This is a genomic window from Ensifer sp. Root127 (genome assembly GCF_001425225.1).
GTDB lineage: Bacteria > Pseudomonadota > Alphaproteobacteria > Rhizobiales > Rhizobiaceae > Ensifer > Ensifer canadensis.
Map to the genome: position 1 here is coordinate 170,869 of NZ_LMDX01000008.1, position 85,001 is coordinate 255,869.

Below are 85,001 nucleotides of genomic sequence, written 5' to 3' on the forward strand. Positions count from 1 at the left end.
GCCAAGACCAACGAACCTATCTCGTTGTCGGCTTCCCTGAAAGGCTTTTCCGCTGCCTTCGATCGGGTGACAGCCCTGATGATGAAATGACACCTGGGGTGCGTCGTCGGCGCGAACCGTCTTGCTCCATCTTGTTACAGCTTGCTTCCAATCGTCCGGCGGATAATGATGTGCACGTTGAACAAATTCATTACCAAAACCATCAAATGGTTTCTCATTGTTTTCGGTTTGGCGACCTGTGGGACACTGCCGTTCGCGCTCGACATCAAACTCATCACACCGATGCTCGGTGGACTTGTCGATTTCACCCCTTCCAGCGTACCGGCTCTGCGACACTGGGGCATCATGATCTTCGGAATTGGCGCACTGATGGTGGTCGCGGGGTTCCGTCCGTGGTTACGATTTGAGACCATGGTGTTCAGCACCTTCGAGAAGGCATTTATGGTCTATCTGTATTTAACCAATCTCGGGGAGCCTTGGATAGCAGGTTATTTTGCTGCCTTCCTTGTCGATTTCACCATCGTCGCATATGGCGTGCTGTACTTCATCAGCGCCGAGGGCCGGCCCAGCCGCTGGACCGTGAGGAGATTGGTCTGCCCCCTGAAAAGTGGTCCTTCTTGAAGTATGGCTTATAAGCCGCAGAAGGACATTCAAACCGCGGCGAAAAGACGCGAGGCGGAAATCACGAAGCATTGTCAGACATGCACTGTTCTTGTGAGGCGGCATTGACCGCCAGCATCAAACCGCTCGCCCTCAAATATAGCCGATATGGCTTTCGCCGCATCAAGGCGAATGCTGCGCCAGGCAGCTGGATTGTGAACTTCAAGCTCAAGGTCCCGGCGGGTCTACTATCAGCTTTATGATGGGCGTTCCGCCGTGACTACATCTACCGCTGTCCAAAGCTTGATGCATCGCAGTTCAATTTGTTTCTGAGAGGTACGCATGCACCCACCACCTATCGTTACAGACCATGCCTCTGTCATACAAACATCCCTTGCGCCGGTGTTTTTGTTGGCTGGTACCGCAGGCTTTGTCAGTATCTACACCACCCGCCTCGGGAGAGTTTCGGACCGGCTGAACGAAGTCGCGGATAGGGGTAAGCAAAGCAAGTTGTTTCGCATGCAGCTCGCGTATTTGCGGCGAAGGGCACTTGCTCTGGAGGTCGCGGTCGTGCTTGGGGTGATGGCCGGCATTTGCACGGGCTGCGCAATCCTTAATCTACTTGCTGGCGCTCTTGCCCTCGGACTGCGCCAAGAAAATCTCTTTTGGTTGTTTGGTGGTGCCATCGTCTCGCTCACCGGATCGCTTGTCGCATTCTTGTTTGAATTGCTCACCGCCGGACGGAACTTGTTGCGGCAAATACGAATGGACCAAGTTCCAATGGAGCAAGACTGACCACGGATCTCCTTCGGCCGGGCTGACCCAGTTCGGTTACTTTTTCTTCATCGCGCCCGAGAGGCCCGTTGTCAGCTTGAAATCGATCATCTCCTGTGCCGAAACATACTGAAGTTTGTCGGGCGGAGTTTCGAGAGCTTTGATCCATAGTCCGGCGTCGATCCCCATTTCTTCGAGATGCCGTGTGATCCGCGCTGTGGTTAATTGGGTGGACGACATCGCCTGATCTGCCGTTGTCCGATCAGTGCTGGCATTGGACAACTGATGCACGCCGACGACCGCTTCCGGTTCGGCCAATCGTCGCACGCCGCCGGCAAAGACAATCGGGCAGGAGGACGCGCAAAGAGCCCCTGACGCCACACGGGTATCAAGTCCCTTCTCACGGATCAGCTTGGAAATTGCCAATGCATCGTCAACCGATCCCCCTGGGGAATTGAGAGACACCGTTTTCACGTATTCGCCGCGCTGTTCAATTTCGCGGACGAACCGCTCGCCCGCGCCAATGTCGAATGTGCCTTCAGCGAGTAGAACTCCATCACGCTGGAGTTCCAGCTTCATGGGCTGGCGCAACACTTCATGTGAGCTTAGCAGTTCAACCGGCGGACCATCGCGTCCGGTCCCGCCTGGAGCCGGGAGAAGGATTGGCCAACGAGCCGGATCAATGATTGGTTCCTCGGCATTCCGTTCCCATAGAGAACGCACATCGATCACGAGGAATATCGCTGTTGCCGCTAACAGACTGAAGAACGTCCCGCGCATCCAGACGCCGTCATCGACCCGCGCCAGTATTTTGAGCCCTTCATCGATCCTCATGAGACCGGTCCTTTGCGCGCCCCCGCGGGTCGAGGTTGGTGATGTTGGCGGTGTCCTCAACCTTGCAATCAGCGTCCGCGAACTCCACCACTTTTTCAAGATCAACGCCGTTTGGGCTTATCGCGCGCTGGACTTCCAGCGCCATCAGAAGTTCGGCGGCCGTTATGCGTTCAGCGAACGGCATCGCCTCCTCCTGTTTGCGGATCGCGCCATGTACGACTGCCAGGATGAAGACCAGTACCCCGGGAAGAAGGTCGATAGAAATGGCACCGGCCCAAGCCGGTATGAAATCGGACGCGTAACGCAAGACTGCCTCCGCAGAAGATAACGGGACAAACCGGCGTTCCTGGACGTTTGCCCGGGAAAGGATTTCATCGGCCGATTCCGACAGTACTTTCGACTGCGCAGCTACAGAGGCGCGCACTGTTTCCATCACCCGGTCTTGGCGGTTGACAAGATCGGCGTCTCCGCCATCGGCGATCGGTGCGATGAAGCCCAGGGACAGATCATCGGCGGCGCGGCGGATGGAAGGAGCAATCGACGTTTGCCCGAGAGACGCTATGACGCCCGTGAGCGCGACCACTTCAGAGGAGAACTGGTCAGCGCGCGGTTCGATTGCGCCGGGCGCGGAAACAAGCGTGCGCATGGTTTCGAGCCGCTTCTGCCCGTCATCGAACAACGCTGTCACCTGCTCACGGGAGGCATTGATGCCGTTCTCGAGTTCCTTCATCTGTGCGGACATTTGCGACAAAAGCTGCACGACGCTTCCGGATCCGGTCGTGCCTGTGAGCGCTCCCGACTGACGCTCCGATGCGGCAAGCTGCGAAAACCGCTCGGACGCACGCTGGATATCGGGCAGCAGGCTTTGAGCGGCTAGAGCGTTCTGATGCGCCTGATCGAGGTCCGCAGTGTAGCCCTCCACCGTTTCGGCAAGGTGCTGTTCCAATGCCGCCGAGCCGGCGAGCGCCGCTGCGTTGAGCCAGCTCGACATGGCCATAATCATGGCAGCACCCATGGCCATGACGCCAAGCATCGCGGCTCTACCCGTATGCGTGGTCACGTGCGGATAGAAGCGGGCCATGTAAGACCAGAACGCGTAGATTCCGACCGAAACCGACGCTGAATAAATGATAGCCGCAAAGAAGACCGCCGTTGCCGATCCATCGAGGATGCTGCGCACACCGAGATATGTGTAAACGCCGGACGCAAGCGCAAGCACCGCAACCGCGAAACGCGTCATCGTTTCAACGGCAGCGACCCCCTCATGCAGTCGCTGGGATGCGCCGGTAGCCATGAGCAGGATCTCCGAGAAAGGAAACTATTCCTTAACAAGGGATGATGAACGAGGCGGAATCAAGGCCCACCGTCCGCAGCGCCCGTTCCGTTCCCTCTCAAAAGAATGAGAAGAATGTCGAAGCGCCATTTTGGATCCGGAACCTTGTGGACGCTGATGGCGTCTACACGGAGGCGCGCCAGCTTCAATTGTTGAAGACTTTTGCCCGCGCATGCAGTTTAACGGTGTTTCGGTCCTCGAACAGGATCGATGATGTGGCGCTGTAGTGCTGACCCGAGATAACGAGCTTTGCGCTTGGAAGGGTTTCGACTGGCAACGACGGGTCGGCGACCCAGCGCTGGCGATCCACGAGGATATTGTTTACGCGTTCTCAGCGCCCAACAATGATCCAGTCAACTGAAAATGGAGACCTTCGGGATTATACGAGGACTTCGCTTCCCCAAAAAAATACGTGGCAACGATCTTGTTCGCGAGTATCGAGCCAAACCCGGTTCTCTGCGGCGCGCATACTCTAGGTCCGCCAGCCTCGCGCCAGGTAAAAAAGAACCCTTTATCCCCGTCGGTCGACCAGACGACTTCGACGTGACCTTCATCGGTAGAAAGCGAACCGTACTTCACCGCATTCGTCGCTAGCTCGTAGATTGCCAGTGAAATGCCTGTGGCTTGCTGTGCTGACAGCTGAAGGTCTGGACCAGACATGGTTATTCGATCCGGACGGTCGATGTGCGGAGCGATGGCTTGTGAAATCACCTCGGCGATCTGCGCGCCGTCCTCTTCTGATAAGAGGTCCTGCGCCTTGACCAGAGTGCTGATCCGGCTGGTGATGGTTTCTCGCGCGTGATCAAGGCTGTTGGCATTTCTCAAAGATGCACTGACCACCGCGTTCACGATGGCCATCGTATTCTTAACGCGGTGCAGCAACTCCCGGCGCAGGACGAGTTCAGTCTCTCTTGCGCGCACAGTAGCCGTTGTCTCTGTAACCGTGTCGATCAGACCAGCGATTTTCCCATCATCATCGCGAAGCGGCGCGTAGCAGAACGTGAAAAAAGCTAATTCGTCGAAGCCATCACGATTGATCGTCAGCGGGTAATTCTCGATGTACGTCGCTTCCCCGGCATAAGCCTTTTCTGCAATCGGCCCTATACGGTCCCAAGCTTCCGACCACACGTCCGCGAACGACCTGCCGAGAGCGGGCGGTTTCGCACCGAGGATCGGTAGGAATGCGTCGTTGTGAATCGTGGTGAAGTCAGGACCCCAGACGATCGCCTGGGGGAACTCAGAGCCGAGGATCATTTCGACGATTGTTCTGAGGGAAACTGGCCATTCGCGGATGGGGCCGAGTGGGGTTAGCGACCAATCGTGTTGTCTGATCGCTCTGCCCATTCTGGTATCGCCCCATGCATCCATTCGGATTCCCCTCAGTCCCGGCAAGGAATTTTCGCTTGGCTAGTTGCGCCACCTTTTCATGACGACGATAGCGGTCGTCAACGCCAGCATCGAAATTGCTCCCAAACAACCATTCCTTGGGTCGCAAGCCATAGATAAGCGCGCCCTAGGTTTGATGCCAGGGATTTCTTGCCCGTTTATCATGGCAGCTTCCGCCGAAGCGTCGGGGGCGTGTCGTCGATCGCCACCGGCATCTCGACCGGGCGACGTGCATCGAACTCGGCTTGCGCCGTAGCCGCAGACGATTGGGACGCGCGGCCTCGTCAAGGCCGCAACTGCTAGCATCCGCCGCGACTGCGACACGCCGACGCGTTCGGCGGCTTATATGCCGGCTTTCGGCCACGCGGCAGCTCGGCGTGTCAGAGCGATCAGGAACAGCGAGTGTTGGTGGTTTCCTGCTCGCGCGCTATTAGACCCCGTGTGAATAAAGCCGGAGTCACGCCAGCGTGTTGGTTGTCCTCAAGGCTTCATCGAGTGCCCTGCGTCCGTTCCCGGCAAGCCAAGACCGGAAAGAGAGTAGCTCCGGGTTGATCTCACGCATGGCGTTCAGATCGACACGTTCTGCAAGCGGGCCATCCTCCAAGCTCTTCGCCATGTGCGCGAGGTCCGCATTCGCCGCGAGAACGTCATCGGAAAAGCGTGCGTAGGCGATTGGACGACCGGCGCCTTCGGTAAGGGCGGCTTCAAGCTCGTGCCCGGTCACGCGGTCGCTTGCGATCTTCAAAGTCATGCCGCCGAAGCGGGTCTTGTCGGCAAACACCGCAGCAACGAATTTGCCGATGTCCTCCACCGCGGTAAGCTGGATTGAATGATCCGGTCTGATCAGGGATACCAACCGTCCTTCATCCAAACCGAAACCAGGTCGTACGAGCATCTCCATGAAGATCATCGGCCGGATGATGGTCGTGGTGATGCGGAGTTCTCGAACGTGCGCTTCGATGCGAGGCTTGGCATCGAAACGCGCGACACCTGTCAGTTCATCCCCAACGCTAGCGCCTGAAGAATAAACGAGATGGTCGACACCGATTTCGGCTGCCAGATCAGCAATTGAGATACCGTAGCGGACTTCGTCTTCTGCCGCTAAGTTGGCCGGCAGTACGCTGAAAACACCATAGGTGTCTTTCATAGCTGCGCGGATCACGTCCGTGTCTTCGAAGGCGCCCTGCACAATATCGACGCCTGCAATCCCCAGCTCTAAAGACGCGGCATCAGTGGAATTCAAAACGAGCGCGCGAACAGGCCATTCCGCCTTCAATAAGGCTTTGGCAACAGATCCTCCCTGCCGTCCGGTGGCGCCGAAAACAAAAATTGGCTGTTTGCCATTGGTCATTGAAAACCCTCGTGTTGAACAACAAGGGTCATCGATATATACGAATGGAAAACCGCTGGAAGACGGCACATTTTTCAGCGTCAGGCACAAGGATGATACCCTTGAACAAACAACTCCATGCCGATGCGCTGCAAGGATCAGAGGGTAATCGGCTGTTCAGACCTATCCCGGCAAACGGGGTGTGCACGCTGCTGGGCGACAAATGGACTGTTCAAGTCCTTTGGCGCCTTTCGCTCGCGAAGGAGCATCGGCTCCGCTTCTCAGCCCTTAAGAAAGAGGTTGATGGCGTCACCCAGCGGATGTTGACGCTTACACTGCGCAATCTGGAGCGTAACGGCCTCGTTGTGCGCCATTATTTTCCCGAAGTGCCGCCGCGTGTCGAATATGAGCTGACCGAGATGGGCGGCGGGGCTTTGCGCGCCCTTGAAGGGTTCAACTTTTGGGTCCGTGATAATCTGCACACCATCCAGGAATACCGTCGCGCTTACGACGATGCCACGTAGTTAACCCAAGCGTCGTTTTCTACTCGACGACTGCGGGACCACCGGTAGTGCCTCCCGCAAGATCCGCTTTTGGGCAATTTTGCCTCACTGTCGGTGCCGGCTATCTCATTAAACTCTGTGCTTGGTCGGAAATCAGCCGGCATGCGTATCGGCTGCGTTGCGAAAACATTATAGCTGGTCGAAGTTATAACGTTATAACTCTCCCGCTGGCATCAGCCGCGGTCGATCTTTGCAAGAGTCTGCGCTCGGTCGAGAACGCATGTGAAACTCGGTACTCGTTCATCGTTCGTGTTCTGTCGAGCGCTTTTATTCGGGGTAGGGGAGGCCATAACGCTCGCGGACCGTTCGCTCTTCATACCGAGTGCGGTAGACGCCGCGATCCTGCAGGATGGGCACGACCTTGTCGATGAACTCCTCGATATCGTCAGGGGCGCGTGGTGGCTGCAATGTATAGCCATCCACGGTTCCGTCAGCCCAAAGATCAATGATGGCTTCGGAGACCTCCTCCGGCGTGCCGAGCAGCAGACGGTGATGGCCCTCCGAGCGGCGCACGACTTGTCTTGCCGTAAGCTTCTCGTGTTTCAGCAGGTCCGAGAGCCCGAGGCCCATGCCCACCGCCTGAAGCCGGTTGGGATCGGGGACGAAGCGTTCGGCATCGAGAACGGCATCCGGGTCAAAGCCGCCAGGATTGATACCGTTCTCCTTGGCAAACCTCGCGATCAGCGCGTCTTCAGAGCCGGCGCCGCTGAACAGTTCGTGCTTGCGCAACGCCTCCTTTCTTGTCTCACCGAGGATGACCACGAGCCCGGGCACGATGCGGATGCCGGCCGGATCACGGCCAAGGGCGGCAGCGCGACCTCTGACTTTCGCGCCGAATGCCCGGCCGGCGGCGCGGGAGAGGATATTGCAGTAGATAATTTCGCCATGGCGCGCGGCGAGATCAATCCCGCCCTCCGATGCCCCTGCCTGCGCGATTACCGGGTGACCCTGAGGGCCGCGCGGCACATTGAGCGGTCCCCTGACGCTGAAGTGGTCGCCTTCGTGGTCGATCGCCTGGGCGCTTGCCGCGTCCCAGAACCGATCGTCGGGGACGCTGCCCTCGCGGGCAGGATCCCAGCTTGCCCAGAGTTTCTTGGCGACATCGAGAAACTCGGAAGCCTTGGCGTAGCGCTCGTTGCGCGGTGGCAGGGGTGCCGAGCCGAAATTGGCGGCGACATTCGGGTTAAAGGACGAGACGATGTTGATGATCAGCCGGCCGCCGGAAGTGATATCCGTCGACTGGGTGCGGCGAGCCAGATTGTAGGGTGAGTTGTAGGTGGACGACATCGTCGCCACGAAGCCGATGTCGGGCACCTGTGCCGCCAGGGCCGTACAAAGGATCAGCGGGTCGATCGTGTGGAACGGCCGGCTGTTCGGGTCGGTCATCATCGCCGGATGGTCGGAGAAGAACACGGCGTCGAACAGCCCCCTGTGCGCGAGCTCGGTCAGGCGGCGGTAATAGTCCGGATCGTAGATGTCGTGACGGTCGCCAGTGCGGTATTTCCAGGCGGCCGGCAAATAGCCTGTCGTGTTGATGCCGACATTGAGGTTGAGCTTGCGCGTCTTGCGGGACATGCCAATCACTGTCCTTCAATAGGCTGCGGTGAAGCGGCGGCGGATGAACTGTCCTTGGTCCAGCTCATCGAGAATGGCGATGGCGAAGTCGGCCTCCGAAATGCGACTTTCGCCCGCTTCGTCGCGCAACAGCCGGTCTTCGCCAAGCCTGTAGGTGCCGGTTCTCTCGCCGGCCTTGATCGAAAGCGGCGGAGAGACATAGGTCCAGTCGAGATCGTGTTCGCCGCGCTTCAAGCTGCGCAGGATCTCGCGGTTGCGCAACGTATGGGCCTTGTGTTCGACGGGATAAAAGTCGCTGTCGACAACGTCGACACCGGGGCTCGCCTCCAGGCTGCCCACGCCGCCGACGATGATGATGCGGCGGACGCCCGCTTGCTTCACGCCGGCAAATAGCGCCGCGTGGGCATCTCGGATCAGTTCCGCGGCCACTTCTGCGGAATGACGGCGCAAACCTGGGCTATAGGCACTGATGACGGCATCGTGTCCTTTGACGATGCTTGCGACCGCGCTCGCATCGGCGATATCGGCCTTGCGCAGGGTGAGGCGCTCTTCGGGTTCGATGTCGGTGGACCGGGTGACGGCTGTCACACGACGGCCACGCGACAGCGCCTCCCTGCGGATATTGCTGCCGATGTTTCCGGAGGCGCCGAAGACGACGATGGACATGATCAGATCTTTCCTGGGATTAGAGTGCAGGCACCGACTTTAGCGGCCGGTTTGCCCCGACATTGCGTTGCATGGCTGAGAGCGAGGAGCGGACGGCCTCGTAGCCGTGTTCTCGCATGGCGTTCTCATAGTCGTGGACGGCTGCGATCAGCGGCTTGTCATGGCGTCGCGCGGCGACGAGCTCGCGAACCAGCAGACCGGTGTCGTAGAGCGCGGTGTTGCCGCCGAGAGCGCGGAAATAGGTCATCGCGTGGATCGCATCGCCGAGCAGCGTGACCGGACCGGGCTGCCATTTCGCGCCGGGCGTCGAGCTTTTGACCTTGAGGAAGGCGACCGTCGACGGATCGCTGTGGCGGATGAGCTTCAGGATGCGCTCGTCCCAATGGCCGATACGTTGAAGTAGCGCTTGCCGCAGGCCGGCGCCATCGAGCGTTTCAAGGAGTTCATCCGGTCCCAGTTCGTCCGTATCGTAAGCGGTGTTCCACCAGGTGTAGCTGGTGGTGTTGTTGAAATGGAAACCGGGGATGTTGCGATGATCGGGGTCTTCGGCGCCAATGAAATCGTGCCGGGCATAGGCGGCTGGATCGACCCGGTGGCTGGTGATCATCAGGCCACGGCCGTCGCTCGGGCGGATATTGGTGTTGAACTCGGTAAGAAGCGGTGAGATGTCATGGTGCGCAGCCGCTTCAAGGCTGATCTTGCCCGCCAGGCGCCGAACACCGGTATCGATGCTCTTCAGATCCGGCAGCAGTTGGCGGCGAACGGCCGACCCCGCACCGTCGGCACCGACCAGAAGGTTGGCGCGGACAGTCGAGCCGTCAGCAAAATGCGCGATAACCGTGCCGTCTGGGAGCGGTTCATAGCGCTCGAAGCGTTTGCCCGTATGGAACCTGCCCTTCAGCCCGGAAAGAAGGATCTGCCGCAGCGTGATCCTGCTCACAGACTTTTCGATATGCGTGTCCTCGGTCTCCCGACTTTCGAGCCCGGCATTATCGAGACGCTCGAAGCCCTCGTCGAGGATCAGGTTCTCGGTCGGGGCAAACCCGAGCGTGTCCAGAAAGACCTGGAAGAGATGCGTCGGCAGATTGGCCTGAAGTGCGTCGATGCCACGCTGGCGGATACGCATGCGAAAGCCTTGCACGTAGTCGGCCCGGCCCGGATCGCGTTCGAACACGGCGGCATCGATGCCGTTCTTCTTCAGACCCTGGGCCAGCGCAAGGCCGCCTGGGCCCCCGCCAATAATGGCGATGTCAACAAAAGAGATGCTCATGACTGTTACTCGCTGAGCGCTGCCTCTGCGGCTGCATGTTCGGAGATGAAGGCTGCGACACTGCGCGGTGGTCGGCCCAGCAGCGATTTCACGACATCGGTCGTCGTGGCCGCACGACCGGCAGCGATCAACTTCGCGAATTGCGCTATGGCACGGTGTTCGAAGTCGGCATCGCCTGATGCCGCCAAAGGGGGCTTCTCGACGACGGCAAACCGCCGCTTCAAAGTCGTCGAGAGCAGATCGGCGAGCTGGCGCGCGCTGACGATGTCAGGACCGGTGAGATTGAGTGTTCGCCCAGTGACGGTGTCGGCGAGAAGCTGATCGACGGCGACATCGGCGATATCTCGTGCATCGATGTAGCCGACACCGGCGTCGGGATTGGCCGCTGCCACCGTATCGGTAGCGATTGCCTGGCGGACGGCGTTGGCGAGCGAGACCTGCATCCAAGCATTCGGTCGAAGCGAAACGGTATCCAGTGCAAGACTGTTGAGGTGCCGCTCGACAGCGGCGTGGGCATCGCCGGAGATGGAATGACCGGGCGGGTCGATGGTCCAGTCGGAACCTGAGATCTTGACGATGCGCCGGACGCCGGCCGCTAAGGCGGCATCGGCTGCGCTGATCTGATCGGTGACGAGCCTGGCGCTGATGGGCGACAGGAGCAGGAGCCGTCCGGCGCCGCGTACCGCGGTATCGAGCGAAGTACGATCGCCGAAGTCGCCGACGGCAATCTGTACGCTTTCGCCAAACAGGCGGCGTGCGGCATCGGGCCGGCGCGTAAGGATGCGAACCGGTTGTTTCAGAGCGGCCAGCCTCCGAACGATGAGCTGGCCGAGCTTGCCGGTGGCGCCGGCGATGATGGTTGTCGCACCGGTGACAGGAACTGCTGCTTTGCTCATGCGGCCGCCCGCCGTGATGCGGCCTCCAGCGGCCGGTGATCGATCCAGCCAAACACGTCGAAGTCGGCCGGAAGGAAGCCCCATTCGAGCAGGAAGCGTTTGAAGTGGTCGAAGGCAGCCAACTGCTCATCGTCGAGTGTCAGCTTGAGATGGCTGTGGACATCCGGACCATTCGCAGCCCGGATCGCGTCTTCGCCCACGCCGATTTCATTGGCGATGAAGCGCACCGCTTCATTCGGGTTCGCCTCCGCCCATTCGGCAACACGTGCGACCGTTGCGACAAGGCCCGTGACAAGGTCGAAATGCTCGTCGAGAAATTTGAGGTCGACGGTCAAGGGCCTCGGCGTACCGTTGTTGATGCGGATCTTTGCATCAGAGTGGAAGCCGAATTCCGAGACGACGACGGCGCCGATCTGATTGGCTAGCACCAAACCTTCGGCACCCTTGACGAAGAAGGCATCGATCTTGCCGCCCGCCAGCGCCAGAAGCTCGTCGCCGTAGGGATAGCGGCGCTTCAACCCGAGAAACGCGGCATTGCCCCTTTCGATCAGGTTTGCCTCGCTGCTGTCGAGATAGACCAGTTCGACATCGCGATGGGTGAGCCCCTCAAGCTCCAATGCGGACACGATGCCTTTCAACGCGGTGGCGCGCTGGAAGTCGACGATGGCTTCATTCGGTTTGCGCGGCACCCCGATGCGCCGGCCCTTCAGATCCGAGCCTTTGGCGATGCCTGAGCCGGGAAGCGCGATGATCGCCTGGAATTCGTCCGTGGTCGTAATGCCGACCACTCGGGTCTGCCGTCCGCCCGATCGTGCCCAAAGGGGCGGGATGTTGCCACCCTGGCGGAACGAGTGGTCCAGCGTATGGGTGAAATGGCTCTCGCGGACGGTCTGATCCTTGCTGTCGCGGATCGATCGAACCGCGACACCGGTGGCTTCGAACTGCCGATCGACCCAGCCGAGTTGGTGGGCGATCGACAGGGGCGTGGGGGCCGGGCAACGGGTGTACCAGACGGAATTGAGTGATGACATCGCGAGGCTCCTAGCTGCGGCCGACAACGGCAAGGCGGGGTTGTTGATGGGTGCGAACCGGCACCGGCTCCAGCGGCAGCGCCGGGGCAGCGGCGTGCCGGCTGAGTGCCGCCTTGGCGAGCATCGTGCGGATCAGGTTGTTCTGCGGCGCATGGGCCTTGCCGGACAGCGCATCGCGGTGGTGACGCTCCAGCGGGTTGTCGCGGCTGATGCCGGGATTGCCGCCGAGTTCCAGTGCAAGCGTGGTTGCGGCGATCGCATTCTCGATGACGGTGTGCTTGACCGCCGCCGCATCCGGGCCGAATGGCCGACCGGCGTCGAAATCCTCGGCAATAGACCGGAGCAGCCGGCGATTGACCGTCAGCAGGACCTCGATCTGGCCGAGCCCGTCCTGGATGCGCGGCACGGTGGAGAGCGGTGCGCCGAGGCTTGTGGGTGCCCGCGTGGTGGTGAACTCGATCAGCCAGTCGCGGGCGCCGCGCGCAGCACCGTCGTAGATCGCTGGCACAAGGCTGAAGTACCAGGCGCCCATGCGTTCGTCGCGTTTCAGGCCTTCGCTCGCGGGCGCTATATCAAGCACATCCTCCACCGGAACGGCGACGTCGTCGAGGATCAGATCGTCGCTGTTGGTGGCGCGCATGCCGGTGGCGTTCCAGGTCTTTTCGACGCGAATGCCGTCGGCGGACGTCGGCACGAGAAACGACCCGAGGCGCGGCACCGGCTCGTCGGTGACGGCGAGCACGGCGATCCAACGCAACAGCGGAATGCCAGTCGCATAGGTCTTGTGGCCAGTAATCCGCCAGTGATCGCCGACCCGGCGCGCGATGGTCTCCGGTAAAGAGCCGTGTGACGGAGATCCGACACGCGGTTCGACCTGCGCAGCATTGATCAGCGCCACGCCCTCGCGGTTGGCCTTGATCACCCGTTCGACAAGATGCTCCGGCCATTTGCCCGAGGTGCGCAGCGAATAATGCTGGTTGTAATGCATCGAGAGAACGAGCGCTGTGGACGGCTCGCCGCGGGCAATCGCCGAGACGACCGAGAGCGCTTCGGTCAATCCGCCGCCCAGACCGCCTTGCTCCGTCGCGGTCACGAGGCCGAGCAGCCCGGCTTCGTGAAGCGCATCGAAATTGGCGAAGGGAAATTCGCCGGTTTCGTCATAATGCCGGGCGGTCAGCGCAAAGCGCTTTCCCAAGTCCTCGGCCCTTTCAATCGCCAACTCGATTTCAGTTGCGGCGGTCATCGGCTTCTCCGGTCAGGCAACGGCGCGTGTTTCGAGATCGGCCCAGGGACGACGATCAACCCAGGCTTCGATGTCGAAGTTCTGGGCAAGGAAGCCCCACTCGTGCAGGAAGTCCTTGTAGTGACCGATCGCGTCCACCAGCTCAGGCTCGAGACCGATCCCAAGATGGCGATGCAGGTCCGGGCCGTTGGCGGCGGCGACGACCTCTTCGGATGCGCCGACTTCGCGGGCAACGAAGCGGCGCACGTCATCCGGATGCGCTTCGGCCCAGGCGCTTGCGCGCTTGAGGGTCTCGATCAGCTTTGTCACCAGATCGGGCCGGTCCTCTGCCAGCCGCTCGTCGACCGTCAGGATGCGTGGTGAGCCTGAATTGATGCGGATTTTGGGGTCGGGGTGGAAACCGAACTCGGTCACGGTATGGGTGGCAAAAAGGTTGGCGACGCTGATGCCGGGCGTGCCCTTGACATAGATTGCATCGACATCGCCGCGAAGGAGCGCTGCGATTTCAGGGCCATAGGCCTGCCGGTTGCGCAGGCCGTAGAGCTGAGGTCCGTCTCGATTGTCGAGCACGGTATCTTCAAGCGGGATGTCGACGATTTCGACATCCGTATGCGTCAGCTCTTCGAGCGACAAAGCAGAGACAAGGCCCTTCAGAGCGGTAGCCGCCATGAAGTCGACGATGCCGGGAGGGCGCCGGGCAATGCCGAAGCGACGGCCGACAAGTTCCCGCGTCGTCTTGATGCCCGTTGCCGGCAAGGTGATGATGGCCTGGAACTCATCGGTCCAGGTAATGCCGACGAGCCGCGTCGGATTTCCTTCCGAACGGGCGCGGATTGGCGGGACGTTGCCGCCGTGGCGAAACGAGTAATCCAGATGATGGTTGAAGTGGCTGGACCGGATCGTCCGGTCCTTGCTGTCGATGATGGAGTTGAGGGTGATGCCCTCGCTGGCAAAGGCTTCGTCGAGCAGACCCAGCTGGGTCGCAAGGCCGACCGGGGTCGGGACCGGGCAGCGGGTATACCAGATTTGTGAGATAGTGTTCTTGCGCGTCATGGATCCTCTGCCGTCCTCAAGATGATATCAGGAAGCCTTTTCCGCTCAGGGCGCGCTTTGTAGTGAGCTGTTGCCGAGCGGTTCGCATTTTGAGAATAATCCACCGAAATCAGTGTCTTTTGAGAGCTGTATGGAAAACTGGTTCTCGCAGATCGCCGTTGTCGGGTCGAATTTACCAAAACACGTTTGACAAAGCCTATAGAGTTAGTCAACAATAAAATCATCGGCGTGGGAAATCCGGGGCCGACGACACGTTTCGCCTTGTGCGAATTTTCAAGTGAGAGACGACAGGCATGCCGGCTTTGGTCAGAATTGTCAGAACGCTGCGACGCACGCTGGTCCAGGCAATTCCGACGCTGCTCGGGATCATCATCCTCAACTTCTTCCTGCTGCAGCTGGCGCCGGGAGATGCTGCCGACGTGCTTGCCGGCGAGGCGGGTTCGGCAACCGAGGAAAGCGTGGCAGCACTCAGGGCCCGCTTCGGGCTGGACAGCCCGGTGCTGGAGCAACTGGCGACATACCTCAACAATCTCGCGCATTTCAGTCTGGGATTTTCGCCGCGCTACGGCATGCCAGTCGCCGACCTGATCGCCCAGCGCCTACCGGGCACCTTGACTCTGATGGCGGTGGCGCTCGTCATCGCGATCTTCCTCGGCGTCGTTCTAGGATCCTTGATGGCGACATTTGCCGGACGTCTTCCCGATCGGCTGCTCTCGGTCTTCTCATTGCTGTTCTACTCGATCCCGAGCTTCTGGATCGGCCTGATGCTGATCGTCTTCTTCTCGGTCAAACTCGGCTGGCTGCCAAGCGGCGGCTCAGGCACCATCGGCTCGCGGCTCACAGGCTGGCCGGCACTGCTCGACACGGCGCGCTATATGGTGCTGCCGGCGACGTCGCTCGCGCTTTTCTACGTGGCGATCTATGCCAGGCTGACGCGGGCCTCCATGCTCGAAGTCAAAAACCAGGATTTCGTCCGCACCGCCTATGCCAAGGGACTGACGCCGTTCGGCGTTACTGCCAGGCATGTGCTGCGCAATGCCCTGATCCCGATCACCACCATGGCCGGCATGCACATCGGCGGCATGCTTGGCGGTGCCGTCGTGGTCGAGACGGTTTACAGCTGGCCGGGGCTCGGCAGGCTCGCCTTCGAAGCGGTCATGGGCCGTGATTTCACGGTGCTGCTCGGCATCCTCCTGTTGTCCTCGCTTCTCGTCATCATCGCAAACGCTGCCGTGGACCTCGTTCACGCCTGGCTCGATCCTCGAATTGGAGCACGCTGATGTCCTCGACCGGTGTCGGAGCACTCCGCAATATTCCAGGCGCCACCTATGCGTCTGCGACAGAAAATGAGCAGCCTGCCGGGGTTGCGCCGACGGAGGGCCCGGCCTGGTCCAACGTGAAGGCGCCGGACGCGCGCTCCCAGCAAAGTGCGACGATCGCAATTACCAATGGGCGACGCGCCATGAGGGTCTTCTTCGCCAATCCGAACGCGCTGTTCGGTACTGGCTTTCTCGGCCTCGTCATCGCCGTCGCGCTTCTGGCGCCCGTGTTTTTCCCCGACGACCCGCTTTCGATGGTGGGGCGGCCGTTCCTGTGGCCGGGACAGGATCCGGCCTTTCCTCTCGGAACGGATTCGCTGGGACGCGACGTGCTATCAGGCATCCTGCACGGCTCGCGCATCTCGCTGTTTGTCGGGCTGACGGCGACCGCACTCGGGCTGACGTTCGGCGTTCTGGTTGGCGCAGTTGCCGGCTATTTCGGCGGCTGGGTCGACGATATTCTCGTCAGGCTCGTTGAGATCTTCCAGACGCTGCCGAGCTTTGTCCTTCTTGTCGTCCTGGTGGCGATCGCCCAGCCCTCGGCGACCACCGTGACGCTTGCGATCGCCGTCATCTCCTGGCCGACCGTGGCACGGTTGACCCGCGCCGAGTTCCGCGCAATCCGCGAGAAGGACTTCGTCATGGCTGCCCGCAGCCTTGGCTTCGGCCATGCCCGCATCATTTTCCGCGAGATCCTGCCGAACGCCTTGCCGCCGATCATCGTCACGTCGTCGGTCATGGTCGCGACCGCCATCCTGATGGAATCGGCATTGTCCTTCATGGGGCTCGGCGATCCGAATGTGGTCAGTTGGGGCTCGATGATCGGGACCGGCCGAGAGCTGGTCAGAACCGCCTGGTATCTGACGGCACTGCCTGGGCTTGCGATTGTCTTCACGGTGCTGGCGCTCAACCTCATCGGTGACGGATTGAACGACGCCCTCAATCCCCGCTTTTCGCAGGATCGTTGACGATGGCTCCCTTGCTTCGGGTCGAAAACCTCACCATCGGCTTCCCACGTGCAGAACCGGTTCGCAACCTCTCCTTCGAGGTTGCTCAGGGCGAGACGCTTGCGATCGTCGGGGAATCCGGATCCGGAAAATCCCTGACCGCGCTGGCTTTGATGCAGCTGCTGCCGCGCGCGGCAAGGGTGACGAGCGGCCGTATCACGTTCGGCGACCGCGACCTGCTGGCACTCGATGCGCGCGAGATGCGGCGCCTGCGCGGGCGCGAGATCGCCATGATCTTTCAGGAACCGATGACCAGCCTCAATCCGGTGATGACGATTGGCGGTCAGATCGGCGAAGTGCTGAAGGTTCACGAAAGGCTTTCGGGAAAAGCGGCGCGGGCGCGCGCTATCGAACTCCTGCAGCTGGTCCGTATTCCGGGAGCCGACAAACGGGTCGACGACTATCCGCACCAGCTGTCCGGCGGCATGCGCCAGAGGGTGATGATCGCGATGGCGGTCGCCTGTCGGCCGAAGCTACTGATCGCCGACGAGCCGACCACCGCCCTTGACGTCACGATCCAGGCGCAAGTGCTCGATCTGCTCGACACGCTCAGGCGCGAGCTACAGATGGCCGTTGTGCTCATCACTCATGATCTGGGTGTGGTTGCGCAATGGGCCGACAGGGTAGTGGTGATGTATGCAGGCCGTAAGGTGGAGCAGGCACTGCCGGCAGACCTCTTCAAGGATCCGCTGCACCCCTACACGCGCGGGCTGCTTGCCGCTTCGCCGCGGTTGAAGAACGATTTCCACTATCGCAACGGCGCTTTGACCGAAATTCCAGGATCGATCGTCTCGGCGGTGGGCGAGGCGGGCTGTCCCTTCAGGCCGCGCTGCGCCCAGGCGCGGGCGAGCTGCGGCCACCATATCCCGCCCTTGACCGCCCCGGCACCCGATCGCCTCGTTGCCTGCCCCTTCACCTCGTCCATCAAGGCCGTGCCCGATGCCCTTGCTCTCAGCCACTGACCTCAAGACCCACTACCAGAGCCGTGATGGGCTTCTGCGCTCTGTCGATGGCGTCGATCTTCGCGTCGAGCGCGGGGAGACGGTGGGGCTGGTGGGTGAAAGCGGCTGCGGCAAGTCGACCCTCGGCAAAACTCTTCTTCGGCTGGTTGATCCGACCGAGGGGCGGATCGAATTCAAAGGCGAGGACATCACGCTCATCGACCAGCGGCGATTGAGGAGCGTGCGCAAGTCGATCCAGATGATTTTCCAGGATCCGTTCGCGTCGCTCAATCCGCGCCACACGATCGGTGAAATTCTCGAAGCGCCGCTGGTGGTGCACAAGGCAGGCGGGAGCATGGAGCGACGGCGGATCGTCGCCGGCATCGTATCGAAAGTCGGGTTGCCGGCCGATGCCATCAACCGATATCCGCACGAGTTTTCCGGCGGCCAGCGACAAAGGATCGGCATCGCCCGCGCGCTGTTGCTCAATCCGGAGCTGATCGTCTGTGACGAACCTGTCTCGGCCCTCGACCTCTCGATCCAGGCACAGATCCTCAATCTTCTGGTCGAGATGAAGAAGGAATTCGGCCTTTCCTACATCTTCATCAGCCACGACCTTTCAGTGGTGCGCTACTTCTGCGACCGGGTGATGGTCATGTATCTCGGCAGGATCGTCGAAAGCGCAGACAACGAGACGCTGTGGTCCGATCCGCGCCATCCCTATACGCGTGCTTTGATGGAGGCGGTGCCCGATCCATCGCGCCCGCGCCACGCCGCCCCGCTTGGCGGTGATCTGCCGAGCCCCAGCAACATTCCTTCCGGCTGTCGGTTCCACACCCGATGCCCATTGGCGGCGGATCTGTGCCGCACCGCCGAACCCGAATTCCGCTTCATAGCACCACGCCACGAGGTGGCCTGCCATTTTGCGGACAGCATCAACTGAAATGGAGATTTTAAATGGTTGAGTATCGTTATCTCGGGCGCAGTGCCCTCAAGGTATCACCGCTGACACTCGGGTCCATGATGTTCGGTAACCAGACGCCTGATGATGTCGCCTTCCGCATCATCGACAAGGCACGCGAACAGGGCATCAACTTCATCGATACGGCCGACGTCTATCACGACGGCAAGTCGGAAGAGGTGGTCGGGCGTGGCATCAAGGCCGACAGGGATCACTGGGTGCTGGCGACCAAGTTCGTCAATTCGCACAAGAAGGGACCCAACCTCGGCGGCTACTCGCGCAAATGGGTTTACCAGACGGTCGAGAACTCACTGCGCAATCTCGGCACCGATTACATCGACATCCTCTATTTCCATCGCGCCGTGTTCGACGCGCCGCTGGAGGAGCCGGTCAGGGCTATCGCCGATCTGATCAAGGCCGGCAAGTTGCGGTATTTCGGCGTCTCGAACTTCCGCGGCTGGCGCATTGCCGAGATCGCGCAGCTCGCCGATGAACTCGGCATCGACAGACCGGTCGCAAGCCAGCCGCTCTACAACATCGTCAACCGCACGGCGGAGGCCGAACAATTGCCGGCGGCAGCCGCCTATGGGCTCGGCGTCGTCACCTACAGCCCGCTGGCGCGCGGCGTTTTGACCGGCAAATACAATGTGGGCGAGGCACCTGGCGCTGATACGCGGGCGGGCCGCGGCGACAAGCGCATGCATGACGTCGAATTCCGCGACGAATCCATCGCGATTGCCAAGCAAATCGCTGCACACGCTCAGGCGAAAGGCATTCCCGCCGCGGATTTTGCGCTCGCCTGGGTCCTGAACAACCGTCTCGTCACCTCGACCATCGGCGGACCGCGGACCGAAGAGCAATGGGACGGCTATGTCCGTGCGCTAGACGTGAAGATCGATGCCGATGACGAAGCCCTGGTCGACCGGCTGGTCGCTGCTGGCCACCCATCGACCCCCGGTTTCACCGACCCTGGCCATCCGCTCGAAGGCCGGCTGCCGCGCTTTGGCGCGGCGGAGGCAGAGATCATTCCGCTCACACGGGCGCAGCGCGTCGCCTGAGGCGGCTTGCCCGGCTGTCTGCCGGGCAAGCTCCGCTCAAAAAAGGAAGCCCCGGACCGAAAATCCGGGCTTCGTTTTGTCGGGTGTCTATTCGGCGGCGGCAGCCCTTTGTCTCTCGCAAGCCGAGGAGGCGCCTGGCATTGCCGCCGGCAACACGTCGGAAATCCATGTCGTTTAGTCCGGCTTCCGCGAGGCTCTCGGTCAGGCTCTTGCCGTCGAGTGCGGCAAGGATCGGCCAGTCCGTTCCGGCCAGCACCCGCTCTGCGCCGAAGAAGCCGGTCAGGCTGCGGATGATCTCGGGATCGTGCCCCATCGTGTCGAAATAAATGTAGGGGCGTTTGCCGGCCGCGCGCTCGGGCGGCTCTCCGCGAAAGCGCGGTCGTAGCTTTCATCTGGTGCGCCACAGCTGATGGTAGGCCCTCTTACTTGAGCCAACAACTTCTTCGGTGGATCGGCATCTCTACGGACGACAGTCGAACCGCCCAAAACCAAACCAAAAATGGCAACCCCAATTATCGAGATGGTACATTCGGACGACAGGTTCTCGTTTCGACGATGAGCGGCGGGCTGGATACAGCGCTGCACATGTACAGCGACGGCCGTGATTGTGCGACCCACCCTATAGGCGACCGCGTTGTTGTCTGCTCGCAAAACCAGCGCTCCACCATCTGATCCGCAAAGGCGACCAGCGTTGTTCGGACTTCGCGGTTGTCGCAGGCTTGCCGGAACTCACCATCTCATCCTTCGGCGACTCGCAGTTTTCGTCGATCCATTCAAAGAACTGCGAACCCGTACGGTGATTGTGAACAAGCAAGGCGTCATCGACTTGCAAGGCGAATTCAGCATGCACTGGGTCGGTGAAGCCGATGAACAGCATCCTCTGCCGCATAGCTGAACCACTGATCGATGTCACGCGGGCATCCACCAGTCCGATAGTCGCGTCCCAATGTGCGTTCATCAGCGGACTGCGGTCGAAGGTCAGCGCCAGGTCGGAGTACGCGTAGACTTCCGGCAGCTTGAAGAAGTGTTCTATTTCCTCACGGCTGAGTGTGCCGTCGTCGTGCTTGAGCGCCTGACTATGGACCGGGCCAATTTTGTACTCGCTTACCAGGGATCGCTCTTGAAGCCGCTCCGTGCTCCTATAGGCATAGCCGTTCCGACAAATGGCTAGCTTTATGGTTGCACGCTCGAACAATGACGGCTTTTCACGAACCTGATCGATGGTCGTCTTCAGATCCCTGACGTACTGGGTGTAATGAGTTATTGTCATGCCGATCTGCCCGACCCGTTTTTGCGTCCGACAGCAAGAGACCGTCGCCGCGCGTGTTATGCCAAGATGTTGGTTACGGGCATGATAGCCTTCTCTGCCGCTTGTTTTAGCTATACGCATGTTTGATTCTGGCAATTCCTCTTGCAGACGCGGCCTTTGTTCGGAACACATCTGCTTGTAGAAAAGGCGTGGTCGCGGCGCACTAAGCAACTTGCTTCTCCAGGCTGACATACAGCTGGGGTGCGGTTCCCGATCCGTGCCAAACCTTCGTATAGCTTCGGTTTCGCCGCAGGGTACCTATCATTGCGTCCATGCCGGCACCATGTCCGACGGTCGGCGGGAACGAAGACGAGGTATCCTGAGTGCAATCGAATGACATATCCTCCCGCTGTTCACAGGAAGCGCGCCCTCTAGTGCGCGTTTCTGAATACTGCGAGCGTGCCGGAGTAGGTGAGGCGGAGGAGAGGCGACTGATTGTACAACTGGGTTGCCGCGCTTCTCAGAATGAATTGCAGATCAACCTCACGCTCTTGCCGTTCAGAACCCGATAATTTTGGGGCCACTTCTGCGAAAGGCTTCCGATCTTCGTGCGCGAAGACGCGGAGTGATCTTGATCGGTATGTCCGCCGTGGCTTCCATGCGAAGAGCTGGAGCGGGGCTAGGTAGCCACCAGGCAAAGGTCGCTGTTACGACTTCAATGGCTGCGCCTCCATTGCGAATTTTTCGGGCCGGCGCACGAACTCATTGTCGCGTCCTTTCAGTGAAAACATCCTCTCAAAGAAAGTGACTTCCATGTGGAAGCAGATCCAACCGCCGATACGGGTTTTCTTTGCTTGGGCAATTATCACCCTCGCGCCAATACCGGCATTCGCTCACGTGAAGTGGTTTGCCCCCTACATCGTTGGGGCACCGCCTGAGCTGGTCGGCGATACCTTGCAGGATACGTGGTTCTGGGCAGGAATTGCCCTGGTCCTGGTATTCTTCATTCTAACCCGCATCTTAGAGCGCACATCTGTGGGCGAAACAGCCATCAACGCTTTGAACTGGATGACCGATCCCCTGTGGATGCGCCAGGACGACTACATCAGGTCGATCATCGCCGCGTTCTTCATTGCCATTTTTGCCGTCGGCGGCGTGTATCTGACACCAGATCTCAAGACCCCTGCTGAGTGGGTCTCCTGGCTTCAGTTCGTGATTGCCTGTTGCATTTTCTCCAGACGCACCATGCCCATCGCCGGAATTGGAATTGTCGCCCTCTGGGTACTGGCGTTGCGGGACTATGATCTCTTCCACCTGTTCGACTACCTGGCGTTGGGTCTCGGTGTTGCCGGATATCTCATACTTGAGCCTCTCAAGAATGAAGAACTAAGGTCGCGCCGTTTTGAAGCGTTACGCTGGGGCCTTGCGATCGCTCTGATGTGGTCAAGTCTCGAAAAATTTGCTTTTCCAAGTTGGTTTTATCCCCTGGTCGTGGAGAAGCCGTTTCTCACATTTGGCATGCCGAGAGACGTCTTCATTCCGATGGCCGGCGTCACCGAGTTCACACTTGGCTTCGGTTTGCTTTGGACCCCGTTGATCCGCAGGCTCTCCGCGATCGCGCTGCTCGTCATCTTCACGGCCGCGGTCTGGCCATTCGGTCGTGTTGACCTGATCGGCCACGGCTTAATCATGGCCATTTTGATCGCTGTCGCCGCTGACCACCGCAGGGGCGTCGACCTGATGACTGCCTTCAAACGCCGGGTGGTCAATATTCCTGTCGGGCTCTCAGTCGCGTTGGTCGTCTTCTGTACCGCATACTGGGGTTTGCACTTCGTATTCTATGGCGCGAACCGTGATGGCTCTGTTGGTGACGGAGCGAAGACAACTCATAGCTACAGTGTCGAGCATCCTCATGGTCCGGGCGGGCCAGATGACCACAAGTTGGAGCCGCATGCGCATCCATAAAGCAGTTTACAGCCGAGGTGTGTTAGCTTGCCGCATGGAGCCTCGGTATTGAGCAGCACGAGACCGTTGTCGCCGGAAGCAGCGAGAGTTCGGGACCATTCTCGAGTGATCGGTGTTCCGGCGCGGCGCGTGAACGCAATGACAGGAAGCGGTTGATCATCATGGTGGCTGGCCACGACCCTGATTTCAGGAGGCTCGATTTCCTTGAAACTGGCGATGACATATGAATAAACAGATCTGCAACAGCGTGTGGATATTTGCCTAAGTCGGCCATCGTTCCGGGCGAAGGCGATTTCTCTTGCCTTGTTGCCTAGCGCCGGCTTGCCTGCTCGACATTTTGGTGTCGAACTCGATGCCGCGGTCGGTCAGGAAGGTCTCGAAGAAGATTGGCTGGCAGTTGTCGCCGTCGCCCTAGAGCCATGCGGCAGATTTCGTGAGAAAAAAAGTCGCCCCCATTGGCCGCGATAGCGGCTTACGATCGAGATCAATTCTCCGCGCAGGCCGGCCTATTCAACGCATTGGGGGCGCAGAGCCGCCTTGGATTTCGGCTGCTGTTTTTCGCAAGCAATCACGCAACCAGCAGTGTGCGAGATTACTCGTGTGCCTTGGGTGCCAAAACATGCGTTCATGAATGTCTGGTAACAACATCGGCGGTTCCGCGCCTATTATGCCCGGCGCTGCAAGCTCGCGGATTACCCTTTCCAATACTAGACTTATCAAATTGGAGTCGCGCAGAAGGAACGGGACCAGTACGAAACTTTCGACCGTTGCCGCAATTCGGCGGCTGATGCCCTCTCGCGCCAAATGCTGGTCGGCCAGGTTTGGTCGCCGGTCGGGGCCGATGCCGTACGCAAGGTGCGACGAGCGAAGGAATGCATCCATCGAAACCTTGCCCGCGCCCCCAACTGCCTTGTTCCTGCAATCGGCAGCACACAGCCATCTGTCACTCAAAAGAGGCTCGGACGGGAAGTCGCTATCGGGAAGCAATTCGCTCGGCTCGATCACAACGTCCACGAGGTCGTCGTGGAGCATCTTTTCGGTGTCTCGCGAACGCGGAACAAGATGGAGGGTTATCTGCGGCGCTTCAGTCTCCAAGCGTTTGATCAGTGGCCCCAGCAAGACGAGAACGGCGTAATCTGAGGCGCTTATGGTGAAAGTGCGAGCATCGAGCAGCGGATCGAAACCACCTTGTTGCATAAGGGTTTGCTGAACTTTGCTCAGAGCATCCCTTAGCGGTTCCACCAAGTTTTCCGCGTTCTGAGTCAGCGCCAATTGGCGGCCCACGCGAACCAGCAATGGATCATGAAACAGGTCTCTTAATCGACTGAGAGCAGCGCTCGTCGCCGATTGGCTTAGTCCAACAAGCTCACCTGCACGGCTTACGCTCTTCTCACGAAGCAAGGCCTCGAGGACCACTAGCAGGTTAAGATCCACTCCCCGAAGGTTCATAATTGCTCCTCCCTATGTATCCGTTAGCTCGATAGATTCCTTCCGAATAATCGATTGGACACATTACGACAGCAGCGTAACATCCAAGTCAATAAAAAATCTTTGGGAACGAAAGCAAATCCGCAGTCGATTGTTAGTATATCTAGCGATCATGAGTGTCCATCTTGTTCATTAGCGAGTGCAAACAAAGTAACGTTTGCGCAAAGGAGGAGTTATGCGCAATCAAGACAATGTCAATTCTTCATTTGAAGATGTTCACGATGCTTTCCCGCCGTGGGAGCTCAATGCTGGGCCGGAAGCGCTGGCATTTCGGTCGGCGATGCGCAAATTCGTCGGCGGCGTCACCATCATAACGACTCTCCATGAGAGCCGTCCATGGGGCATGACCGTAAGCGCCTTTAGCCCGGTATGCATGGACCCCCCCATCCTGATTGCTTGTGTAAATCGAGACACGGTGACTGCCAGCGACATCACCCGTGATCCCCATTTTGCCGTGAACATCCTCAGTGAGGAGCAAGTGGCAGTCTCGCAATTTTGCTCAAGGCCCCGAGAGGACAAATTCATTGAGGATTTCGTTTTCCCCTCGGCAGCGGTTCCCGACAGGATTCAGATGCCCGTCCTTAGGAACTCGCTCATAACTTTTGATTGTAGAGCAAACACGACATTTGTCGTGAACAGCCATCTCGTAATGCTGGCGCAGGTCCGGGCGGTCCTCGCGCCTTCTGCCAAGAAGCCGCTCCTTTACGGAGAAGGACAGTACATGCAGGGGGTTTCAATGCAGAGGGCTATGTCGTGATGGAAGCCGCTGCAATAACTGCTGTCGTCAGGGCGTTCTGCGCCGCCTACAACAGTCATCGCACGGGCGATGTCGCTGCACTCTACACAGTGGATGCAATCCACGAGGACATCGCTCATGGTCGCTCCAAAGAAGGCGCGCAGGCCATCGCCGATGGCCTGCAAAAATTCATTGGCTGGTTTCCCGACGCCCAATGGAAGCTCGGCTCCATAATCGCAGGCAACGAGGGCAGAGCCGCGATCCAGTACACATTGACTGGGACCTTGTGCTCCTCGCTGGGACCGATTGTCCCTCGTGGCCAAAAAATTTCTCTGCGCGGGTTGATGGTTCTCACTCTCGAGAACGGAAAGATCGCGCGCAGTGAAGACTACTGGGACGCAACGACGTTCCAGAAACAGCTCGACTGCAACACTCCAGAGGAAAGATCATGAGAACGGGTAAAGAATATCTTGAATCGCTACGCGACGAACGCCGTGTTTATGTCGGTGGGGAACTTATCGACGATGTCACCACTCATCCTAAGACGCGAGGCTATGCGCAGGCGATAGCGGACTATTACGACTTGCATCTCGATCCCGCCAATCAGGACATCGCGACGTTCATCGACGAGAAGGGCAACCGCCAGTCCATGCATTGGTTCCTTCCCCGGACGAAGGAAGACGCAGTCCGCCGACGCAAATACGCCGATTTCATCTTCCGTTACTTCAAAGGCGGCATCTTCACCCGCCCTCCGATGGGTATGAACTGCGTGATGTTCACACAGGTCGACGACCAGCAGCCATGGGCCGACAATTCCCGCTTCAAAAACGGTCATCGCGATCTGTCCGGCAACATCCAGCGTCAATGGGACGAGGTTACCAGCAAGGATTTGGCCATCTCTCCGATGTTCGTTGACGTTCAATTCGACCGCGGTCGGGTTGAAGCACTGAGCGAGACCCCGATGCTGAGCATCGTGGAAGAGCGCGACGACGGCATTCTCGTAAGAGGTTGGAAGGCTATCGGCACATCTGTTCCTTTCGTCAACCACATCCTCATCGGCAATCTCTGGCGGCCGGGCCAGACATCTGAGCAGACGGTCTACGCACTGGTTCCGATTGCTACCAAGGGTATCTCGGTAGTCGCCCGCGAGTCCCGTGTTCAGCCCGACGCAGACCCCTACGATCGACCCCTGGCTACCATCGGCGACGAACTCGACGCCATGGTTTACTTCGAAGACGTTCTGATCCCCTGGTCTCAGGTGCAGCATATCGGCAGCCCCGAGCATGCCAAATGGTATCCACAGCGCCAGTTCGACTGGGTGCATCTGGAAACCCAGATCCGCCATTGTGTTCATGCCGAACTAATGGTTGGCCTCGCGCTTCTGCTTACTCAATCCCTCGGAACAAGCAACAATCCGGTGGTTCAGTCTCAGCTTGCTGAAATGATCAGGTTCCGTGAAACCTGCACGGCCTTCATGCTGGCTGCCGAAGAGACCGGCTTCGCTACTCCGGGAGGTCTCTTCAAGCCTAACAACATCTACATCGACTTTGGTCGAGCTCACTATCTGGAACATCAGCCGAAGATGGTGAACATGCTGATCGAGTTCTGCGGCCGCGGGATCGTGCTTCAACCGACGAAGCGGGAGCTCGATGATCCTTACCTCGGTCCGAAACTTGCCGAGGCACTCCGTGGGGCTGAGATCAGCGCACATGACCGTATCAAGATCTTCCGCCAGATCAGCGAGCGGTTCCTGACGGAATGGGGCACGCGCCACGAGATGTTCGAAAAGTTCAATGGAACGCCGCTCTATCTCATAAACCTTCTTACGCTCCAGCGTACCGAGTACCATGTAGACGGCCCTCTCACTGCGCTCGCACGCGAAGTGCTTGGTTTCGGCGATACCGCCGAGCTCGGAAAGCGCGCGCAGGAAGCTGAGAAGAACGCCCATTATGCCAACGTTCGCTTCCAGCCGGAATACGCTCGCGCTCAGGACGTTCACGAGGGCTACATTGGCTCTTCCGGGGACCGGGCTACCGTCAACGCTGCCTGATGAACCTGTGCCGGCGCCGCTTTCGCGCCGGCACGACCTCTTTGCCTTCTTGGGGGCTGCAGGAGCATTCAATGTATTCGTTCATTTACACCGCTGGTTCAGCCCGCGTTCTTTTCGGATCTGGAACGGTGAGGGAGCTTGGTCGTGAATTGGAGCGGCTGGGCATGAAGCGCGCGCTCTTTCTTGCGACCCCTGGACAGGAAGATTACGTAAGAGAGTGCGCCCGATCGGTCGGTTCAGTCGCCGTTGGCGTGTTCCCCAACTCTACGATGCACACGCCAGTGTCGGTCACCGAAGATGCGCTTCGGCTGGTAGATGATCTGCGTGCCGACGGGATTGTGGCCATCGGCGGGGGCTCCACCACGGGGCTGGGCAAGGCGATCGCCTGGCGAACGGACCTTCCCCAAGTCGTTGTTCCCACGACATACGCCGGGTCAGAAATGACGCCAATCCTGGGTGAAACGGAAAACGGTCAGAAGGTCACCCGCACCGATTCCAGGATTCAGCCTGAAACCGTTATCTACGACAGCGACCTGACCAGGACGCTGCCGAGAGACGTCGCCGCGGCAAGCGGCATAAATGCGATGGCGCACGCCATCGAGGCTCTCTATGCCGAAAACCAAAATCCGGTCGTGAACCTGATCGCCGTCGAGGCAATCGGCGCCTTGTATGGAGCCTTGCCGCATCTCTCGGACGGTCAAGACGACGCGACGGCAAGAGAGAGGGTTCTTTACGGAGCGTGGCTAAGCGGAATTTGCCTCGGATCAGTTTCAATGGCTCTTCACCACAAGCTCTGCCATACCCTGGGCGGCATGTTCGATTTACCGCACGCCCAAATGCACGCGGCGCTTCTCCCTCATGTGGTGGCGTACAATACCCCAGCCATTCCTGACGCCGTCAGCAAGCTACGCGGAACCTTCAATCGTGATCCGGTGCAGTCTTTGTATGAGTTAAACCAAAAGCTCCGGATCAAAGCAGGTTTAGGAGAACTGGGGATGCCGCTGGACGGCATCGAGCCCGCAATCACTGCTGTTCTGGCGCAACCGTACAAAAACCCCAGACCTTTGGAGCGGAAACCCCTGATCGAACTACTTAAGCGCGCCCATGAGGGATCGCGTCCCGAACGCAGTTGAAAGTTGGAGGAGCAAGAATGAATACGAGGACGACCACCAAGGAAACTGCTTTCCTGACTGAAGAAAACTCGGTTGGGACGGTAAACGCCCGTATGGGTTCCAAAATAAGTCCGCGGATGAAGCTGGTCATGTCAGCGGTGGTGAAGCATCTCCACATGCTGACGAAGGAGATTGAACCGACGCACGAAGAGTGGCAGCAGGCGATCAGTTTTCTAACGGCGGTTGGCCACAAATGCACGGATTGGCGACAGGAATTCATATTGCTTTCCGACGTCCTCGGACTGTCGATGCTAGTCGAGGTCATCAATAGCCGTCGTCCCGCTGGCGCAACGGAAAATACGGTGCTTGGCCCATTTTATGTCCCAGAGGCCCCGCGTTATCAAAACGGGACAAATATCTGTCTCGACGGCAAGGGCGAGCCGCTGGTTGTGAAGGGCAGGGTGACAGATCTGGAGGGCAATCCGATACCTGGGGCCCTGGTGGATGTCTGGCAGACAAACAATGACGGATTCTATGACGTTCAACAAAAAGACATCCAACCTGATTGGAACCTGCGGGGTGTCTTCACCGCCGAGGAGGACGGGACGTACTGGTATCGCTCAACCAAACCCCGTTACTACCCGATTCCAGATGATGGCCCGGTCGGACAACTTCTAGGGCAGCTAGATCGACACCCGAATCGTGCCGCCCACATCCACTTCATCGTCAGCGCGCCGGGCTACGAGCCTGTTATAACGCACATCTTTCCAAATGATTGTCGCTATCTGAATGAGGATACGGTCTTCGGCGTCAGGGAGTCCCTTATCGCTCACTTCAAAGAAGTTGACACGCCTAATGAGGCCGAAAAGCTTGGGTTGAAAAATCTTGGACAGTTTAAGCCGTTCCACTTCGTCAACTGGGACTTCGTGCTTACACCTAGCGCAAAATAGCGCCCCGCAAATCACCGCTTTCCCCATGGTAACGGGTGCCAACGACTTCGATGAAGCCAGTCGCCCCGTCGAAGTGGCGCTTGCCATCCTGAACGCGCACACATCGCTGTCCACGGATCAATTCGGTGGACAGCGCCGACTGTTTCCGACGCAGGATCAATTTTCCGGGATCGAGCGGCGTCACTCATGGGTGGGGTCTCACCACCATCGCCAGGTTACCGCGATTTGCGCGGGACCTCTGCTTATCGGCAGCTCCGCCTAGCGGACGATACGTAAAAATTGAGGTTCTCACGTTGTACGAAGCGGCTCGGGTTTGGGAAGGGCGGAAGCGTAAAATCGTGTCGCCGAAGTTCTCAATGGAGCCAAGGCGGGTCGTCTGCAACGCGTTTCCGACTCCGTGGCGTCTTCGAAATTACCTACACGGCGAATTCGCCGAAAGAACCTGCTGGGCGGTGTGTCTTGGCCAGAGGCGGCCCGGGCTCCAAGTAGTAGGCGTCCGGGCGATTAATCCGCTCCCAAGAATTGGGCATTGTCGTCAGGATGCGGTGTCTTGCTTTCAACTAGTAACGCAATAGCGTGAAAAAAGAACTTACGAATTTTCGACTGTCAGCTTCGCGGCCCGGTTCGAGAGCTCGTGGGTCCGGCGCTGTCTTCTGCCCGATCCCGTCAAGTCTACATGCCGGCACGGGAACCGCTGCGCCACACAGACGTAGTCAAGATGGCGCAGCGCGGTCAATCAGGCAGGATGAGTAGCCCTGAATCCTACCTGAATCCGGTTCCAAAGATTGATCGCTCCGATCGCAAGGGACAGCCAGGATCGCTCTTCTGCGGTAAAAGCCTCCTCGATCAGCGCCCAATCCTCGTCGGGTGCCCCGGTCTGCGCCACGTTGGTCAGCGCCTCTGTCCAGGCAAGAGCAGCGCGCTCGCGTCGGGTGTAAATCGTTGCCTCACGCCACCCCGTCAACAGATATAGGCGCATCGGCTCTTCGCCGTCCTTGAGAGCTTCTGTAGTGTGCAGATGGATACAGAACACGCACGAATTGATCTGCGACGCGCGCAATTTAACAAGGTGCAGCAGCTTCGGCTCCAGCGGACCATTCTTGAAAGCACCCTCAAGCGCGAAGAGGTGTTTGATGCCCGGTTCAGCTAGTTTGAAGTAGTCGCTTTGACGAGATTGCATGGTTTGCTTTCCTTTCGTTTTTCAGGTTGGACTGTTCATTGGACGGGCATAACCGCCGGCGCGTCCTTCTTTTTCAGCAGCACCACAACGAACCTCGCCGGACTGGTCGTGCTCGCGTTCCTACTAATCAGGTGAATGTCGGAAGGGCTTTCGTAGTAGGTCTCCCCTGGAGCGACGGTAACCTCTTTGCCACCCTTCACCTGCATCACGATCGAGCCCTCCAGTACGTAGACGAAGGCGTGAGCGTCGTGTCGGTGGATGGGCGATGAGCCACCTGGCTGATATTCGACCGACAGCATCAATCCCTCCTTTCCGGGATAATCCTGCAAGTCCTTGGACATCAACGGCGTGACCCTCGCGCCGTCGTCTGCCGCGATCGCGACTTGTACGGCTCCTAGAGCAACAACGGCAGGAACAAGCATGGTTCGAAGAATAGACTTCATCATGGTCTCCAATGAAAGAACTCAAGGGGCAAAACACCTCCATTTGGCGGCTTTCCTTGGGTTCGGTTGTGTTTTGACCGGCATTTGCGCCGATCGGCTAAATCTCTTCCTTCCGCTGGATGGGTGATTCCTCGGTTGTCGAACCAGTTTCCAGTGCGTGACCTGATGCCTGTGGCTTCGGTCACAGAGTGGCGTTTGGCTCCCGGCACCCGGCCAGAGCGTAGCGTCTTACCCGCCGAATCCTGCACCACCAGATGGCTGTAGGATTTGTGGTAGTCCACCCCGATATGGTAATCATAAGAGGCAGTCATGCTTCCAACTCCCTTGTTGAGATCTCGAAAACCCCAATAAGATAAGCCGAAAGGCTGGAAGCGTGACTGTCCCTCGATCATCATCGGCATCTCTCAGTGATCCGTTCTCTCAGCGGGCGCGGCCTTTTTCATGCCACCTCCTTAGCGGTTCCGGCGACGGCGGAACCAAAGAACTGGAAATGTCGCAAAGTCGCTGAACAGTGCCCTCGTTCCGACGAGCGGGTTCATGGGCTATTTCCTGCAGAGTGACGCAAGGTCGGCCAACCACCCGTCGGGCATCCCGTGGATTGCTTTTCCGCCGGGCAGCAGTGCCAAGTCACGGAGTCGAACACCCAAATAGAGCGCTTCGGGATCGGCGAGCGCGCTGTCGGTGTGGAAATACTTAAGACCGGTGATTTCCAATGCGTCGATGGCGGAGCAAGAAGAGCAGCCCGCGCAACTATCGCCGCGGCATCCCCGGCCGGAATCGGATGCCGAGGGCCCACCGTCTGAGACAGCATCGCTTCTCGCACCAGGCGTCGCAGTGCCGCTGCGATTGTTCTGCTGCGCGACAGTGTTCACTTTTGAACCTGTTCGTCCCGTTCTGCCCATGACCTTCACAGCTGGATCCCTTCAGTGTGTTATCTGAGTTGCAGAAGTCCGTGGTCTCGATTGCAACCGCGCTATCCGCGCTTCGGCGCTGGTGGAAGAATGATGCAACACGGGGTGTCATAGCTATTATTCGAACCGGCGTTTGCTCACGACGTGGCGATAGGTAGCCCTAGACCTTCTGCTAGCTTGCCCTAGCAGCACGGTTGTTCGATCCGTGCAATACCGACGCGAACGCCAGTCGCTGACGCGGTGCACTGGCCGTCCGGGGAGTCCGTGGTAATTCGGAGATTTCGTGCATGGCCGCTTGGGCAAGATTGCACGTCAACACCGGTAAATTGCACATGCGGCAAAATATTTGCGCTGCACGAAAGCCAACCGCGCAACACGGAAAGCAGCACTTTCATATACTCGTGTTGGCTGGAATAACGCAGGAGGCAACAAGGAAAAGCGCCGTGCCGGCGATGATCAACCAAGGGTCGGAGGGCAAGGTGGTTGCGGGTTGTAGCGGCGTAATAACCTTCTCCTAGGTTCCAGTCTTCGAGGTCGGCTCAATTACCTGGATCCCTTGCTGTCATTTTAAGACTGAGCGTAGTCCCCTCGAGCACAGAGCTTTACAAGGAGATTGTAAGAGCATGCGCTAGGCGGGACGGCCGAAGCGTGCTCGATGGTGCGCGACAAAGGCGCGCACGGCCGCCGAGGCTTCGACCTTGCGGTAGGCGACCGCGAGGTCGGACGTGACGCGATTTCGCGCCAGTGAAACATAACGAACGCCGGGAAGCTGCAGGCATTGCAGCGACTGCGGCACGAGCGCGATGCCGAGCCCGACGGCGACCATGCTTATGATAGTGGTAAAATCCCGGCCTGTCGCACTGATCTTTGGGGCAAGGCCGGCGTCCTTGCAGGCATCGAGCGTATTGGAGTGGAAACCGACATCGGCGGGCTGGCGCGGCGTTATGAAGGTCTGTTCCGAGAGGGCCGTGAGCTCGATCGCATGCTGTGCGGCGAGGGGATGGGCCTCCGGCAGCGCCACGACCAGTACCTCGCGAAGCACGGTTGTCGTGGTGAGGCCGGCCGGGATCGGCGCGGGCGGGCGGATGTAGCCGAAGTCGAGGTCGCCTTCCGAAATCATCGCGAGCTGCTGGCGCATCTCGATCTCGACAAGCTGGAGTTCGATCTCGGGGAATTCATGGCGGAAAGAGGTCAGTGATTCCGTCAGCACGCCGGAATAGGCGGCCGAGGCCACATAACCGACCGATATCCTTCCTGTCTGGCCGCGCCCGACCCGCTGCAGTTCGGACAGTGCGAGGTCGGCCTGGGCGACGATCTTTCGGGCTTCGTCGAACAGCAATTGTCCCGACAGCGTCAGCTGCACGGACCGCTTGGCTCGATTGAGTAGCGGGATGCCGACTAGGCTTTCCAGATTCAGAATCTGCCGGCTGAGGCCGGGTTGGGCGATACCGAGCCGGGCGGCAGCCCGCTCGAAATTCTTTTCCTCCACGAGCGCGATGAAATAGCGCAGGTGGCGAAGTTCGAAGGTCGCGGCGCGTGGCGATTTTGGAGCCGACATGAGGTCTCGCATTGCAATAACTGAAAACGATGCTGTGCCCCCATATCATAATTCATAGTTCTGAAAAATCCTGTGCCGACTTATTGGAATGCCGGAAAATTTGACTATAGAAAGATGACAAAATCACTCCAGATTGAGCGCGTAAATGCCGCGCGCAGAGGCTTTCGTCGTCACATGTCACGCATTCACTGGTTGCTGCTTACGTCCGTCGCTTTGACAGGATTCGCCGGACAGACCGCCATGGCGCAGCAGCAAAGTGAGACCAAGCTCGAGGCGATCGTCGTGAAGGGCGACAGGGATGCCGGCGGTCCTGTCGAGGGCTATGTGGCAAAGTCGAGCCGTACCGCTTCGAAGACCGGCACGCCGCTTCTTGAGACGCAGCAGTCGGTGTCCGTCATCACCCACGACGAGATCGAGGCTCAGGGCGCTCAGACGGTGGGGCAGGCGCTGAACTATACGCCCGGCGTGCTTGGACAGCCCTTCGGTACCGATCCGCGCTTCGACGCGCCGATCATCCGCGGTTTCGACGGGCGTCAGGTCCAGTTCCTGAACGGGCTGCGGATGATGCGAACGGCCGGCGCGCCTGCCTTCGAAATCTACGGGCTCGAAAACGTCGACGTTCTTCGCGGGCCCGCTTCGGTCATGTATGGCCAGGGCAATCCGGGTGGCATCATCAACATGATCAGCAAAAAGCCGGTCTTCGAGAATTTCGGCGAAGTCGGCGTGCAGGGCGGAAGCTACGAGACCATTGGTGGCTTCTTCGATTTCGGCGGCACTCTGGGCGAGCAGTCGGATTTTGCATTCCGGCTGACCGGGCTTGGCAAGAACGCCGCTGCCCAGGTCGACGAACTGGACAACGATCGCTATTTCATTGCCCCGGCGCTCACCTGGCAACCGGACGAGGATACCAAGCTGACGATCCTTGCGAGTGTCCAGCACGACAATCCCAGCACGCCCTCCGGACTGCCGCCGCAATACACGCTGAACGCCACCGATTTTCGCCTGCCACGTGACTTTTATGTCGGTAACGAGTCCTTCGACCGTTCCAGCCGCACGCTTGCAAACCTCGGATATGAATTCGAGCATCGCTTGAGCGAGAGCTGGATTTTCCGGCAGAGCTTCCGCTATAGCGACTTCAATTGGGACTACCAATCGCTCGGTATGTCGACGCTTGGTCTCGCGGCTGACGGTCGGACACTCCGCCGAAACGCGACCTTTCAGGACGAGGCTCTCAATACCGTCAATATCGACAACAATCTGCAAGGCGAGTTCTCGACCGGCGATGTCGACCATACGCTGCTTTTCGGGCTCGATTATCGCCACTTCGGCAATAATGTGCGGACCCGCTTCTACCAGGCGACACCGCTCGACGTGCGTTCGCCAAGCTATGGCGAACCGATCCGGCTGATCGCGCCGACGCTCGACACGACTGTCGACAGCGAGCTTTCCCAGCTTGGTGTCTACGTGCAGGACGAACTGGCGCTTGGAGGCTGGCGCGCGACGTTGGGCTTCAGACAGGATTGGACCAGCAGCGCGGGAACGTCGCTGAATGGACTGACACGCGTTTCACGTCCGCTCGACCAGGACGATCACGAACTGGCCGGCAGGGCCGGCCTCAGCTATATCTTCGACAACGGCATTGCGCCCTATGTCAGCTATTCGTCGTCCTTCGAGCCGGTGATCGGCGCAGGGCCGGACGGGAGACCATTCGAGCCGACCTCGGGAGAGCAGGTCGAACTCGGTGTGAAATACGAACCAACCGACTGGAACGGCTTTTTCACAGCAGCCGCCTACGACCTCAAGCAGAAGAACGTGCTTCGCACCATCGCCGGCATTTCGTCGCAGATCGGCGAGGTTAACGTCCGCGGCCTGGAACTCGAAGCCGTAGCGAGCATAACGCAAGGGCTCGATTTGCGGGCGTCCTACACCTACACGGATGCTAGGATCGCCTCCGGCGCCGATGACGGCAACCGCGTCGAAAACGTCCCGGAACACATGGCGAGCCTTTGGGCGAACTACACTTTCCAGGAGGGCACGGCGCTCGAAGGGCTCGGGATCGGGGCGGGCGTGCGCTATGTCGGCCAGCGCTATGGTAACAGCGCCAACACCTTTAACCTGGATTCGGTCGTACTGGCCGATTTCGCGCTCTCCTTTAAGAAGAATGGTTACAAGGCGTCGCTCAACGTTCAAAATGTCTTTGATAAGGACTATGTCGCAAGCTGCAGCTCCTTCGGCTGCTACTACGGCGACGGCCGCACGTTCATGGGGAAGCTGACCTATAGCTGGTAGCGAAATGAGAGAGCGGGCATTGGGTCCTTTTATCGGTCGCCGGGAGCTGCTTCTCGGCGCAGCGCTTTTGCTCGCCGCGCCTGATGTCAGGGCCGACATGCCCTTGCGCATTGCTGCGATCGACTGGGCGATGTTGGAGACGCTGTGCGTACTCGGCCTCATCCCGGTTGCGGCGACGGAACTCATACAGTTTCGAAGCAATGCGGTAGAGCCGGAGTTGCCAGCCGATGTCGTCGATCTCGGATTGCGCGGCTCGCCCAATTTCGAACTGCTTCACCTCTTGAGGCCCGATCTCATTCTCATCTCGCCGTTCTACGTGCGCCACGAGGCTGCGCTTAGCCGGATCGCGCCGCTCTTCTCCCTGCCATTTTACGTGCGGGGCGAGCCGCCCTTTGAAAAGGCGCTGGCAGCGGTCGAGGCGCTCGGCGAGCGTCTCGGGCGGTCTGACAAAGCGGGAGCGCTGCTGAAGGAGATTGCCGGCGAAATCGAAAGTTACCGGCAGACGCTGGCTCCCTTGGCGAATAGGTCTACCTACGTCGTCAATATCGGCGACGCGCGACATGTCCGCGTCTTTGGTTTCGACAGCATGTTCGGCGACATGCTCGTCCGGCTCCGCCTGCCGAATGCCTGGACCGATCGTTCACGGTTCACCTTTGCGGCACCTGTCCCGATCGAAAACCTGGCGGCCGATCCCGATGCGCGCATCGTCATCGTTTCCGAGGTGCCCGTCGAGGCGCGCAGCGGCCTTCGAAACAGCATCATCTGGAATTCGCTGGAGCCGGTCCGTCAAGGACGGGTCATCCAGCTCGCCAACGTCAACCCCTATGGTGGCGTGACCGCAGGCCTGCGGTTTGCGCGCCTCTTCGCCGAAGCGATTCTTACGGAGGATCAGCGCGGATGACGATGCGGACATGGTCCTTCCTGTCGGCTAGCGTGCTCGCTGGCCTCATCCTCTTCGCGCTGGCCGCATCGAACCAGGTCCCGTTTGCGCAATGGGGAGACCTGTCTGCCCCTCCCGCAGAGCTCGGCCTCGACAAGATCATCCTGGCCTACAGCCTGTTCCCGAGAGCGGCCGTCGCTTTGGTCGCGGGCGCAGCACTCGGTCTTTCAGGCGCGCTACTCCAGCAATTATTGCGCAACCCGCTCGCCGATCCATCGACTCTGGGCATCTCCGCGGGCGCTCAGCTCGCGATCGTCGCGGCGACGCTCTATGTCCCCGAAATCGTCGATGGCCACCGAACCTTGGTCGCGCTCGCCGGGGCCGCGGGGGCAGCGGCGATCGTCTTCGCGCTCGGTTGGCGTCGGGCTTTCGAGCCGGTGACGATGGTGGTCTCCGGCCTGCTTGTGGGGGTGACAGCCGCAGCATTTTCCGCGGCGATTACGCTCGCGCGGGGCGAGTACCTCATGTCGCTTGTGACCTGGAACGGCGGATCCCTCACTCAGCAGGACTGGTCAGTGTTCCAAAACCTTGGCTCGGAGTTGGTGCTTCTTGGCCTGCTTGCCGGCCTGTTGATCCGCCCGCTGATGGTCCTGGGCCTTGGTGACACGAGCGCACGTAGCCTTGGAGTCAATCTCGGCGGCATCCGTTTTGCCATTGCCGCGATCGCCACGGCGCTTGCCGGCTCCGTAGCAGCGGCCGCCGGCCTGGTAAGCTTCGTCGGCCTTGCCGCCCCGGCATTCGTGCGCGCCTGCGGTGCTCGCCGGCCGGCGATGATCGTAGCGCTGTCGCCGGTTGCGGGGGCGCTTTTCCTGTGGCTCTGCGACGGCATCGTGCAAACCGTTGCTCGCGCGTCGAGCGAGAACTTTCCGACGGGTGCGGTCACCGCACTCGTTGGCGGTCCCTTGCTGCTCTGGCTTCTGCCCAGGGTGCGAAGCATGGAAGTGCCGCACGAGGCGCGTGAAAACGTCCATCGCAGTCACCTGAAAACAGCATTCGCCGCCTTTCTGTTTCTCGTGCCGGTCCTTGTCGCGATCGCATTCTTCATCGGGCCGTCCGGACATGGCTGGAAGATCCTGAACTGGTCGGAAACGCTCGACCTGGCACCGCTTAGATGGCCTCGGCTCTTGGCGTCTGCCGCGGCGGGCGGCCTCCTCGCGGTGACCGGCGCGGTACTCCAACGCATGACCGGCAATGCGATGGCCAGCCCCGAAGTCGTCGGCGTAAGCGGCGGTGCCGGTCTTGGCTTTGCCGCAGCGCTGACCTTCGCGCCTGATGGCGGCACGGTCGCGGTCTTCACTGGCTCCGGGCTCGGCGCGCTCATAGCCATGCTGGCGGTTCTGGTGTTCGCCAGCCGCCGGCATCTGCCGCCGGAAAAGCTGCTACTTGCGGGCGTGGCCGTTGGTTCCTTCAGCTCTGCCGTTTTGTCGGCGCTGCTTGCGATCGGCGATCAGCGGTCGTGGCAAATTCTCTCCTGGCTTGGTGGTTCTGCATCCACGGCAACGCCGGCGACCGCAATATTCCTTTGCGCTCTCTCACTGCTCGTCCTTGTTGCCGCGCTGATATTGAGCCGCTGGCTCACGATCCTGCCCTTCGGTCCTTCGATCGCCCTGTCGCTTGGTCTTTCGGTGCGGTTGAGCCGCGTGGTTCTCCTGCTTCTCTCGGGTGCTGCGACGGGCGCCGCGTCCCTGCTCGTCGGCCCTCTGAGCTTTGTCGGGCTCGTCGCACCGCACATTGCTCTGCGCGCCGGTCTCGTCACAGCGCCGCAGCACCTGGCAGGCTCGTTCCTGCTCGGCTCGATCCTGATGGCCCTTGCCGATTTCGGCGCCCGCACAGCGACCTTTCCCTACGAGCTGCCGCTCGGCCTCTTCGCTGCACTCGTCGGCGCGCCCTACCTCATTTGGCTCCTGGGGCGGCAGAAATGATGGTGAACCAGCTTCCGACGCTTCCCACGCCGTTCGCGGATGCAGCCCTGAGCCACGCAGTGCCAACGGAAAATGGTAATCTCGTCAGTCTGGACAGCATTCTCAAGCCAGGGCCGATTGCGAACGCACTGGATGGCCTGTTGCAGCGGTGGGGACCGGGTGATCGCCGGGCCGCGGCGTCGCTGTGGACGCAAGGTTATTTCGGCCGGCTGCTCCGACCGGTTATTGCCTATGGTCTCGTTCACGACATCTGGTTTTCGTTGAAGTTGTCGGATATTTACGTCGGCCTGTCTGATTTGGAGACGCCTGTCCGGTTCGTGCTGAAACGCGCTGCGCCGGCTCCGGTGAGCGAGCACCTGGGGCGGATTGTCGAAGACAATGTAAAGCCCTTGATCGTGCGGATGGCGAGGGTGACAGCCACGTCCGAACGGGTGCATTGGAGCAACGCGTCCTACACGTTATGCCGCGCTTGCGGCCATGTCCGGGATCTCTGGCAGCAGGAGACGATGCCGGCTGATGTCGCGGTGCGCTTGCGTGAGATGGAGATGCATATGTCCGCCGTCCATCCGCTGTTCCGTCTGACGCACATGGTTCCAGATGCCGCGCGCGGTATCTGCCTCCAACGAAAGGTTTGCTGCATACGCTACAAGCTCGATGGCTTGAAGAAATGCGGCACAGCCTGCCCAATCAATGCCCCGACCTTTTGCCGTCGATAATATCTATCAATGAGACGAACAGCAGGTCCAGGGATCCGCACTGGAACGAAAAGATGCCGAACCACCTCACTGAAACTCCACCCATCGCCCGCGACCAGGCCGTCGTGACGCTTCATGATGTAAGCTTTGCGATTGGTGATCGCAACTTGCTGCATCCGCTGACGTTGCAGATCCCCGCAGGACACTCCATCGCGCTGATAGGCCACAATGGTTCCGGGAAGTCGACGCTGCTCAAGCTCATCGGGCGGCAGCTTGTGCCGACCTCGGGCCGTATCGATTTCGAGGGCAAGCCGCTTGCAGGCTGGGGCACACGGGCCTTCGCCCGGCGGCTCGGCTATTTGCCGCAGAGTACGCCGCCAGCACCTGGTATGCTTGCCCGCGAGCTGGTCGCACTCGGTCGCTATCCTTGGCACGGCGCGCTCGGCCGCTTCGGTTCGGCCGATAGGGCAAAGGCGGAAGAAGCAATCGAGGTCACCGGCATCGGCCCGTTTGTTAACCGCGAGGTCGACAGTCTGTCGGGGGGCGAGCGCCAGCGCGTGTGGCTTGCCATGCTCGTCGCGCAGGATGCCATCTGCCTGCTGCTCGACGAGCCGATCTCCGCCCTCGACATCGGTCATCAGCTCGAGGTGCTCGCGTTGACTCGCGATCTCTGTCGGGACAAGGGCATCACCATCATTTCGGTACTGCACGAGATCAATATGGCAGCCCGTTTCTGCGATCGCATCGTGGCACTCCATTCGGGCCGTCTCATTGCCGAGGGGACGCCTTCCGATGTGATGACTTCGGAAGAATTGGCGCGGATATACGACGTGCAGATGGATGTACTGGAACAGCCCGGCAGTGGGCGGCGCGTCGCGCTGGCACGGTAACCCCCAACGTTCGCTCGTGGCGTGAACACTCCCGGCCCTGCAGGGTCGGGCTTCGCGTCCACCGATGGCCATGGTGTTGGGCAGGAGGAAGGCGTTTGTCACTAGGCGGCTCGGCCTCACGCGCGCCTTCCTCGCCTGCAAAGGCGTGGACGACGCCAAAGCCGGCCAGCATCGGATGATCGCGCGACAGGGTCGTCAGCCAGTCGTTGGCTTCCCGTAACGCGGAAAGCGGCACGGTGCGTTCAAGGCTGAACAGGCTCTCGATCGTCGCGATGACGACCGCCAGCGATATGCCGACGGCCAAATTCGTCAACCAGCGCATGCGGAGTGGTGATCTTGCGATAGATCTCCGGTGAGAAGCCGCCGGTGGGCTTGGCGCATCTTCCGCCTGGTTCCCAAGCCGGCGGCCAGATATGGACATGGATGTCGACGATATCGAGCGGTACGGTCATTCGGCGGCTACCTTTCTGGCTTCGCGCTCGGCAATGCCGGCTTTGACGAGCGGCACTACGTCCCGTCCGTAGGTCACGGTGTCCTCGGTCGGGTAGAAGCCGCGCACGAGGAAGTTGGAAACGCCGGCATCGTAATAGTCGAGGATGGCGTCTGCCACCTGTTCCGGCGTCCCGACCAGAGCGGTCGAGTTGCCACCCGCCCCGCTTGCCTCGGCGACCTCGGTCCACAGCCGCTTGTCCAACACCTTGCCGCGTTTGGCAGCCTCGCGCAGGCGCACGGAGCCGACGTTCGAGGGTAGCTTCTCGCCGTTGCCGCCGGCCGAACGCGCTTTCTGTGACTTCACCTTCTCAAGGATATCGCCGGCCTTTGCCCATGCGGCATGTTCCGTCTCGGCCACGACGGTGCGGAAGGCGAGGGTGAAGCGGACGTCACTGGCCGACCGGCCATTGGCAATAGCGGCTGCACGCACCTTGGCGATTGTCTCTTTCGCTCCGTCCAGCGGTTCGCCCCAGAGCGCATAGATATCGGCGTGTTTGCCGGCGACCGCGATCGCGGCATCCGACGAGCCGCCAAAGGAGATCGGGATCCGCGGCTTCTGATAGGGCTTGACCTGGCTGAAGGCGCCCTTGAACTTGTAGAAGCGTCCTTCGTGGTCGAAGGGCTCGTCGCTCTCCCAGGTCTTCTTCAGCACCGACAGATATTCGTCGGTGCGGGCATATCGGGTGTCATGATCCTCGAAATCGCCATCGCGAGCCTGGTCGCTGTCGGAACCGCCGGTGATGATGTGCACCCATAGGCGACCCTCGGAGAACTGGTCGAGCGTTGCGAGCTGCCGGGCGCCGAGCGTCGGAGCCATCAGGCCAGGCCGATGGGCAAGTAGCGCCCCGAGCCGCTGTGTCTGGCCGAAGACGAAGGCGGCGATCTGGTTGTTGTCTGGCCACTGTGCGAACTGGCCGATCAACAGCCGGTCTATGCCGGCGGCTTCCGCTGCCTGCACGTGACTGCGAATATACGCCTTGTCGATGATCGGGCCGGTCGCCGGAACGATATCGGATCCCTCCCTGTTGGACGTGTGGCCGATGAATTCTGATGACATCGAAAACTCCTTGAAACTCACAGTCAGCGTTGCTCCTTAGTCTATTTAATAGATCGATAATGTCGATTGCGTTTTGGGTGCCGATCTTGGGATGAGTTTTCAACGGCTTGCCAATGTCGGGATTTTTCGTTCAACCTCCTGCCCTGGGACGGTGGCCGATGCGTCTGGTACCAGGACGCAGATGGACATGCCCGCCGATGATCGTCGCCGCCATTCATCAGAGGATGTCCAAACCTCGTAAATTTGAGAGAGCATGGCTCCGACGTGAGATATTCCGTCGCGGTGTCCCCGGCCGTGCAGCATTTTCCAAAAGCCAGCGTGACTTTAGAAATCTATTATCACCATAAATTTGATAGATTATATATCGTGAAACGGATCACCCAATGATGGGTGCACGAAAACAAACCAGCGCTCTGCGTCTGCTTGGGGATATCCTGATGACATCAACACCTATCAGCCCACCGAAACCGACACGCCGCGCCTTTCTGCTCTCGTCCGTTGCGTTGGCGGCCGTCGTCGCCGTCGGGGCTATTCCGGAGATCTCGTTTGCCGCGGAAGAGCCGACACGCGGCGGTAGCGTTTCGATCAATATAGGCACCGAACCGCCGGTCCTTGTTCTGATCGCCCACAGTGCGGGCGCTGCCTACTATATCAGCGGCAAGGCGACCGAAAGCCTGCTGACTTATGACCGTGATTTCAACCCACAGCCATTGCTGGCGACCGAGTGGACGGTCAGCGAGGACGGCCTGCGCTACTGGTTCAAGCTGCGCCAGGGTGTTCGCTGGCATGACGGCAAGGATTTCACCGCCGAGGATGTCGCATTCTCTATTTTGGCGCTCAAAGAGCACCATCCACGCGGGCGAGCGACGTTCGCACATATTCAGAAGGCAAACGTCCTCAATGCCCATGAAGTGGAACTGATCCTTTCCAAGCCTGCTCCCTATCTGCTCACCGCCTTTGCGAGCTTCGAGGCGCCAATCGTGCCGAAGCACCTCTACGAAGGCACGAAGATCGCGGAGAACCCGCACAATGTCGCGCCGGTTGGCACCGGACCCTACAAGTTCGTCGAATGGGTGCGCGGCAGCCACGCGCTTTTTTCGCGCAACGAGGACTATTGGGGATCTCCGAAGCCCTATCTCGACCAGATCATCTTTCGCTTCATCATCGATCCGGCGGCAGCGGTTGCCGCGATCGAGACCGGTGAAGTGCAAGTCTCCACCGCCAACTTGCCGCTGACCGATATCGAGCGCCTGAAGGCGAACCCCAATCTCGTCGTCGATACCGATCCGGCGCCCTATTCGCCGAGCATCGCCCGAGCCGAGTTCAACCTCGAGAACAAGTATCTGGCCGATATCAAGGTGCGTCACGCGATCGCCCATGCAGTCGACAAGGACTTCATCGTCAACACCGTCTATCTCGGCTATGCGACGCGACTGGACGGTCCCGTCAGCGCCGACCTTGCGAAATTCTACACGCCGGACCTTCCGAAGTACGAGTTCGATCCTGCCAAGGCGGAGAAGCTCTTGGACGAGGCCGGCTACGCGCGAGGCGCCGACGGTTTCCGCTTCAAGCTGTTCATCGATCCCACTCAGCCCTCCGGCCCACCCAAGCAGACGGCGGAGTATATTGCCCAGGCACTTGCCAAGGTCGGCATCAAGGTTGAACTGCGCACCCAGGACTTTGCGACCTTCGTGAAGCGGGTCTTCACCGATCGCGATTTCGATATCGCCATCGAAGGCATGAGCAATCTTTACGATCCGACCGTCGGCGTGCAGCGCTTATACTGGTCGAAGAACTTCAAACCGGGCGTGCCGTTCACCAACGGGTCTAAATATTCCAACCCGGAAGTCGACCGGCTCCTCGAGACCGCCGCCGTCGAAATCGATACCCGGAAACGGTTGGAGCTCTTCAACGCGTTCCAGAAACTGGTCGTGGAAGATCTGCCCACGCTCGACATCGTCACCCCGGCGGTGATCACCGTCTACGACAAGCGGGTGAAAAACCTCAAGCTGGGTGTCGAGCATCTCTGGGCCAACGGTTCCGACATCTATCTCGACGAGTGATCGATGGCACGGTGCAGTCTGCGGGAGATCCGGCTGCACCGGTTTCTTCAGTCTCGGAGTTGACGAGTGACGACACTAACCAATGTGCAGACTGCTTCACGCCCGACACGTGCGGAACTTCTTGCGCGCGTTCCTGGGTTCGCGGCGGAAGTCGCCACGGGCGCGGCCGAGCGCGACCTGTCGCGTGAACTTCCTTTCAAAGCCTTCGAGCGCTTTCGCCAGCTGGAACTTGGAACCCTGCGGATTCCGGTGGCGCTCGGGGGTCCAGGCGGTTCGGTTGCCGACTATATCGAGATGATCGCGGCGATCGGCGCTGCCGATTCCAATGTTGCGCATGCGCTCCGGTCGCACTTCAACTATGTCGAAAACGTCATTCTGAGTGAACCGCGGGAGAGGGATGCGGGTGCGATCGAGCTGATCCTCTCGGGAAAGCTCTTCGGCGGCGCCCACACCGAACAGGGTACCGCTCGGCCCGGCCAGGTGACGACGACGATCGTCAGGCAGGGCGATACCTATAGGCTCAATGGCCGCAAGTGGTATGCAACGGGAACGGCATTCTCCGATTTTGCCTCGTTCAGTGCGCTGGACGAGCACGGGCAGGCGGTCGGCGTTCTCTTGCCCGTCGATAGACACGGCATCACCATTCTCGACGATTGGGACGGAATGGGTCAGCGGCTGACCGCCAGCGGTGGCGTGATCCTCGAAAATGTCGAGGTGTTCCCGCACGAGTTTACCCGGCGCTCGCTCGACAATCTTGTCGGCCGCCATTGCTCGACATTGCGCCAGTTGCATCTCGCGGCAAGCGCTGCCGGTGCCGTCCGCAATGTTCTTTCCGACGGGCTTAGCTACGTCAGCCGCCAGGCGCGTTCCGCCGCCCACAGCATGGCGGAAACCGCGACCCAGGACCCCTTCGTCCAGCAGGTCATCGGCGAAATCGCCGCCAATTCGTTTGCCATCGACACTGCGGTGGCTGCGGCCGCCAGCGCCCTGGATCGGACGGTTGCGGTTTTAAACCGGGGCAACGAAGCGGAGATCGAAGATGCCCTCATCGCAAGTGCGCTTTCAACCGCCCGCGCTCAGCTTGTCCTTGGCCAGCTTGGTCTGCGAAGCGCCGAGCGCTTGTTCGATCTGGGTGGCGGGTCAGCGACGTCCCGTAACAACAACTTCGACCGGCATTGGCGCAATATTCGCACGGTGCTCAATCACAATCCGCTGCTGCACAAGGCGCGCGTCGTCGGCGACTATCTCCTCAATGGTACGACCATCCATCTGAAGGAAGGGAAGGTCTTCTGAGGGGATTACTCCAATTGACCGCCACACCGGACATCAGCTGGAGGGGCAGTGCATCGCGCGCGGCAGTCGACGCCGGTTAGGCCCCGAAGGCTAGGCAGAAGAGCCCATAATGTGGGGGTATGCAAAAAATCCGAGCGAGGGAATTGCCGTCATCGATACGCAGCTTCAGTAGCAGGTGCGGATGATCGAAAGATTGCCGTTTGGATGCGGATACCGGACAGCGCGTCAATGTCGTGGCCATCTCCGGAGGAAAAGTAGGTCTAAATTCTGCGGCCGAATGGAGCGCGGCGTTTGACGATCGTTCCAAAGCGTTCAACCAGAGTGGCGCATTGTCGCCAAGGCGGCCTATTTGGGCAAACAAGACTTTGCTTTTGGCTGCTGTGGCGGAGTTCGAGCAGACCGTAGCGGCGATCCCAATCGAAGACCGCAGGCAGCGTAGCGCGGACCTTTTGGACCGAAGACTGCCCGAGAGCTTGGAGTACTTCTTTTATTGAATTCTCAACTGAGCTGACACGTCTCTACCGGCAGTTCGACTACGAGAACAGGTCCAGCGTGTCCTCGTCAAATTGCCAATGGTCTCTTGGCGTGGCTAGTGTCCTCCAGGCAGGCCCGTTTCATTGAATCCCCAGGTATGTGTTCGATAAAGGCCTCGGTCACCTTTATTTCATGCCCAATTTGGCGCGCCAGGGGAGAGTAAAGCGTGCGTCCCGTAGCCGTCGGTTCCATCGACAGCAATCCGTTCTCGCATGGCCGATCGTCGTCCCATCCCAAATGGTCCAGGATTGGGTAAAGACACACGCCCTCCACAGGTACTCCCGCCTTCATTGCGGCTCGTGCCTCTTCGGCCACATATTCGAGCCAATCCGGACGACGCTCACCCTCAATGCCGGTTTCAGCAATCAGCATCGGTCTTCCGTAACGCGCATAAGTTTCGACAAGGATTTTCCGGAGCGGCTTGTGGAGCGGGTGGTCGACGTCAATGTGAGAGCCGCCGTGGATCCATTGATTGTTGTGATAGTAGTTGACGCCGATGATATCGAGGTATCGTTCTGCGCCGCCGAGCTGCGGCCACAGGCGGCCGGCGATCATGTCCCACCCCTGGAATTGAGAGAGCCGATGCCCCTCGGCCGCGCCGCGGTCCTGCGGTCGATCAGGTGCTGCGACAATATTGATGACGGGGTCGCAATGGACGAATCGCGCGCGAGGGTCAACGCCCAAAATGGCTTTCATAGAAGCAAGAGATGACCGTGCGAGTAGCGCCTTCAACTCAAAACCCCTGCGCGTTGCCCACGGGTTGAGGTAGCCAACCTCGCCGCCAGCCCAGGACAAGAATGAGATTTCGTTAACCGGCGCATAATATGGGGGAGCTTCGATTTCCTCTCGCATTACTTTGGCGACGGCGCCGGCAAAGAGGGCAAAACGTTCGACGAAGGCGGGCGACCAGATGTCGATATGATCCGGCCAACCGTAGTGGAGTAGATCCCATACGACCTGGGTGCCAGTGCGCCGGTTGGCCCGAATCATCGGCAACGCACTGTCCCACTCGTATCGTCCCGGCGACGGCTCGATGAGATGCCACCGCAATCCATCACGGACAGTGCGCATTCCGAGCGCATGCAGTTGGCGATAGTCGTTCTCCACGTAAAGGTCGTGTTTCGTTGATGCAATTACGTCGAGCCTTCTGTCGGGCTGCCCCTTGCTCTTGGCTCGGATTCGATGCGTCGAGCATTCGAAACCGGCTTGGAAAAAAGACGAAAACAAACCGGTTGGCCCGCGTGCAATTCTATCGTCGAGTACGTCGGCGAGCAATTTTTCCCACTGGGGAATGACCGCCTCCACGCTATAAAACTCTTCGACATGGGCGCGAAGTCGACGGCCGAGCCGGGTGCGCAGGGCGGGCGAGTTCGCGAGAAGCATGATCTTTTCGGCGACCGCCTGCGGATCATCGTGCGGCACGAAGTACCCGGTGACGCCATGTTCGATTTGCTGGATCGAGCCATTATCCGCCGTTGCGACCACCGGGAGGCATGCGGCGCCTGCTTCTGCGAGGACATGAGGCATGCCTTCGCCACTAGAAAGCCAGACCAACATGTCGATCGAGACCAAGATGTCCGACACATCGGCTCGATCGCCGAGGAATGTCAAAGCGGAATCCAGCGCAAGTCCGTGGGTTAGGGCGCGCAATCGCTGCGCATATTGCGGAAAGAATGCATCCGGGCCGCCAACGACCAGGAAGCGAACATGAGGGCAATGGTCACGAACGATCGAGGCTGCACGTATGAACGTCTCGACGTTTTTCTTCGGATCGAGGCGGCCGACCCACCCGACGAGGATCTCGTCATCCGAAAATCCAAGCTGACAACGCATTGCGGATCGCCTCACCGGATTGAACTCCTTCAAGTCGACCATGGATGGGATTTCAATGGCGTGATGTTCTCGTCCAGGCATTCTGGACGCTGCTGCCTCGCGGATGGTGCGACATACCCCTACATACCGGCTGGTGAAATGCTTCGGACCACCCAATGCTTCTGAAACCAGCCCGCCATGCTCGATCAAGGGCGGACGCAAGTGAAGGCGTTCAAGAGCTGGGTAAAGGTCGGCAACGTTTTGACAGGAGACGACGATATCGTAGGACGGGATCTTGTCGGCGAGGTAGACGACGGTATCCTCCAACGAAAGCCCGTAGGGCGTCGTGTCCACTTCGACGCCCATGGCACGAAGCTGCTCGTGCGTTTGCTCGGGCATGTCGTCCTTTCGCAGACATGCAACAACTTCGATCTTGTAGAGGGAATGGTCGAGGTTGGCGGCAAGCAGGCGGACCTCCGTCTCCTCCCCGCCAACGACAAGCCATCCAAAGACGAAAAGCACGGTTTTCGGGCGCTCGGGCTCCTTCATTTCTGCACCTCGAATACAATCTGCAGGAACTCGAACTGCCGCGCCAAAACGCTTGAAAGAAATGCTGGAGCATCGTTGAATGGCACCACGTGAGTAATCAGATGTTCCTTGATCAGGGCGCCTTCATTGCGCAATAGCTTGATCGTCTCTTCGGCGAGACGACGCCGATCCCAGTGAGGAGAAAGCCCGCGAGGAACACGATCGATTTGCGCGCAAAGGATGTTCAGTCCGTTATGGTGGAATTCCTCGCCCAACCGCAGCGCGTCTGCGCCCGACTGGTAAAATGCGAGATCAATCACGCTTGCCTGCGGCCTTAGAGCTTTCAAGGCGACGTTGAGGCTTTCCGAATGCGCCCGTGTCTGGAAGACCAAATCGGCGCCCCGGTCACCACCGCCGTTGTGCCATCGTGCTTTTGCATACTGCCAAGCGTGATCCTCACTCATCCCAAGAATGCCTAAGGCCTCCGCTTTGCCGCGACGAAACTTCGACGGGTCGGCGATGACGATCTCCGTTGCACCAAGCGACTTGGCAAAGAGCGCAGTCAACAGGCCGACGGTCCCGGCTCCGACAACGAGAATCCGTCGCCCGGCCAGGCCGCTTCCGAGCGAAGGAACAAAGGTCCCGAAAGAAGCCGCATCGGCATGCAAGATGCCATTGGCGGCGATGGGACCCATTTGTGCGACGAATATCCCAAGAATGGGTTCAATCGCGGGGGGAAGAGGAACGAGAAGATCGTGATACGGGTTGGCTGTGTGGCCGGTCTTATGCGCGTAGGTCGTCGCCACGACATCGCCTTTTGCATAGCCCACAGACTTGCTGTCGGCGACGCGTGCCACTTCCATGTAGCCAAGAAATGGAACCGGATACTGAAGTCCAGGCTCGTTGGAAATGAATGAACACCGATCATTGTCGAAGCGGGAGAAGAAGTACGGGTTGGTGTTTTTGAGAAACGTCAGCTCGGTACCGGCAGAAAAGCCGGTGAACAGCGTCTCAAGTTGCACCTCCTCGTCGCCGGGGGGCCCCTCCTCATAGTCCAGGAAGTACAATTCGCCAGGGCCCGAGACACCAAGCGACCGAATAGTACGGCTCGTCATCGTTGGAACCTCCTAGAACGTGTTGAGATCGATTGGCAGGCCACTCTCCGCTGACCTGGCGATCGCCAGGGCAATGCGGTGGGTCGAGAGCGCCTCTTCATATGCACAGCGGATCTCATTGTCGCCGCCGCGTATCGCATCGACGAACGCACGATCCTCCAACCACACAGGATCTCTTTCCGCGCGGCGCACAGGGCGGCCTTCTCCGACATCCACCATGATGTCGCGATCCGTCAATTGAATCGCCAATCCGTCGGCAAACAGGTTCAGTCCTATGTGATGTCCCCACCGTAAAGCGCATGTGGAAGCGATGTTGCCGATGGCACCGGATGCGAATGCGAGGCTGGCTGTGCTTGAAGTCGCGACGTCGAGTTCGGGAAAATCGTCACGCCTCCTGTGTGCCGCCTGTGCGAACACGCGCGTGACATCGCCAACCAGGTAGCGGGCGAGATCGATGATGTGGGTGGCTTGTTCCACCATCTGGCCGCCTGAGGTCTCCTTCTTCCACCACCATTGCGGAGGGGGCGTCTGATCCAGCCAATAGCCGGAAAGGAGTTGGGCTGGGTTTTCGCTCAAACGCCAGCGCGCTTCCTGAACGATATCCAGATACCGCCAATGGTAACCGACCGCTGTGATCAAACCAGCGTCGGCGATAGCGGCAGCCAGTTCCGTGGCAAGCTCAAGGTCCAGTGTGATCGGTTTCTCGACAAAGAACGGAATCCTGCGGGCAATCAGTTCACGCTCGACCTTACCATGGGCGAACGGCGGGATGCAGATATAGGCGGCATCGATCTCCTGGTTCGCCAGCATCTCTGGACACCCCGGGAAGGCTTTGGCGCCAAACTGAAAAGCGGCTTGCCTTGCCCGATCGAACTCCGGGTCGCAGAATGCGACGAGGTGCACGTCGTCGAATCCCGCCAGAACTTCAAGGTGGCGTCTTGCGATTCCGCCCACCCCGACAAATCCGATACGCGTACGTTCCATGGGTCTGTACCCTCTCTGCATGCCCATTTCTGTTTTGGAAGTGGCTCGATAGATTTCTTCCGTTTGCGCGACCATCCTGGCTGCTGTGAAAAGTCGTTCGAACCTCGCTCGTTCTGCCCGTCCTGTGCGGGCTGCCGCGATCGGGTCACTCATGACCGAGCAAATTGCCTCAGCCAAAGCATGGGGCCGCCCCGGCTCCACGAGGTAGGGATGATCGTGCCCGAGAGCCTCGATGGTTCCCCCGATTGCCGTGGCGACGACAGGAACCCCCGCCGACATCGCCTCAAGAACGACCAGCGGAAGCCCCTCGAACCGAGAGGCCAGAACGAAGAGATCCGCCGAGGCCAGCAGGGACGCGATATCATCCCGCTGTCCGGCAAATCGCACCGCCTCTTTGATGGCGAGCTCGGCCACCAGATCTCTGACGGCAGCCATTTCGGGGCCGCTGCCAACCAGCAGTAAAACCGCATCTGGATATCTTGCCAGCACAGCCGGCATTGCTCGCACGAGCGTCGCGTGATCCTTTTGCGGTGAAAAACGGGCAATCGAGACGAGTGTTCTTGCCGAGGGCGAGCCCCACTGCGCGCGCGCGTCCTTGCCATCGTCCAGAGACAAGATGCCATTGCGAATGACGCAGATCTTGTCGGGGTCAATGTCGGCCTCCAAGAAGGTGGCCCGTGAGGCATCAGAGACGACGATCAGTCTCGCCACAGCACTGAGGCCCTCCCGAAACTCCGATTTCTGCCTCTCATCGGTAAGGAGAAATGGCAGGTGCTCCGTTCGTATGACGGGAATGCCGGCTGCCTTGCCCGCATGGGCCAGTGCATGTCCTTCCCATCCGATCCCGGCGTGAATATGCAGCAGCTCCGTGCCGCTTGATCGCAGCCAATGGCCGAAACTATGGATGTCGCCGAGGGCTTTTACCGCGAGTCCCAAGGCGATTGCCTTCTCCACGAATGCGCCATCGCCGAGTGGCGCGGCCACCGTAATGTCGTATCGGTCGCGCAGCCGTTCGCCGAGCACCAGCATGTGGGCTCCCATACCGGAGGGATCGCAACTTTCCGTTGCGAGTACCAGTCTCCGCCTCTGTGGGAGCGGGCTCACCGGACACCCAACCCGGCGTTCACCTTTTCTTTGTTTTGCAATCTCTTAAATGCCGTCAAGGCCTGTCCGACGACCTGATCCATATTATAGTAGCGATAGGTGGCCAGCCTTCCGACGAACGTCACGTCCGTGCGCGAACGCGCAAGCTCAGCATATTGGCTGAAGAGTTTCTGATTTTCTGATCTGGGGATTGGGTAGTACGGATCGCCTTGCGAACAGGCATATTCAAAGCAGGCAGACGTCTTCGGATGGATTTGTCCGGTGATATGTTTGAATTCAGTCAGCCGTGTGTAAGGTACGGCTTCGGAAGGAAAGTTGACCACGCCGACAGGTAGCAGGCGCCGCTGATCGTACGTCACGTGCTCGAAGCGCAAGCTCCTATAGGGAAGACGGCCAAACTCGTAATCGAAGAATTCATCGATTGGTCCGGTGAATATCACGTGGGCGTCCGCAAACCGGGGACGAATATCGCGAAAATCTGTCTCCAGCAGGATCTCGATGTTTTCGCCAGCCAGCATGTTCTCGAACATGTCCGTGTAGCCGTTCTTCGGCATCGCTTGAAAAATGTCCTGGAAATACCGGTCGTCAGTGTTCGTGCGGGTCGGAATTCGCGCCGTCACTGCCTTGTCGAGCTGCGAAGGGTCCAGTCCCCATTGCTTGCGGGTGTAGCCTTCGAAAAATGTCCGATAAAGATCCGTTCCAACCTGGGCGATAACCACGTCCTTCGAGGTGCGGATCTCTTCAGTTGGCTCGGCCTTCCCGGCGAGGTATCGCGCGGCGGCAGCGTCGTCCTCAAGATCAAGGCTGTACAATCGGTTTAGGGTCGTCCGGTTGATGGGTATCGGCAACAGCTTGCCGTCTACCTGGGCTAGCACCCGGTGCTCGTAGTGCCTCCAGGCCGTGAAGCGCGACAAATAGTTAAAGATCGCTTCGCTATTGGTATGGAAAATGTGCGGTCCATATTTGTGAACCAGGATACCGTTTTCATTGTAGAAATCGTAGGCATTGCCTCCGATGTGGGGGCGCCGGTCACATACAAGAACTCTCTGCTTGCCCTCGTTGGCAAGACGCTCGGCCAAGACCGCCCCCGCAAATCCCGCCCCGACGATCAGGTAATCAATTCGGTGGTGCCTCGAGCTCTTTCGTGACGTCTTTCCCACGTGACGCAAAAGGGGCCCCGGCGCCCGCACAGCAGGATCCAAGACCTCATGAATTAGCCGATCCATACGACGGTGAGTGTCATCCCAGGAAAGTGTTGCCAGTCGTTCGTCGACGACCTTCAGCCAGTCCCCATGCTTGGGTCCCAATTGAAGCGCTGCCTCGCACGCCTGCACGAAGGCCGCGGCATCGGCTGCGACGAATAAGCCATTGATGTCTCCGTATTGCCTCACGACATCTGTGATCGGCGTGCTCACGACGGGAAGTCCTGCGGCAAGGTATTCAGGTGTCTTCGTCGGACTGATGAAACGGGTGGCGTCGTTGCGGGCAAACGGCATCAACGCGACATCCCAGCCGGCAAAATACGCAGGGAGCCTCGCATAATCCTTCTGCCCCAAGTAATGGATGTTGGGTGCCCGCGGCAGTTCCTCCGGTGCGATTTTGGCGATCGGCCCGATGAATACAATTGACCACCACGGACGCTGATCGGCCAAGGCCGCGACGAGGTCCAGATCGAGACGTTCATCGATAACCCCGCAGAAACCGAGTATCGGGCGTGCAAACGGCGCTTGATCGTCGGGGATGTCGGATATTGCGCGCGCCGACTGGAAATGACCGACGTCGACGGCAGAAGGGAAGGGATGTATGTTATCATGGAGAAGCCGCTTGGCTTCATACAGGCTATAGCCGCCCGTGAATACGACGTCGGCCCGGCGCATCAGCTCTTGCTCCAACTCGCCCACGAGCGGCGACGCAAATCTGAAATTCGCGAGTTCATCCATGCAGTCGTAGACGACAGCGGCGGCGGCGACATGCCGAGCCAATGGGAACATCATCGGCGTGTAAAACCACAGGATCGGCGGCTTTCGCCCGATGAGTTCGAGTAGGTCGTCAAGCAGCTCGGTCAATCCAGCCTGGCGCTCCGCTTCGCTCCAACGATCTGGCACTCTCGGGCGCACGGCTCTTACCTTCGAGCCGGCGAAGGAGTGAAATTCAAGATAGGGCAAATGATGATTGGTCGGGATAAACTCCTCGAAGAAGTATACGTTGCGCTCCCGCGAGAACCGCTGCATCAGATGTTGCGGCCGTTGCAGCACGAAATCCCACCGAAGATGGGAAAAACAGATTAGCGGTACATCAGAATTTCGGTGGATCTCATCTGTTGATAAAGAATTTGGCAATATATTCATAAATCAACCGCGCTTCAGACGTTCGAATGATCAAACGATCTCTGAGTCCCGCGCGCTCCTCTCTTGGTTTGAACGATGGGCTGCAATCAACTGTTGAAGTTTTCTGATCGAATGGTGCCACGTCCATTGACGCAGGACCGCCGCGCGAGGGGTAAAATCCTCAAGCCGCGTCAACATGTTGGCGATGCCCAGATGAAACCGGTCCGCTGTGGCCACGGCGCCGGTCTCTGGGGTGATATATTGGAGCCCGCAGCGCAACGCAGCATTGGCAAGAACGGGCAGATCGGCCAGCATGTATTCGGTGAGCACCGCTGGCGCTCCGTCATCGACACCGCAGACAACGCCCATGCGCGCTCGGTTCATCAAACGGTTGACCTCCGCGATGGGCACGGCCGGAGGTCCGACGAAATCGGCGTTCAGTCCGAGTTCGGCCGCGTCTTGACGCAATGCCGCTGCGTCCTCGCCATAACCGAATACGCAAAGCGTGCGCACGGTTCGTGGCAAACGGCTCAATGCTGCAAACAGAATGTCGTGACGTTTGTAGGGCTGAGCAGCGGCTACATAAATGACGTCGTAATCCTTCGGTCCTTCGATTGGATAAAACGTGGAGGGGGACGCGAACTCGGGTCCGATCGGAAGGATGGCGATCTGCGTCTCTGGATGGCGCGCGCGGATCTCGTCGCTCTGCTCTTTGGAAGCCGACAGGATGAGATCGAAGTGACGGCTTATGTTGGACGGAATTCGCAGGGCGGGCGCATCTATCGAGTTATAGATTTTGAAGCTGCGATGGCAGGGGAGAAGTATTTCCTCACTGACACCCAGCCCTAAGACGCAAAGGATGGTAGGAGCGCCATAAACCTCAATGTGAGCAAGCATATCATCAGAGGAGAACGGATGATCCGGGCCGTTCAAGATGAAGACGCGTCGCTTCAAATGCGCCTCAGCAGGACATTCATCGGGTGGGGCGTTGTTACGCCAGTGGCTCCAGATTTCCGCGCGATCAACCATTCCTTGAGCGAGGCACGCCAAAGGGAGACGCTCCAGATAGCCGCCCTCTACCACGATTTCATGGTCCCCAGACTGCCACTCCTCCTGCTCTTCCTTCAATCGCGTCGTCCAGGTCAGTAGACGTTCGGCCTTGGTGGGAACCGCAGAAGCAGGAGGCCAACCGTCCTGAAAATCGCTGATGACAACTACTTTCCGCATATCTGAGTTCACACGCATGTTTTCATGAGCGTCTTGTCGACGATCATGGGGGGATCGATTGGTTCTTAGGATTCCGTAGGTCGCGCTTTAACCAGCGCGGTGCGCATTTGTTCCGAAGCGAGGCAACTTCATGTGTTTTTATTCTAATATTCAAAAATGAGGGGTGAGGACGTGGGAAAAGGAGCCACTCGCGTCGCCGCGCTCTGGCTAGTCATTGTCCCCAACCCGCTTTGACAGGCTTACGGCGCCCACGTCCGCAAAGGGCGATTGATCACGCCCGTTTCACTTCGAAACTCCCGTGCGAATAACCCCTCAAATGATGGCGCCAGGCACTCGTCACAAATACCGCAGCCATCGGCGTCCATTCGCGAGGCCGAGCGCACTTCTTGACAACAAAGGCATACGGTTGTGTTTCCCGCGGGAACTTCATCACGCGCGGGCGGGATTACTTCGATCTCGGCGTCGGGAACGCCATTCGCTGCAAGCTCATCCATCTCGAGGCTCCATGTCGAGGACGCTACTTGAGATAGGAAGCCTCAAGACGAGCGGCAAGATGCTCGCGTGCGCGCTAAAATAGCCTTGGAGCGGGAAGGCTTGAACCATCACACAAGCCGCGCGTTAACTTGTCTACTGACGAGGTGATATCATGGCACGAACCTTTAAAAGCAACAGCAGCGCAGCGCACTTTCTTCACGTCGGCGTAGCAGTACTTGCGATGGTGGCCATCGCAATAATGATCGCAATGCTCTAAATGCCGGGCGGGATTCGAGAACTGAGAGTGCTGGCGGTGTGCACTGGGAAAGCGGAAGTAAGACCGGGCAACCGGATGAAAACCGGAATCAACAAACGTCCGACCCGCCACAGCCCGTTAGTTGGATGTGAAGGACTTGAAGGCGACGCTGTCTGCAACCGGAAGCACCACGGCGGCCCCGACCAGGCCATCTACATCGAGGGAGATGTGAGCCGTGCCTGGTGGGAAAAGAAACTGAACAGATCCATTGCCTACGGACTTTTCGACGAAAATCTTTGCCTTGAAGGACTGGACAATCAAGTCGTAGCGGCCGGGGATCGTTTCACCACCGGCGATCTGGTGATGGAAGTGACAGCACCTCGGATGCCATGCCGAATCCTTTGCGAAAGAATGGATGACCCTTGTTTCTCAAAAATGTACATCAATGCTGCTCGACCCGGCTTCTATTGTCGTATCATCAAACCCGGCCGTATCGCTGCAGGAGCGTTGGTGAGGTACGAAGCGTTCGCGGGAGAGCGCATTTTGATGCCAGAAATGATGGTACACTATGGCAAGAAGGCATCGCCCGATTTGATCGAACGCTACCGGTCGGTACCGGTACATTACAAGCTGCGGGCTTCTCTCTCCGATGGCGTCATCAAGTTCTAGGCGAAATGATAATTGCCCCGGAATAGATGTCCGTTCTCAGCTACGCCCCGACTGACCCGGTGAGCCGCCAAGCGGACCACGTTAACGGAGAACGCGCCGATACCAGCTGGGTCCCATTCTCTGCGCCGCACTTTACGGACCTTGGATGTGCCGCGCTTAGCATCGGTCAATAAAGGCCGCCTCGGTTGCTTTCCAAGGAGCAGGCTCGGGAAATCGCTGGTTTAGATGGACCGATCCCCGTTCTCCGAAACGCCATAGCAGCTCGATCGCGCTGCTAATCCCTATCCGCGGCCCCCGGCAGACCTCCACGGCTATGAGCATCAGTAAAGCGAAGGGGCTGGCCAACAGTGATCGGCCAACAAAGTGCCGTGTGATTGCAAGAGCTTGGCAAAGACTGCCCGGTCCCGCACACAGAACTGTTTTCTGCCACCGCTCCACGCCTGAGCCGCATGGTTCAAACCCATTCTCCGGCTTGATGGCCATGGATGGCGAAGAGATCATTACGGTCCACCCGCGGGGAGGGTCGACGCACTGGCTCTCGCCGCCGGCGCATTCGCAGGGGTTGAGCGATCGTCAGCACAACCTTGCTGCCGGTCTTCGGGTGAGGCTGGCCGTTGGCGGCGCGGCATTCCGGGAGCTTTGGCCTGCCCTCGCAAGCGTTGCGGGCGCGTTCGATTAGGGAGGCGCGGAAGGCCTTCCATTCCTTCGAGTGTGTTCCGCCGCCGGGGTAGAGCTTCATGCGATCGGATCTGATCGGCATAAGAATGCCTCCCGATAGGGAACATTCCCGATGGCCGTCGGTTCACTTTCCAACAGGAAAGGAGTCAGATGATGAGCGATCCGAAGGAACAGAACTGGACATCGAGCCCTCCCGAGACGATTCCGTTGCCAGACCGGTCCGGCGAATTCCCTTTGCACGATGCCGACAATCCGCCGTCCGATCAGGGCCGCGTGCCGCCGGTTCCGAGCCGGGATGAAGCCAATATGGACCCGGATGAAGCGTTGCCGGAAGACAGCGAGGAGGAGATCCTCGACGACGACCCGGGGCGCGAAAAGACCCGTTTCGACGAAGAGCTTCCTAAGAGCAGCCGATAGGCGTTGCTGTCGGTTCGACATCACGCTGGTAGTTGACCCGGTCAGTTGGCCACGGCGCGGCAAAAATGCATGCGGGTCTCGTCAACAATGAATTGCCCTCGCGCAGGCTGCGATTGTCGCTCCGCCGGAGGGAGCCGAAAAGGAAAAGGCTCCGGTGGAGTGGGCTTCGCTCTTCGAGCGGGAGGTGTTTTGAATCGGTCAACGTCGATGATCAACATCCCAAAATCCACCCCAACACAATCCGTCGTGGTCTTTGCGGCTGCGTTACGCCCAACCTCGCGCTGACGGCAGCAGGGGGAGAGTAAGGGGATGCGAGCGGCCCATTGCCATGAACTCTGCCAGGAGGAATGCGGTCGTCGGGCCCAATGTGAAGCCCTGATGGCCGTGACCAAAATGGAACCACAAGCCCTTATGCCGGGTCGGGCCGACGACAGGCAGCATGTCGGGTATGCAGGGGCGGGTACCCGACCATGGCGTCGGTTCGATGGGCTCGCCCAGCGCAAAAAGCTCGCGCGCAGCGCTGGTCGCGTGTCGAATCTGTCGCGAGGCAGGCGCTGCTCCCGGCGGCGCAATATGCGCGCCGGTCAAAACCCGCCATCCCGCATTCATCGGCGCAATCAACGTGGAATTGTCGACATCGAGCATTGAGACGCGCGGCCCGTCCGGGCCTGAAAAATGCCTGTGATAACCGCGCTTGAACACCATGGGTATGCTATAGCCGAACATCTTCGCAAGCGGCGGCGACCATGGTCCCAGGGCAATGACCGCGTTTTCAGCGCCGACAACGCCATCCTCAGACAAGACCCGCCAACCGGCACCATTCTGCTGCAACGTCATGGCGTCACCCCGAGCCAGCGTCCCGCCGCGCGCCACGAAGAGAGCGGCGTAGCGCGCAACCAGTTCGCCCGGGTCACGGCAGGTCCAAGGCGAGGTCCAATGGACAGCACCCGCAAGCCGACGCAGCAGCGCGGGTTCGCTCGCCGCAAGTTCGTCCGCACCAAGCACATCTGAGGGCACGCCGTAGACACGCCTCAGCCGCTCCGCGGCCGCGGCAGCTGCTTCGAAATTCGCGGGCGTACGATAGACAGCGCGCCATCCCCGCCGCACGATCAGTTCACCAGCACCCGCGGGCTCGATGAAGCGCGCGTGATCGTCGCTCGCGCGCAGCGCGAGCTGGGAATAGGCAGCAATTGTTCTCGCGTAAGGCGCAGCCGCAGACTGTGTGAAATAGCGCCAGAGCGGCCCCGCCAGACGTCGCATATCGCCAAGCCGCCAATCGACGTCGTTGCCGCGCTTGAGCGCCACCCTGGCAATTTCGTTCAAGCTGCGTGGGAAGGCATAGGGCTCGACGGCTTCAGTTTGAATGATGCCGGCGTTGCCATAGCTTGTTTCCCGCCCTGGTGCCTGGCGATCCAGCAGCACCACCTGGTGCCCGCTCTCCTGCAATGCAAGCGCGGTGGAGACGCCGACCATGCCGGCGCCGAGGATAATGGAGGTGGTCATGGCGGGATTCCGTAGCGGAGTTGGTCAGAAAGTCAGGCGTGAATTGTAGCCGACCACGAATTGGATGAAGCGCGAGACGTCGATCATGTCGTCGCCCTGGTAGCGGATCGTATAACCGTCGGTGCGCTCGACGCCCTTGAGGTAAGAGAGATATTCGGCCGGCAGGCGATTTCGGAACACGATCTCCAGCGTCGGGTTTTCCAACTTGAACGGTTTCGCCGCGCCGGCTCTCGCCAGCGCCGCTTTGACGCCCTCGCGAATCCGGCGATGCGCGACGGCCGGCGTCAACGATATCGCCGATTGTGTGCTGTAAACCTGCTTGACCGGCACCGTCACGATATCGCCGATACGCGCTTTGATCTCGTCCAAGGCGATGTTGTCGCCTGAGGCGAGCAGGACCGGCACGTCGAAATGCCCGGCAATGGCAGCATTGATGCCGGCCTCCGGCATGACGACACCGTTGATCCGCACCTCGGCAAAGGCTGTGCCGCCGATCGTGTGCGACAGCACGCCACCCTGATGACTTGCCCCGGCATGGTAGCCGAGAAGCATCGCACCAACGAAGGAACCGAGCTCGACGCCCTGCATCATCATTAGCGGCCGCGGCCAGCTGCGGACGATTTGCACATAGTCGGGCAGACGGTCAATTAGGATACTCTCGCCATTTCCGTGGGAATCGCTGAGGATAACCTCTTCCACACCTTCCTCGTGAGCAGCCTCGCAGGCGTGAACGACGGTATCTGTCATCCAACGGCGCGCGTTTTCGTATTCGAAACCTTCCGGCATCAGCTGGTCGCGGCTGACGACCCCGACTATCCCCTCGATATCCGCGGAAATATATATGCGCATTCCTGCCTCCCCGGCCAGCCGCGCGATGGCGCGAATGATGCATTTGACTTTCCGACGATAAACATAGTTTTATGATTAGAAAATATCTTTCTTTGTTGGCGAGAGGCAAAAATGAAACTGTTTATTGCGGGGCTGGACACCGAAACCAATACGTTTTCGCCGATGCAGACGGGCCTTGAGGCCTTCCGGGAAAACCTGATCGCCTATGGCGACGCCACCAGCAGGCCGCTCACCTGCTGCTCGTCGCAAATGTCTGTCTGGCGCAATGGTGCCGACGAAGAAGCCTGGGACGTGGTGGAGAGCCTCTGCGCCGTGGCTGAGCCCGGCGGCAAGACCACGCGGGCGGTCTATGAAAGCTTCCGCTCCACCATCCTCGGCGACCTCGAGGCGGCGATGCCGGTCGACGCGGTCATGCTTGCCCTGCACGGCGCCTGCGTTGCCGAGGGCTATGACGATGTTGAGGGGGATCTGCTCGAGCATGTGCGCGGAGTGGTCGGGCCGAATGTCCCGGTTGCTGCCGAGCTTGATCTGCATTGCCACATCACCGATCGCATGCTCTCGAGCGCGACCATGATCTCCACCTACAAGGAGTATCCGCACACCGACATCGAGGAGGTCGCCGACCAATTGTTCCGGTTGATGAAGCGAACCCTTGCGGGCGAAGTGCGGCCGGTGATGGGCCTCTATGACTGCCGGATGATCAATACCTTCCACCCGCATCGCGCGCCGTTGCGCGGCATTGTCGACCGCATGAAGGCGATGGAGGGGCAGGATGGCATTCTCTCGGTCTCCTTCGGTCACGGCTTTCCCTGGGGAGACGTCGAAGATGTCGGCGCCAAGATGCTCGTCGTGACCGACAACGATACAGGGAAGGCGGCACGGACCGCGGAGGCCTTTGGCAGAGAGATATTCGATGCGCGTGAGGAAATGCGCGGCACCTACCTCGGTATCGATGACGCGCTGGATCGGGCCGTCGCCGCGAAGAGCGGACCGATCGTGCTGGCGGACGTCTCCGACAATGCCGGCGGCGGGGCGCCCGGAGACTCGACCTTCATCCTGCGCCGCATCATCGAACGCGGCATCGAGGACGTGGCGACCTGCCTCTACTGGGACCCGATTGCGGTGCGCATGTGCCGCGAGGCGGGAGAAGGGGCGACATTGGCGCTGAGGATCGGCGGCAAGGTCGGGCCGGCCTCCGGCGACCCCCTGGATCTGACCGTGAATGTCAGGCGCATCACCTCCGGCGTTACCCAGCGCTTCGGGCCGACGCCGCTCGGGATCGGCGACGCGGTGTGGGTTACGGCAGGCGGCATCGACATCGTGCGCACACAAGTCTTCCACCCGGAATGCATGACGGCGCTGGGCTTGAACCCGGCGCAGAGGAAGATTGTCGTGGTGAAGTCGAGCAACCACTTCCGCGCCGGCTTTGAACCGATCGCCAGCGAAATCCTCTATGTCGGCGGCCCCGGCGCCTTGCAACCCAGCTTTGAACAGCTGCCCTTCACAAAATTGAGACGCCCCTATTGGCCGAAGGTCGGCGACCCGTTCGCACAGTAGAAAGGATGCCATTTGGCGCGGCTCAGCGCGGCGAAGATTTGGCAGCCATTGGGTCGTGCCGGTGACGCCTGGGTGCAAGGGTGTCGCTCGGCGCTCTAGCACTTTGATTCTAGGGCATCTTATCCACCTTCGGCGATTCCACGTGAAAGCGGGATGCTCTAGTATGGGATTGCTTTTCAAGCCGATGTTGATTTCGGCCAAGTATTATAGGAAATGGTTTTCCTATCATGCCAGTCGGATTCTGCCCGCGTCGCGGGCTGAGCCGAGAGCGGCACGCGGTCCGGAACGGCTGCAGGTAAATTGGAGACGCCAACGATGACCGATGCGAAATCCAGCCTCGGCGATATCCTGAAGGAGATTCGCAACCGCAATCGCTGGACGCTGGCAGAGGTGAGCTCCATGACCGGGCTTGCGGTCTCGACCCTTTCCAAGGTCGAGAACAACCAGATGCAGCTCACCTACGACCGATTGATTCAGCTCGCCCAGGGCCTCAAGGTCGATATCGTCGAGCTTTTCGGGACCACGGCGGGTGCTGAGGAAGCCCCCAGTATGCTGGGGCGCCGCACTTATACCAGATCCGGCGATGGGCGGGAGATCATCACACAAAACTACGACTATCTCTATGTTTGTACGGAGATTTCGAAGAAGTCGATGGTTCCGATCGTGGCGGTGGCCCGGGCCCGCACGCTCGAGGAGTTCGGGCCGCTTATCCGGCACAAGGGCGAGGAGTTCTTCTACGTTATCGAAGGGGAACTCGAACTTCATACCGAGATCTATGCGCCCTTACGGCTCAAGAAAGGCGATTCCTGCTATTTCGATGCCATGACGGGGCACGCCTATCTCAGCGTGAGCGAAGAACCTGCGCAAATCCTGTGCGTTTGCTCGACCCCGGAAACCGAATTGGTCTCCACCTTGGCGAACGCACAAACGACCAAGCTCACAAGCTAATGTAACTAAAAACGAGTACGATAAGAAAAAATATTGCACTTAGGAAAATCGTTTCCTACTCTAGTGCTGCGGTCGGTGCCGGGAGGGCATCGTGCGCCGCAGTTCTGGGGAGGACTACGAGATGAACGCTTCCAAGTGGAAATCGATTGGCGTCGCCTTGCTTCTGGCATCAACGCCTCTTTCCGGCGCGATCGCTGCGCAGGACGTGCTGGTACTGGCGCGAGCGGAAGATCCGCCGACCGCCGATCCTGGCGTCGAAATCAGCAACAGCGGCTACACACTGATTTACGCTGCCTATGAAAGGCTCGTGGCCTACAAGGGTGCGACAACGGAGGTCGGCCCCGAACTGGCTGAAAGCTGGACTGCCGACGACGCCGGCCTCGTGTGGACCTTCAAGCTCGCCAGCGGCCACAAGTTCGATGACGGCACACCGGTCGACGCCGCTGCGGTCAAATTCAGCTTCGATCGATTGATGAAGCTGAAGGCGGGACCCTCCGACGCGTTTCCGGTGCTGAAGGAGGTCGAGGTCGTCGATCCGCAGACGGTGAGATTCCATCTGACGGCGCCATTTGCGCCCTTCATCTCGACACTCGCCGTCTCCGGTGCGGCGATCATCAATCCCAAGGTGATGGAGCACGAGAAGGACGGCGACATGGCGAAGGCCTGGCTTGCGGAGCACTCCGCAGGTAGCGGCCCATACCGTATAGCTTCCTGGGAGCGCAACCAGAGCATCGTGCTCGATCGCAACGAGCACTACGCAGGCACCAAGCCGGCGCTGAAACAAGTGGTCGTCCGCATCGTCGGCGACGTCTCGGCCCGTCGTCTTCAACTGACCAACGGTGATGCCGACATCATCGAGCAGATCCCGCTCGATCAGGCGGAGGCGCTGCAGAAGGACGCCTCCGTCGTGGTCGAGAGCAATCCCAGCATGTATGTGAACTACATCTACATGAACAACCGCCAGCCGCCGCTGGATGACGCCAGGGTTCGCCAGGCGATTTCCTATGCGGTCGACTATCAGGGCATCATAGACGGCATCATGCTCGGCCAGGCCAAGCAGATGCGCGGCGCGGTGCCGAGCGGCATGTGGGGGCACGACCCGAAGGGTTTCCAGTACACATATGATGTCGAGAAGGCCAAGGCCCTGCTCGCCGACTCCGGCAAGAGTGACATTCGCCTGACCTACACTTTCTCTCAAGCCGATCCTGCCTGGGAGCCGGTCGGGCTTGCATTGCAGGCGTCTCTTGCGGAAATCGGCATCAAGCTCGATCTGCAGGCGGTCGCCGACACGACCAAACGCGAACTGGTGGCCAACGGCAAATTCGATATGGCTCCCGGCGCCTGGACGCCTGATTTCGCCGACCCCTACATGTTCATGAACTATTGGTTCGACGCCGACAAAATGGGCGGTCCGGGCAACCGTTCCTTCTACGACAACACCAAGGTGACCACGCTCGTGAAAGAGGCGGGATCCATCGTCGACGAGGAGAAGCGCAAGGAACTCTATGCCGAAGCGCAGAAGCTCTCGACTGAGGACGCGCCCTATCTCTACATCATGGAAAAGAACGACATCTTCGCCCGCCGCGCCGTCGTGCAAGGCTATGTCTACAACCCCATGCTGATCCAGGTCTACAACTTCGGAACGATGTCGAAAACGGAATGACGGAGCCGGATCAGGCCGATCCCGCGGCCTTGACGGGCCTCATTCCACGCAACACCTGCCGCCCGCCTCAACGGCTGTGGCGGCAGGGTTTCATCGTTTCCCAAGCAAGGTCAGGGTTCTCCTGCCGGAAGGGCTGACGTCCATGGCTATCACCCGCATCATCATCCCGCGCCTGGTACTTTTGCTTTTCGTGGTGTTAGGCGTCGCCGTCATCACCTTCACGATCTCCCATCTCATCCCGGGAGATCCGGCGCGCATGATCGCAGGCGACCGGGCGAGCGCCGAAACGCTTGAAAACGTCAGGCGCAATCTCGGCCTTGATCGACCTGTTGTCGAACAGTTCACCATCTATATCGGCAATCTGCTGCAGGGCGATCTGGGGACGTCCCTGCGGACCAATCGCCCGGTCGCCGGCGATATCCGCACCTTCCTGCCGGCGACGCTGGAGCTTGGAACGGTCGCGCTCTTGATCGCGATCTGTCTGGGTGTACCGCTTGGCGTGCTGTCGGCGGTCTACAAGGACGGTCCGATTGACCAGATTGCGCGCACTGTCTCCGTGTGCGGCATCTCGATGCCGGTATTCTGGTTCGGCCTCATCCTGATCTATCTCTTCTACGCCAAGTTTCAGATACTGCCCGGCAGCGGCCGTCTGGCCATGGGCATCGTTGCGCCCGAACGCATCACCGGGTTCCTGTTGATCGACTCGTTGCTGCAAGGCCGCTTCGATGCCTTCCGCAGCGCCGTCTACCACATCATCCTGCCGGGCTTTGTGTTGGCCTTTGCCAATATGGGTGTGATCACGCGCCAGATACGCGCCTCGATGCTGGATGTCCTGCAGGAAGACTACATTCGCACTGCGCGCGCCAGCGGCCTGCGCAAGGGCATGATCATCTTCAACTATGCGCTCAGAAACGCGCTGATCCCTTCCATCACCCTGCTCGGGCTGGCACTTGGCGATCTTCTCTATGGCGCGGTGCTGACCGAGACGATCTTTGCCTGGCCCGGCATGGGCACCTACGTCGTCACCTCCATTCAGACGCTCGATTTTCCCGCCATCATGGGCTTCACGATCGTCGCTTCCATTGGGTATGTGCTGATCAATCTCCTGGTCGATCTCGCCTACATGCTCGCCGACCCCCAGATCAGGGAGGTCTGATCATGTCTGCCGTCATCCCCACCGAACCTGTCGCGGCGAGTTCCGCAATGCGCAGGACCAGGTCCCTATCCGAGCGGCTGCGTTATCTCTGGTACCTCAGCCGCCGGAGCCCGCTGACCCTGGTTGGCGCTGCCATCATCCTGCTCGTCCTCATCATGATCATCGCCGCGCCGGTGATCGCGCCGTACAACCCGGACAAGGTCTCGCTGACGGCGCGTCTGCTGCCACCGAGTGCTGCCCATTGGTTCGGTACCGACGAGGTCGGCCGCGACCTGTTCTCGCGCGTCGTCTATGGGGCAAGGGCATCCTGCGGCGCCGCCTTCATGATTGTCCTGATCTCGATGTCGGTTGGGGTGCTGATCGGCTGTTTTTCCGGCGTGGTCGGCGGACGGGTCGACACCGCCGTCATGCGGCTGATGGACGTCGTCCTTGCCTTGCCGGCGCTCGTGTTGGCCATGGCGCTGGCCGCGGCCCTTGGGCCCAGCCTCTTCAACTCCATGCTAGCCGTGGCGATCGTGCGGATTCCCGCCTATGTGCGCCTGGCCCGCGGTCAAACGCTGTCCTTGCGCGAGCAGGTCTTCGTAAAGGCGTCGCGCACTTTCGGTGCCTCGCCGCTCTACATTCTGCGCTGGCATATCCTGCCAAACGCCATGTCGCCGATCATCGTGCAGGCGACGCTCGATCTTGGCGGTGTTGTGCTGATCGCAGCCGCCCTCAGCTTCATCGGCCTCGGTGCTCAGCCGCCCACCGCCGAATGGGGCGCGCTCGTCAGCAGCGGCCGCAGCTACATGCTCGATCAGTGGTGGTACGCGACCTTCCCGGGTCTCGCCATTCTGATCACGGCCATGGGATGTAACCTCGTTGGCGACGGCATCCGCGATATGCTCGACCCGCGCTTGAGGGGCAGATGATGACGACCGGTATTGTTGAATCTCGCGGTCAGGCGCTGGCCATTCACAATCTGTCGCTGGAGTTCCCAACCTTCAGCGGGGCGATCAAGGCGCTCGACAATGTGTCGATCAATGTCGCAAAGGCAGAGATCGTCGGGATCGTCGGCGAGTCCGGCTGCGGCAAATCGGTGACGACCATGGCAGCAACCGGGCTGCTGCCCAAGGGGCGCTACAGGATCACCGGCGGCTCCGTCAGGATCTTTGGTCATAGCACCCTCGCCATGAACGAGAGCCAACTGCAGGATGTGCGCGGCAAGATGGTCTCGACCATCTTCCAGGAGCCGATGAACGCGCTCAACCCGACGATCCGCATCGGCAAGCAGCTGACTGATGTCATCATGCGTCACGAGGAGGCAAGCTTGACGGATGCCAGGCGCATTGCCCGGGATATTCTTGCCGACATGCTGATCGGCGAGCCCGAGCGGGTCATGAAGCTCTATCCGTTCGAGCTCTCCGGCGGCATGCGGCAACGGGTTCTGATCGCGATGGCATTCTCCTGCAATCCCGGGCTCATCATCGCCGACGAGCCGACGACTGCGCTCGATGTCACCGTCCAGGCCGTGATACTGCGGCTTATCCAGAACCGCGCCCGCCGGACCGGGACGTCGGTGATCTTCATCTCGCATAACGTCGCGGTCGTGTCGCAGCTCTGCGATCGACTTTACGTGATGTATGCCGGAAGGATCGTGGAGCAGGGCGTGACGCGAGCCATTCTCGACGCGCCGCAGCACCCCTATACCCAGGCGCTGCTGCGCTGCCTGCCGGAACGGGTGGCGCCGAAGCAGGAACTCGAAGCGATCACCGGCGCGGTACCGAACCTGATGCACCCGCCTGCCGGCTGCTATTTCCAGCCACGATGCAAGGAAGCGGTTGATCTCTGTCGATCCCGGTCTCCGCAGTTGGAGGGCGCCAATGGCCGACAGGTGGCCTGCTGGCGGCGTGGTGTCGGACCGGAAACAGAGCAGGGGAGCCCGCAATGACCGAAGGTATTGACACGATAACCCGGCCCGTTCTGGAAGTTTCCGATCTCAAAGTCCGCTTCCCCGCGTCCCGAGACTGGCTCGGTCGCCCCACCTCGCATGTGCACGCCGTCAACGGCGTCACCCTTGAGGTTCGCGGCGGTAGAAGCCTCGGCATTGTCGGCGAGTCCGGTTGCGGCAAGAGCACGCTCGCCCAGGCGATCATCGGGCTTGCGCCTTACGAGCAGGGCAGGGTGACGATCGACGGCCAGGATTTGCAGGCAACACAGGGAAAGCAAAAGCGCGATCTGCGGCAGAAGATGCAGATCGTTTTCCAGGATCCGCAATCCTCGCTCGATCGGCGGCTGCCGGTCTGGCGGCTGATCAGCGAACCGCTGCACATTCGCGGCGGACACAGCAATGCCGAGTTGCATGCGAAGGCGGAGCAACTGGCCGCTGCCGTCGGCTTGAGGCCGGAACATCTGGATCGCCTGCCCCACGAGTTTTCAGGTGGCCAGCGCCAGCGCATCGCAATCGCCCGCGCGATCAGCACGGATCCCGATCTCATGGTGTTGGACGAGCCGACATCGGCGCTCGATGTGTCGGTGCAGGCGCAGATCGTCAACCTGCTTTTGAAGTTGCAGCGGGAGCGGGGGTTAACGTACCTCTTGATTTCGCACGATGTCGCGCTGGTGCGCCATTTTTGCGACGATGTCGCTGTGATGTATCTCGGCCAGATCGTTGAATCAGGTCCCGCCGACGAGGTTCTTGGCAATCCTCGGCACCCGTACACTCAAACGCTTCTGGCCTCAGCTCCGAGTTTCGCAAGCCCCTTGCCGACCCTTGCCGAGGTGCGGATCGGGGAGCTTCCAAACAACCGCAAATTGCCGGCCGGTTGCTTCTACAGGGGACGATGCGCCAAGGCTGCTGCTGGCTGCGAGGCACCGCAGGTTCTCCACCGCCTCGGCGATGGCCCGCGCCAGGCGAGGTGTCATCTGGCCGAGGGTTGAGACGCAGACGAGCGCTATAGGGCGTTCCGCCTTCCGTCCGCATGGGCGGCGCATGGCGGTTCGATGAATTGATGCTCGAGGTAGGTATTTTAAGAAATATAATTTTCTTATCCGAAAAATAATTTGATTGATATTTCCGACTGTGCAAATTTGGAGCTGTTCGCTCGGCGGAGCGGAGGCGAAGCCCGACCCACTGCTTGCCGGAGATAACAGTGACGCGAACCAACGCAAATCGGCGCCCTTCTGTCGGCCGCCGTTTCGGCATGTTTCGGAATGCTGGTCCGACGCAGTCAGGCGTGTGGCGGTCCAGGCGCCTGCGATCCGGACATGAACGTGATCTGATGAAAGAGGCCTGACATGACGAAGGAAGTTGAATGGGCGCGCATGACCGCACCCAGCCTGCGCGAAATTGCCGGCAAGCCCGGGGCGCTCGCCATTCTGCCGATCGGCTCGCTGGAACAGCACGGCCCGCATCTGCCGGTTATTACCGATACCGCCAGCGCATCGGCGGCGGCCATTCGCGCCGCCCGTCTGGTTGCCGATGATATCCCGGTCGCCGTTCTGCCTGGCCTCTGGCTTGGCATGAGCGAACACCACCTGCCTTTCGGGGGAACCATCACGCTCGACTACGATACGCTCAGCCGCGTCATCCGCTGCATCGTGCGCTCGCTGAAGACGCTCGGCTTCCAACGGCTCTTCATCGTCAATGGACACGGCGGCAACATGGATCCGCTCGCGGTTGCCGTGCGTGAGCTGGCGGTCGAGTTTGCCATGCCGATCGTCGCCACGACGCCTTGGATGCTGGCGCCGGAGGAGGCGGGGAAAATCTTCGAGGTCGACACCGGTGCGCATCATGCTTGCGAAGGCGAGGCATCTGTCATGTTGGCAATCGTCCCGGACGCGGTAAAGACCGAGATGTTCGGGCAGGCATATGGCAACCAGCAACATCCCGTCGATGTGCCGGCGGACGTGTCGCGCTTCTATTCCTTCGCCGAGCGTGCGCCGGTCACCGGCACCTGGGGCGATCCGCGCAGTGCAACAGCTGACAAGGGCGAGCGCTTCCTCGACCTGCAGGCGGGTGAACTGGTGAAACTGATCCGCAACGATGTGCTCTGGACCGCGCCAGACCCTGTCTGGACGCCCGGTCGCGGCCTCGGCACGACGGCCGGCAAAGCCGATTGACCTGTGCGCGCGAGCCATTCGCCGGGCATCTCGCATTCCATTCCTGAGGGAGGATAAGCCAATGACTCTAAAATTCGCACGGACGCGCAAGACCGTTGTTTCTCTGTTTGCAGCAACGATGCTTTCGGGCGTCGCCCTGACACCGGCCATGGCAAAGACGCTCGTTTATTGCTCGGAGGGCGCGCCAGAGGGGTTCGATGCAGCGCTCTACTCGGCCAACAGTACTTGGGACGCTTCGGCGGAGACGATCTATGATCGCCTGACCGAATTCGAAAGCGGTACGACCAAGGTTATTCCGGGCCTCGCTGAAAGCTGGACAATTTCCGACGATAATCTCGAATACACGCTGAAACTGCGTGAGGGCGTGAAGTTCCAGTCGACGGATGACTTCACACCGACGCGTGATTTCAACGCCGACGACGTGCTCTTCACCTATAATCGCCAGTTGGACAAGAACGATCCCTGGAACAGCTATTTCCCCGGTGCCAACTGGGAAATGTTCAATGCCATGGACATGCCATCGGTCATCAAGGCCATCGTCAAGGTGGACGAAAAGACCGTCAAGTTCGTCCTGAAGCAGCCGGATGCATCGCTTCCGTCAAAGCTTGCCCTGAACTTCGGCTCGATCATGTCGAAGGAATATGCCGACAAGCTGGCGGCTGAAGGACGGCGCGAGGATCTTGACCGTAAGCCGGTCGGAACCGGGCCGTTCCGCTTTGTCGATTATCAGCAAGATGCGGCAATTCGCTTTGCGGCCAATGCAGACTATTGGGCAGGCGCGCCGAAGATCGACAACCTCATCTTCGCGATCACTACCGATCCGACGACACGCATGCAGAAGCTCCAGGCGGGAGAATGCCATGTCGCTCCATACCCGGCGCCGGCTGACGTGGCCGGGCTGAAGGCAAATCCGGACCTTACTGTTCTGGAACAGCCAGGTCTCAACGTCTCCTATCTCGCGATGAATACCTTGATCGCGCCGTTCGACAAGCTGGAAGTACGCCGCGCCATCAATATGGCGATCGACCGCAAGGCGATTGTCGGTTCCGTTTATCAGGGCATGGGACAGGTCGCCAAAAGCGTCCTGCCGCCGACGATGTGGGGCTATAACGGCAAAATAGAGGGCTACAGCTACGATCCGGAAATGGCAAAGAAGCTGCTGGATGGGGCCGGCGTCAAAGATCTGAAGATGAAGATCTGGGCTATGCCTGTCAGCCGTCCCTATATGCCGAACGCTCGCCGCGCGGCAGAGCTGATGCAGGCGGACCTTGCCAAGGTGGGCATCGGCGTCGAAATCGTTTCCTACGAGTGGGGCGAGTATCTGAAGAAGGTGCGCGACGAAGCGCGCGATGGCGCCGTCATCTTGGGCGGCACGAGCGACAACGCCGATCCTGACAATTTGCTCAGCTATTTCTTCAGCTGCTCTGGCGTTGGCGGCAGCAACAATGCCAACTGGTGCTACAAGCCGCTCGATGAGATCTTCCAGAAGGCGCGTACCAGCTCGGATCAAAGCGAGCGGACGAAACTTTACGAAGAGGCACAGGCCATCATCAGCGATCAGGCACCTTGGGTTCCGATTGCCCACTCCACGGTTGTGCTGCCGATGTCGAAAAAGGTGAAGAACTACGTGATGGAGCCATTGGGCTCGCATCGCTTCGAGCAGGTCGACATCGAGGACTAACCCCGCAACTCTAGGCGACGCATGGCCCTTCCGTTGGTCCTGAAGGCCTGAAGCGGATCACTCGACCGCTTCTGGCTCGAAGGGCTTATGGGAACGGCTACCAGTCTCGATTTGACTAGCGGCTGATGGTCGTGGCCTGAGACCATACAACTATCCAGCGGCTGTTGCGCTCTTCATAAGTGTCTGTGTGCCAGTAGTCTGCGGCCGGCACGAGATGTCCGTTGAAGATTACTTCCAGGCGAGCGCGGTAGCGTATGACGGCGGCCGAGCCATAAAGACGGACGGCAATATCGTTTGGCTCCCATGCGCGGTATTTGATCTGGCCGGCGGCGATGGCACCGAGATATTCTTCCCGCGATAGAGCTACGCCGATGGGGGTAATTAACTGGAAGTCATCGGCATGAAGAGGTGCCGCCGCAGTGATATCGGCGGCGACGAGCGCACGCAATCGGCTGCGCTCGCTTTCACGGATGCGGTCTTCTTCGGTCTGAACATTGTTTATCATTCTAATCTCCTGGATGTTTCGTTGGCTCTTCGCGGCGAAAGTCAAATCCTCGGCCAGCGGTGCGGGCGGTCACCAGTCCTTTTTCGATCAGACTTTGACCGCAGGCGCGGATGGTTTCTTCTTCGGGACGCGGCCGCCATTGCAACACGCATTCTGCTTTTGAGGTGTCGATGCGGAGGTCCCTTCCAAGCTCATGCACGATCGTCCCCGCGTCGGCGTCGATGAGAGCCAGAATTCGAACCAACCAGTTTGGAAGTTCCGCAGTTGGTATCTGGGAAGTGTAGGCTGGAAAGGACTGGGCAAGTACGTGCGCAATGTCCCTCATCCAGAAGACGCGGCCTCCGACGATGAACCTGTGTCCAGTGGCCCCGGGCTCGACCATCGCACGGACATGGGCGAGCGCGACATCGCGAACGTCAGCGATTGCGCAACCGTAGCGCGGCAATCGCGTGAACTTGCCGTTCATCAATTTCCTGATTAGTCCGACGGACGTGCCGCAGTCATTGCCTAACAACGGACCAAGGATGAGACCCGGATTGATCACGGTCAAGGCCAGATCATGTTCTTCGGCGAACGCCCAAGCGGCGCGCTCGGCCAGAGTCTTGGATTTGTAATAGGGTGTCGCGCGTTTGCTCTCTGTGTCCGTCCAGTCCTTTTCGCTGAACGGTGCACGCCCGCTGCCATGATTGGTGGCTGCGATTGATGAGGTGAGGACGACCCTTTTCGCCTTGCCTGCATGGGCCGCCCGCAACACGCGGAGAGCCCCTTCCTTTGCTGTCCGGATCAATCCTGTCTGATCGCGCACCGCGCCACTCGGAAATGGAGATGCGGTATGGATGATGTAATCGCAGTCCGAAACGGCTTCCGCCCAGCCGAGGTCGTGATCCAGATCGGCTTCGACGAAACCGAGATTTTCGGTGAACGGTTGAAAGCGGGACATCGTTGCAGGGGCTGACGCCATCCGTCTTAACGTTCCGCGAACACGATAACCCTGTTGCAACAGCTGCAGCGCCACATGACCGCCAAGGAAGCCACTGATCCCCGTGACTAGCACTGTGGTTTGTTGTGGCGGTCGCGCCTCTTTCATGATCGTGCTCCGATGCGAGTTCGGTTAATTGGACAAGTGGACTAATATTGTCCAATTGTCTCTTTGACATTTCAGACAGGGGGCGTCAACATGTCCCGATGGAAAATGAAAATCGCAAATCAGCTTTAATTTTGGATTCTGCGCTGCCGGTGTTCGCCCGGTACGGCTTTCAGAAGACCACCATGGCGGATATCGCTCGTGCTACAGGGATTTCGCGCGCTTCCCTCTACCTTGCCTTCAACAGTAAGGAGGAGCTTTTTCGGGCCGGCTCGGCGCGTGCACACGAACGGACAATGTCTGAGGTTGAGGCCGCGCTTGGCCGCACGGGAAATGTCGTGGACCGTATCGCGGCGGCGATCTCTGCCTTCCAGGAAGGACTGATCGCTCCGTTCAGCAAAAGCGATAACGCCAAGGAACTCTTCGACACCAATTTGAAACTGGCAAAGGATATAACGATTGCCGCCAGATCGAAGCTGCTTGACCTCCTGGCAAACGTACTGGCTGCAGCTCAAGCTCAAGGGGAGATCGACCTGAAGGCATTAGAGGTATCACCCGCGGACCTCGCCGCGCTGATTGCGGCTGCGATGGATGGCATCAAACACAGCTTCAGCGCCGATGGGCGGTCGGATGACGCGTTGCGGCTATTGATGCGTGTTTTGAGTGTAGCGCTCAAACCAGAAGAAAAAAATGCCGATGGAACAACCGGATAACCCGTTCACGTTGGGGCAACGTGGGGGGTGGCCGGATGTACGCGCGGGAATGGTCTCTGGCAGAGCTGCTGTGGCCGCTTAGGATGGTCATTGCGATTGGGCGAGATTGCTTAACGGGGAAGTTTCTCCGTCTGAAAAGCCGCGGTACCGAAGATGGCTCCGGTTTAGATGGGCGCGCATGGCTTCGCGGGCCTGTTCGGAGTTTCCGCTGCTGATCGCTTCGCAGATGGCCCTATGTTCTCGCACAGTGTTTTGAATGTACTCGGGCGTGATGAGCGCTGGATTGAGTTCCTTTGAGAATGCCGGTTGCGGGAGTATTTGAAGGCTCATCAAGTTGAAGAACTCTATAAAGGCACCATTATTCGTCGCCTCTGCGATCGAGCGGTGGAAAACAAAGTCCAGATTGTCGAGGGCGGTTTCGTCGTCGATCGATGCCTCGAATTGTCGGGCAGCATTCCAGATATTTGATTCCTGTGCCCAGGAGCGGCGGGTCGCCGCAAGACCGGCCGCATGAACCTCGAATGCCATTCGCAGTTCCAGAAGGTCGATGAATGACGTCTTCAGGCGGCGAAGCGGCGCCAGTGCCAGCTCGGAATCATAGCCGGTCAAATCTTCCGGCGTGGGCACATTCCGTACAAACACACCGACGCCATGACGCGCCTCTACTACTCCATCAGACCGCAATGCGGATATCGCTTCGCGAATGACGGTTCGGCTCACGCCAAAGCGTTGAGATAGGTCATTAAGCGATCCAAGCTTATCGCCCTTGTCGAGTTCACCCTCGATGATATGAGCCTTGAGTGCTTGTATGGTCCGACTTGTCAGTGTGTCCAAGATTCACCCGTTACTTAGCGTCACCTTTTACCGGTGCTTTTGACGATTAATAGGGTTTCGTTGTCCTTCTGACAAGATAGCACTACTTCAAGATGTGGTACTACCTGTATCGCGGTAATTGCACTCAAAGTGTGCGCACACAGGCTTCGATGAGCATATCGGCGAGCCTTATTCAAAGCTCTTTATGGGAAATGACTCAAAAATATTCTCGACGCTGATTAGCAACACGCACCGACAGAAACTTGAAAATCCACTGTAAATAGCTGAATTAATACGATTATCGTCATGTAAATGCGTCAGCCTCTTGAGAGGTAGTATCTCTTGCGTCGGTATTGACATGAGATACTATTTCAATAATCTTTGGTCTCGGTAAGTGAGCCAGCGATACCTTGTCAGTCGAGACGAGGCGAATGGCTCCGGGAACGAAACAAGCGCTTTAAAGCGCTCGCAGAAAATCAGGTGGAATTTGCTATGGGTGTCGTCTCTGAACGTATCTCCAAGCTCGGCATCGTGTTGCCTTCTAATGCGCCGGCCTCCGGAAACTACGTTGCGCACCGGCTCGTGGGATCCCTTCTCTTTGTCTCAGGACAGATCCCGCGTATCGACGGTATCGAGCATTTCGTCGGCGTGGTGGGGCAGGACATCTCGCCTGAAGACGGCTATCAAGCCGCTCGTCTTTGCGCTTTGAACCTTGTGGCCCGGGTAAGTGCCGCCCTCGACGGGGACCTCGACCGAGTAATTGCGTGCGTGCAGCTTCGCGGTTTCGTGAACGCGCCGCCGCACTTCCAGGGACATCCCGCCGTAATTGATGGCGCTTCCGATCTTCTTGTCGAAATCTTCGGAGAAAATGGCCGCCACGTCCGTACGGCGCTCGGCGCCGGATCGCTTCCTCGCGGCTCATCCGTCGAGGTTGATGCCGTGTTTGAAGTCGCAATGAAATCCTGACGATAACAGGAAGGGGAACGAGGAATGAGCGAAAGCGCGAAGTCCGAAAAAGCCATAGATATGGTCGGCGTCAACAAATGGTATGGCCCTTTGCAAGTGTTAAAGGGCATAAATCTGAACGTCGCTCGCGGCGAGCACATTGTTCTTTGCGGTCCGTCGGGCTCTGGCAAGTCGACGCTTATCCGTTGCATCAACCACCTGGAGGAAATTCAGGAAGGCACAATCTTCGTCAACGGCACACGGCTCAACCAAAGCGGCGCGAATGCCGACCATATTAGACGCGACGTCGGTATGGTGTTCCAGCAGTTCAACCTTTTCCCTCATCTAACAGTGCTTGAAAACTGCATGCTGGCACAGCGGCGCGTTCGCAAGGCGTCGGGGGCAGAGGCCAAGGAAAAGGCCATGCGCCATCTTGAGCGCGTCCACATCGTCGAGCAGGCGCTGAAGTATCCAGCTCAGTTATCGGGCGGTCAGCAGCAGCGTGTCGCCATCGCACGCGCGCTCTGCATGGATCCAAAGATCATGTTGTTCGACGAGCCGACCTCAGCGCTCGATCCCGAGATGGTCAAGGAGGTGCTCGATACGATGGTGTCGCTCGCCGACGACGGCATTACCATGATCTGCGTCACGCACGAGATGGGCTTCGCCCGAGCCGTTGCGCATCGCGTCATCTTCATGGACCGCGGTGAGATCGTCGAAAGCGCTAAGCCCGACGTGTTCTTCAGTAACCCGAGCCATGAACGCACCAAGACGTTCCTCAGCCAGATCCTCAATCACTAGGGCAGAGGTGTATAGATGCAATATTCCTTCGATTTCGCCCCTGTTTTTGCCGCTTGGCCCATGTTTCTCGAGGGCGCCATTCAAACACTAAGGATGTCTGCCATCTCAATGGTTGCCGGCCTTTCGCTGGGCATTGTCTTCATGTTGATGCGCATGAGTAAACTTGCCGCCGTGCGGATGATTGCGGTCGGCTATATCGAGCTTATCCGCAACACACCGTTTCTCGTCCAGATCTTCTTTATCTATTTCGGCATGCCGACGCTCGGTATCAAGTTGGACGGCGAAGAGGCAGCGATCCTCGCAATGTCACTCAACTGCGCGGCATATGCCGCGGAGATCGTTCGCGGTGGCGTGCAGTCGATCCGGCCTGGCCAGATCGAGGCGGGCAGGGCGCTTGGCCTGCATACGATCGACATTTATCGTTTCATCGTTTTTCGACCGGCAATCCGTGCGGTCTATCCGGCGCTCTGCAGTCAGTTCATCCTGATGATGCTGAATTCGAGCCTTGTTGCGTCGGTCTCCGCGGAGGAACTGACCTACATGGCGCAGACGCTGGACGCCCAAACCTTCCGCAGTTTCGAGATCTATTTCGTCCTCGGTGCGGTCTACCTCCTGCTGTCCCAGTTCTTCTCTGTCGCATTGCAGCTGGTCGGCAGAACCTACTTCTCCTATCCGACAAAGTGAGGCCAAATCGATGATCCGTGAATTTGGTTTCGGAGAGTTTCTATTCCTGTTGGAAGGTGCTCGCTGGACAGTCTTCCTCTCTCTTCTCGCGTTCACTTTTGGCGGAGCGCTCGGTCTCGCAGTAGCGCTCGGTCGTACCAGCAAATGGACAGTCCTGCGCGGCCTTATGGCAACCTACATCCAGATCTTCCAAGGGACGCCGCTCTTGGTGCAGCTGTTCTTCGTCTATTTTGGAATGCCGGTATTTGGCCTCAAAGTCGATATCTGGGTGGCGCTGACCGTTGGCCTGTCGCTGCACACCAGCGCGTTTCTCGGCGAGATCTGGCGTGGCAGCATCCAGGCCGTGGCGCCGGGTCAAAGCGAGGCCGCCCGCGCGCTTGGTATCGGCTATGTCTACCGCATGATCGACGTGGTCCTGCCTCAGGCCTTCCGGATCGGTTTGCCCGCCACCATCGGCTTCCTGGTGAACCTTATCAAGGGGACTGCTCTTGCTGCACTCTTAGGCCTGACTGAGCTTACCCGCTCGGGCCAGCTAATGGCGAACATCACGTTTCAACCACTGCAAGTCTACGGGGCGGTCGGGCTCGTCTACTTCTTTATCTGCCTGCCCCTGACATACTTCAGCGCAAGAGTCGAACGGCGCCTCAACGCCGCGAGATAACAAGAAGAACGCATATCAAAACCAACCAGAGGTAACCAACATGTTCAATTCAGCACGGACCATCTCGCGTTCCAGGTTCCTGTCCGGTCTTACGGCGGTCATTCTGACGGCGACTGCCTTTACCAACACTGCAGGGGCTGTAACGCCGGAAGAGATCAAGGCAAAGGGCACGGCCGTCATTGGGGTTCAGATGGATCAGTTTCCCTGGGGCTTCATCGACCAGAACGGTCAAAACGAGGGTTTCGACATCGAGCTTTCCAAGCTGATTGCCCAGGAACTCGGCGTCGAGGTGAAGTTCGAACGCATCACCGGCCAGAACCGCATTCCTCTGCTCGTCAACGGCAATGTCGATTTCCTCGTGCCTTCTATGACCATTACGCAAGAGCGCGCCAAGGTCATCCAATATGTCATTCCCTACTCGTCGAACGACATCACCGTCTGGGCAAAAAAGGATGCTGAAATCAAGGGTAACGAGGATCTCGGTAAATACGTAATCGGCGTCAACCGAGGCAGCGTGTTCGAACCGGTTTTGGTCAAGGCTGCGCCGCCGGAGACAGAAATCAAGCGCTTCGACGATGATGCGACGACAGTGCAAGCACTGCTTTCAGGCCAGGTCGATGCGATCCTTGGGAGCGTCACATACGGCCTGGTAATCAAGGAAACAGGACACAGCGCCGAATTCGAGCGCAAGTACAAAGTTGCCGACAATTTCCAGGGAATGGCGGTGCGCAAGGGCGATCAGGATATGCTCGCCTACCTCACAGATTTTGTGACCCGGCATACCGCGGACGGATCGCTTGACGCGCTCTACAAGAAATGGATTGGCGTGGATCGCGCCGCGCTTCCGACGACATTGCCGGGTGTCGATTTCACCGGCAAGCAATAACGCTTAAGCTCTGCGCGTTGATTTAGCCGTCGCGCAGCGCACCCGAAACATCAACCACTGAAGAGCTTTTTGCCCCCGCCTGTCTGTGCGGGCGGGGAGTGCCGCCGCACGTCGAAAAACAAGCCTTCCCGGGCGCGGCGCAACAACAGCTCGTTTACGGAGCATGAGTGAAGAAAATGGCGAAAGATGGCAAGCAAATTAGGGTCGGCGCCGATATCGGTGGAACCTTTACCGATGTCGCGATGGAAGTGGGAGCCACGCTCCATTCGATCAAAGTGCTGACCGACTACTCGTTCCCCGAAAACGCAATCGTTGAAGGCATTCGACAGGTCGCTGAGGTCGCGGGCGTGGATCTCTCCGAGATCGATACGATCATCCACGGCACCACGCTCGCCACCAATGCCTTGATCGAGCGCCGGGGTGCGAAAACTGCCTTCATCACCACCAAGGGGTTCCGTGACGTCATCGAAATGCGCACGGAGAGCCGTTTCGAACAATATGATCTCGATATCGTACTGCCCGCACCACTGGTTTCGCGCAACGAGCGCTTTGTACTTGACGAGCGCATCGGCGCCGACGGTTCGGTGCTCAAGGCGCTGGACCTTTCCGAAGTCGATGCCCTCTGCGATCGCATTGTTGCTGCCGGTTATAAAAGCGTCGCGATTGGCTTCATACATTCCTACTTGAACGGCGCGCATGAAAAAACCGTTCGAGACCGGCTACTTGCCAAAAACCCGGACATCTCGGTGTCAGTGTCGTTCGAGGTCTCGCCGCAAATGCGCGAGTTCCAGCGCTTCAACACGGTGTGCGCCAACGCCTTCGTCAAGCCCCTGATGGCTTCCTATCTCAACCGCCTCGTTGGTCGCTTGACGGATGAGGGAACCCGATGCCCGATCTTTATGATCCATTCTGGCGGCGGGATCATCAGCGTCGAAAGCGCGATCGAATTCCCGGTTCGCCTTCTTGAATCCGGTCCCGCAGGCGGCGCAATTTTCGCCGCTCATATCGCCAGCAGCTACGGGCTCGACCAGGTCCTCTCCTACGACATGGGCGGGACAACGGCCAAGATCTGCCTGATCGAAAAACAGACGCCCAAGACGTCTAAGACATTCGAGGTCGCTCGCACCTGGCGCTTCAAGAAGGGCAGCGGCATGCCCATATCCATTCCGGTCATCGAAATGGTCGAGATCGGCGCCGGGGGCGGTTCGATTGCAACCGTCGACAGCATGCGCCAGATCCGCGTTGGACCCCACAGCGCCGGTTCCGAGCCAGGGCCCGCCTGCTATGGCCGTGGCGGTAAGAACCCGACCGTCACTGATGCCGATCTCATTCTCGGTCGTCTTGACCCCGACGAGTTTGCCGGCGGTGCAATGAAGCTCGATCGCTGTGCCTCTGACAAGGCAATGGATCAGGATGTGGCGTCTAAGCTTGAGACCAATGTTGCGACTGCTGCTTACGGGCTTAGCGAAGTGGTTGACGAGAACATGAGCAACGCCGCGCGAATGCATGCCGTTGAAAACGGCAAGGAGCTTTCGGAGTTCACGATGATTGCCTTCGGCGGTGCGGCACCCATCCATGCCGCCCGGCTGTGCGAAAAGCTTGGAATGTCGGATCTTTTGATTCCACCAGGAGCTGGTGTCGGCTCGGCAATCGGTTTCCTGAGGGCTCCATTCGGCTTTGAATCCGTTCGAAGCGCCTATAGCCGTCTAAGCCGCTTCGAGGCGAAAGCGATCAACACCACCATCAGCGACTTGATCGCTGAAGCGACATCCTTCGTGCGCTCAGGAGCGCCGGACGCGGAACCGGGTCTCGAATGCACTGCCTACATGCGCTATGTCGGTCAGGGCTGGGAAGTGCCAGTCACCATTGAGGTGCGTGATTACATCGATAGTGACGGCGCACTGTTTCGCAAATTGTTTGACGAACAGTATGAGCAGTTCTTCGGCCGCGTGATTGACGGGCTTGATGTCGAGATCGTCAGTTGGTCGCTGCGTGCCACTTCAAAGGTGATCCCGCCTGAGCGGATCGGCAAGACCGCTAAGGGAGCAGCCGCCGAGGTTCGCGGCACGCGTGAAATCTTCGACGTGCAGGAAGGCAACTTCCAAAGTGCCGCGATTGTCTCCCGCAATGACATGAAGCCAGGCGATTGGGTCGCCGGTCCGGCGGTCATCACCGAACGCGAAACCTCGACCATCATCACAGCGAGCCGCGAAGTCGTCATGCAGTCCGATGGCTGCCTGCTCGTGCGTGCCAAGCAAGCTGCCTGAACAGAGGGAAAACCATGAAAACCAATGCACTTTCTGACGTCCACATGCAGATCATGTGGAACCGGCTAATCTCCGTAGTTGAGGAGCAAGCGCTTACGCTGATCCGCACCGCGTTCAGCACCAGCGTGCGTGAGTCGGGCGACCTGTCTGCCGGCGTGTTCAACCGCGGCGGAAAGATGATAGCTCAGGCCGTGACCGGTACACCCGGCCACGTCAACGCTATGGCGGAAGCCGTCGGCCACTTCATCCGCGACATCGGCCCTGAAAACATCTTCGAGGGTGACGTCTATATCACCAACGACCCGTGGAAGGGCACGGGCCACCTGCACGACTTCACTGTCGTCTCGCCGAGTTTCCGGAAAGGGGATCTGGTTGGCTACTTCGCCTGCACCGCGCACGTAGTCGATGTTGGCGGTCGCGGTTTCGGGCCGGATGCCAACGAGGTCTACGAAGAAGGCATCTTCGTCCCGATCATGAAGTTTGCCGAACGCGGCGTTGTCAACAAGGACCTCGTCAACATCTTGCGCAACAATGTGCGCGAGAGTCATCAGGTGGTCGGCGATGTCTATTCGCTCGCAGCTTGCAACGAGATCGGCCATCGCCGGCTCATGGACATGATGGACGAATTCGGTCTTACGGATCTCGAAACCTTGGCCGACTTCATCTTCAAGCGCAGCTACGATGCGACAATCGAACGGATTGCGGCCCTGCCGAAGGGTTCCTATTCCAACGTAATGCGGGTCGACGGCTATGGCTCGCCGATCGACATCGCCGTGCGCCTCGATGTGGCGAACGATCATATCCTTGCGGATTTCGAAGGGACCTCGCCGCCCAGTCCGAAGGGTATCAATTGCCCGATCATCTACTCCGCAGCCTATGCCTGTTACGGTCTCAAATGCTCGATCGCGCCGGAGATCCCGAACAATCACGCCTCCCTGCTACCGTTCCGCGTCACGGCTCCGCAAAACTGCATTCTCAATGCGCAACATCCCGCACCGGTCTCGGTGCGCCACGTCCTCGGGCATCTCGTTCCGGACGCCGTACTTGGCGCCGTGCACAAGATGCTTCCTGGTCGCGTACCGGCGGAAGGGGCGGGTGCCTTGTGGAACCTGCACGTCAGCGTGCGGCCGTTGCAGGGTGAAAGGGCGCCGGCTGATGGCGGCCAGCGCGCAGAAGTCCTGCTCTTCAACAGTGGCGGCGCCGGTGCACGTTCCACGCTTGACGGTTTGAATGCCACGGCATTTCCAAGCGGCGTGCACTCGATGTCGATCGAGGCGACAGAGCACGTCGGTCCGGTCATCTTCTGGCGTAAGGAACTGCGCGACGGTTCGGGCGGCGCCGGCCAGTTCCGAGGCGGCCTGGGGCAGGTCGTGGAAATCTCGCCGACCGAAGGTCACGAGATGCATTTCAACGCCATGTTCGACCGCGTCGAACACCCCGCGCGCGGCCGCAATGGCGGCGAGAACGGCGCTCCTGGCGCAGTGTTGCTCGACGACGGAACGCGCTTGGCCTCGAAGGGTCGGCAACATGTTCCCGCTGGTCGCCGGTTAATTCTCCAGCTTCCTGGCGGCGGCGGCTATGGCCTGGCAGACACGCGCGATCCAACAGCCGCTAAGCGGGACAGCGATTTCGACTACGTCCCTACCAGATAATCCTCCCGGGGGCCGGGCGGGGCGGAAGCTTCGTCCGGCTCTAAATGTCAATCAGTCCAAGGAAGCCGGAGATGAACTTCGAGAACAAGCGCGCAGCGGGCATAAAGTCATCGCCCAGCATGGCGATCGCAATGGCTGCGAAGAAATTGATTGCCGAGGGCCGCGATATCATCGACCTGTCGCTTGGCGAGCCGGATTTCGAGCCGCCGGCACACGTTGCTGAGGCGGCCTGCGAAGCCATTCGTCAGGGGCGGGTGCGCTATGGCGTGCCGGCGGGTATGGAGAGCCTGCGACAGGCGATCGTGAGCAAGTTCAAAACGGAAAATCAGCTGAACTATGCCGCTGACGAGGTGATGGTCGCCAATGGCGCCAAGCAAATCCTGTTTGACGTATTCCTCGCCACGCTTGAGCTTGGCGATGAGGTCATAATCCCGACGCCTTGCTGGGTGTCCTACGGCGACATCGTCTCGCTGCACGGAGGCGACCCAGTCTATGTGAGTTGCGGGCCCGAGGTCGGTTTCAAGATCGACCCTGAGCGGCTGGAAGCATCGATCACGTCCAAGACCCGATGGTTGCTGCTGAACTCGCCATCTAACCCCACCGGCGCTATCTATTCGGCGCAGGAGTACCGAGGACTTGCCGAAGTGCTCGCCCGCCATCCGCAGGTGTTGGTGCTTTCGGACGAAATCTACGAGCACATCCTGCTTAGGGAGGCACCCTTTATATCTTTCGCGTCGGCCTGCCCAGAACTGCGTGAACGAACGCTGATCGTCAACGGTGTGTCCAAGGCATATGCGATGACCGGCTGGCGCGTTGGCTATGCTGCCGGCCCAAAAGCGCTCATCGCGTCGCTTAATAAGATGCAGTCGCAGAGCGTAACGTCCGTCTCGACCGTAGCGCAGGCGGCAGCCCTCGCGGCACTAACCGGCGATCAGGCTTTCGTTGCCAAAGCTGCTCGAACCTTCGCGGACAGGGCGAAAATCATGTCGCAAAGGCTTGCAGGGATCGAGGGCATCGATTTCACTCCGCCGGAGGGCGCGTTTTACGCGTTCATCGGCGTGGGGAAGCTGTTCGGGCGGAAGCTAAGCGGAGAGGTGGTCGTAGACGACACAACGTTTGCCGCTCACCTACTCCAGCAGTTCGGCCTATCGAGTGTGCCAGGTGCGGCTTTTGGCGCGCCGGGTTTCATTCGTCTGTCAATCGCCGCCTCCGAGCGCGAGCTGGAACGGGCCTGCGAACGCCTGGCCAGCATGGTGCGATCGCTGAAAGCCTGAAGAGGCGCACACCCAATCCAATCAAATCAAATCAACTAGGAGCATCGCTATTCGGTGCTTCCTTCAAAGGAGGGCTACACCCATGAGAACTGAAGAATTGAAAAAGGTGCTTGGCGCCGGTCTACTTTCCTTCCCCGTCACGCATTTCGATGCGGAGGGAAAGTTCAATGCCAAGAGCTACGGTGTGCACGTCAACTGGCTCTCAGGCTACGATGCAGCTACGCTATTTGCTGCCGGCGGTACAGGCGAGTTCTTTTCGCTCGCGCCAGAGGAAATTCCGCAAATCGTGCGCGTTGCCAAGGAAGCCGCCGGCAAGACGCCGATTGTTTCAGGCTGCGGCTATGGCACGAATATAGCCGTCTCCATTGCAAGGTCTGTTGAAAAGGCCGGGGCCGACGGAATTCTTCTCCTTCCGCACTACCTTATCGACGCTCCGCAAGAGGGACTCTACCAACATATCAAGGCCGTTTGCCAATCCACCGGTATGGGCGTGATGGTCTACAATCGCGACAATTCAGTGCTCCAGGCCGATACGCTCGCGCGGCTTTGCGACGAATGCCCCAACCTCGTCGGCTTTAAGGATGGTACCGGGGACATCGCTCTTGTGCGCCAGATTACGGCGAAGATGGGTGACCGATTGACCTACCTTGGCGGTATGCCGACCGCCGAGCTCTTCGCAGAAGCCTATCTCGGAGCTGGGTTCACAACCTACTCGTCCGCCGTGTTCAACTTCGTGCCCGGTCTGGCAATGGAGTTCTATAAGGCGTTGCGCGCCGGCGAACGCGCGAAGTGCGAAAAGATCCTTCTCGACTTCTTCTACCCCTTCATGGCGATCCGCAACCGCGCCAAAGGCTATGCAGTTTCGGCGGTAAAAGCGGGTGTACGCCTACAGGGCTTCGATGCTGGTCCTGTCCGCTCACCGCTTCACGACCTGACGGGGGAGGAAATGTCCATGATGGAAACCTTGATTGGTCAGCACAGGCGTTAATGGGTAAAACGGTCGCCCTTGTCCCGCGTGATGAGGGCGAACCTATTCATTTTCTCGCAGGAGGTCCCATGACATTGCACCAGAACCTGATTGCCGGCGAATGGGTTGGCGGTAATGGCGTTGCCAATATCAATCCGTCCGACACCAACGACGTGATCGGGGAATATGCCCGCGCCTCGGCCGAGGATGCGAAGGCGGCGATCGCCGCGGCCAAGGCGGCGTTTCCGGCCTGGTCACGCTCCGGCATCCTCGAGCGTCATGCGATCCTTCGAAAGACCGCCGACGAGATCCTGGCGCGCAAGGACGAGCTCGGGCGGCTGTTGTCGCGCGAGGAGGGCAAGACGCTGGCAGAAGGCATCGGCGAGACCGTGCGCGCCGGCCAGATTTTCGACTTCTTTGCCGGCGAGGCGCTGCGGTTGGCTGGCGAAATCATCCCCTCGGTGCGCCCTGATATCGGCGTCGAGATCACCCGCGAGCCGGTCGGCGTCGTCGGCATCATCACGCCGTGGAATTTCCCGATCGCCATTCCCGCCTGGAAGATCGCGCCGGCGCTCTGCTATGGCAACACCGTCGTCTTCAAGCCGGCCGAACTGGTGCCAGGTTGCTCCTGGGCGATCGTCGACATTCTTCATCGCGCCGGGCTGCCGAAGGGCGTGCTGAACCTGGTGATGGGCAAGGGCTCGGTCGTCNGGCGAAATCATCCCCTCGGTGCGCCCTGATATCGGCGTCGAGATCACCCGCGAGCCGGTCGGCGTCGTCGGCATCATCACGCCGTGGAATTTCCCGATCGCCATTCCCGCCTGGAAGATCGCGCCGGCGCTTTGCTATGGCAACACCATCGTCTTCAAGCCGGCCGAACTGGTGCCCGGCTGCTCCTGGGCGATCGTCGACATTCTCCATCGCGCCGGCCTGCCGAAGGGCGTGTTGAACCTGGTGATGGGCAAGGGCTCGGTCGTCGGCCAGACGATGCTCGACAGCCCCGACATCCAGGCGATCACCTTTACCGGCTCGACCGGCACCGG

General features: G+C 59.4%; 73 protein-coding genes and 2 pseudogenes (1 of these 75 running past the window's edge). 45 read left to right on the plus strand and 30 right to left on the minus strand.

The annotated features are described in order from the left end of the window. The 3 genes from ASD03_RS11545 to ASD03_RS11555 form a co-directional block, all read left to right on the plus strand. Window positions 1-90, plus strand: partial view of an invasion associated locus B family protein gene (locus tag ASD03_RS11545; RefSeq protein ID WP_082523715.1) — the 3' portion only. It extends 315 nt beyond the left edge of the window; the window shows 90 of its 405 coding nt (coding positions 316-405); its start codon lies off the left edge, out of view; the stop codon is at window positions 88-90. Window positions 91-177: 87 nt separating this feature from the next. Next, a complete protein-coding gene (locus tag ASD03_RS11550; protein ID WP_146160953.1) occupies window positions 178-621 on the plus strand; it encodes a hypothetical protein in 444 nt (147 codons plus the stop codon). A 321-nt stretch (window positions 622-942) separates the two neighbouring features. Beyond that, window positions 943-1,395, plus strand: a complete 453-nt coding sequence (locus tag ASD03_RS11555; RefSeq protein ID WP_057209609.1) for a DUF2721 domain-containing protein — start codon at window positions 943-945, stop codon at window positions 1,393-1,395. Between the two features lie 36 nt (window positions 1,396-1,431). Here the strand turns inward: ASD03_RS11555 and ASD03_RS11560 are convergent, their stop codons facing one another. From ASD03_RS11560 to ASD03_RS11580, 4 genes are all read right to left on the minus strand, one after another. Beyond that, the gene (locus tag ASD03_RS11560) at window positions 1,432-2,208 is read right to left on the minus strand and encodes an ATP-dependent Clp protease proteolytic subunit (RefSeq protein ID WP_057213592.1); all 777 of its coding nucleotides are present in this window, start codon (window positions 2,206-2,208) and stop codon (window positions 1,432-1,434) included. After that, window positions 2,195-3,502: a hypothetical protein gene (locus ASD03_RS11565; RefSeq protein ID WP_057209613.1), complete on the minus strand. Its 1,308-nt coding sequence runs from the start codon at window positions 3,500-3,502 to the stop codon at window positions 2,195-2,197. Before ASD03_RS11565 ends, ASD03_RS11560 begins: the two co-directional genes overlap by 14 nt. Before the next feature lie 360 nt (window positions 3,503-3,862). Beyond that, a complete protein-coding gene (locus ASD03_RS11575; protein ID WP_063963344.1) occupies window positions 3,863-4,909 on the minus strand; it encodes a PAS domain-containing sensor histidine kinase in 1,047 nt (348 codons plus the stop codon). Window positions 4,910-5,384: 475 nt separating this feature from the next. Beyond that, window positions 5,385-6,278, minus strand: a complete 894-nt coding sequence (locus ASD03_RS11580) for an NmrA/HSCARG family protein (protein WP_057209617.1) — start codon at window positions 6,276-6,278, stop codon at window positions 5,385-5,387. Window positions 6,279-6,370: 92 nt separating this feature from the next. Between ASD03_RS11580 and ASD03_RS11585 the strand changes: the two genes are divergently transcribed. Then, entirely contained in the window at window positions 6,371-6,781 is a 411-nt protein-coding gene (locus tag ASD03_RS11585; RefSeq protein WP_057209619.1) for a helix-turn-helix domain-containing protein, read from the plus strand. Window positions 6,782-7,087: 306 nt separating this feature from the next. On the opposite strand, the gene ASD03_RS11590 is transcribed toward ASD03_RS11585, so the two are convergent. Genes ASD03_RS11590 through ASD03_RS11620 form a run of 7 tightly spaced genes read right to left on the minus strand, consistent with a single transcriptional unit; the run spans window position 7,088 to window position 14,554 of the window. Beyond that, the gene (locus ASD03_RS11590) at window positions 7,088-8,395 is read right to left on the minus strand and encodes an NtaA/DmoA family FMN-dependent monooxygenase (protein WP_057213595.1); all 1,308 of its coding nucleotides are present in this window, start codon (window positions 8,393-8,395) and stop codon (window positions 7,088-7,090) included. Between the two features lie 15 nt (window positions 8,396-8,410). After that, on the minus strand, window positions 8,411-9,061 hold the full coding sequence (locus ASD03_RS11595; RefSeq protein ID WP_057213598.1) for an NAD(P)-dependent oxidoreductase: 651 nt from the start codon (window positions 9,059-9,061) through the stop codon (window positions 8,411-8,413). Between the two features lie 19 nt (window positions 9,062-9,080). Beyond that, complete coding sequence (locus tag ASD03_RS11600) at window positions 9,081-10,331, minus strand: NAD(P)/FAD-dependent oxidoreductase (RefSeq protein ID WP_057213602.1); 1,251 nt, start codon at window positions 10,329-10,331, stop codon at window positions 9,081-9,083. A 5-nt stretch (window positions 10,332-10,336) separates the two neighbouring features. Continuing rightward, window positions 10,337-11,227, minus strand: a complete 891-nt coding sequence (locus ASD03_RS11605) for an NmrA family NAD(P)-binding protein (protein ID WP_057213605.1) — start codon at window positions 11,225-11,227, stop codon at window positions 10,337-10,339. Next, entirely contained in the window at window positions 11,224-12,258 is a 1,035-nt protein-coding gene (locus ASD03_RS11610) for an ABC transporter substrate-binding protein (RefSeq protein ID WP_057209634.1), read from the minus strand. The genes ASD03_RS11605 and ASD03_RS11610 overlap by 4 nt, the downstream gene beginning before the upstream one ends. Before the next feature lie 10 nt (window positions 12,259-12,268). Next, window positions 12,269-13,501 carry an acyl-CoA dehydrogenase family protein gene (locus tag ASD03_RS11615; RefSeq protein WP_057213608.1) on the minus strand — a complete coding sequence of 411 codons (1,233 nt, stop codon included), beginning with the start codon at window positions 13,499-13,501 and terminating at the stop codon, window positions 12,269-12,271. A 12-nt stretch (window positions 13,502-13,513) separates the two neighbouring features. Further along, entirely contained in the window at window positions 13,514-14,554 is a 1,041-nt protein-coding gene (locus ASD03_RS11620; protein WP_057209637.1) for an ABC transporter substrate-binding protein, read from the minus strand. A gap of 293 nt (window positions 14,555-14,847) precedes the next feature. Here ASD03_RS11620 and ASD03_RS11625 point away from each other — a divergent pair, with 293 nt between their 5' ends. Genes ASD03_RS11625 through ASD03_RS11645 form a run of 5 tightly spaced genes read left to right on the plus strand, consistent with a single transcriptional unit; the run spans window position 14,848 to window position 19,840 of the window. Continuing rightward, a complete protein-coding gene (locus ASD03_RS11625) occupies window positions 14,848-15,834 on the plus strand; it encodes an ABC transporter permease (RefSeq protein ID WP_057209638.1) in 987 nt (328 codons plus the stop codon). Next, entirely contained in the window at window positions 15,834-16,841 is a 1,008-nt protein-coding gene (locus ASD03_RS11630; RefSeq protein ID WP_057213611.1) for an ABC transporter permease, read from the plus strand. Before ASD03_RS11625 ends, ASD03_RS11630 begins: the two co-directional genes overlap by 1 nt. Before the next feature lie 2 nt (window positions 16,842-16,843). Beyond that, window positions 16,844-17,842 (plus strand): ABC transporter ATP-binding protein, encoded by a 999-nt coding sequence (locus ASD03_RS11635; protein ID WP_057213614.1) that lies wholly within the window; start codon window positions 16,844-16,846, stop codon window positions 17,840-17,842. Further along, window positions 17,820-18,764 carry an oligopeptide/dipeptide ABC transporter ATP-binding protein gene (locus tag ASD03_RS11640; RefSeq protein WP_057213617.1) on the plus strand — a complete coding sequence of 315 codons (945 nt, stop codon included), beginning with the start codon at window positions 17,820-17,822 and terminating at the stop codon, window positions 18,762-18,764. Before ASD03_RS11635 ends, ASD03_RS11640 begins: the two co-directional genes overlap by 23 nt. A gap of 14 nt (window positions 18,765-18,778) precedes the next feature. Continuing rightward, window positions 18,779-19,840 (plus strand): aldo/keto reductase, encoded by a 1,062-nt coding sequence (locus ASD03_RS11645; protein ID WP_057209644.1) that lies wholly within the window; start codon window positions 18,779-18,781, stop codon window positions 19,838-19,840. Here ASD03_RS11645 and ASD03_RS11650 read toward each other — a convergent pair. Together ASD03_RS11650 and ASD03_RS11655 are read right to left on the minus strand one after the other, a co-directional pair. After that, window positions 19,815-20,153 carry an amidohydrolase family protein gene (locus tag ASD03_RS11650; protein ID WP_063963345.1) on the minus strand — a complete coding sequence of 113 codons (339 nt, stop codon included), beginning with the start codon at window positions 20,151-20,153 and terminating at the stop codon, window positions 19,815-19,817. The two genes, ASD03_RS11645 and ASD03_RS11650, sit on opposite strands and share 26 nt — an antisense overlap. A gap of 306 nt (window positions 20,154-20,459) precedes the next feature. Next, entirely contained in the window at window positions 20,460-21,320 is an 861-nt protein-coding gene (locus tag ASD03_RS11655) for a hypothetical protein (RefSeq protein WP_156407937.1), read from the minus strand. A 582-nt stretch (window positions 21,321-21,902) separates the two neighbouring features. Between ASD03_RS11655 and ASD03_RS11660 the strand changes: the two genes are divergently transcribed. Further along, a complete protein-coding gene (locus tag ASD03_RS11660) occupies window positions 21,903-23,054 on the plus strand; it encodes a hypothetical protein (RefSeq protein ID WP_234908009.1) in 1,152 nt (383 codons plus the stop codon). 510 nt (window positions 23,055-23,564) lie between these two features. Here ASD03_RS11660 and ASD03_RS11665 read toward each other — a convergent pair. Next, complete coding sequence (locus tag ASD03_RS11665; RefSeq protein WP_057213620.1) at window positions 23,565-24,503, minus strand: LysR family transcriptional regulator; 939 nt, start codon at window positions 24,501-24,503, stop codon at window positions 23,565-23,567. 214 nt (window positions 24,504-24,717) lie between these two features. Between ASD03_RS11665 and ASD03_RS11670 the strand changes: the two genes are divergently transcribed. The 5 genes from ASD03_RS11670 to ASD03_RS11690 all read left to right on the plus strand — a co-directional run bounded on the left by ASD03_RS11670 (window position 24,718) and on the right by ASD03_RS11690 (window position 29,390). Beyond that, window positions 24,718-25,299 (plus strand): flavin reductase family protein, encoded by a 582-nt coding sequence (locus tag ASD03_RS11670; RefSeq protein ID WP_057209650.1) that lies wholly within the window; start codon window positions 24,718-24,720, stop codon window positions 25,297-25,299. Next, complete coding sequence (locus ASD03_RS11675) at window positions 25,299-25,730, plus strand: nuclear transport factor 2 family protein (protein WP_057213623.1); 432 nt, start codon at window positions 25,299-25,301, stop codon at window positions 25,728-25,730. The genes ASD03_RS11670 and ASD03_RS11675 overlap by 1 nt, the downstream gene beginning before the upstream one ends. Continuing rightward, window positions 25,727-27,328 (plus strand): 4-hydroxyphenylacetate 3-hydroxylase N-terminal domain-containing protein, encoded by a 1,602-nt coding sequence (locus ASD03_RS11680; protein ID WP_057209654.1) that lies wholly within the window; start codon window positions 25,727-25,729, stop codon window positions 27,326-27,328. The genes ASD03_RS11675 and ASD03_RS11680 overlap by 4 nt, the downstream gene beginning before the upstream one ends. 71 nt (window positions 27,329-27,399) lie before the next feature. Further along, window positions 27,400-28,461, plus strand: a complete 1,062-nt coding sequence (locus tag ASD03_RS11685) for a maleylacetate reductase (RefSeq protein WP_057213626.1) — start codon at window positions 27,400-27,402, stop codon at window positions 28,459-28,461. 17 nt (window positions 28,462-28,478) lie between these two features. Beyond that, entirely contained in the window at window positions 28,479-29,390 is a 912-nt protein-coding gene (locus ASD03_RS11690) for a dioxygenase (RefSeq protein WP_082557297.1), read from the plus strand. A gap of 736 nt (window positions 29,391-30,126) precedes the next feature. Here ASD03_RS11690 and ASD03_RS11700 read toward each other — a convergent pair. From ASD03_RS11700 to ASD03_RS11715, 4 genes and pseudogenes are all read right to left on the minus strand, one after another. Beyond that, window positions 30,127-30,570, minus strand: a complete 444-nt coding sequence (locus ASD03_RS11700; RefSeq protein ID WP_057209658.1) for a carboxymuconolactone decarboxylase family protein — start codon at window positions 30,568-30,570, stop codon at window positions 30,127-30,129. A 35-nt stretch (window positions 30,571-30,605) separates the two neighbouring features. After that, a complete protein-coding gene (locus ASD03_RS11705) occupies window positions 30,606-31,013 on the minus strand; it encodes a cupin domain-containing protein (protein ID WP_057209659.1) in 408 nt (135 codons plus the stop codon). A gap of 206 nt (window positions 31,014-31,219) precedes the next feature. After that, a pseudogene (locus ASD03_RS40445) lies at window positions 31,220-31,414 on the minus strand (IS110 family transposase); the annotation flags it as partial. A gap of 1,138 nt (window positions 31,415-32,552) precedes the next feature. Continuing rightward, window positions 32,553-33,482 (minus strand): LysR substrate-binding domain-containing protein, encoded by a 930-nt coding sequence (locus ASD03_RS11715; RefSeq protein WP_057209715.1) that lies wholly within the window; start codon window positions 33,480-33,482, stop codon window positions 32,553-32,555. Between the two features lie 240 nt (window positions 33,483-33,722). On the opposite strand from ASD03_RS11715, the gene ASD03_RS11720 reads away from it, so the two are divergent. Genes ASD03_RS11720 through ASD03_RS11740 form a run of 5 tightly spaced genes read left to right on the plus strand, consistent with a single transcriptional unit; the run spans window position 33,723 to window position 40,218 of the window. Continuing rightward, window positions 33,723-35,771 (plus strand): TonB-dependent siderophore receptor, encoded by a 2,049-nt coding sequence (locus ASD03_RS11720; RefSeq protein ID WP_244494627.1) that lies wholly within the window; start codon window positions 33,723-33,725, stop codon window positions 35,769-35,771. 4 nt (window positions 35,772-35,775) lie between these two features. Further along, window positions 35,776-36,672 (plus strand): iron-siderophore ABC transporter substrate-binding protein, encoded by an 897-nt coding sequence (locus ASD03_RS11725; protein ID WP_057209713.1) that lies wholly within the window; start codon window positions 35,776-35,778, stop codon window positions 36,670-36,672. Then, window positions 36,669-38,633 (plus strand): Fe(3+)-hydroxamate ABC transporter permease FhuB, encoded by a 1,965-nt coding sequence (gene fhuB, locus ASD03_RS11730; protein WP_057209712.1) that lies wholly within the window; start codon window positions 36,669-36,671, stop codon window positions 38,631-38,633. The genes ASD03_RS11725 and fhuB overlap by 4 nt, the downstream gene beginning before the upstream one ends. Beyond that, window positions 38,630-39,349, plus strand: coding sequence for a siderophore-iron reductase FhuF (fhuF, locus tag ASD03_RS11735; RefSeq protein ID WP_082523719.1), 720 nt, complete (start codon window positions 38,630-38,632; stop codon window positions 39,347-39,349). The genes fhuB and fhuF overlap by 4 nt, the downstream gene beginning before the upstream one ends. A gap of 53 nt (window positions 39,350-39,402) precedes the next feature. Next, window positions 39,403-40,218 carry an ATP-binding cassette domain-containing protein gene (locus ASD03_RS11740; RefSeq protein WP_057209708.1) on the plus strand — a complete coding sequence of 272 codons (816 nt, stop codon included), beginning with the start codon at window positions 39,403-39,405 and terminating at the stop codon, window positions 40,216-40,218. A 242-nt stretch (window positions 40,219-40,460) separates the two neighbouring features. Here ASD03_RS11740 and ASD03_RS11745 read toward each other — a convergent pair whose 3' ends face one another. Next, window positions 40,461-40,670 carry a hypothetical protein gene (locus ASD03_RS11745; RefSeq protein ID WP_057209705.1) on the minus strand — a complete coding sequence of 70 codons (210 nt, stop codon included), beginning with the start codon at window positions 40,668-40,670 and terminating at the stop codon, window positions 40,461-40,463. Then, window positions 40,667-41,767, minus strand: a complete 1,101-nt coding sequence (locus ASD03_RS11750) for an LLM class flavin-dependent oxidoreductase (RefSeq protein ID WP_057213722.1) — start codon at window positions 41,765-41,767, stop codon at window positions 40,667-40,669. The genes ASD03_RS11745 and ASD03_RS11750 overlap by 4 nt, the downstream gene beginning before the upstream one ends. 437 nt (window positions 41,768-42,204) lie before the next feature. Between ASD03_RS11750 and ASD03_RS11755 the strand changes: the two genes are divergently transcribed. From ASD03_RS11755 to ASD03_RS11765, 3 genes are all read left to right on the plus strand, one after another. Then, the gene (locus tag ASD03_RS11755) at window positions 42,205-43,830 is read left to right on the plus strand and encodes an ABC transporter substrate-binding protein (RefSeq protein WP_057209721.1); all 1,626 of its coding nucleotides are present in this window, start codon (window positions 42,205-42,207) and stop codon (window positions 43,828-43,830) included. A 66-nt stretch (window positions 43,831-43,896) separates the two neighbouring features. Then, window positions 43,897-45,123: an acyl-CoA dehydrogenase family protein gene (locus ASD03_RS11760; RefSeq protein ID WP_057209702.1), complete on the plus strand. Its 1,227-nt coding sequence runs from the start codon at window positions 43,897-43,899 to the stop codon at window positions 45,121-45,123. 200 nt (window positions 45,124-45,323) lie between these two features. After that, window positions 45,324-45,617 (plus strand): hypothetical protein, encoded by a 294-nt coding sequence (locus ASD03_RS11765; protein ID WP_057213635.1) that lies wholly within the window; start codon window positions 45,324-45,326, stop codon window positions 45,615-45,617. A gap of 67 nt (window positions 45,618-45,684) precedes the next feature. Here ASD03_RS11765 and ASD03_RS11770 read toward each other — a convergent pair whose 3' ends face one another. The 4 genes and pseudogenes from ASD03_RS11770 to ASD03_RS11785 form a co-directional block, all read right to left on the minus strand. Next, window positions 45,685-48,018: a glycosyltransferase gene (locus tag ASD03_RS11770; protein WP_057213638.1), complete on the minus strand. Its 2,334-nt coding sequence runs from the start codon at window positions 48,016-48,018 to the stop codon at window positions 45,685-45,687. Continuing rightward, a pseudogene (locus ASD03_RS11775) lies at window positions 48,015-51,137 on the minus strand (glycosyltransferase). Before ASD03_RS11775 ends, ASD03_RS11770 begins: the two are co-directional and overlap by 4 nt. A gap of 59 nt (window positions 51,138-51,196) precedes the next feature. After that, the gene (glf, locus tag ASD03_RS11780) at window positions 51,197-53,431 is read right to left on the minus strand and encodes a UDP-galactopyranose mutase (RefSeq protein WP_156407944.1); all 2,235 of its coding nucleotides are present in this window, start codon (window positions 53,429-53,431) and stop codon (window positions 51,197-51,199) included. Between the two features lie 147 nt (window positions 53,432-53,578). Further along, on the minus strand, window positions 53,579-54,754 hold the full coding sequence (locus tag ASD03_RS11785) for a glycosyltransferase (protein WP_225906345.1): 1,176 nt from the start codon (window positions 54,752-54,754) through the stop codon (window positions 53,579-53,581). Window positions 54,755-55,580: 826 nt separating this feature from the next. Between ASD03_RS11785 and ASD03_RS37575 the strand changes: the two genes are divergently transcribed. Continuing rightward, window positions 55,581-56,153, plus strand: coding sequence for an MOSC domain-containing protein (locus tag ASD03_RS37575; RefSeq protein ID WP_244494628.1), 573 nt, complete (start codon window positions 55,581-55,583; stop codon window positions 56,151-56,153). A gap of 454 nt (window positions 56,154-56,607) precedes the next feature. On the opposite strand, the gene ASD03_RS39685 is transcribed toward ASD03_RS37575, so the two are convergent. After that, a complete protein-coding gene (locus ASD03_RS39685) occupies window positions 56,608-56,913 on the minus strand; it encodes a hypothetical protein (RefSeq protein WP_162249752.1) in 306 nt (101 codons plus the stop codon). A 71-nt stretch (window positions 56,914-56,984) separates the two neighbouring features. Between ASD03_RS39685 and ASD03_RS11800 the strand changes: the two genes are divergently transcribed. Beyond that, window positions 56,985-57,248 (plus strand): hypothetical protein, encoded by a 264-nt coding sequence (locus tag ASD03_RS11800; protein WP_156407939.1) that lies wholly within the window; start codon window positions 56,985-56,987, stop codon window positions 57,246-57,248. Window positions 57,249-57,512: 264 nt separating this feature from the next. Here the strand turns inward: ASD03_RS11800 and ASD03_RS11805 are convergent, their stop codons facing one another. Together ASD03_RS11805 and ASD03_RS11810 are read right to left on the minus strand one after the other, a co-directional pair. After that, entirely contained in the window at window positions 57,513-58,751 is a 1,239-nt protein-coding gene (locus tag ASD03_RS11805; RefSeq protein ID WP_057209692.1) for an FAD-dependent oxidoreductase, read from the minus strand. 24 nt (window positions 58,752-58,775) lie between these two features. Continuing rightward, window positions 58,776-59,600, minus strand: a complete 825-nt coding sequence (locus ASD03_RS11810; protein WP_057213648.1) for a M55 family metallopeptidase — start codon at window positions 59,598-59,600, stop codon at window positions 58,776-58,778. A 111-nt stretch (window positions 59,601-59,711) separates the two neighbouring features. On the opposite strand from ASD03_RS11810, the gene ASD03_RS11815 reads away from it, so the two are divergent. The 9 genes from ASD03_RS11815 (at window position 59,712) to ASD03_RS11855 (ending at window position 70,706) form a co-directional block, all read left to right on the plus strand. Continuing rightward, window positions 59,712-61,157 carry a M81 family metallopeptidase gene (locus tag ASD03_RS11815; RefSeq protein ID WP_057213651.1) on the plus strand — a complete coding sequence of 482 codons (1,446 nt, stop codon included), beginning with the start codon at window positions 59,712-59,714 and terminating at the stop codon, window positions 61,155-61,157. 315 nt (window positions 61,158-61,472) lie between these two features. Continuing rightward, on the plus strand, window positions 61,473-62,105 hold the full coding sequence (locus tag ASD03_RS11820; protein ID WP_025430711.1) for an XRE family transcriptional regulator: 633 nt from the start codon (window positions 61,473-61,475) through the stop codon (window positions 62,103-62,105). Window positions 62,106-62,196: 91 nt separating this feature from the next. Continuing rightward, a complete protein-coding gene (locus ASD03_RS11825) occupies window positions 62,197-63,768 on the plus strand; it encodes an ABC transporter substrate-binding protein (protein WP_225968568.1) in 1,572 nt (523 codons plus the stop codon). Window positions 63,769-63,910: 142 nt separating this feature from the next. Beyond that, window positions 63,911-64,924, plus strand: a complete 1,014-nt coding sequence (locus ASD03_RS11830; protein WP_057213657.1) for an ABC transporter permease — start codon at window positions 63,911-63,913, stop codon at window positions 64,922-64,924. Between the two features lie 2 nt (window positions 64,925-64,926). Continuing rightward, window positions 64,927-65,835 carry a D,D-dipeptide ABC transporter permease gene (gene ddpC / locus ASD03_RS11835; RefSeq protein ID WP_057209688.1) on the plus strand — a complete coding sequence of 303 codons (909 nt, stop codon included), beginning with the start codon at window positions 64,927-64,929 and terminating at the stop codon, window positions 65,833-65,835. Then, window positions 65,835-66,854, plus strand: coding sequence for an ABC transporter ATP-binding protein (locus ASD03_RS11840; protein ID WP_057209719.1), 1,020 nt, complete (start codon window positions 65,835-65,837; stop codon window positions 66,852-66,854). Before ddpC ends, ASD03_RS11840 begins: the two co-directional genes overlap by 1 nt. Then, window positions 66,851-67,843 carry an oligopeptide/dipeptide ABC transporter ATP-binding protein gene (locus tag ASD03_RS11845; RefSeq protein ID WP_057213660.1) on the plus strand — a complete coding sequence of 331 codons (993 nt, stop codon included), beginning with the start codon at window positions 66,851-66,853 and terminating at the stop codon, window positions 67,841-67,843. Before ASD03_RS11840 ends, ASD03_RS11845 begins: the two co-directional genes overlap by 4 nt. 357 nt (window positions 67,844-68,200) lie before the next feature. Next, window positions 68,201-69,025, plus strand: a complete 825-nt coding sequence (locus ASD03_RS11850; RefSeq protein ID WP_057213664.1) for a creatininase family protein — start codon at window positions 68,201-68,203, stop codon at window positions 69,023-69,025. Window positions 69,026-69,143: 118 nt separating this feature from the next. Beyond that, on the plus strand, window positions 69,144-70,706 hold the full coding sequence (locus tag ASD03_RS11855; RefSeq protein WP_225906352.1) for an ABC transporter substrate-binding protein: 1,563 nt from the start codon (window positions 69,144-69,146) through the stop codon (window positions 70,704-70,706). A gap of 115 nt (window positions 70,707-70,821) precedes the next feature. Here ASD03_RS11855 and ASD03_RS11860 read toward each other — a convergent pair whose 3' ends face one another. After that, entirely contained in the window at window positions 70,822-71,211 is a 390-nt protein-coding gene (locus ASD03_RS11860) for a nuclear transport factor 2 family protein (protein WP_057213670.1), read from the minus strand. 1 nt (window position 71,212) lies between these two features. Continuing rightward, complete coding sequence (locus ASD03_RS11865) at window positions 71,213-72,298, minus strand: aldehyde reductase (protein WP_082557298.1); 1,086 nt, start codon at window positions 72,296-72,298, stop codon at window positions 71,213-71,215. A gap of 98 nt (window positions 72,299-72,396) precedes the next feature. On the opposite strand from ASD03_RS11865, the gene ASD03_RS11870 reads away from it, so the two are divergent. Continuing rightward, on the plus strand, window positions 72,397-73,008 hold the full coding sequence (locus ASD03_RS11870; RefSeq protein WP_057213673.1) for a TetR/AcrR family transcriptional regulator: 612 nt from the start codon (window positions 72,397-72,399) through the stop codon (window positions 73,006-73,008). 87 nt (window positions 73,009-73,095) lie between these two features. On the opposite strand, the gene ASD03_RS11875 is transcribed toward ASD03_RS11870, so the two are convergent. Next, complete coding sequence (locus ASD03_RS11875; protein WP_057213676.1) at window positions 73,096-73,842, minus strand: FadR/GntR family transcriptional regulator; 747 nt, start codon at window positions 73,840-73,842, stop codon at window positions 73,096-73,098. 471 nt (window positions 73,843-74,313) lie between these two features. Here ASD03_RS11875 and ASD03_RS37585 point away from each other — a divergent pair, with 471 nt between their 5' ends. The 10 genes from ASD03_RS37585 to ASD03_RS11925 all read left to right on the plus strand — a co-directional run. After that, window positions 74,314-74,787, plus strand: a complete 474-nt coding sequence (locus tag ASD03_RS37585; protein ID WP_057209679.1) for a RidA family protein — start codon at window positions 74,314-74,316, stop codon at window positions 74,785-74,787. 24 nt (window positions 74,788-74,811) lie between these two features. Then, a complete protein-coding gene (locus ASD03_RS11885; RefSeq protein WP_057209677.1) occupies window positions 74,812-75,567 on the plus strand; it encodes an amino acid ABC transporter ATP-binding protein in 756 nt (251 codons plus the stop codon). 15 nt (window positions 75,568-75,582) lie between these two features. Then, window positions 75,583-76,251, plus strand: coding sequence for an amino acid ABC transporter permease (locus tag ASD03_RS11890; RefSeq protein ID WP_057209675.1), 669 nt, complete (start codon window positions 75,583-75,585; stop codon window positions 76,249-76,251). Between the two features lie 10 nt (window positions 76,252-76,261). Beyond that, complete coding sequence (locus tag ASD03_RS11895; RefSeq protein WP_057213682.1) at window positions 76,262-76,912, plus strand: amino acid ABC transporter permease; 651 nt, start codon at window positions 76,262-76,264, stop codon at window positions 76,910-76,912. A gap of 40 nt (window positions 76,913-76,952) precedes the next feature. After that, on the plus strand, window positions 76,953-77,798 hold the full coding sequence (locus tag ASD03_RS11900; RefSeq protein WP_057213685.1) for a transporter substrate-binding domain-containing protein: 846 nt from the start codon (window positions 76,953-76,955) through the stop codon (window positions 77,796-77,798). A 176-nt stretch (window positions 77,799-77,974) separates the two neighbouring features. After that, window positions 77,975-80,065, plus strand: coding sequence for a hydantoinase/oxoprolinase family protein (locus ASD03_RS11905; protein ID WP_057213689.1), 2,091 nt, complete (start codon window positions 77,975-77,977; stop codon window positions 80,063-80,065). A gap of 14 nt (window positions 80,066-80,079) precedes the next feature. Continuing rightward, on the plus strand, window positions 80,080-81,717 hold the full coding sequence (locus tag ASD03_RS11910; RefSeq protein WP_057213692.1) for a hydantoinase B/oxoprolinase family protein: 1,638 nt from the start codon (window positions 80,080-80,082) through the stop codon (window positions 81,715-81,717). Between the two features lie 71 nt (window positions 81,718-81,788). Continuing rightward, window positions 81,789-82,991, plus strand: coding sequence for a pyridoxal phosphate-dependent aminotransferase (locus tag ASD03_RS11915; protein ID WP_057213695.1), 1,203 nt, complete (start codon window positions 81,789-81,791; stop codon window positions 82,989-82,991). A gap of 82 nt (window positions 82,992-83,073) precedes the next feature. Beyond that, window positions 83,074-83,979 (plus strand): 5-dehydro-4-deoxyglucarate dehydratase, encoded by a 906-nt coding sequence (gene kdgD / locus ASD03_RS11920; protein WP_057213698.1) that lies wholly within the window; start codon window positions 83,074-83,076, stop codon window positions 83,977-83,979. A gap of 68 nt (window positions 83,980-84,047) precedes the next feature. Next, window positions 84,048-84,668, plus strand: a 621-nt coding sequence (locus tag ASD03_RS11925; protein WP_156407945.1) for an aldehyde dehydrogenase family protein, incomplete at its 3' end; no start/stop codon positions are given. Window positions 84,669-85,001: the final 333 nt, after the last annotated feature.

What these genes read in the sequence shown, in the direction of transcription:
- ASD03_RS11555 (WP_057209609.1), top strand. Translation starts at nt 943, where the DNA reads ATGCACCCACCACCTATCGTTACAGACCATGCCTCTGTCATACAAACA.
- ASD03_RS11560 (WP_057213592.1), bottom strand. Translation starts at nt 2,208, where the DNA reads ATGAGGATCGATGAAGGGCTCAAAATACTGGCGCGGGTCGATGACGGC.
- ASD03_RS11565 (WP_057209613.1), bottom strand. Translation starts at nt 3,502, where the DNA reads ATGGCTACCGGCGCATCCCAGCGACTGCATGAGGGGGTCGCTGCCGTT.
- ASD03_RS11575 (WP_063963344.1), bottom strand. Translation starts at nt 4,909, where the DNA reads ATGGATGCATGGGGCGATACCAGAATGGGCAGAGCGATCAGACAACAC.
- ASD03_RS11580 (WP_057209617.1), bottom strand. Translation starts at nt 6,278, where the DNA reads ATGACCAATGGCAAACAGCCAATTTTTGTTTTCGGCGCCACCGGACGG.
- ASD03_RS11585 (WP_057209619.1), top strand. Translation starts at nt 6,371, where the DNA reads ATGATACCCTTGAACAAACAACTCCATGCCGATGCGCTGCAAGGATCA.
- ASD03_RS11590 (WP_057213595.1), bottom strand. Translation starts at nt 8,395, where the DNA reads ATGTCCCGCAAGACGCGCAAGCTCAACCTCAATGTCGGCATCAACACG.
- ASD03_RS11595 (WP_057213598.1), bottom strand. Translation starts at nt 9,061, where the DNA reads ATGTCCATCGTCGTCTTCGGCGCCTCCGGAAACATCGGCAGCAATATC.
- ASD03_RS11600 (WP_057213602.1), bottom strand. Translation starts at nt 10,331, where the DNA reads ATGAGCATCTCTTTTGTTGACATCGCCATTATTGGCGGGGGCCCAGGC.
- ASD03_RS11605 (WP_057213605.1), bottom strand. Translation starts at nt 11,227, where the DNA reads ATGAGCAAAGCAGCAGTTCCTGTCACCGGTGCGACAACCATCATCGCC.
- ASD03_RS11610 (WP_057209634.1), bottom strand. Translation starts at nt 12,258, where the DNA reads ATGTCATCACTCAATTCCGTCTGGTACACCCGTTGCCCGGCCCCCACG.
- ASD03_RS11615 (WP_057213608.1), bottom strand. Translation starts at nt 13,501, where the DNA reads ATGACCGCCGCAACTGAAATCGAGTTGGCGATTGAAAGGGCCGAGGAC.
- ASD03_RS11620 (WP_057209637.1), bottom strand. Translation starts at nt 14,554, where the DNA reads ATGACGCGCAAGAACACTATCTCACAAATCTGGTATACCCGCTGCCCG.
- ASD03_RS11625 (WP_057209638.1), top strand. Translation starts at nt 14,848, where the DNA reads ATGCCGGCTTTGGTCAGAATTGTCAGAACGCTGCGACGCACGCTGGTC.
- ASD03_RS11630 (WP_057213611.1), top strand. Translation starts at nt 15,834, where the DNA reads ATGTCCTCGACCGGTGTCGGAGCACTCCGCAATATTCCAGGCGCCACC.
- ASD03_RS11635 (WP_057213614.1), top strand. Translation starts at nt 16,844, where the DNA reads ATGGCTCCCTTGCTTCGGGTCGAAAACCTCACCATCGGCTTCCCACGT.
- ASD03_RS11640 (WP_057213617.1), top strand. Translation starts at nt 17,820, where the DNA reads ATGCCCTTGCTCTCAGCCACTGACCTCAAGACCCACTACCAGAGCCGT.
- ASD03_RS11645 (WP_057209644.1), top strand. Translation starts at nt 18,779, where the DNA reads ATGGTTGAGTATCGTTATCTCGGGCGCAGTGCCCTCAAGGTATCACCG.
- ASD03_RS11650 (WP_063963345.1), bottom strand. Translation starts at nt 20,153, where the DNA reads ATGGGGCACGATCCCGAGATCATCCGCAGCCTGACCGGCTTCTTCGGC.
- ASD03_RS11660 (WP_234908009.1), top strand. Translation starts at nt 21,903, where the DNA reads ATGTGGAAGCAGATCCAACCGCCGATACGGGTTTTCTTTGCTTGGGCA.
- ASD03_RS11665 (WP_057213620.1), bottom strand. Translation starts at nt 24,503, where the DNA reads ATGAACCTTCGGGGAGTGGATCTTAACCTGCTAGTGGTCCTCGAGGCC.
- ASD03_RS11670 (WP_057209650.1), top strand. Translation starts at nt 24,718, where the DNA reads ATGCGCAATCAAGACAATGTCAATTCTTCATTTGAAGATGTTCACGAT.
- ASD03_RS11675 (WP_057213623.1), top strand. Translation starts at nt 25,299, where the DNA reads ATGGAAGCCGCTGCAATAACTGCTGTCGTCAGGGCGTTCTGCGCCGCC.
- ASD03_RS11680 (WP_057209654.1), top strand. Translation starts at nt 25,727, where the DNA reads ATGAGAACGGGTAAAGAATATCTTGAATCGCTACGCGACGAACGCCGT.
- ASD03_RS11685 (WP_057213626.1), top strand. Translation starts at nt 27,400, where the DNA reads ATGTATTCGTTCATTTACACCGCTGGTTCAGCCCGCGTTCTTTTCGGA.
- ASD03_RS11690 (WP_082557297.1), top strand. Translation starts at nt 28,479, where the DNA reads ATGAATACGAGGACGACCACCAAGGAAACTGCTTTCCTGACTGAAGAA.
- ASD03_RS11700 (WP_057209658.1), bottom strand. Translation starts at nt 30,570, where the DNA reads ATGCAATCTCGTCAAAGCGACTACTTCAAACTAGCTGAACCGGGCATC.
- ASD03_RS11705 (WP_057209659.1), bottom strand. Translation starts at nt 31,013, where the DNA reads ATGAAGTCTATTCTTCGAACCATGCTTGTTCCTGCCGTTGTTGCTCTA.
- ASD03_RS11715 (WP_057209715.1), bottom strand. Translation starts at nt 33,482, where the DNA reads ATGTCGGCTCCAAAATCGCCACGCGCCGCGACCTTCGAACTTCGCCAC.
- ASD03_RS11720 (WP_244494627.1), top strand. Translation starts at nt 33,723, where the DNA reads ATGGCGCAGCAGCAAAGTGAGACCAAGCTCGAGGCGATCGTCGTGAAG.
- ASD03_RS11725 (WP_057209713.1), top strand. Translation starts at nt 35,776, where the DNA reads ATGAGAGAGCGGGCATTGGGTCCTTTTATCGGTCGCCGGGAGCTGCTT.
- fhuB (WP_057209712.1), top strand. Translation starts at nt 36,669, where the DNA reads ATGACGATGCGGACATGGTCCTTCCTGTCGGCTAGCGTGCTCGCTGGC.
- fhuF (WP_082523719.1), top strand. Translation starts at nt 38,630, where the DNA reads ATGATGGTGAACCAGCTTCCGACGCTTCCCACGCCGTTCGCGGATGCA.
- ASD03_RS11740 (WP_057209708.1), top strand. Translation starts at nt 39,403, where the DNA reads ATGCCGAACCACCTCACTGAAACTCCACCCATCGCCCGCGACCAGGCC.
- ASD03_RS11745 (WP_057209705.1), bottom strand. Translation starts at nt 40,670, where the DNA reads ATGACCGTACCGCTCGATATCGTCGACATCCATGTCCATATCTGGCCG.
- ASD03_RS11750 (WP_057213722.1), bottom strand. Translation starts at nt 41,767, where the DNA reads ATGTCATCAGAATTCATCGGCCACACGTCCAACAGGGAGGGATCCGAT.
- ASD03_RS11755 (WP_057209721.1), top strand. Translation starts at nt 42,205, where the DNA reads ATGACATCAACACCTATCAGCCCACCGAAACCGACACGCCGCGCCTTT.
- ASD03_RS11770 (WP_057213638.1), bottom strand. Translation starts at nt 48,018, where the DNA reads ATGAAGGAGCCCGAGCGCCCGAAAACCGTGCTTTTCGTCTTTGGATGG.
- glf (WP_156407944.1), bottom strand. Translation starts at nt 53,431, where the DNA reads ATGCAGCGGTTCTCGCGGGAGCGCAACGTATACTTCTTCGAGGAGTTT.
- ASD03_RS11785 (WP_225906345.1), bottom strand. Translation starts at nt 54,754, where the DNA reads ATGCGGAAAGTAGTTGTCATCAGCGATTTTCAGGACGGTTGGCCTCCT.
- ASD03_RS37575 (WP_244494628.1), top strand. Translation starts at nt 55,581, where the DNA reads ATGAAAACCGGAATCAACAAACGTCCGACCCGCCACAGCCCGTTAGTT.
- ASD03_RS39685 (WP_162249752.1), bottom strand. Translation starts at nt 56,913, where the DNA reads ATGCCGATCAGATCCGATCGCATGAAGCTCTACCCCGGCGGCGGAACA.
- ASD03_RS11800 (WP_156407939.1), top strand. Translation starts at nt 56,985, where the DNA reads ATGAGCGATCCGAAGGAACAGAACTGGACATCGAGCCCTCCCGAGACG.
- ASD03_RS11805 (WP_057209692.1), bottom strand. Translation starts at nt 58,751, where the DNA reads ATGACCACCTCCATTATCCTCGGCGCCGGCATGGTCGGCGTCTCCACC.
- ASD03_RS11810 (WP_057213648.1), bottom strand. Translation starts at nt 59,600, where the DNA reads ATGCGCATATATATTTCCGCGGATATCGAGGGGATAGTCGGGGTCGTC.
- ASD03_RS11815 (WP_057213651.1), top strand. Translation starts at nt 59,712, where the DNA reads ATGAAACTGTTTATTGCGGGGCTGGACACCGAAACCAATACGTTTTCG.
- ASD03_RS11820 (WP_025430711.1), top strand. Translation starts at nt 61,473, where the DNA reads ATGACCGATGCGAAATCCAGCCTCGGCGATATCCTGAAGGAGATTCGC.
- ASD03_RS11830 (WP_057213657.1), top strand. Translation starts at nt 63,911, where the DNA reads ATGGCTATCACCCGCATCATCATCCCGCGCCTGGTACTTTTGCTTTTC.
- ddpC (WP_057209688.1), top strand. Translation starts at nt 64,927, where the DNA reads ATGTCTGCCGTCATCCCCACCGAACCTGTCGCGGCGAGTTCCGCAATG.
- ASD03_RS11840 (WP_057209719.1), top strand. Translation starts at nt 65,835, where the DNA reads ATGACGACCGGTATTGTTGAATCTCGCGGTCAGGCGCTGGCCATTCAC.
- ASD03_RS11845 (WP_057213660.1), top strand. Translation starts at nt 66,851, where the DNA reads ATGACCGAAGGTATTGACACGATAACCCGGCCCGTTCTGGAAGTTTCC.
- ASD03_RS11850 (WP_057213664.1), top strand. Translation starts at nt 68,201, where the DNA reads ATGACGAAGGAAGTTGAATGGGCGCGCATGACCGCACCCAGCCTGCGC.
- ASD03_RS11855 (WP_225906352.1), top strand. Translation starts at nt 69,144, where the DNA reads ATGCTTTCGGGCGTCGCCCTGACACCGGCCATGGCAAAGACGCTCGTT.
- ASD03_RS11860 (WP_057213670.1), bottom strand. Translation starts at nt 71,211, where the DNA reads ATGATAAACAATGTTCAGACCGAAGAAGACCGCATCCGTGAAAGCGAG.
- ASD03_RS11865 (WP_082557298.1), bottom strand. Translation starts at nt 72,298, where the DNA reads ATGAAAGAGGCGCGACCGCCACAACAAACCACAGTGCTAGTCACGGGG.
- ASD03_RS11870 (WP_057213673.1), top strand. Translation starts at nt 72,397, where the DNA reads ATGGAAAATGAAAATCGCAAATCAGCTTTAATTTTGGATTCTGCGCTG.
- ASD03_RS37585 (WP_057209679.1), top strand. Translation starts at nt 74,314, where the DNA reads ATGGGTGTCGTCTCTGAACGTATCTCCAAGCTCGGCATCGTGTTGCCT.
- ASD03_RS11885 (WP_057209677.1), top strand. Translation starts at nt 74,812, where the DNA reads ATGAGCGAAAGCGCGAAGTCCGAAAAAGCCATAGATATGGTCGGCGTC.
- ASD03_RS11890 (WP_057209675.1), top strand. Translation starts at nt 75,583, where the DNA reads ATGCAATATTCCTTCGATTTCGCCCCTGTTTTTGCCGCTTGGCCCATG.
- ASD03_RS11895 (WP_057213682.1), top strand. Translation starts at nt 76,262, where the DNA reads ATGATCCGTGAATTTGGTTTCGGAGAGTTTCTATTCCTGTTGGAAGGT.
- ASD03_RS11900 (WP_057213685.1), top strand. Translation starts at nt 76,953, where the DNA reads ATGTTCAATTCAGCACGGACCATCTCGCGTTCCAGGTTCCTGTCCGGT.
- ASD03_RS11905 (WP_057213689.1), top strand. Translation starts at nt 77,975, where the DNA reads ATGGCGAAAGATGGCAAGCAAATTAGGGTCGGCGCCGATATCGGTGGA.
- ASD03_RS11910 (WP_057213692.1), top strand. Translation starts at nt 80,080, where the DNA reads ATGAAAACCAATGCACTTTCTGACGTCCACATGCAGATCATGTGGAAC.
- ASD03_RS11915 (WP_057213695.1), top strand. Translation starts at nt 81,789, where the DNA reads ATGAACTTCGAGAACAAGCGCGCAGCGGGCATAAAGTCATCGCCCAGC.
- kdgD (WP_057213698.1), top strand. Translation starts at nt 83,074, where the DNA reads ATGAGAACTGAAGAATTGAAAAAGGTGCTTGGCGCCGGTCTACTTTCC.